The following is a 114,356-nucleotide window of genomic DNA, read 5'->3' as shown; positions in this document are numbered from 1 at the left end:
GGTCAGCGCCCGCGTCGCGTACCGCCAGGTCGCCATCTCCACGGGCCCGTCGTACCGCAGCAGCTCCTCGACGCCGGTCTCCAGGAGGCCGGTCTCCCCGGCGGCGAGCGAGGCCTGGAGCCGGGCGCGCTGATCGGGATGGCGCAGCAGCTGGTACACGCCGTTGCCGATGAGGTTGACGGTCGTCTCGAAGCCGGCGAACAGCAGGATGAAGGCCATGGCGGCGGCCTCGTTCTCGGTGAGGTGCTCCCCGTGGTCGGAGGCCTTGATGAGCCCCGAGATCAGGTCGTCCGCCCCTTCTTGCCGCAGGCCTTCCCGCTTCCGGTGGATCAGCTCGGCGAGGTAGCCGCGCATCTTCTTCACCGACCGGGCGACCCCGCCGCGCGGGCCCCCGCCGTGCCGGATCATCATCCCGGCCCAGTCCCGGAAGTCGTCCTGGTCCTCCGGCGGCACGCCGAGCAGGTCGCAGATCGCGTAGATGGGGAGCGGGAAGGCGAACTCGTGGATGAGGTCGGCGCTCCCCTTCTCGGCGAAGGCGTCGATGAGCCGGTCCGTGAGCTCCTGCACCCGCGGGGCGAACTCGGCGACCCGGCGCGGGGTGAAGGCCTTCGAGACGAGCCGCCGCAGCCGGGTGTGGTCCGGCGGGTCGATGTTGAGCAGATGCGTCATCAGCTCGGCCTTGCGCTCGCCGGGGATGCCGGTCTTCCCCTTCGCGTGCGGGGACTCGTCGTGGTGCGCGGGGTTCTTGGAGAGCCGCTGGTCGGCGAGGGCCTGCCGGGCGTCCGCGTACCGGGTCACGAGCCAGGCCTCGACCCCGCTGGGCAGCGTCGTCCGGTGGACGGGGGCGTGCTCCCGCAGCCAGGCGTAGGCGGGGTACGGATCGCTCGCGAACTCCCAGGTGAAGAGCTCGGGCGCGGGGGTGGGACCGGGGGACGTACTCACGGCACGACCGTACAGGGCCGCCCCGGAAGGAACGTTTCGTGGAGATCCTGTGAGCAGGTCGTACAGGTCGTGCCCTACATTCCTGTCAGTGGATCACCAGCTGCTCAGGAGCACCTTCGCGGTCGTCGAGAGACGGGCCGAGCACGCCGTCACGTTCTTCTACTCGCACCTCTTCTGGCACAACCCCGGGGTGCGCGAGCTCTTCCCCGAGGACATGCTCCCCCAGCGGGACCGACTCCTCGCCGCGCTCACGCACGTGGTGACCCACCTGGAGGACCCCGGGCTCGCGGCCTACCTCGGGCAGCTGGGCCGCGACCACCGCAAGTTCCTCGCCTCCCCCGCGCTGTACGCGGCCGTCGGGCAGAGCCTGCTCGCCGCGTTCGCGCACGCGGCCGGCGCCGCCTGGACGATCGAGGCGGAGAAGGCCTGGACCGAGGCGTACGGGCACGTCGCCGAGCTGATGCTGGCGGGTGCCGACGCGGCGGCCGGGGCCGGGGAGCCCGCCTGGTGGGACGCGGACGTCGTGCGGCACGAGCGGTACGGCGACGACCTGGCCGTCCTCACCCTGCGCCCCCGGCAGCCCCTCCTCCATCTGCCCGGCCAGTACGTCGGCGTCAGCTCGCTGCGGGTCCCGCGCGTCTGGCGCACCTACTCCCTGGCCGACGCGCCCCGCCCCGACGGCACGGTGGAGCTGCACGTGAGCCGGATCGCGGGCGGCGCGATGAGCACGGCGCTGGTCGAGCAGACGGGGCCGGGCGAGGTGCTGCGGCTCAGCGCCCCCGGCGGCGGGCTGGTCGCGCGGACGCCGCCGGGCGGACTGCGCACCTATATATGCGCGGGTACGGGCTGGGCCCCGGTGCGGGCGCTCCTCGCGGAGGCCGCCGTGGCCGAGCCGGACCTGGAGGGCCGGCTGTTCGTGGTGGCCCGCTCCAAGGAGTACCTGTACGCGCGCGAGGACGCCGAGCGCCTGAAGGAGCGCCTCCCCGGCCTGAACGTCACCTACATCACGGCCGCGCCCCGGCAGCGCAAGGACCAGGCGACCGAGCGGCTGCTCCGGGCACTGCGGGCGTGCGTCCGCTGGTCCGCGCACGACGTGTACCTCGCCGGGCCGCCGGGGTTCGTGGCGGAGGTCGCCGAGGTCCTGGAGGAGCTGGGCACGGACCCGGAGCGGATCCACCACGACACCCTGCCGTCGGTGGGCCGCTTCACCACCCGCCCGAACACGGCGGCCGAACGCCTCCTGGGCCCCCCGACCCCCCTCTGGCACGACCCGGAGGCACGGGCGCCGCGCGGCGCCTCCCGGTCCTTCTAGTCCTTCAGGCCCTCCGCCGCGCGGATCGTGTCGCGGTACGCCCGGGCCGCCGCCCGCAGGGCCGCCTCCGGGTCCACGCCGGCGGCGTCGGCGCGGGCGGCGAGGGCGAGCAGTTCGTAGCCGACGCCCTCCCCCGCCGGGAGTTCGACGTCGAGGCCCGCCGTGCGGACCCGGCCCGCGAGCTTCGCGGCGAGCGCGAGCCCCGGCTGCCCGAGCGGCACCCCGTCGGTGACGGACTCCCGCTGCTTCTCGACGGCCTTGGTGCGCAGCCAGTGCGCGTGGACGTCCTCGGGGGTCTCGGCGGTGGCGTCCCCGAAGACGTGCGGGTGCCGGTGGATCAGCTTCTCGACGAGCGTCCCGGCGACGTCGTCCACGGAGAACGGCTCCTCCGCGTCCTCCTCGGCGATCCGGGCGTGGAAGACGACCTGGAGCAGCACGTCCCCGAGCTCCTCGCGCAGCTCCCGCCGGTCGCCCTCCTCGATCGCCTCGACGAGCTCGTACGCCTCCTCGATGGCGTACTTGGCGAGGCCCCGGTGGGTCTGGCGCGAGGTCCAGGGGCACTCGCGGCGGATGCGGTCCATGATCTGCACGAGGTCGAGGAGGCGGGCGCCGGGCAGGTCGTACGAGCCGGGCAGCAGCTCCAGGTCGGGCATGGACACGCGGCCGGAGCCGGCGAGCCGGGCGAGGCCGTCGGTCAGCGCCCGGTCGCCCTCGCCGGAGGGCAGCAGCAGGACCGTACGGCCTCCGGCGCAGGCCTCGACGAGCTCCTCGGCGGTGGGCCGGGCGTGCTCGACGGCGACGCCGGCCTCCCGCAGGTACGGCAGCTGGGGGTGGTCCTCGTCGGGGCAGAGCACCCGGTCGGCGCCGTGCAGCGCCTGCCAGGCGGGCCAGGACAGCAGTCCGGGCGCCACGCGGTGGCTGGCGGTGAGCAGGACGATGCGGCCGGGGCTCTCGGAATTCACCCCTCCAACCTACCTACGCGCCGGACGCGGCGGCAGCGGGGTCCTGGCTGATCTGGCGGAGCCAGGGGGCCGTGGTGTCGGAGAGCCGGACCTGGGCGTCGTCCCAGCGGCCGTAGCGCGGGTTCACGTCGATGCCGAGGTCCTTGGAGGCGGCGGAGAAGACGTCCGTCAGCTTCTTCTGGCTCTCGGGGCTCTGGGTGACGCCCAGCTTCTGGGCGATCTTGTTCATGAGGACGTTGCGGCGGACGAACGCGTCGATCTGGTCGGGCGCCACGCCCTGCTCCTGGAGGAGGACCGCCGCGAGCCCGTCCTCGCCGCCGGCCTGGCGGACGAAGGCGGTCCGGGCCTGCTGGAGTTCGGCCCGGGTGGCGGTGACGCCGTTGTCGCGGGCGACCCGGTCGACGACCCGGTCGAAGATCATGACGTTGAGTTTGCGGCGGCTGAGGTCACCGGTGGCCGCGACGAGCTGCGCAGACTGCGGCGAGGCCGCCTGCGCGTCCCGTACGTCCTCGACCTGCGCCTGCAGGCTGGCGACCTCGATCCGCTGGCCGCCGACGACGGCCGCCGCTCCTGGATGGGCGTCACTGCCGCAGGCGGTGAGCAGCGGGGCCGCGGCGAGGAGGGCGGCGGAGACGGTGAGCGCAGTGCGGCGGTGCAAAGGAGCCTCCCGGGCTGGTCGTGCGTCAGTTGAACGACCTTGCGGTGATCGATGGTAGGGAGTCGCCGGGGCCGGAGCCACTACTTCGGAGCGACTGTTTCCCACAACGACTCACCCGTCACCCGGGTGTCGGCCGCTCGCGAAGCGCCGCCCGTCTCCTTCAGCAGATAGTGCGGCCGCCGCTTCACCTCGTAGTAGATGCGTCCGACGTACTCGCCGATCAGCCCGGCCATCACCATCTGCACGCCGGCGAGGGCGGTGACGGCGACGAGGAGGGTGACGTAGCCGGGGGTGGTGACGCCGTTGACGAGGGCGTCGCCGACGATCCAGGCCGCGTAGCCGAGGGCGACGACGGTGAGGAGGAGCCCGAGGTGGACGGCGGCCCGCAGGGGCTTGTTGTTGAAGGAGAGCAGGCCGTCGAGGCCGTAGTTGAGGAGCTTGCCGAAGGTCCACGTGGAGCGGCCCTGCTCGCGGACGGCGTTCTCGTAGGAGAAGGTCGTGGTGCGGAAGCCGACCCAGGAGAAGAGCCCCTTGGAGAAGCGGTTGTACTCGCCGAGTCCGAGGACGGCGTCGACGGTGCGCCGCGACAGGAGTCGGAAGTCCCCGACGCCGTCGACGAGCTCGACGTCGACGAGCCGGTTGATCGCCCGGTAGTAGAGGCGGGCGGTGAGGGTGCGGGTGACCCGGTCGCCCTCGCGGGTGCGGCGGGCGACGACCTGGTCGTACCCCTCGGCGTGCAGGGCGACCATGCGGTGCACGAGCTCCGGCGGGTGCTGGAGGTCGGCGTCCATGATCACGACGGCGTCTCCGGCGGCGTGCCGGAGTCCGGCGAGCATCGCGGCCTCCTTGCCGAAGTTGCGGCTGAAGGAGAGGAATCGGACCCGGTCCGGGTCGCGCCCGGCGAGTTCCCGGAGGAGGGGGAGGGTCCCGTCCCGGCTTCCGTCGTCCACGTAGACGATCTCGAACGCGCCGTCGAGACGGTCGAGTTCGTCGGTCACGCGGTCGTGGAAGCGGGCGAGGACGTCCTCCTCGTTGAAGCACGGGACGACGATCGAGAGCAGCACGCGGACCACGACAACGGAGCCCGGTGACCCGTCCGGTCCGCGCGGGTGACCTTCAGGCGACCATCCCATGAACTGGCCCGCCGGGCCCGTCCCTTCCCCCGGGAGCGCTGGCATATTCGAACGGTCATGCCGAACGCCACGCGCCCCCAGCCGCCCTCCGTCCGCCCCGCCGGCCCGCCCCCGCCGCCGCCCTCCCGGGCGCCGGCCCCGGTGCCGGCTCCGGCGCTCGCCGCGCTGCTCTCCGTCCTCGCCGTCTGCGGCGGGGACGCCGTCGCCCGGGTGTTCCCCTTCGGGCCGCGCCACCGGGCCGTCAACGACCTCGCCAACCAGTTCGTGCCGTTTCACGCGCACCTGTGGGACCTGCTGCACGGCCGGGCGGACGGCGGGCTGCTCCTCGACTGGCAGAGCGGCTGGGGCACGAGCTTCCTGCCCGACTACGGCACCTACCTGTCGAGCCCCTTCGCGCCGCTGGTCGCGCTCTTCCCGCGCGGCGACATCGAGTACGCGGTGTACGGGATCACCGTCCTGAAGACGGCGGTCGCGGCGGCCGCGATGACGTTCCTGCTGCGGCGGACCGGCCCGGAGGGCCGGTGGTGGTGGGCGGCCGTGCTCGGCGCCTCGTACGCGCTGTGCGGCTGGTCGCTCGCGGAGGGCACGTACAACACGATGTGGCTGGACGGCCTGATCGCCTTCCCGCTGCTCTGCCTGGTGGGCGAGTGGGTCCGGGAGGGCCGGCGGCCGCTCCTGGGCCCCCTGGTGGTGGCGGTCTGCTGGCTCGCGAACTTCTACACGGCGTACATGGCGACCCTGGGCGCCGCGCTCGTGCTCCTGGTCCGCCTGGCGGTCACGGACTCGTTCCGGTGGCGGCCCCTGCTCCGGGCGGCACTGACGACCGTGCTCGGGACCGGCCTCGCGGCCCCCGTCCTCGTCCCCGTCCTCCTCGGCTCCCGGCACGCCCACCCGGGCGTGGTCCGGGACTTCGCCCCGGCGGCCGGCACGGACTTCCTCGCCCGGCTGCTGCCGGTGACGTACAGCTTCGCGACCCCGGCGGCCTTCGTCTGCACGGCGGTGCCGCTGCTGGCGGGGGCGCTCCTCTTCCGCCGGGACGCGCCGGGCCGGGAGCGGTGGCTGTGGGGCGGCCTGTGCGCGGCGGTGGCCCTGTCCATGCAATGGGGTCCGACGCACCTCGTCTGGCACGTCTTCGCCACCCCGAACGGCAGCCCGTACCGCCAGACCTTCGTCCTGTCCGGCGTCCTCGTGCTCGCCGCCTGGACGGGCCTCGCCCGCGGCCTGCCGGACCGGCGGTCCCTGCTCGGCGGGGCGGCGGTCGTCCTGGCCCTGACCGCCGGGGCCCTGCCGAGCCCGCTCCTCACCCCCTGGTCGCTGCTCCTCGCGGGCGTGGGCCTGGCGGCGGTGGCGGGCGCGCTGCTGCTGCCGGGGCGGGGGCGGTACGGGGTGCTCGCGGCGCTCCTGGTCACGGGCACCCTGGTCGGCCAGGCGGCGGCGACCACGGCCCACGCGGACCGGGAGCGACTCGCCCGGCTCGACGACTACCCGCCGTGGGGCGCGGAGCACGAGCGGCGGGCGGCGGCGCTCGCGGCGGCCGACGGCTGGCCCGCCTACCGCACGGACTCCGGGCTGCCCCGGGTGGCGGGCAACGATCCGCTGCTCCTGGGCGGCCAGGGCGCCGCGTACTACAGCAGCCACACCCCGGCGGTCCTGACGGAGACCCTGGCCGCGCTCGGCGGCGGCTGGACCTCGCGCGGCCGGAACCTGCTGAGCCTGGACAACCCGGTGACGGACGCGCTGTTCGGGGTGGGCGCGCGGTGGCGGGACGGCGAGGTGGTCCGTACGGACGCGCATCTGCCGCTGGTGACGGTGCGGCCCCCGGGCCCGCCCCCGGTCTACGGCCCGTCGCCGTTCCGCAACCAGGAACTCCTGCTCGGCGCCCGGGTGTACGAGCCTCCGCACGCGGGCGCGTGCCGGGTCGGTACGGAGGTCTTCCTCTGGTCCCCGGACGCGACGGGCACGGCCGCCCTGGGCGCCCGGAAGACCCACCTCCTGGGCGGCGGCCCGAAGCGCCGCGCGGCCCTGACGTCCCTGGGCGTCCAGCGCGTACCCGGCCTGAAACCGGACCTCCCGGCCCCCGGGGAACTCGGCTGCCTGGACCACGGCCGCCTCCGCGCGGCGGTGACGGCCCTGCGCGCCCGCGCGGCGACCTCGGTCCGCGTCACCTCCTCCGGCATCCAGGCCACCCTCCCGCCGGGCGCCACGGGCACGGCGGTCGTGGCGGCCCCGCACATCGCGGGCTGGCACTGCGACGGCGCCGACCCGACCTCGTACGGCGGCCTCCTGGCCGTCCCGGCCGGGAGCGGCGAGCTCTCCTGCGCGTTCCGCCCACCGGGCCTGCGAGCGGGCCTGGCGGCGGGGGCACTGGCAGCGCTGGGGCTCGCGGGCGTGGCCGTGGCCGGCCGCCGGCCGCGTCAGGACCGGGCGATCACCTCGCCGACGGCCGCGCCCGTCGGCGGGACGACGAGCGCCGTCTCCCGGAGCGCCGACGGCAGGTGACGGCGCTGCTCCTCGCGGAAGAGGAGCGCGGGGCAGCCCACGGGCAGGACGACGGCCCCCAGCGCCTCGGCGAGCCGGACGACGACGTCGAGCGCGGCGCCGCGCGAGATGTGCGTCACCGTCAGGTACGCCGGGTCGTCGGCCCCGCCGCCGCGCACGTCGACCTCCGCCGTGCCCCCGTCCTCCGCGCGCAGCAGGACTTCACCGAGGTCCGGGTCCCCCGCCACCACGTACGGCTCGACCACCCGACGGAACAGCTCGACGTCCAGCGCCGCGAACTCCCCGCCCACGAACCGGAAGAGGAACGTCTCCGCGCTCACGGGCGCAGCTCCCAGCGGACCTCGCCGTCCTGCACCTCGTCCGTCGGTGCGAGGCCGGCCGCGCGGGCGACGGCGGCGGAGGCCGTGTGGTCGGGGTGGACGTGGGCGACGACGGTGCGGACGCCCCGCTCCAGGAGCAGTCCGACGAGCCCCTCGGCGGCCTCGCGGGCGATTCCCCGGCCCTGCCAGGCCGTTCCGATCACCCAGGCGACCTCGGCGGTCCGCCCGCCGTCGGTGACCGTCGCCTGCACGGTGCCGGTGAGCCGGTCCTCCGCGCGGAGCCGTACCGCCCAGTTGCACCAGACGACCGCCGGGTCGGGCGATCCGGCGACCAGCCGCTCGTACCGGGCGCGCAGTTCGGGCGCGGTGAGCGGGGCGCCGCCGATGAAGGCGTGGAGGGCGGGGTCGGCGAGGACCCCGGCCATCTCGTCGGCGTGCGCGACGGCGAGCGGCACGAGGTCGAGGCGCCCGGTCCGTACGGCGACGCCCGCGAGGGCCGCCACGTCTGTCCGCCGTTCGGTGTTCACGCGTCGAAACCCCAGATCCCTCGGTCGTCTTCCCCCCTCATTCTGGCCCCTCCCCCGCCTTCCGCGACACCGGCCCACCTGCGCTTCAACGGCCCTTCGTTGAGCGGTCGTTGAGGGGAACTTGGGCTTCGGTTGGGGCTCGTTGCGAGTCTCGTGCCGCACCGGAAACCCCGGTGCGCGAGAAACGGAGACCACCTCATGAACCTCAAGCGATCGCTCGTCGCCCTCGGCATGGCGGCAGGAGTCGCCCTCGGTGCGGCGGCCGTCGCGCCGGCCGCGAGCGCCGCCCCAGCGGGCTGTGCCAGTGGCGGGCTGTGCGTGTACTGGAACACCGGCTGGACGGGCAGTGTCCAGACCGTCTACCAGGACAACTACGACCTCACCGGCTACGCGAACTTCAACAACGCCCTGCACGGCTCGGCCTGGAACAACGGCAACTCCTGCAACGTGGTGCTGTGGAAGGCCACGGGCTACCAGGGCACCGGCTGGAGGCTGGACCGCGGCACCGGCTTCTACGACATCGGTGACAACCTGAGCACCATCGGCTCCAACAAGTGGTGCACGTACTAGATCGATGAGCTCCAGGAGACGCACCGCAGCCGTGGCGCTGCTTCTGGGTCTCGGTGCCGCCGGATGCTCGACGTCCGGCGGCACCGCCGCACCCGGCCCCGCGCCACTCCCCGCCCCGCGCCCCTTCCAGGGCGTCACCCACTACCCCGAGCCGCAGCGCGTGGCCCTGCACACGGCGGAGGAGGAGCTCGTCGCCGCCTGCATGAAGCGGCGCGGCTTCACGTACCGCCCCCAGCCGCTGGCCACCGGGGACCACCTCGCCGACCTCAACCCGTACGGACTGCTGACCGCCGCGCAGGCGGCGAACGACGGCTACGGCATCACGAGCACCGCGCTCTCGCTGCGGCCGCCGGCGGACGCCAACGCCGCCTCGGGCACGGACAAGCGCTGGAAGGAGGCCCTGCTCGGCACCGCCGCCCATCGCGTGGACCTGGAGATGCCGTTGGGGCGGAAGTTCTTCTACCACTCGGACTCCTGCGCCGGAGACGCCAAGTCCCGGCTGTTCGGGCCGGATTACTACCGGCTGTTCAACACCTTCCAGGTCCTCGACGACGCGGTGGTCGAGAAGGTCAGGACCGACCGCCGGTACCTCGCCGCGCAGGACTCCTGGCGGACCTGCATGAAGGAGGCGGGCGCGGAGGCGAAGGCGATCGGCGACCCGCAGGGCACGGTCGACCGGCAGCTCCGGCAGGCCGGCCGGGACCGGGCGAAGCTGCACGCCGTCGCCGGGGTCGAACTGAAGCTGTCCGGGGCGGACGCGGCCTGCCAGGCCGAGGCCGGCCTCGGCGCCGCCGTCTCGGCGGCACAGGCCGACGCCGAGAGGAAGCTGGGCGCGGGCTACGCGGACGAGCTCGCCGCGCTCCGGCACATGCGGGAGAAGGCCCTCGCGAAGGCGGCCCCCTAGGAGGTGGCCAGGAGGTGAGGAAAGCCAGGGGCGCCGGAGCCCGAGGCGGGCGAGGGGGCGCTGCGCCCTCGGAGCCGTGGCCGATCGGTGATCCCCCTATGCTGGGCGCCTTTGCGGGAGCGGCCGGGCAAGGGGTGGGGGTCACATGTCGGCGGATTCGGGCAGGGACACGGGCACGGACGGGGAGACCGTCGCGGACGGGGAGACCGCCCCGGCCGGGGAGACCGCCCCGGACGGAGGGACCCTCCCGGCCGGGGAGACCGTCGCGGGCGAGGTGCCCGGCCGTCGCCGCGGGCGGCGGGGCTGGGCGACCGCCCTGGCGGGCGTATCGGTCGTCCTGGGAGGCGGCGGCGCCGTCCTCGGCGGCATCCTCTCCGACGTGGGCCTCCTGCCCGGCGACTCCATGGAACTCGCCTGGCAGGCCCCGCCCGACCGGGGCGCCGCCGCGTACGGCAATGGCGACTGGCTCGTCGGCGACACCGTCGTCCGCAGCCGGTTCGACGCCGTCACGGCCTTCGACGTCGGCTCGGGGAAGCGCCGCTGGGAGTACGTGGTGCCCGGCCGGGACGAGATGTGCGCCGTCAGCAAGGAGGCCGACGGCTCCGTCGCCCTGCTCGCCCACGGCGAGGCCCGGCGGGGGAGGGGATGCGACACCGTCACCGCCCTCGACCTGACCAGCGGCCGGGAACTGTGGCACACCCGCCGCGCCGGTGAGACCGGCGAACCGGCCGCCGAGCCCGATCTCGTCGCCACCGGCGGGGGCCTCGCGGTCCTCCGTGACGGCGACGACGCCTGGCGGGACGAGTCGGCCGGGGGCCACGTCCTGCGCGGCGACCGGGCCCTGCGCGCCTTCGACCTGCGCACCGGCGCTCCGCGCTGGAAGGCCGCGGTGGCCCGAGGCTGCGTCCCGCACCGGGTCGCCGCCGCCGCGCGGCAGGTCGTCGCCGTCCTCGTGTGCGACCGCACCGAGCTGAGGCTCGCCGCCTTCGACCCCGCCGACGGCAAGGAGCGGTGGACCGTCCCCCTGGACCGGCGTTCGGTCGACGTGGGGGCCGACGTGACGTTCACGTCCGCCCATCCGCTGGTCGTACGGGTCGTGGAGGACGGGACGAGCGGGCTGCGGGCCTACCTCGCGTTCGGTCCGGACGGCCGTCCCCGGGGGCGGGTCGAGTTCGAGGGCGACGCGGGGAAGATCGACGAGTACGAGCCGGCCCGCGTGGCCGTGGACGGGGACGGAGGACGGCTCCTCGCCGTCACCGGCACCCGGTGCCGGAAGTGGGACTGCGACCAGGTCGTCGCCTTCGACCTGTCGGACGGCCGCGAGCTGTGGCGCGCGGGCCTGGAGGGCCAGGACGAGGGGCTCGCCCTGAGGACCGTCGGCGACCGGGTGACGGTCCTGGTCGACCGCGGCCCCAAGCAGTCGGGGCGGGAAGGGCTGTACGTCCTCGACGCCGCCACCGGCGACGAGGAGGACCGGCGCAGCTACGCGGAGGACGTCGACCACGGGAAGCCCGTCACCGACCTGATCGTCCACGACGACCTGGTCGTCACCGTGCAGTCGGGCGACGGAGCCCGCCCCTTCACGGCCTACCGCCCCTGGTGACGCGCGACCCGGCCCTCGGCTCCCGTGACGTTCCGGGCAGCCCCTAGGGGGTGTCTTGTCGATCAGGCCGGGCTCGCGGCGTCTGGTGCCGCGCCTCGCCGCGTTGTCGTCGGTCGACAACGCTCCGCGTTGTCTCCCTCCTCCGCCTTGCAATGCACGGCACCAGACGCCGCTCCCTGATCCGGCCTGATCGACAAGACACCCCCTAGGAGGCGCCCGGAAGGTCCCCCAGGAAGCCCGGGTCGGTGCCGTCGAGCTGCACCGCCGTGTCGCGTCCGAGCCCGAGCAGCTGCCCCAGGGGGACGACCGCGCGGCTGGTCGCGGCCAGGTCCCGGTGCGCCTCGGCGGACCACAGGGGCGGGTAGAGGCTGAGGCCCTCGCCGCCGGTCAGGCCGGGCACCTCGTCGCGCCAGCCGGGCCAGCGCAGGCCCTCGTAGAACTCCTCGGTCCCCCCGGCGAGCATCCACGACAGCCAGGCCCCGTACCCGGCGCCGACGGCGTCCCAGCGCAGCGAGTCGGGCGCGAAGTAGACCATCTCGCCGGGGCTGCCCGGGAGTCCGGTCTCCTCCTCCGTGCCGCCCTGGACGGCGAAGGCCCCGCCGAGCACGTCGTGCGCGACGACGAGTCCGGCGGCGGGCCGCCAGTCGGGGTCGGGCTCGTCGGGGTAGCCGTTGACCCGGGCGAGGCCGGGCAGGCGCCGGTCGTTGTGGACGGCCGGGCTGCCGTACACCCGCAGCCAGCCGTCGTCGACGAGGGCGCCGCCGGTGCGGAAGAGGAACGCGCCCAGGTACGAGCGGACGGTGACCTGCGTCTGCAGCAGCGTCGCCGCCGCCCGCGCCGGGTCGGCGGCCGGCACCTCGACGGGCACCTTCGCCGTCCGCAGCTCCTCTTCGAGCAGGGGCCACGCCGGGTCCTCGACCTCGGTCAGTTCGCCCAGTCCACGCGGTTCTCGCACCCCGGCATCGTCGCACGCGCCGCTCCACCGCGGTTCTCCGTTGATCGGCGGCGCTCCCGGGGGTATCTTGCATTGCATGGTTCCTGGCGAAGCAAGATCAGAGGCGTCCGGAAAGGTCGCCAGTCAGCTGCGCAAGGGCGTACTGGAGTACTGCGTCCTGGCCCTGCTGCGCGACGGCCCGCGCTACGGCGTCGAGATCCTCGACGAGCTGGCCGCCGTCAGCGTCATGACCACCAGCCAGGGCACGATCTACCCCCTGCTGTCCCGGCTCCGCCGCGACGGGCTCGTCGACACCGAGCTGCGCGAGTCGGCCACCGGCCCCGCCCGCCGCTACTACACGCTCACCGCGCCCGGCAGGACCGCCCTCGCCGAGTTCGCCGAGAGCTGGCCGCGCTTCCGCGACGGCGTCGACCACTTCCTGACCGCATCCCACGGAGGCTCCGCATGACCGGCACCGAACACCCCCTCGTGACCGACTACCTGGCCACGATCGAGCGGGAGGCGTCCTTCCTGCCCGCGGGACGCCGCGAGGAACTCCTCGCCGACCTGCGCGAACACCTCGCGGTCGCCGTCGGGGAGGAGCAGGACCCGGAGGCCGTCCGCACGGCGCTCGAACGGCTCGGCAGCCCCTCCGCCATCGTCGCGGCCGCCCGCGAGGAGGAGCCGGAGGCCGCCGCCTCCCCGGAGACCGCCGCCACCCCGGCGGCGGGGCCCCGGCCCCGGACGCGGAACACCGTCACCGCCGTCCTGCTCGGCCTCACGGGGCTCGCCGGCCTCGCCGGCTCCCTGCCCGCCGTGGCCGCCCTGATCGTGGGCCTCGTCCTGCTGTGGACGTCCGATGCCTGGGACCGGGGCACCAAGGTCCTGGCGACCGCCCTCACCCTCGCGACCCCGGTCGTGGTCGCCCTGGGCGCCTTCCTCCTGGCCGCCCGCTTCGGCCCGACGGAGCTGATCGCCGTCCTCGTCGTGGGCATCGCCCTGCCGGCCGCGGCGGCGGTGCGCCTGCTCCGCACCCAGCCCAGGGCGGCCTGACCAGGGGCGGGACCCGGAGGGGCCACCCGCCCGCCGACCAAGATCGACACGGGTACAGAATGACCCGTATGACCCTGTCGAACACACCGAAACCGGCCCTGATCGACGACGCCTCCATGGTCGGCCGCACCCTGGCCTCCGCCTTCGGCGACGACCCGATGATGCAGTGGTTCTTCCCCGACGCCGCCACCCGCGAGCAGGGCCTCGACCGCTACTTCACGACCCTCTTCACCCGGCAGTACGGCCTGCACGGCGTCTGCGAGCGGACCGATTCGGCCGCCGCCTTCTGGGTGTCGCCCGAGGGCGCGGACAAGGCCGTCCCGGACGCGGAGACCGTCCAGGAGCTCGTGGAGATACTCGGCGACCGCGCCCCGGCCTTCCAGCAGGCCGTCATGGCGGCCGCCGAGCACGGGCCCACCGAACCCCACTGGTACCTCGCCGTCATCGGCGCCGACCCCGCCGCCCGGGGGCAGGGCCACGGCTCGGCCCTCCTCCGCTCGGGCCTCGCGAAGGCCGACGCGGCGGGCCTGCCGGTCTACCTGGAGTCCTCCAAGCCGGACAACCTGCCGGTCTACGAGCACTTCGGCTTCGTGGTGCGCGACGAGTTCGAACTCCCGGGCGGCGGCCCCGTCCTGTGGTCCATGAAGCGCGCCCCCCGGACCTGACCTGCGGATGGCCCTGCCACAGGCGCCGCCGGAGCAGCACGTCCGCGTCCGTCACCGCACCGTGGTCGAACCGCCCCCGGACCTCCCGCCGGTCCCGTACGAGCAGCGCACACGCGTCACGGTGCGGTACGGGCTCCGGCGGCCGGCTCGGATCGGACACGGGCTGAGCTGTGCGAGCCGGCGGCGGAGACCCGACGCGGCTCAAGAAGCGGTACCGGCGGTACATGACGCTGGAGGCGGAGGGCGAGGCCGATCGCGGCGAGCGAGAGGTGCTCGTGCTGCGCGAGGTGGTTGCCGACGACGGTGAAGTTCTTCGTGCGGATGACGTTCGCGTGGATGACGCCCGCGGTGGAGGTCAGTCCAGGCAGAACTCGTTGCCCTCGGGGTCCTGCAGGGTGATGCAGGACTCGTTCTCCCCGTCGGCGTACTGCGTGTACAGGTGGGTCGCGCCGAGCTTCACCAGGCGTGCGCACTCGGCCTCCAGGGTGGCCAGGCGCTCGTCGCCCACGAGGCCCTTGCCGGCGCGCACGTCGAGGTGCACCCGGTTCTTGACGACCTTGCCCTCGGGGACGCGCTGGAAGAGCACGCGCGGGCCCGCGCCCGTGGGGTCGGAGCAGGCGAAGTACACCGGCTGCTCCTCGAACGGCAGCGACCGGTGGTACTCCGACCAGGTGGCGAACCCCTCGGGGACCGGAGGGAGGACGTACCCCAGCACCTCGCACCAGAACTCGGCGAGGCGCGCGGGCTCCGCGCAGTCGAGGGTGACCTGGATTTCCTTGATCGCTGCCATCCGGGCACCCTAGCAAGGGGACCCGGCGGCGCTCATTCCCTTTTCAGCTCTCCAGGATCACCAGGCGCTGCGTCGCCCGCGTCATCGCCACGTACCGGTCGACCGCCCCCTCGATGCCCTCGCCGAAGGACTCCGGGTCGACGAGGATCACCAGGTCGAACTCCAGGCCCTTCGAGAGGGACGGGGTGAGCGAGCGGACCCGGGGGCGCTCCTCGAACTCCGGGGCGCCGATGACGCAGGCGACGCCCTCGGCGTTCTCCGCGAGCCAGGTGTCGAGGATCTCCTCCAGTTCGGCGACGGGGGCGTGGGTGACCGGGATGCCGTTGCTGCGGATGGACGTCGGCACGTTGGCGTCCGGGAGCGCGGCGCGGATGACCGGCTCGGCCTCCGTCATGACCTCCTCGGGCGTGCGGTAGTTGATGCTCAGGGACGTCGTCCCGATGCGGTCGAAGCCGACCCGTTCCAGGCGCTCCCGCCACGACTCGGTGAAGCCGTGCCGGGCCTGGGCGCGGTCGCCGACGATCGTGAAGCTCTTCGAGGGACAGCGCAGGAGCAGCATCTGCCACTCCGCGTCGGTCAGTTCCTGCGCCTCGTCCACCACGATGTGGGCGAACGGTCCGTCGAGCGGCTCCAGTTCGGCGGTCGGCAGGGCGTCCTCGTCGACCAGGCGGTTCTGGAGGTCCTCGCCCCGCAGCATCGTGACCGCGCCCTCGCCGTCGGCGTCGGCCGCGACGATGCTGTCGATGACGCCGGCCATCCGCTCGCGTTCGGCGGCGACCGTGGCCGCGCGCCGGACCTTCAGCCGGGCCGTCTTCGGGTCGCCGAGCCGCTGCCGGGCCGCGTCCAGGAGCGGCAGGTCCGAGACGGTCCACGCCTGGGCGTCCGCGCGCCGCAGCCGCTTCACCTCGTCGGGGGTGAGCCAGGGCGCGCACATCCGCAGGTACGCGGGGACCGTCCACAGGTCGCCGACGAGGTCGGCCGGCTCCAGCATCGGCCAGGCGCTGTGGAGGGCGCCGGTCAGTTCCCGGTCCTGGCGCAGCGACTTGCGGAACTGCTCCTCCGGGATCTCCTCGCCGTCGTACTTGTCGTACAGGAGGGAGGCCAGGTGCTCCCAGATCTGTTCGCGGGCCTCGTTGTGCGGGGTCCCCGGCTCGGCCGCGTCGAAGGCCTCCGCCCAGTCGGCGGCGGTCAGCGGGATGTCCGACCAGTGGGTGGAGACGGTCATGCCCTCGGTGGGCGGCTCCTCGTAGAAGGCGACGGCCTTCTCGATGGCCGCGACCATGTCCCGCGAGGACTTCAGGCGGGCCACCTCCGGGTCGGTCTCGGCCGTCGCCTTCGCGCCCTCGGCGACCAGGTCGCGCACGGTGCAGGTCCGTACGCCCTCCTCGCCGAGGCTGGGCAGGACGTCGGCGACGTAGTTCAGGTAGGGCTGGTGCGGGCCGACGAAGAGCACGCCGCCCCTCCGGTGCCCGAGGCGCGGGTCGGAGTAGAGGAGGTGGGCGGTGCGGTGCAGGGCGACGACCGTCTTTCCCGTGCCCGGGCCGCCGTCGACGACGAGGGCGCCGCGCGAGCCGGCGCGGATGATGGCGTCCTGGTCGGACTGGATGGTGGCGAGCACGTCCCTCATGCGGGGCGAGCGGTTGCCGCCCAGGCTGGCGATGAAGGCGGACTGGTCGTCGAGCGCGGCGTGTCCTTCGAGGCCCTCGGCGGTGAAGACCTCGTCCCAGTAGTCCGTGATCCGGCCGCCGGTCCAGCGGTAGCGGCGGCGGCTGGCCAGGCCCATGGGGGTGGCGTGGGTGGCCGCGAAGAACGGCTCCGCCGCGGGGGAACGCCAGTCGACGAGCAGCCGGCGGCCGGTGCTGTCGGTGAGGCCGAGGCGTCCGACGTAGAGGGGCTCGGGGTCGTCCGCGCCGACCACGCGGCCCAGGCAGAGGTCCAGGCCGAAGCGGCGCAGCGCGCGCAGGCGGCCGGAGAGCCGGTGGATCTCGGCGTCCCGGTCCATCGCCTCCCGGCCGATCCCGCCGGGTGCCTTCCGCTCGGCGTCGAGGCGCTCCGACAGTTCGGCGATCGTCTCGTCGAGGCACCGCGCGATGGCCGCGAAGTGCTGCTCGTCCGCGGCGATGAGCGCCGGGGCGGCCTTCGGGGAGAGGGTGCCGGAGAGGTCGAACACACCGGCAGTAAGGGACGTCATGTGGTGAATACCCCGTTTTCGCAGCATCTGGCTTTCTTCGAGGAGTGATTCTGCGCCAGGGAGGGGGCCTTGCCGCAAGGCCCCCTGTGCGCTATACGTTGAGACAGCGGAAAGGGCCGGAACCCATCGGGTTCCGGCCCTTCGCGTTCCTGCGGGCGCGCGACTACTTCTTCGGGGCGACCTCGTCCAGGCAGAGGACGAACTTGTCCGAGCCCAGCTGCTGCGCGAGCGCGGAGAGCTCGTCGCCGCACTTGTTCACGTCGAAGGTGTTGTCGACGACCTTGACGACCTTGTAGAGGTCGGGCTTGCCGGAGGAGCAGTCGGCGGTGTCGGCCTTGGGGTCGTTCTCGGGGCCGCTGACCGTGACGCACTCGCCGGCCTCGGCGTGCACCGGGGCGTCGCCCGTGAGGTGCGGGAGGCCGAGCTTGACGGCGACGCCGACGATGAGGACGACGACGAAGCCGCCGATCTTCTTGAGCAGCGCGGAGCCCTTCTTGGCGGGGGCGGCGGGCTGCTCGGGGGCGAACGGAGCGGGCGGCGTCGTCATGTGGGATTCCTTGGGGACGCGGACATGATCAGACGCGAACGTTACATGCAACAAAACAGGCAAAAAGGATCATGAAGATCCACTGGGCGATCAGTTGTCGAGTCGTGATCCTGGCGCCTCGTCAGAGTCACGGCCCCAGGCGCCGCTGGTGGTCCAGCGCCCTGCGCAACTCCACCGGAAGCGGGTGATACGGGCCGTGGACGCGCTCCGCGTCGAACAGCAGCCGCTGGAGCTCCTCCCGGCCGGCCGCGTGCTCGCCCGCCGCCAGGAGCAGCAGCCCGATCCGCTGCCGGATGTCGAAGGCCCGCGCCGGATCCCGCTCGTAGTACGGCAGGACCGCGCGGAACTCCCCCAGCGCGGCGGCCGTCTCCCCCAGCTGTTCCAGGCAGAGGGCCGTGTCGTAGCGGAACTGCAGGAACTGCGGGTCCGCCGGGCCCGCCTCCGCGCCCCGGTCCTCCGCGAGCCGGCGCAACTCCGGCAGCGCGCGCCGGTACTGGCCGTCGTCCATGAGCGTCGACGCGTACTGCTTGCGCAGGATCCGGACGACCGGCGACCGTTCGCCGTGCTCGGCCGTCGCGGCGGGCAGGATCGCGCCGAGCATGTCCACGGCCTGGGTCAGCGAACCCTCCGCGAGCAGCCGCTTCACCTCCTCGACGGCCGCGGCCACGTCGGGCCGCGCGGGCTGCGGCCCGCTGCCGTACACCCGGGGGTCGGTACGGGGATCGGCCCGCGGGCGCGGGGGCGCCACCGGGACCGGCGGGACCGGCACGAGCGGCACCGGCACGACCCTCGCCGTCGCGCGGTCCGGCCAGGGCGCGTGCGGGCGCAGGAACGGCCGGGTCGGGTCCATCGGCCCCGTCGGGGCGCCGCGCGCCGGGAGCAGCGGCAGCAGGTGCTCGTACGCCTCGTGCGCGCCGGACGGCCGGGCCTGCGGGTCCTTGGCGAGCAGCCGCAGGACCAGCGCTTCGAGTGCCTCGGGGACCTCGGGCCGCAGCTGCCGGAGCGGCGCGGGCGGCTCGTACAGGTGCCGGTGCAGCACGCCGAGGGCGGTGGAGCCGGCGAACGGCACGTTCCCGCTGAGGAGTTCGTGGAGCAGGATCCCCAGCGCGTACAGGTCGGTGGACGGGCCGACGGCGCCGCCCATGGCCTGCTCCGGCGCCATGTACGCCGGGCTGCCGATGGGCGAACCGGTCTGCGTGAGCCGGGTGGTGTCGGTGTCCAGGACGGAGGCGACGCCCAGGTCGAGGACGGTCACGGTGCCGTCCGGGCGGATCATCACGTTCCGCGGCTTGAGGTCGCGGTGCACGATCGGCACCGCGTGCACGGCGGCGAGCACCGCGCACAGCTGGGCGGCGACGCTGACCGCCCACTCCCAGGGGTACGGGGTGTGCTCGGCGAGGTGGTCGGCGAGGTCCGCGCCCTCCACGTACTGCATGACGAGGTAGAGGTCGTCGCCGTCGCTGCCCGCGTCGTGCACGGTCACCAGGCCGGGGTGGTCGACCTGCGCGGTCACCCGGCACTCGCGCACGAAGCGGCGCCGCAGCTCCTCCGCGGCGGTGGCGGGGCCCGTCATGGTGGCCGGCCGGAGCAGCTTCACCGCGACCCGGCGGTCGAGGCGTCCGTCGTACGCCGTCCAGACCTGGCCCATCCCGCCCTGGCCGATGACGGTGGCGAGCTCGTAACGCCCGCCGATCACCCGGCCGTTCACGCGCGACCGTCGTCTTCCCTCTGGTGCCGCAGCAGGTCGCTCAGCTCGTCGAGCTCGGCACGGACCTGGTCGATGCGCGGGCCGTGCCCGGCGGGCGGCTGGGGCGCCCGGACGGCCGGGGGCACGGCGGCCGGGCCGACGTACGGGTTCGGGTTCCCGATCGGGCTCGGGACCGTGACCGCGGCGCTCGGGTCGTACCCCGGCGGGCGGAGCCCGGGAGCCGCGGCGGCGGGCCGGTCCAGCCGGCGGATCTCGGTCACCAGGTAGTACGTGAGGGGGCCCGCCACCAGGAGCATCATGATGCCGACGGCGACGAGGGCCTCCGCGGTGGTGGCCTCCTTGTCGGCGGTGGCGGCCGCGTACGTGAAGAGGCCCGCCGACACCAGGAACGTCACGCCGAACAGCACCCAGTCCAGCGTCCTGCGGGTGACGACCGCGAGCCGCAGCATCGGCGCCCAGGACAGGAAGCCGCAACTGAGCAGCGCGAGGGCGGAGAAGAGGACGAGCAGCGCGATCCGGCCACCGGAGGCGGGGCTCTTCGACGGCTGCGGAACCTGCGGGGCCTGCGGGGGGCCGTACATCCTGCTGCTCCTGCTCGGACGGATCGGGTGCGGAGACGAGCGTATACACCCATGCGGACAACGGCTCCGGGATACCCGGAACCGTTGTCGAAGCGAGCCGGAACGGGGCGGCGTCGGGGAGCGGACGATCCGGCCTCGGGGACCGGACGGGGCCGGGTCTCGGGGACCGGGCGGGGCGGCCCCGGAGACCGGACGGGCCGGCCTCAGGGGGCGGACGGGTCGGCTTCAGGGGGCGACGGTGCCGTCCGCCAGACCGTCGTACAGGCCCTGGACCAGCTGGTCGCCGAGGCGCGCGGCCAGCCGCAGGGACTCCTCGAACTCGGCGAGCGCCCGGAACCGCTCCCCGAACCGGCGCTGTTCGGCCAGGGGCAGGCGCGGCAGCTGGAGGCGGCGCACGTCGAGCCGGGTCGCGGTGGAGGCGTAGCTGCTGGCCTGCCGGGTGTTGGCGGTGGCCCGGAGGAAACCGGCCAGGAACCACGGGTCGAGCGCCGCCGGATCGGGGCGGAGCAGCTGGAGGTTGCGGCCGAGCGCGGCGCCCTCGGCGAGGGAGTCGACGACCCGGACGGCCGCGCCGCCGCCGAGGACCGGGACGACGACGTCCCCGGCGGCGAGGAGCACCGGCTCCTCGGGCGGGCCGTCGGGCAGCGTCCCGGAGGGCGGCTGGGCGGCGAGCACGTCGTGGTCGGTGAGGACGGCGACCGGGGCGGAGGCGGGGGCCGTGCCGGCGCCGCCCGCGCGCAGGGACAGGGCGCCGGCGCGGGCGAGTTCGCCGACGGTGGTCATGGGCCGGCCGAGCCCGGCGGTGCCGGCGGCCGGGTCGGTCACGGGCGGCGGGGTCAGTTCGCGGGTGCGGTGCAGCGTCTCGGTCAGCCGCTCGCGGACCCCGGCCAGCTGGACGGCGCCCTCGGCCGCGGCCGCCGGCGGGAGGTGTCGGGCGGGGGCGAGGTCGACGTCGTCGTCGAGGAGCTCGATGACCGGCACGGAACGGCTCGCGCCCGGGGTCCCGACGAGGGTGCCGTCCCGGTCGAAGGGCGTCCAGGCGTCCATGACGGCGGAGTGCACGGCCGGCCAGTCGAGCCGGTCGCGGCCCTCCCGGCCCGGCCCGGTCTGCTCGGCGGCGGCGTCGACGAGGAGGAGTTCGGCGGCGGGCCGCTCGCCCTGGACGGGCCTGCGCAGCACCCAGAGGTGGAGCGGGATGCCGTACGGCGGGGCGGCGCCGGCCGGGAGGGCGACGACCGCGCGCAGGGCGCCCCGGCGGAGCAGGTCGGCCCGGATGCGGCGGCCGGAGCGGCGGGAGGCGGCGGCGGGCGGCATGAGGAGGACGGCGGTGCCGCCGGGGCGCAGGCGCGCCAGGGCGTGCTGGACCCAGGCGAGTTCGGACTCCGTGCGGGCCGGGAAGCCGTACTCCCAGCGCGGGTCGTAGGCCAGTTCGTCGTGGCCCCAGTTCCGCTCGTTGAAGGGCGGGTGGCACAGGACGGCGTCCGCCGCCAGCGTCGGGAAGGCGTCGGCGCGCAGGCTGTCGCCGGACCGGACGCGGATGTCGGCGTCGGTGGCGAGCGCCAGGCGCAGGGCGGTCAGCGCGGCGAGGTCGTGGTCGGCGTCCTGGCCGCAGACGGCGCCGGGGCTCTCGACCGCGCTCAGCAGGCCGCCGGTCCCGCAGGCGGGGTCGAGGACGGTGAGCGGGACGCCGTCGCGCCCGGCCTTCGGGGTCGCCGCGAGCGCCGCCATGAGGGCGGCGGGGCCGGGCGGGGTGAGCGTGTACTGCCGGGGGTTGGCGTCGAGGTGACGGCCGAGCAGGAACTCGAAGGCCCCGCGGACGCCGGTCTCGGCCGCGAGCTCGGCGGCCCCGCGCAGGAGCGGGAGGGAGGCGGCGAGCGCGGAGGCGGTGGGGGTGAGGACGGCCCGCCCCGGGCCGAGCCGCTCGGTGAGCGTCTCCTCCAGGGCGACGGGCAGCACCTCGGCGAGCCGCCCATCGGGGAGCTCGGCCAGCGTGGGCCAGGCCGCGGACCGGTCCCGTACGAGGAGGAGGGCGCAGCCCGCGTGGACGAGGGCGGTGACGGCCCCGGCCGGGTGGCCCGCGATCTGCTGCCAGACGCGCTCCTTGAGCGGGACCTCGGCCAGCTTGCCCTGGGCCCGGAGCCATCGCTCGACGTCCGCGAGGGCGAAGGACGGGCTGGTCTCCGTCCCTCCGACGGGCTTGGGGAAGTCGGGATGGCGGCGGCGCCAGTTGCTGACGGCGGCCCGGCCGACACCGGCGAGCCGGGCGATCCCGGCGGCGGTCACCTCCGCGCCGCTCGTCTCTGTGGCATCGGGTTCCGTGCCACCCGTGTGCTCCGCACCCGCCTCTGCTGCGTTCTCCGGCACGTGACCCAACTCCCCTGGCTCGCCCTTCTGGCTGTGACACCAATCCTAGCGACGAACGCACGCCACACCACTTCACAGTGTGAGTCGACTCGTTTTTCGTGAACCGTGTTGACTCGGTTCACAGCCTCTGCTGTGATTGACCCATCGAACGAGACATCTTCTCCGTCCGGGAGGACACACCCATGTCGTACGACACCCAGGTCCCGCCCGCCGCCCCGCGGGTCATGCGCAACGGCCTCGGCACCGCGGCCCTGATCCTCGGCATCATCGGCACGGTCTCCGGCTTCATCCCGCTCTTCTTCTGGCTGGCCGGCATCCTCGGCCTGATCGCGCTGATCCTGGGTCTCGTCGGCAAGGGCCGCGTGAAGCGCGGCGAGGCGAACAACAAGGGAGTGGCGCTGACCGGTGTCCTCCTCGGCCTCGCGGCGCTGATCCTCTCGGTGGTCGGCCTGGTCATCACGGTCACGGCCGTCAAGGACGCGGTCGACGAGATCGACAAGTCCATCAAGGACACCGCCCCGAAGGACCCGACGAGCAAGGCCCCGGCGGGCGACGCCGGCAAGGCCGACAAGAAGAGCCAGGGCCTGGAGGACGGCGACAGCGCGGTCTACGACGACGACCTCACGGTCACGGTCTCGGACCCCAAGCCGTACTCCCCCGGCGAGTTCGCGGCGGGCCACACCAAGGGCAACAAGGCCTACCAGGTCACCGTCGTCATCGAGAACAAGGGCAAGGAGAAGTTCGACACCACCCTCGTCAGCCTGAGCGCCACCGCCGGCAAGAACGGCGTCACGGCCGAGGAGATCTTCGACGACAAGGTCGGCACGGGCTTCGAAGGCACCGTCATGCCCGGCAAGAAGGCCACCATCACCGCCGCCTTCGACGCCCCCAAGGACGCCAAGAACCTGACCGTCGAGGTCAACCCCGGCTTCACCTACGACGCCTCGCAGTGGGAGCTGAAGATCGGCTGATCCGGGTCGAGCGCCCGCCTCAGGCACCGGGGCCCTTCGGGGCCCCGCCCCCCGTACCCCCGCACCACCCCTCTCGGAGACACACCACCATGCATGCCGCTCCCCGACGCACCGCCGTCACGGTCCTCCTGTGCGCCGCCTTCGCCCTCGGTGCCACCGCCTGCGGCCCGTCCTCGGACGACGCGAAGCCGGCCGGGCCCTTCGGGGACCTGAGCGGTTCACAGATCGTCGACAAGGCCTTCGCCGCGACGAAGGGCGCGAAGGCGCTGACCGTGGACATCGACCAGCGGGCGGCCGCCGAGCCGATCAAGGCCTACCTGTCCCTCGACTCCCAGGGGCGCTGCGCCGGCACGCTGACCACGGGCGCGACCGACACGGTCGAACTGATCAAGCCGGACGACAAGAACGTGTACATGCGCTTCGACGAGGGCTCCCTGCGCGAGCAGGTCAAGGACGAGGACCCCGAGACGCAGAAGGCCGTGATCAAGCAGCTCAAGGGCCGCTGGGTGAAGGGCTCCGTCTCCGACCCCGACAACAAGGACATGCTGGAGCTCTGCGACCCGAAGCAGCTCCTCGGCGGGTTCGAGCAGGGCGCGAGCGGGATCGAGAAGGGCGCGGAGACCACCGTCGGCGGCCAGAAGGCGCTGGCCCTGACCGAGCCGGGCAAGGGCGGCGAGAGCAGCACGGTCTACGTGGCCACGGAGGGCACGCCGTACGTCCTGCGGATCGTCACGAAGGGCGGCGAGGACCCGGGGACGATCACCTTCTCGAAGTACGGCAAGCCGGCCGAGGCGAAGGCCCCGGCGGCGAAGGACGTCGTCGAGACCGAGTGACCGGCACGCGCTGACCGGTACGCGCGAGAGGGCCGTCACCCGGGGGGGAACGGCCCTCTCGCGCGTACGTCCGGCGTCTCAGGCCCGGTGCCGGACCCCTCAGATCCGGTGCCGGACCCACACGTTGGGCTCCACGTACACCGCGTAGCCGCGCGTCGCCTCGCAGTGGACCGGGACCAGCGCGCCCGGGACCTCGACCGGGCCGTCCGTGTCGAAGGGGAGGCCGGTCCACTTCCGCCACTCCTCGACGGAGCCGGAGACCGTCATCGAGGCCGGGGCCACGGACTCGATGACACCGCCCGCGCGCACGTGGACGCGGAGCCACGGGTCGTGCGGCAGTCCGTCGGCCTCACGCGTGCGGAAGGCGTACTCGTGGATGGAGGCCTCGACCTCCAGGTGCTTGCCGTTGGGGCGGACCGGGGCGACCAGCTCGGCGAAGCCGAGCCGGCCTGCGTTATCCCGCAGGCCGGCGAGCATCCGGTGCGAGATCCCCTTGCCGAGGTGGTCGAGGCCGACGGTGATCTCGATCGCGCTCACGGTGTCGGCCTCCCGGCCGTGCCGCAGGTCGGAGAAGGCCCGGTTGAGGACCTCGTCCCAGCCCCGGGCGGGCAGCTCGCGGCGGCCCTCCGCGTCGAGCCGGAAGGGCACGCTGAGGCCGCGGGCGACGACCGCGCCCCCGGCGTCGGTGGCGACGAGCACGTACTCCGGGAACTCCCGGACGATCCGGCCCATGGCGGCCCAGCCGACCGGGTCGTACATCATGAACTCGGGCCACAGGTCCTTCATGGACCACATCGCCCCTTCGAGCCCGGGACGTTCGGCGAGGGTGGTGACGGTCAGGTCCATGCGGCCAGGCTAAGGACCGCCCTTCCCGCCGCCCAAACGTTTTTCCGTGGCAGCCGCGGCGGTCCGGCGGCTACGGGAGCCTCTGCTGCGGGCAGGTGTCGAGGACCCGCTTCATCGCGTCCCGCTCCCCCGCCGTCACCCACACTCCGTACTTCTTCTTCACCGCGATCTGCCGGGCCACGTACGCGCAGCGGTACGCCCGGTTCGGCGGCAGCCAGGTGGCGGCGTCGCCGTCGGACTTGCGGCGGTTGGTCGAGGCGTCCACGGCGAGGAGGTTGAGCGGGTCGTTGGCGAAGCGGCGCCGGGTCTCGGCGTCCCACGTCCGCGCCCCCTTCTGCCAGGCGTCGGAGAGCGCGACGACGTGGTCGATGTCGACCTTGGAGCGGCCCCGGACGTAGCGGACGGTGGTGCCGGTGTACGGGTCGTCGGCGAGGGTGCCGGAGGCGACCTTGCAGTGGCCGTCCGTGAAGCGGACGCCGGTCAGGTCCCGCTTGAGCACGTCGTCACGGGTGCCGCAGCCGTTGCCGTCGACGTCGGCCCAGGCCCGGCCGAACTTCTCCCGCTCGTAACCGGTCATCGGGGCGCGGCCCTTGACCGCGAGGGTGTCCACGGCGGCGAGCGCCGTCCCCGGCGCGGCGGACCCGCCGCCGGAGTCCCCCGGGGTGCCGGTCCCGGGCGAGCAGGCGGTGGCGAGGAGCACGGAGACGACGAGGGTCGGGGCGGCGAGGGTCCTTCGGTACGTCAGCACCCTGGAATCCTAGGCCGGAGGGCCCCGCCCGTTTCCTACCGATGGTCCCGGGCGGGAGAGGGCGAGGGCCCAGACCGCCGGACCGAAGCCCCGGCCGACGAGGGCGAGGGCCCGGCCCGCCGGACCGAAGCACCGGCCTGGCGAGGGCGAGGGCCCGGCCCGGCAAGGACAAGGGCCCGGCCCGGCGGACCGAAGTCCCGGCCCGGCGGGGCGTCCCCGGCCGCCCTCACACCTTCCCGATGCCGAGGGTGTTCTCGGAGGGCAGCAGGCCGGAGCCGATGACGGCGAGCCAGGGGCCGCCGAGGAGGTCGGCGAGCCGGTCGGTGTCCTCGGGGCCGAGGGCGTCCCACGGGCCGGCGGCCAGTTCGTCCGTACGCCGCTCCACCTCCGCGCGCAGGGCCCGGCCCTCCTCCGTGGCGGCGCCGTCCGCGTCCAGGAGCCCCCGGGCCGTCAGGCGCTCGCGGGCGGCCCGCCACGCGTCCGCGCTCCAGCCCCGGCTCTCGAAGACCGGTTCCGGCGCGGCTCCGACGGCCGCGAAGGAGACGAGGGACTCGGCCGGGTCGAGGCCGGCGGCGACCAGGGCGGCGATGTGGCCGTCGCCCCGGTGCTCGCGCAGGATCGTCGCCGCCTGCCACAGGACGAGGTGCGGGGCGTCGGGCCAGGGCAGTTCGGCGTGGGCGGCGGCGAGCGGGCGGCCTTCGTGGCCGGCCGCCCCGGCGGCGCGGCGGGCGAGGGCCGCGGCCTCGGCGAGTTCGGGGCTCGCGACGGCGTCCTCGCCGAGGACGGACCGGTAGATCCGGTCGACGGCGCGGAGCCGGGCGGCGAGCACGTCGGCGGGGGCGGCGACCTCCCAGGCGGCGGGGACGTGCCGGGCGACCTTCTCGGGGCTGAAGCCGTAGAAGGCGGAGGCGACGCGGACCGGTCCGACGGGGCCGAGGGCGGCGGCGCGCCAGGCGAAGTAGGAGGGCCAGCGGTCGGCCGTCTCGTAGCCGAGGGCGTCCGCCTCCTCGAAGGCCTCGGGGGCGTAGTAGAGCACGGCGTGCAGGGGTTCGAGCAGGTGCCACATCTGACGTACGCGAGCGGTCTCCATCGGGGTGCTCCTTCACCTCGCCACCAACTTGACAGTGACTAGATTGCGCCCGCCCACCAAACTTGTCAATGCCTAGATTGCGGCTAGGCTGCTGCCATGACGAGCGACCGCGACACGAAGAGCACGCCCCGGAGCACCTACCACCACGGCGACCTGCGGCAGGCCGTCCTCGCCGCCGCCCTCGACGTGATCGCCGCCGAGGGACCCGGCGCGCTCAGCCTGCGCGACCTCGCCCGCCGCGCGGGCGTCTCGCACGCCGCCCCCGCCCACCACTTCAAGGACCGCACCGGCCTGCTCACGGCCATCGCCGCCGAGGGGTACGAACTCCTCGCCGAAGCGCTGCGAAGCTCACCCGGACTGCGCGAACGCGGCGTGCGCTACGTCCGGTTCGCCGTCGCCCACCCCGCGCACTTCCAGGTCATGTTCCGGCCCGAGCTGCTGCGCGCCGACGACCCGGACCTCCTCGCCGCCAGGGAACGCGCCTCCGCCGAACTCCGCACGGGCGTCGCGGACCTGGCGGACGTCCCCGACTCCCGGCAGGCCGGCATCGCCGCCTGGTCGCTCGCCCACGGCTTCGCGACGCTGCTCCTCACCCACAACGTGACGGCGGCGCTCGGGGACCAGGACCCCGAGGAGTACTTCCGCTCGATGGCCGGACTGCTCTTCGCCGCCCAACTCCCCATCCCGGACGGGGAATAGCCCGCGTCAGCCCGTAATTGACGAATACATGCGAACCTCGAACACCCTCCGCCGCGCCGCCCTCGCCCTCCTCACCACCGGCACCCTCGCCCTGGCCCCCACCGCCCTCGCCGACACCGGCCACCACGGCTCCCACGGCCAGGCCTGGCGCGGCGCCTGGGCCGCGTCCCCCCAGTCGGCGGCCGCGCCGCTCGGCCCCAACTGGTCGCAGCAGGGCTTCGACAACCAGACGGTCCGCCAGGTCGTCCGCGTCACCGCCTCCGGCACCCGGACCCGCATCGAGCTGACGAACCGTTACGGCACCGGCCCGCTGCGGATCACCGGCGCGACCGTCGCCCGTACGGCAGCCGGAAAGACCGCCGGAAGCGCGGTCGAACCCGGCTCCGTGCGCACGCTCCGCTTCGGCCACCGGCCGTCCGTGACGATCCCGGCCGGCGAGACCCTCCTCAGCGACGCCGTGAACCTCCCCGTCGAGGCCTTCGAGCAGCTGACCGTCACCCTCTACCTCGCGGGCCCGACCGGTCCGGCGACCTTCCACTCCTTCTCCTCGGCCACCAGCTACCGCGCCGAGGGCGACCACCGCGCCGACCTCTCCGGCGCCGCCTTCAAGGAGACCAGCAGCTCCTGGTACTTCCTCTCCGGCGTCGAGGTCACCGGCGGCCGCGACACCGCCCGCCGCGACGGCATCGTCGCCTTCGGCGACTCCATCACCGACGGCGTCGGCTCGACGACGGACGCCGACAACCGCTACCCGGACGAGCTCGCCGAGCGCCTCGCCGCCACCGGCCGGTCCCGCGCCGTCCTCAACCACGGCATCGGCGGCAACGAGGTCGTCAACGACACCAGCTGGGCGGGCGAGAAGGCCGTCGCGCGCTTCGAGAAGGACGTGCTCACCGAGAAGGGCGTGAGCACGGTGATCCTCCTGGAGGGCATCAACGACATCGGCGGCAGCGGCCCGGCCTTCCCGGGCGGACCGACCCCAGAGGTCTCCGTGGACCGGCTCATCGAGGGCCACCGCACCCTCATCCGCCAGGCCCACGCCAAGGGCCTCAAGGTCGTCGGCGCCACCCTCACCCCGATCAAGGGCTCCTTCTACGACACCCCGGTCAACGAGGCCAAGCGGGAGGCCTTCAACACCTGGGTCCGCACCTCGGGCGCGTACGACGCCGTCGTCGACTTCGACCGCGCCGTCGCCGACCCGGCCGACCCGGACCGCATCCTGCCCGCGTACGACTCGGGCGACCACCTCCACCCGGGCGACGCGGGCTACGCGGCGATGGCGGAGGCCCTGGACCTCGACGAGCTGTAGACGAGCCGCAGACGAGCTCCGGCGGCCGCACGGCAACGTGACGGCCGAACGGCGGCGTGACAACCGGTACGGCGGCATGACAACCGGTACGGCGCCGTGACAGCCGAACGGCGGCGCCCCCGCTCCAGGGGGGCGCCGCCGTACGCCCTCAGCCCCCGAGGATCGTCGTCAGGAACTCGCCCGTCCACGCGAGGAGTTCCCGGCCCACCACCGGCTTCCCGCCGATCTTGCCGGTCGTCGGGCGCGGCACCAGGATCTGGTGGACGGCCGGCTTGACGACCGACTTCGGGTGGAGGCGCTTGAGCCGCAGCTCCTGCGACTCGCGCAACTCCACCGGCGCGAAGCGGATGTTGGAGCCCTGGAGGACGATCTCGCCGACGCCGCAGGCACGCGCCAGCATCCGCAGGCCCGCCACGAGGAGCAGGTTCTCCACCGGCTCGGGCAGCTTGCCGTACCGGTCGGCGAGCTCCTCGCGCACGGCCCTGATGTCCTCCTCCGAGTTCGCCGAGGCGATCGCGCGGTAGGCCTGGAGCCGCAGCCGCTCCCCCGGCGCGTAGTCGTGCGGCACGTGGGCGTCGACCGGGAGCTCGATCTTCACCTCCAGCGGGGCCTCCTCCTCGGCGCCGCCCTCCATCTGCGCCCGGTAGTCGGCGACCGCCTCGCCGACCATTCGTACGTACAGGTCGAAGCCGACGCCCGCGATGTGACCGGACTGCTCGCCGCCGAGCAGGTTGCCCGCGCCGCGGATCTCCAGGTCCTTCATGGCGACGTACATGCCGGCGCCCATCTCGGTGTGCTGGGCGATCGTCGCGAGCCGCTCGTGCGCGGTCTCCGTGAGCGGCTTCTCCGGCGGGTACAGGAAGTACGCGTACCCGCGCTCCCGCCCTCGTCCCACACGGCCGCGCAGCTGGTGGAGCTGGCTGAGGCCGAAGTTGTCGCCGCGCTCGACGATCAGGGTGTTGGCGTTGGAGATGTCGATGCCGGACTCGACGATCGTCGTCGAGACGAGCACGTCGAACTTCTTCTCCCAGAAGTCGACGACGACCTGCTCCAGGGCCTGCTCCGACATCTGGCCGTGCGCCGTCGCGATCCGCGCCTCCGGGACGATCTCGCGCAGCCGGGCGGCCGCCCGGTCGATCGAGTCCACCCGGTTGTGGATGTAGAAGACCTGGCCCTCGCGCAGGAGTTCGCGCCGGATCGCGGCGCCGATCTGCTTCTCCTCGTACGGCCCGACGAAGGTGAGGACGGGGTGCCGCTCCTCGGGGGGCGTCGTGATCGTCGACATCTCGCGGATGCCCGTCACCGCCATCTCCAGGGTGCGCGGGATCGGCGTGGCGGACATCGTCAGGACGTCGACGTTGGCCCGGAGCTTCTTCAGCTGCTCCTTGTGCTCGACGCCGAAGCGCTGCTCCTCGTCGACGATGACCAGGCCCAGGTCCTTGAACTTCGTCTCGGAGGAGAAGAGGCGGTGGGTGCCGATGACGACGTCGACCGAGCCCTCCCGCAGCCCCTCCATCGTCGCCTTCGACTCGCTCTCCGACTGGAACCGCGACAGCGCCCGCACCTTCACCGGGAACTGCGAGTACCGCTCGCTGAACGTGCCGAAGTGCTGCTGCACGAGCAGCGTCGTCGGCACGAGCACCGCGACCTGCTTGCCGTCCTGGACGGCCTTGAAGGCCGCCCGCACCGCGATCTCCGTCTTGCCGTAACCGACGTCGCCGCAGATCAGACGGTCCATGGGAACGGTCTTCTCCATGTCCTCCTTCACCTCGGCGATGGTGGACAGCTGGTCGGGCGTCTCCGCGTACGGGAAGGCGTCCTCCAACTCCCGCTGCCAGGGCGTGTCCGGGCCGAAGGCGTGCCCGGGCGCCGCCATGCGGGCGCTGTACAGCTTGATCAGGTCGGCCGCGATCTCCTTGACGGCCTTCTTCGCGCGCTGCTTCGTCTTCGTCCAGTCCGCGCCGCCGAGCCGGTGCAGCGTCGGCGCCTCGCCGCCCACGTACTTGGTGACCTGCTCCAGCTGGTCGGTCGGGATGTACAGCCGGTCGCCGGGCTGGCCGCGCTTCGCCGGCGCGTACTCGACGAGGAGGTACTCGCGGGTCGCGCCCTGCACGGTCCGCTGCACCATCTCGATGTAGCGGCCGACGCCGTGCTGCTCGTGCACGATGTAGTCGCCGACCTCCAGGGTCAGCGGATCGATCGTCTTGCGGCGCTTGGCGGGCATCCGCTGCCCGTCCTTGCCGGCCGCCTTCTGCCCCGACAGGTCGGTCTCCGTCAGCACCGCCAGCCTGAGCGCCGGGTCGACGAAGCCGTGGTCGATGGAGCCGCACGCCACGTGCACCACGGACGGCGAGATCTCGGACAGGTCCGCGTCGAGGCGGGCGGCGATGCCCTCGCCGCCGAGGACCTCGACCGTACGGGACGCGGGACCGTGCGCCTCCGTCACGTACACCGTCCGCCAGCCGTCGGCCAGCCAGCCCTTGGTGTCGGCGAGCGCGCGGGCGGTGTCGCCGCGGTACGACTCGGGGGCGTGCATCCCGAGGGTGAGCGTGTCGGCGCTCTCGTCGACGTCCGCCGCGAACGGCGACACCGACCACCAGGCCATGCCCAGCTCGGCCGCCCGGTCCCGGACGTCCGCGATCCCCCACAGGGAGGCCGCGCCGACGTCGATCGGGGCCTCGCCGCCGCCGGCGGTGGCGGCCCAGGACGCCTGGAGGAACTCCTGGCTGGTGGCGACGAGGTCGGCGGCCCGGGTCCGCACCCGCTCCGGGTCGCAGACGACGGCCATGGCCCCCTTGGGCAGGACGTCGAGCAGGAGCTCCATGTCGTCGACGAGGACGGGCGCGAGGGACTCCATGCCCTCGACGGCGATCCCCTCGGCGATCTTGCCGAGCAGCTCGCCCAGTTCGGGGTGCTCCTCGGCGAGCGCGGCGGCCCGCTCCCGCACCTCGTCGGTCAGCAGCAGCTCACGGCAGGGCGGCGCCCACAGCCCGTGCTCGGCGACTTCGAGCGAACGCTGGTCGGCGACCTTGAAGTACCGGATCTCCTCGACGTCGTCGCCCCAGAACTCGATCCGGAGCGGGTGCTCCTCGGTCGGCGGGAAGACGTCCAGGATGCCGCCGCGGACCGCGAACTCGCCGCGCTTCTCGACGAGCTCGACGCGGGAGTACGCGGCGGCGGCGAGCCCCTCGACGACCTCGTTCAGGTCGGCGGTCTGGCCGGAGCGCAGCGCCACCGGCTCCAGATCCCCCAGCCCCTTGACCTGCGGCTGGAGCACGGACCGGATGGGCGCGACGACGACGGAGACGGGCCCGGCGGCGGGGTCGTCGTCGCGGGGGTGCGCGAGGCGGCGCAGCACGGCGAGCCGGCGCCCGACGGTGTCGGAGCGGGGGGAGAGCCGCTCGTGCGGCAGGGTCTCCCAGGAGGGGTACTCGACGACCGTGTCCGGATCGAGCAGCGACCGCAGCGCGGCGGCGAGGTCTTCGGCCTCCCGGCCGGTCGCCGTCACCGCGAGCACCGGCCGCCCCGAGTCCCGGGCGAGCGCCGCCACGGCGAACGGTCGCGCGGCCGCCGGACCGACCAGGTCCACGTGCGGGCGGTTCCCGTCGGCGGCGGCCTTCACCGCCTCGGCGAGGGCGGCGTCCTTGACGACGACATCGAGCAGACCGTGCAGGCTCATGAAGCTTCCATCCCGGGTTCGGACGACGGGGGCGGGCAACGCGAACAGCCCGACACGTCACACGGGCCGGGTGGTCCCGGGCCCCTGGGGACCCGGTCGCCCCCAGCCTACGACGCCCCTCGGACACCCGCGCCCGCTACACACCCCGCGCCCGTGCTGGGCGGCGCCCCCTGCCCGTACGGGCCGCGCCCTGCGGGGCAGTGCCCTCGCCCACCCCCGTGTGGGCAATCGTCCCGCTGGGGCGGGACGGGTGGGCACACGGGACGGCGCCCTTAGCGGCGCCTCCGCGTCCCGCGCCTGAACCCGCACCACGGGATCGGTGCACCAAGGGGTGCGGGTCAGGGCGCGACAGCCTCTGGCGCCGGCAGGGCGCGGGTCCGTTGTGCCCACCCGTTCCGCCCCAGCGGAACGACTGCCCACAACGGGGGCGCGGGGGTGGGCACTGCCCGGCGGGTGCAGCCCGCAACGGGGGCGGGGGCACCGCCCCGGCGGGGCGGTGCCCACAGCGGCGGGGCGCCCCCGGTGGGCCCGCCCGCGGCGGGGGCCTCGGCCCAGGGGGCTACTCGCTCGCGATCGCCCCCAGCACATTCATCCGCCCCGCCCGAAACGCCGGGACCAGCGCCGCGAAGAGCCCCACGAACGCCGAGCCGACGAAGACCGTCACGATCGTCGGCCAGGGGATCTCCAGGACCCCGAGGCCCTCCAGGGCCAGGAGCTTCTGGGCCGCCGTGCCCCAGCCCATGCCCAGGCCCAGGCCGAGGAGCGCGCCGAAGAGGGCGATGACGACCGACTCCAGGCGGATCATGCGGCGCAGCTGCCGGCGGGAGAGGCCGATGGCCCGCATGAGGCCGATCTCGCGGGTCCGTTCGACCACCGAGAGCGCCAGGGTGTTCACGACGCCGAGGACGGCGACGACGATCGCCAGGGCGAGGAGCCCGTACACGATGTCGAGCAGCTGTCCGACCTGGTTCTGCAGCTCCTCCTTGTAGTCGGCCTGGTTGCTCACCTTGTACTGCGGGTACGGCGCGAGCGCGTCCTTGAGGGCCTCGTACGCGGCGGTCTCCCGGCCGTCCTTCGCGCTGGCGAGGACGAGCAGGCTGTTCGGCACCCGCTCGGCGGGCAGGTGGCGGACGACGGTGGAGACGTCGGTGTACATCGCGCCCTTGTCGACCTGCCCGGTGTCGGCCGTGATCGCCGCGACCTTCAGCTTCACCGTGTCGCCGCCCGTGAGGGCGACGGTGAGGACGTCGCCGACCTTGACGCCGTGTTCGGCGGCGTAGTCGCTGCCGACGGACATGGCGTCCTTGCCGTACGCGTCGGCGAGGGTGCCGGCGGTGGTCTCGCGCCGCAGGTCCTTCAGGTACGTGGGGTCGGTGGCGGCCAGGCCGGCCTTCGTGGTCTTCCCCCGCGGGTCGGTGATCCTCGCGTCGACCCACTTGTACTCGGTGACGTGGTCCAGGCCGGGCGTCCTCTCCAGGGCCGCCTGCGCCTGCGGCACGATCGGCTGTCCCGTGCCGGACCGCACGATGAAGTCGGCGCCGACGGAGCGGTCCAGCTCCTCGGTGGCCGAGGCGACCATCGAGGAGCCGACCACCGAGAGCCCGGCGACGAGCGCGAGCCCGATCATCAGGGCGGCGGCGGTGGCGCCGGTGCGGCGCGGGTTGCGCAGCGCGTTGCGCTCGGCCATGCGGCCGACGGGGCCGAAGATCCGCAGGACGACGACGCCGAGGGCGCGGACGACCCCGCCGGCGAGGAGCGGGCCGACGACGACGAAGCCGAGGAGGGTGAGGACGACTCCGAGGCCGAGCCAGAGGGAGCCGGGGCCGGCCTCGGCGGCGCGGGCCGCCGCGACCAGGGCGGCCGCTCCGGCGCCGGTGAGGACGGTCCCGATCGCGCCCCGTACCCGCCCGGCCTTGCCGTCGGCGGGGGTGCCCGCGTCGCGGAGGGCCGCCATCGGGGAGACCTTCCCGGCGCGGCGGGCCGGGACGTAGGCGGCGAGGACGGTGACGACGATGCCGAGGGCGAGGCCGACGGCCGGCGTCGTCCACGCCACGGTGAGGTCGCGGGTGGAGAGCTCCATGCCCATCGAGGACATGATCTTCATGAGTCCGACGGCGAGGCCGACGCCCGCGGCGACACCGGCGACCGAGCCGACGAGGCCGAGGAGGAGCGCCTCGACGAGGACGGAACGGTTCACCTGCCGGCGGTCGGCGCCGATGGCCCGCATGAGACCGATCTCGCGGGTCCGCTGGGCGACCAGCATGGAGAAGGTGTTGACGATGAGGAAGATGCCGACGAGGAAGGCGATCCCGGCGAAGCCGAGCATGGCGTACTTCATGACGTCGAGGAAGCCGGCGATGTCCTCGCGGCCCGCGTCGGCGACCTCGGCGGCGGTGTGCAGCTTGTAGTCCTTCGCGTCGGCACCGAGGGCGGCGGCCACGTCCTTCTTGAGGACGTCGTCGCCGACACCGGGCTCGGCGTCGACCATGACCTGGGTGAACAGGCCTTCCTTGCCGAGGAGTTCGCGCTGCGCGGTGGCGGTGTCGAAGTAGACGACGGTGGCGCCGGGGTTGGTGACCTTGAACTCGACGATGCCGGAGATCCTCGCGGTGTGGTCGCCGGTGACGGCGATCGTGCGCAGGGTGTCGCCGATCCTCAGGTGGTGCTTCTCGGCGGTGCCGGCGTCGACGACGACGTCGGTGGGCCCGCGCGGCTCGTGGCCGGAGGCCAGTTCCACCGAACGCAGCTCGTACGGGCTCCAGTTGACGGCGATGGTCGGCGCGCCGCCGGTCGGGCCGACGTTCTCGTTCCGCGCGTCGACGACGGTCACGCTCAGGGAGGTGACCGAGCCCTGCGCGTCCTTGACGCCCTCGACCTTCCGCACCCGCTCGACGAGGGAGGCGGGGAGGGCCTCCGGGCGGCCGGACTGCGGCGTCTCGTCGTTCCCCGCCGCGCCCTTGGGGCTGACGGTGACGTCGGAGGCGGTCGACGCGAAGAGCTTGTCGAACGTCGTGTTCATGGTGTCGGTGAAGACGAGCGTCCCACTGACGAAGGCGACGGAGAGCAGGACGGCGACGGCGGAGAGCGCCATGCGGCCCTTGTGCGCGAAGAAGTTGCGCAGCGAGGTCTTGAGGACGGTCATGACGTCCGCCCACGCGCGTCGAAGTCCTTCATGCGGTCGAGGACGGCGTCGGCGGTGGGCCGCTCCATCTCGTCCACGATCCGCCCGTCGGCGAGGTAGAGCACCCGGTCCGCGTAGGAGGCGGCGACGGGGTCGTGGGTGACCATGACGATCGTCTGCCCCAGCTCGTCCACGGACGCGCGGAGGAAGCCGAGGACCTCGGCACCGGCCCGCGAGTCGAGGTTTCCGGTCGGCTCGTCACCGAAGATGATCTCGGGCCGGGCGGCGAGCGCGCGGGCCACGGCGACGCGCTGCTGCTGGCCGCCGGAGAGCTCGGTGGGACGGTGCTTGAGCCGCTCACCGAGCCCGACGGTGTCGACGACCCGCCGCAGCCACTCGGCGTCCGGCTTCCGCCCGGCGATGTCCATCGGCAGCGTGATGTTCTCCAGGGCGTTCAGGGTGGGCAGCAGGTTGAACGCCTGGAAGACGAAGCCGATCCGGTCCCGGCGCAGCCGGGTGAGCTTCTTGTCCTTGAGGCCGGTGATCTCGGTCTCGTCGAGGAAGATCTGCCCGCTGGTGACGGTGTCGAGCCCGGCGAGGCAGTGCATCAGGGTCGACTTGCCGGAGCCCGAGGGCCCCATGATCGCGGTGAACCTGCCGCGGGCGATGTCCACGTCGACGGAGTCGAGGGCGACGACCCGGGTCTCCCCCGAGCCGTACGCCTTGACGACCTGCCGCGCCCGCGCCGCGACGGCCGTCCCCTCGCCAGTACCCCCGTGCCTGGGGATGGTCACAGCCGAAGTCACGGATTTCTCCTTGGAGCGATGGGTGGGTTTGTAAGTTCAAGTTAAGAAGCGGGCACGGCACTTCACCTCCTCCGCCGGTACCAACGACCCCTGGGCCGCATGGGGGAGGCGCCCCTAGGGGTTCTCATCCGTTCGATGGGGGCCGGCTGGCCGAGGGGGAACATGGCCAGACACAGGAGAGGGGGCATGAGTTCGATTTGTCACTTGTTCCGGTGCGCTCATGCGATGTCTGCATATTTGTACGACTCGGGGTGGCAGAGTCGACACCATGAAGCCCACCGCACCCCTGCGGGCGATCGCGCCTGCGTTCGTGGTCCCCGGACCGTCGGGTGTGGCGATCCGCACGCGACTCAAGGGCCTGAGGCCGGAGGACGAGAAGGTCCTTCGGGAGGTGGGGGCGCTTCTGGGTGCGCTCGCATCCAAGGACCTCAAGGTCCGCTGCGCCGAGGGTATGGCACATTCAAAGGACACGTGGGCAGCCCGGAAGCGGGAACTGACACCTCTGTCGTCGTCACGCTGGGCCGGAGCCCTCACGAAGGCCACGCACCATCAGTGGGCCCTGGCCCGACGCTGCCAGGCGGCACATCTCCGGGGCCTTGAGGCCGGGATCCGGATGATCCGGCACCGCCTGTCGCTGCCGATCGGCACGAAGGGGGCGAAGAAGGCACCCGGCGGGTACCACACCCGGCAGGAATGGCACGCGAAGTCGCGGCGACTGCGTGTGCTGGAGGACCGGTTGGCCGCTGCCCAGGCGGACGCGGCTGCCGGTCGCGTCCGCGTGGTACGCGGCGGGAAACGGCTCGCCCGCTCACGGCACAACCTTGAGGCCGCCCGGCTGACCGAGGCGGAGTGGCGGGCACGGTGGGAGGCCGAGCGCTGGTTCTGCCAGGCGGACGGGGAGGCCGGGAAGCGATACGGCAACGACACCATCCGCGTCAGCCCTGATGGCGAAGTGAGCATCAAGCTCCCCACCCCGCTCAAGCACCTGGCGAACGCCCCGCGCGGCCGGTACGCGCTTCCCGTCCGCGTGCGGTTCGCGCACCGGGGCGGGAAGTGGGCCGACCGAGTCGAGGCGAACGGGGCGGTCGCGTACCGCATCCACTACGACGTGGCTCGTGGCCGCTGGTACCTCACCGCGTCCTGGCAGACTCCGGTGGCTCCCACCGTCCTCCTGGCCACAGCACTGGCCGACGGGGTGATCGGCGTGGACATGAACGCCGATCACCTCGCCGCCTGGCGTCTTGATCCCCACGGGAACCCCGTAGGCCACCCCCGCCGCTTTCCCTACGACCTGACCGGGTCGGCGGGCTACCGCGACGCGCAGGTCCGCCACGCCCTCACCCGACTCCTGCACTGGGCACAAACCTGCCGCGTCCGCGCGATCGCCGTCGAAGACCTCGACTTCGCGGCCGAGAAGACCAGGGAGAAACACGGCCGCAAGCGCCGCTTCCGGCAGCTCGTCTCCGGCATGCCCACCAGCAGACTCCGAGCCCGGCTCACTTCCATGGCCGTCGCCACCGGTATCGCGGTCATCGCCGTCGACCCCGCCTACACCAGCCGCTGGGGCGCCCAGCACTGGCAGGAACCCCTCACCAGCCCCACCCGTAAGACCACCCGCCACGATGCTGCCGCCGTGGCCATCGGAAGACGCGCCCAAGGACACCCGATCCGGCGACGGACGGCACCGCCCCCACACGACCGATGGGGTCTCCCCTGCTCGAACGAAGTTGAGAGCTTGGGGAAGATCGTGCAGGGCATCGGACCGTCCAGGCCGGACCAGGCACCCTCAGGCGTGAGGAACCCCGCCACCGCATCCCCGGACCACGGACCCGATCCGCGCCGCCCGGACGCGGAACGAACGCGGGCGACCAGAGCGTCCAACACCGTTCGGGACGTTCGACTGAGCACGAGCCCTGGCAACAGGACCCACTCCCGCTCAGTTTTGAGAAACGGTTCCTCCACCCAGGGGCCGAGTGAGACCCTGTCCGCGCCCATTTAGGTGTACGAAGAAAGGAAAGGTGCGCGGTGACAGAGCCGTCGACCGCCCGGGCCGGATCCGACCCCGCCCCGGTGACCGCCCCCGCCGCGCCGAACCCCCGCCGCGGACCCGTTGTCGCCGCCCTCATGCTCGCCATGGGGCTCGCCGCCCTCGACGGCACGATCGTGTCCACCGCCGTCCCCCAGATCGTCGGCGACCTCGGCGGACTCTCCGTCTTCTCCTGGCTCTTCTCCGGCTACCTGCTCGCCGTCACGGTCACCCTGCCCGTGTACGGCAAGCTCAGCGACACCTTCGGCCGCAAGCCCGTCCTCATCGCCGGGACCGTCCTCTTCCTCGCCGGCTCCCTGCTCTGCGCCGCCGCCTGGAACATGGCCTCCCTGATCGCCTTCCGCGTCGTCCAGGGCCTCGGCGGCGGCGCCCTCCAGGGCACCGTCCAGACCATCGCCGCCGACCTTTACCCCCTGAAGGAACGCCCCAAAATCCAGGCGAAGCTGTCCTCCGTGTGGGCCGCCTCCTCCGTCGCCGGACCGGCCCTCGGCGGCCTGTTCGCCAGCTACGCCGACTGGCGCTGGATCTTCCTCGTCAACCTGCCCGTCGGCCTGATCGCCCTCTGGCTCATCGGCCGCCACCTGCGGGAACCCGCCCGCACCGCGCCCCGCGCGCGCGTCCGGATCGACTGGGCCGGAGCACTCGCCATCTTCGCCACCGGCTCCGTGCTCGTCACCGCGCTCGTCCAGGGCGGCGTCGCCTGGCCCTGGCTCTCCGCCCCGTCCCTCGGTCTCCTCGGCGGCGCCGCCGTCCTCGCCGCCCTGACCGTCGCCGTCGAGCGGCGCGCGGCCGAACCGATCATCCCCGGCTGGGTCTGGCGCCGCCGCACGATAGCCGCCGTCAACCTCTCCCTCGGCGCCCTCGGCCTGCTCATGGTCGCCCCGACGGTCTTCCTGCCCACGTACGCGCAGTCCGTCCTCGGCCTCGGCCCGATCGCCGCCGGCTTCGTCCTGTCCTCGTGGACCCTGAGCTGGCCCACCACGGCCGCGCTCTCCAACCGGGTCTACACCCGCATCGGCTTCCGCCTCACCGCGATCCTGGGCATCTCGCTCGCCCTGCTGCTGCTGCTCGCGTTCCCGTTCCTGCCGTTCCCCGGCGAACCCTGGCAGCCCGCGCTCCTGATGCTGCTCCTCGGCGGCTCCCTGGGCCTCTTCCAACTGCCCCTGATCGTCGGCGTGCAGTCGACCGTCCCGTACGAGGAACGCGGCACGACCACCGCCTCCGTCCTCTTCTGCCGCCAGGTCGGCCAGAGCGTCGGCGCCGCGCTCTTCGGCGCCGTCGCGAACGGCGTCCTCGCCGCCCGCCTCGGCGCCGGCACGGACCTCGACACGCTGGCCCGCTCTCTGGCCGCCACCGACGAGACCCGCCGCGCGGTCGACGCGGCGGTGGACCGGGTCTACCTGGGCGCGGCGGCAGCGGCGGCCCTCGCCCTCCTGGCCCTCCTCACGCTGGCCCCCCGCCGCTTCCCGGTCCTGAAGGAGGAGGACCAGGGGGCGCCCCGCCGGGACCCGGCCGACTGAGTACGCGCCCGCCCGGAGATGAGCACGCGCCCCCGTGCCCGGGCGGCGCCCCGGACCCGACGATGGGGTCACCCCGCCCGAAGGAGCAGGCCTTGGACCCCGACACGTACGCGACGCTCTACTCCTCGCGGGGCCCGCGCGGGATCGTCAGGCAGAACGGGTGTCCCGCCGGGTCCAGGAGGACCCGCCACAGGTCCGGTCGGGGCTGGACGTCCGGGACGGTCGCGCCCCACTCCACGAGACGGGCCGTGGCCTCGTCCAGGTCGTCGACGTCGAAGTCGAGGTGCAGCTGCTGCGGGACCTCCTGGCCCGGCCAGGACGGGGGGCGGTAGCCGTCGACGCGCTGGAAGCCGAGGAAGAAGCCGTCCGCGCCGCGCAGCCCCGCGAACTCGCCGTCGGACCGGTCGGCGAGCGGGATGCCGGTGGCCCGGTGGTAGAAGGCGGCCAGGGCCATCGGGTCGGCGCAGTCGAGCGTGATCGCCGTCAGTCTCATGATCATGGGGCGGGAGCCTAGTCGGCCCTCTCGGAGCCCCAAGAACCCTTGGCGCCCGAGCACCCCGGAGCCCCGGGCCCGTCCCCGGCACCTCGGCGTCCTCGGAGCCCCTGGCGTCCTCGGAGCCCCCGGCACCCTCGGCCCCCCGAAGCCCTACGCGTCCTCGGAGCCCCTGGCGCCCTCGGAGCCCCCGGCACCCTCGGCCCCCCGAAGCCCTACGCGTCCTCGGAGCCCCTGGCGCCCTCGGAGCCCCCGGCACCCTCGGCCCCCCGAAGCCCTACGCGTCCTCGGAGCCCCTGGCGCCCTCGGAGTCCCCGGCACCCTCGGAGTCCCTGGCGCCCTCAGAGTCCCCGGCGCCCTGCGCGCCTTCGGTCTCCTTCGACTCGGGCTTCTCCTCGGCCCGTTCCGGTGCGGTCGGGCGGCCCGTCAGCGCCGCCAGCGAGTTGCGGATGTGCTCCATGTGGGAGTGGATCTCGTCCCGGGCCTCCTCGTGCTCCCGCAGCACCCGCTCCGTCTCGCGCTCGATCCGCTCCGCCTTCATCCTGGCCTCGGCGAGCAGCTCCGCCGCACGCGCCTCGGCGTCCTCCTGGCCGTGCCGGGCCTGCTCCTCCGTCTCGGCCAGGGCCCGCTGCGTCTCCGCGAGCCCCGCCTGCGCCGCCGCGATCTGCTCCTCGTGGCGGGCGTCCAGGGCCGCCGCCTCCGCCTCGGCCGCACGCTCCGCCTCGGCCCGTACGGTCCGCTGCTCCTCCCGCTGCGCCGCGAGCAGCGCCTCCGCCCGGCGCTCGGTCTCCTCGAAGGCCTCCCGCGCGGCCTCCCGGGCGCCCTCGGCGTCCCGGCGGGCGATCGCCACCATCTCCTCGGCCCGCGCGCGGGCCTCCTCCAGGGTCGCCCGGGCCTCCGCGTCCGCCGTCGACCTGACCTCCTCCGCGTACGCCCCGGCGGCCTCCGTCACCTCCCGGGCCGCCTGCTCGGCGGACTCCGCGAGGGCCTGCGCCTCCGCCTCGGCATCCCGTACGAGCCGCTCGTCCTCCCGCTCGGCCAGCTCCAGGATCTTCTGCGCGGTCTCGCCGAGGGACTCGTACCGCTGCGGGGCGAGCTGCTTGACGGCCAGGCGGAGCCCGGCGGCCTCCGTCTCCATCTCCTTCGCGAGGACCGTCAGCCGCGCCGCCCGCTCCCAGGCGGCGTCGCGGTCCCGTTCGAGTGCGGCGACGTGGCGGTCGACCTGCTCGGGGCGGTACCCGCGCCCCCGCCCGACGGCGAAACTCATCCCTGACGCCCCTTCTCCCTGGTCCCGACCCGTAAAGCCCGACCCATAAAGAATGCGGCATCAGAACGGACAAAAGGCGCCCAACGTGGCCACACGTCGAGCGCCCTTCGTCACATTCCGACTCCCCTGCGCTACAGCAGACCGTCCCACATCTGCTCGAGCAGCACCGACCACCAGTTCTCCGGCGACGACAGCGCCGCCGGGTCCAGCATCGCCAGCTGCGCCTGGAAATCGACCGTCCAGCGACCCGCCTGCTCCGGGTTCAACCCGAACCGCAGCCGCCACATCCGGCCCAGCAGCGCCATCGACCGCGTGAACTCCGGCAGCCCCGTGTTCACGAACTGCGGCGGCACCGGCTGCCCGCCCGGACCGGCCTCCACCGGCACCGCCACGATGTGCGCGGTCCCGTACTGGACGCAGATCGCCCGGCCGAAGTCCGAACCGAGCACCAGGTACGAGCTCGCGTCCGGCGCCGCCTGCACCTGCCGCTGCGCCGCCAGCTCCGCCAGCGTCGGCACCACCGGCACCGCCGGCTGCGCCCAGAAGAACGGACCGAAGTCCGCCGGAAGGCCCGCCCACACCAGCGTGCGCGCCACGATCTCCGGCACGCCCTGCCGGGACACCGCCCGCTGGTCGAAGCGGAGGATCCCCGGACCGAACGCGCCCGCCAGCTCCTGCGCGATCCCCTCCGGGGGGATCGGCGGCGCCGGCTGCACCTGCGGCAGCGGCGCCCGTACCGGAGCCGGACGTGCCGGACCGTCCGCGACCTGGTGCAACTCGCCCTGATGGGTCAGGAGTTGACGCATCCCCTGCTGTCGGCCCGCGTGATCACGGCCGTACGGGGCGATGCTCGTGATCCGCGCCTGCGGCCACGTCTCCCGGATCATCCGCGCGCAGTAACCACCCGGCAGCTCACAGGACTCCAGCTCCGTGTGGAGCTCCAGCACCTGCTGCGGCGGCACGTTCAGCGCGCGCAGCTCGTGCAGGATCTGCCACTCCGGATGCGGGGTGCCCGGCGCCGAACGCCGGATGATCTGCGCCTCCGAACCGTCCGGCGCCCGATACCGCAGCACCGCCTGATAGCCCGGACCGACCGTCGGCTGACCCGCCGGATGCGGATAGCCGTACGCCGGCGGAGGCACGGGAGCCCCCGGGACGGGCGCCCCCGGCACGGGACCGGGCGCGGGCGGCGGCGTGGGCCCGCCGACCGGCGGCGCCGGAGCGGGCGGAGGCGGCGGAGTCCCCAGACCGCCCGGACCGGGGTGCGCCAGCATCGTCGCGGCGTGCGCGATGCCGCCCGCGGGCGTACCACCGGGCACACCCGGCGGCGGCGGGGGCGGCGGAGGCGCGCCCGGACCGCCCTGGTTCGGATGCGCCAGCATCGTCGCCGCGTGGTGCACCGGCTGCGGCGGCGTCACGGGACCCGGAGCGGCCGGCGGAGGCGGCGGACCGGGCGGGCCCGGCTGCGCGGGAGCACCGGGCGGACCGGGCGGGCCCGGCGGCTGGAGCCCCTCGGGACCGAGCTGCGACACCAGCTGCGTGGGAATGTACGCGTTGCCGCCCGACGAGGCCCCCGGCACGCCCGGAGCCCCCGGCGGCGGAGGCGGCGTCGGACCGCGCCCGGCCTTCGGCGGCGGGGTGGCCTTGCTCGTCGCGGCGTCCGCGATGTCCCCGGCACCCGGCGCCGAGGGCGCGGGCGGCGGAAGCGGCGCACCCGGCCCGGCCTGCGCCGGAGCCGGCGAAGGCACCGGCGCGGGCGCGGGCGGCGACGGCGGGGCGGCCGGAACCGCGCCCGGGGCCGGCGCCGCCGGGTCCAGACGGGGGGCGATCGCGGTCGGCGGCAGCGCGCTGCCGCCCTTCATCAGGGCGGTCGGCGCGTCCGCGCCCACCGACGGCGGCGGGGCGTCCTCGTCGTCCGTCCCCGACAGCGGCGGCGCGAACACGGTCGCGGGCAGCGGCACCGCCCCGTCCGCACCACCGGAACTCGCGTTCGCGTCCACCCACGGGCTGGACGGCGCGGGAGGGGGCGTGGGGGCGGGCGGAGCCGGGGGCACGACCGGCGGCGCGGGCGGGGCGGGCGGCGGCGCCGCGGGGCTCGACGCGGCCGGACCCGACGCCGGGACACCGTCCATCGCCGTCGGCTCGTACGCGTCGCCGTCCGGAACGGGAGCCGGCGCGGGCTCGACGGCCGGCGCGGGCTCGACGGCCGCCGGCACGGGCTCCGCGGCCGGAACCGGAGCCGTCGCGGCCCCCGAAGCCTCCTCGGACGCCGCCCCGGCCGCCGACGACGACACCGACCCGGTCGCCGATGCCGATGCCGATCCCGACGCCGCCCCCGTCACCGGCGCCGACGAGTCCGTCAGGACGGAGGACGCGGAAGAAGCAGAAGAAGCGGAAGAAACAGAGGAAGCGGAAGAAGCCACCGAAGCCGAAGACTCCGCCACCCCCACCCCGTCCGACGTGTCGTCCACCGGCTCCGACGCGCTCACGCCCTCCTGCGAGGCGTGCGACTCCTCCCTCGGCAACCCGATCTTGTCCGCCGCGTCCTGCAACCACTCCGGCGGACTCAACAGGAACGACGTCTGGTTCAGATCGATCCGCGCCGCCGGCACCGCCGCCTGCGCCGGAACCTCGTCCGTCGCCCCGTACTCCTCCTCGTACCGCCGGATCACCTCACCCACCGGCAGCCCCGGCCACAGCGTCGCCTCACCGGTGCGCGCGATCACGAGCCGCTGACGCCCGCCGTCCGACGTCGGACCGCCCTCACGGTCCTCCGCCCACACCACGAAGCCCAGCTCGAACTCCCGCACCCGCACCTCACGGTGCTGGTACCCCGGCAGATCGCCGTTGATCCACTCCTCGGCGCGCTCCTGCGCCTGCGCGAACGTCACCACAGCCAGCTCACTCCCCCACCGGGACCACGGGCACGGCACGCGCGAAGCCACCGTCCACCATCAGGTTCGCCACCGTCTCCAGCTCCGGCGGATTGCCCGCCAGACGCCCGAGGAACGCGTCGAAGTCCGCGCCGCAGGGCAGCAGCAGCCGCTCCACCCGCTCGTTCACCGTCCAACCGGCCGCCACCTCGCCGGAATCCCGCGCGTCGTCGTACGCGCAGAACCACACCGAACCGACCGCCGCACCCCGCACCTTCAACGCGATCAGACCGCCCTGGACGAAAGCGACGCCCAGATAGTCCTTCGTCAGATGGTCACGGAGACACTTGTTGACGTACACGAGGTCATTGACCCCCGCCTCCTCCCGCACCGTGAAGAACGGCTGATCCACCAGGACGCCCAGCTCCGCGTCGAGCGCCGCCCCCACCGGAGCACACCCGCCCGCCGCCTTCAGGAACGAGCGGTACGCCCCCGGCAGCCGATAGCCGAGATCCTCCTCCACGCCCTGCAACTGCAGCTCCGACACCGACACCCGGCCCTTCGGCAGCCCGAAGTGCACCGGACGGGTCTCCTGCAGCGGACGCGTCCCCCGCTTCGACTGGTCCACCGCGGCCGTCGCCACCCCGCCGTGATGCCGCAGCAGCGCCTTCACCTCGACCGGCACCAGCTCCATCCGCCGCGAACCCACCACGTGATGCCACGTCCAGCCGTGCGGGGTCGCCACCGACGGAATCGTGTCCCACAACTCATGCCCCGTCGCCGCCAGCGCCGCGTTCGCCGACACGTAGTCCGTCAGCCGCAGCTCGTCGACACCGAAACCCTCCGGCGGATCGGCGATCTCCGCCGCCGCACGCGCGTACGGCGAGAAGTCCGGGTAACCACGCTCGTCCACCCGTACCCCTCTGGGGTGACGGGACGCGCGGACCGGATCCGGGAAATGCACGACCTGCCCGGCGTAGGCCGCGTTCGGTGGCGCGGTGTCCTGCCCGAGCCGACCTGTCGTCATGGCGGTTGCCCCCTGCATGGCGTCGCTGACTGCTTGCTACCGACAGCCGACGGCTGCGGCCGACTGATGCCGCACAGCCTATGCGCTGCCACAAGAGCCCGAACCGGACCCGATCCCTCCGCGACCGAGAGTGACCAACTGTCACGACGCCATGACAACCGCACCATGATTCCGACACACCGAAGCCGCGTTTCACCGCCCCAGCTTCCCCATATGGCTCCCTATTTGGCAGGCTGTCCACGCAACTCGGGGGATTGCAGGAGGGGAAGACCGACACCATGTACGCAGCAACAACGCCCACACAGGGTGACCCACGCCTCAACTGGAGCAGCAGCGCCGAGACCACCCGCGCACCCTCCCTGCGCCACCGCCGCGACGGAATCCTCCCCACCGTGGGAGCCGCCCTCTCCGTCCGCGGCGAAACCCTCACGTGCACCGCGGGCCGCGGCGACCGGCCCCCCGCCCTGCACCCCCTCGTCCAGGACTTCCTCGACACCCTCACCAGCAGCCAGCGGGAACGCTTCACCGGCCGCTGCCCCGAAGCCATCCTGCTCTCCCGGCACCTCACCGCCACCGAGAACAACCGCTCCAAGCGCGCCCAGCGCAAACCCCTCACCCACGGCGAAGCCCGCCGCTCCCTCAAACAGGCCAAAATCACCGCCCGCCGCATCCGCGAGGACGGCGACCCCCTCCACGGCAGCTACGCCGCACCCTGCCGCTCCTGTACGGCCATGCTCGCCCACTTCGGCGTCCGCGCCGTCGACCCCACCACACCCGTCGAGAACGGCTGACCGCACCCCATGCCCGACCACCTCAGCACCACCCGCTTCCCGGTCAACGTCGACGCCGCCCTCCGCGAGGCCGGCTGGCAACCCGGCCGCTGGGACATCAAACTCGCCGAAGAATGGGCCGACACCCTGCGCGCCCACGTCTCCCCCGCCGGCCACCGGCACAGCGTCTTCCCCGCCGCCGTCGAAGCCTGGGCCGAATTCGGCGGCCTGCGGATCACCGCACCCGGCCACGGCCGACAGATAGCACCCGCCGCCGTCCGCTTCGACCCCCTCGCCGGACTCCACCTCTCCCGCACCCTCGCCGACCTCGGCCGCGCCCTGGACACCGAGATCGCCCCCCTCGGCGAAGAAGGCGACCACCAGGCCGTCCTCGCCATGGACGCCGAAGGCCGCGTCTACAGCCTCGACCACGCCGGCGACTGGTACCTCGGCAAGGACATCGACACGGCCCTGTCGACCCTCATCACAGGGGCCCAGCCGACCCGCCTCACCGCCGGCTAACCCACCGACAGGGTCGGCAACACCGCCGACACCCTGAAACCCCCCGCATCCGTCGGCCCCGACACGAACACACCCCCGAGCCGCACCACCCGCTCACGCATCCCCACGAGCCCGTTCCCACCGCTCGGCAGCCCCACGTCCGCCGCCGACCCGTCCGACGGCCCGTTCTCCACCTGCATCGCGACCTCGGCCTCCCGGTGCGCCAACCGCACCACGACCTCCGCACCCGACGCGTGCTTGTGGACGTTCGTCAACGCCTCCTGCACCACCCGGTACGCCGTCCGCTCCACCTCCGGGGCATACGGACGCGCCTCCCCCGTCACCACCAGCTCCACCGCCGCCCCCGCCAGCCGCGACTGCTCGCACAACGCCTCCAAGGCGTCCAGACACGGCCCGTCCTCGGCAGCCGCCTCAGCAGCGGCGGCAGCGGCCCGCCCGACCGCAGCGAGAGGCACAGCGGCGGGAGCCACGGGAACCGCCCCCTCCCGCAGCACCCCCAACATCTCCCGCAACTCCGTCAACGCCTGCCGCCCCATGTCCCCCACCAGCGCCGCGTTCCTCACCGCCTTCTGCGGATCCTTCAACGCCACCGCCTGCAACGCCGCCGCGTGCACCACCATCAACGACACCCGGTGCGCCACCACGTCGTGCATCTCCCGCGCGATCCGCGTCCGCTCCTCCTGCCGCGCCCACTGCGCCCGCTGCTCCGCCCGGTCCGCCAGCAGCGACAGCTCCTGCTCCAGACTGTCCGCCCGCTCCCGCAGGCTCTCCATCAGACGGCGCCGCGCCCCTATGTAGAGGCCGAAGAGCACCGGAGGCGCGTTGAGCCCGAGCGTCATGAAGAGCGACACGCTCGGCACGTACCAGCCACTCGGATCGATGTCCTGGGCGACGTCCTGCCGCATCCGCACCACGGTCACGACGAACACCGCGAGCGTCGACATCCCCGCCAGCACGGCCGTGATCCGCCGGGGCACCTCGGAAGCGGCGAGCGAGTACAGCCCGACGATCCCCATCAGGAAGCCCATCTCGGCGGGCGCGACGGCGATCGACACGAGCACCACGGCGATCGGCCAGCGACGCCGCACGAGCAGCACGGACCCCACGAGCAGCCCGAACACCACCCCCACGGGCACCGGCAACGACGCCTTGCCTGCGAACCCGACGCCCTCGACGGCACACTCCAACGCGGACACGAGCGCGAGCGCCCCGTCCAGCACGGCGCTCCGCCGTCTCCCCCACCACCACCAAGTCCCGACGCCCGCGGCGTCCCGGTCTGCCCCCGTTGTGGTCATACCCACCACCCTACGGGCGGCCCCTACCGTCAACGCGATGAACACCAGTCCCTCGAACAGTTGAATCGCCCGAACCTTCGACCCGGACGTCCGCATTCCGGACGATGGTGTTCGTATGACAGCCGAGATGAACCGGTACGCGGACTTCGACGGCCTACGGAAACAGGCCGTCGCCCTACGCCGCGAGGGCCTCAGCCTCCGCCAGATCCGCGACCACCTGAAGATCTACAACAACGACCTCCTCCACCGCCTGGTGAAGGGCGAGCCACCGCCGGAGTGGACGAAACGCCCGAACGCCAAGGACGACCTCCGCGACCGCGCCCGCGAGCTGCGCCTCCAGGGGATGACCTACGACCAGATCCAGGTCGAGCTGGGCTGCTCGAAGAGCTCGATCTCGCTGTGGGTACGAGACCTCCCGAAGCCGAGCGCACGGAAGAAAGCGCCGGAGATCGCCAAGCGGGATCGGACACCGAGGCAGCGCCTCAGCAATGAGGACCGCCAGCGCGCGACGGCGGCGGCCGCTGCAGAGATCGGATACCTCTCGGATCGCGAGCTCTTCCTGCTGGGGGTGGCCCTTTATTGGGCCGAGGGGGCCAAGCCCAGGCCCCACGAGCGGATCACGTTCGTGAACAGCGACCCGGACATGATCCGTCTCTTCCTCCGATGGCTGCGCCTCGTAGGCGTACCCGAGAACCGCCTCCGCTTCTTCGTCCAGGTTCACGAGACGGCTGATGTTGCCGCCGTCGAGGCCTACTGGGCTGATGTCGCAGGCGCGACGCCAGAGCAGTTCGGCAAGACCTCCGTGAAGAAGCACAACCCGAAGACCAACCGGAAGAACGTCGGAGCCGACTATCACGGCTGCCTGTCGGTACGCGTCCTACAAGGCGCAGACTTGTACCGTCGCATCGAGGGGTCTTGGTACGGCATAGTAGGGGCGGCATCCGCGCCGACTCGAAAGAATCGGACATAGCGGTAATCCCGGGTCGTCTAAGGGCAAGACGTCAGATTTTGGTTCTGATCATGGGGGTTCGAGTCCTCCCCCGGGAGCAGCATGCTCAATTCGGGTCCTGACCATCACGGTCAGGACCCGCACTCATGTCCGCCTCCTTGCCCCCCGGTATCCTTCGTGGGTCCACCACCCAAAGCCGAAGGGCATTCCCGTGAGCGCCAACCGCCCGGCAGCCGTCGTCGTCCTCGCAGCGGGTGAGGGCACCCGCATGAAGTCGAAGACCCCCAAGGTCCTGCACGAGATCGCCGGGCGTTCGCTCGTCGGGCACGTCGTGTCCGCCGCCCGGGAGCTGGAGCCCGAGCACCTCGTCGTGGTCGTCGGGCACGCCCGTGAGCTCGTGAAGGAGCACCTCGACGCGTACTACCCCGGTACCCGGACCGCCGTCCAGGAGCAGCAGAACGGCACCGGGCACGCGGTGCGGATGGCGCTGGAGGAGCTCGTCGAGGTGCCCGAGGGGACCGTCGTCGTGGTGTGTGGCGACACTCCGCTGCTGTCCGGGGGGACGCTGAAGGCGCTCGCGGACACGCATGCCGCCGACCGCAACGCCGTGACCGTGCTGACCGCCGAGGTGCCGGACTCCACGGGGTACGGGCGGATCGTGCGGGACGCCGACGGGGCCGTGACGGAGATCGTCGAGCACAAGGACGCCTCGGCGGAGCAGCTCGCGATCCGTGAGATCAACTCGGGTGTGTTCGCGTTCGACGGGAAGCTGCTGGCGGAGGCGATCAGGCAGCTGCGGACGGACAACAGCCAGGGTGAGGAGTACCTCACCGACGTGCTGTCGATTCTGCGCGGGGCGGGTCACCGGGTCGGCGCCTCCGTAGCCGGGGACCACCGCGAGATCCTGGGGATCAACAACCGCGTGCAGCTCGCCGAGGCCCGTGCGCTGCTGAACCAGCGGCTGCTGGAGCGGGCGATGATGGCCGGCGTGACGGTGGTGGATCCGGCTTCCGTGTTCGTGGACGTGACGGTGACGTTCGAGGCGGACGCGGTGATCCTGCCGGGTACGCAGTTGCACGGTGCGACGCACGTCGCCGAGGACGCGGTGGTGGGGCCGAACACGCGGCTGACGGACGTCACCGTGGGCAAGGGTGCCCGGGTGGACAACACGGTGGCCTTCTCGGCCTCCGTGGGTGAGGGTGCTTCCGTGGGTCCGTACGCGTATCTCCGTCCGGGGACGAACCTGGGGAAGAAGTCGAAGGCCGGTACGTACGTCGAGATGAAGAACGCGACGATCGGTGAGGGTACGAAGGTGCCGCACCTGTCGTATGTGGGTGACGCGACGATCGGCGAGTACTCGAACATCGGTGCGGCGAGTGTCTTCGTGAACTACGACGGTGAGGCGAAGCACCACACCACGATCGGGTCTCACTGCCGTACGGGTTCGGACAACATGTTTGTGGCTCCCATCACCATCGGGGACGGGGCCTACACCGCCGCGGGGTCCGTGATCACGAAGGACGTGCCGGCCGGTTCGCTCGCCGTGGCCCGGGGCCAGCAGCGGAATATCGAGGGTTGGGTGGCCCGGAAGCGGCCCGGCAGTGCTGCCGCGCAGGCCGCTCAGGCCGCCGCTGAGGAGTCCGCCGGCGAAAGCTGACCGGAAACAGGTACGTCGAACTCGGCGTACCGTGATACGTGCACACAAATTCGGCTGGCACGCACATGCGCTCGGAAGGCGCGGGATCGCGGCCAGGGAACACGTCTGAGGAGACAGTGCTGTGACCGGGATCAAGACGACCGGCGAGAAGAAGTTGATGCTCTTCTCCGGCCGCGCCCACCCCGAGCTGGCCGAGGAGGTCGCGCACCAGCTGGGCGTCGGTCTCGTTCCGACCAAGGCGTTCGACTTCGCCAACGGTGAGATCTACGTCCGCTTCCAGGAGTCGGCGCGTGGCGCGGACTGCTTCCTGATCCAGAGCCACACGGCTCCGATCAACAAGTGGATCATGGAGCAGCTGATCATGATCGATGCTCTGAAGCGGGCTTCCGCCCGGAGCATCACCGTGATCATCCCGTCGTACGGCTATGCCCGTCAGGACAAGAAGCACCGTGGTCGTGAGCCGATCTCGGCGCGCCTGGTGGCGGATCTGCTGAAGACGGCGGGTGCGGACCGGATCCTGACGGTGGACCTGCACACGGACCAGATCCAGGGCTTCTTCGACGGTCCGGTGGATCACCTGTCGGCGCTGCCGGTGCTGGCGGACTACGTGGGTGCGAAGGTCGACCGTTCGAAGCTGACGATCGTCTCTCCGGACGCGGGTCGTGTGCGGGTCGCCGACCGCTGGTGCGACCGTCTGGACGCGCCGCTGGCGATCGTGCACAAGCGTCGTGACAAGGACGTCGCCAACCAGGTGACGGTGCACGAGGTCGTCGGTGACGTGAAGGGCCGTGTGTGTGTCCTGGTGGACGATATGGTCGACACGGGCGGCACGATCTGTGCGGCGGCGGACGCGCTGTTCGCGCACGGTGCGGAGGACGTCATCGTGACGGCGACGCACGGCATCCTGTCGGGTCCGGCGGCGGACCGGCTGAAGAACTCCAAGGTGAGCGAGTTCGTGTTCACGGACACGCTGCCGGTGCCGGGTGCGCTGGAGCTGGACAAGATCACGGTGCTGTCGATCGCTCCGACGATCGCGCGTGCGGTGCGCGAGGTGTTCGAGGACGGTTCGGTGACGAGCCTCTTCGAGGAGCACTGAGCTTCACAGGTGTGAGGGTGGGCCGTTTTCCCCGTTCGGGGGAGGCGGCCCTTCCGCGTTCGGTCGGCTTGATCCATTTGGGCGGGCCGGGGGCGGCGGGTAGACTGCCGTAGTTGCTCGGCGAGGGAGGCCGTACCCGTGAGTGGGTCTCGGCGGTCCGTTATCGACGCGCTCTTCGTAGCAGGCCATCGCCAGTCGTGGCCGGGTGACCACTTTTTTCGTCACCTTCTACGAGGAGTGCACCATGTCCGAGGTCAAGCTCGCCGCTTCCGTCCGCACCGAGTTCGGCAAGGGCGCCGCCCGTGCCATCCGTCGTGACGCCAAGGTTCCCGCCGTCGTCTACGGCCACGGTTCGGACCCGATCCACGTCACCCTCCCGGCCCACGACCTCGGTCTCGCGCTGCGTACGCCGAACGTCCTGCTCTCGCTGGACATCGACGGCACCAACGAGCTGGCGATCCCGAAGGCCGTCCAGCGTGACGCCATCAAGGGCTTCCTGATCCACGTCGACCTGCTCCTGGTGAAGCGCGGCGAGAAGGTCACCGTCGAGGTTCCGGTCCAGGCCGAGGGTGAGCTCGCCGCCGGTGGCAACCTGCTGGAGCACGTCCTGTCGACCCTGTCGGTCGAGGCCGAGGCCACCCACCTTCCCGAGGCCTTCACGGTCTCCGTCGAGGGCCTGGAGGCCGGTGCCTCCGTCCTCGCGAAGGACGTCGCCCTTCCGAACGGCGTGACCCTGGTCACCGACGCCGACGCCGTGGTCCTCCAGGTCCTGGCCGCGCAGGCCGAGGAGCCGGCCGCCGAGGCCGAGGGTGAGGCCGAGGGCGCCGAGGCCTGAGCCGTAGGCTCTGTCTGACGTGACGGGGTGATGGGCCGTTCGGGCCCGTCACCCCGTTTCTCTTGTACGGATACGAGGAGACCTGACGCACATGACGGACGATGCCAACGCCCCCTGGCTGATCGTCGGCCTCGGCAACCCGGGGCCGGAGTACGCGGCCAATCGCCACAACATCGGTTTCATGGTCGTGGACCTGCTGGCGGAGCGGATCCGCGGTTCGTTCAAGCGGGCGCAGAAGGCGCAGGCGCAGGTGGTGGAGGGCCGGATGGGGCCTCCGGGGCCCGGGAGCCGGCGGGTGATCCTCGTGAAGCCGATGTCGTACATGAATCTGTCGGGCGGTCCGGTGACGGCGCTGCGCGACTTCTACAAGGTGCCGACGGCGCACGTCGTGGCGGTCCATGACGAGTTGGACATCGATTACGGGGTGCTGCGGCTGAAGCTGGGCGGCGGTGACAACGGGCACAACGGTCTGAAGTCGATGACGAAGGCGATGGGCGCGGAGTATCACCGGGTGCGGTGCGGGATCGGGCGTCCGCCGGGTCGGATGCAGGTGGCGGACTTCGTGCTGAAGGACTTCTCGTCGGCGGAGCGCAAGGACCTGGAGTGGTTCGTGGACCGGGCGGCGGATTCGGTGGAGTGCCTGGTGGCGGAGGGTCTGGAGCGGGCTCAGTCGGCGTACAACTCGTAGGGCCTGGCGTCTGGAACGTACGACTGTACGATCGCGGGTCATGACGCACGTCCGTACCGCCGCCATGGCCCTGGTCGCTCTGCTCCTCGTCGTCGCGGGTGCCTGGGCCTCGTGGAACTCCGCTCAGCACGTCCTGCTCGCGAAGGGTCGTGAGCACGGGACGTTGACGGTGACCGACTGCACGGACGAGACGTGCAGCGGGCGTTATGTGCCGGAGGATCCGTCGTCGTCGCGCCGGACGTTGTCGATCGCGCGTTCGGTGGCGGCGGAGAAGGGCGTGACGATCCCGGTGGTGGTGAAGCCGGGTACGGACGAGGGCGTGCGGACGGGTTGGGGCGGGGGGTTGCACGCCTGGCTGCCGTTGGGCGGGGCGTTGTTGCTGGCGGCGCCGTTGGTGGGCGGTGGGATGCGGCTGCCGCGGACGGCGTGGTCGTTGGCGGGGGTCGGTGGTGCGGTGTTGGTGGCGGCGTTCTTCGCGCTGTGACCGGTTCGGTCCCGTTCGTTCCCGGTTGTGGGGTCAATCGTTATGGGCCGTTGGCTGAAGGGCGGTTCGGGGCGGCGGATAGGCTGCGTCCGCCACCTCCCACGGCATCCTCATCCCACAGATGGACGACTGCACATGCGACGTTCCTTCCTTCCCGCAGCCGCTCTCGTCGCGGCCATGGCGGGCTCCGTGATCCTGGCTCCGACCGCGTTCGCCTCCCAGGGCCCGAAGGACACCGGGGGTGACAACGGTACGGCCAAGATCCACGATGCCAGGACCGGCGAAGAGCTCATGAAGAACGAGCCCCACGTCTGCACCTTCTACCTCGACGGCTTCAAGTTCGACGGTGCGCAGAAGGTCGACTGGAGCATCGAGGGCCAGGCTCCGACGAAGGACCTGAAGGGCACCACCGGTTCGCTGGTCCTGGACGGTACCGGTCACGAGCGCACCGCCGACCTGTCTCTCCCGGACGGCCACTACAAGCTGACCTGGAAGTTCGACAACGAGAAGGGCAACAGCGGCAAGCACAAGGTCTTCTGGGTCGACTGCGAGGGCGAGACCACCACCGGTGGCACGACCGGTGAGCAGACCACGGGCGGCTCGGCCACCGGTGAGCAGACGACCGGCGGCTCCACCACGGGCGAGCAGACGACCGGCGGCTCGACCACCGGTGAGCAGACCACGGGCGGCTCCACCACCGGTGGGACCACCGCGACCGGTGGTGCGTCGACCGGTGAGGCCACGGGCGGCTCCGCCGCCGGCGGTTCGGACACCAAGGGCGAGGGCAACCTCGCCGAGACCGGTTCCAGCGCCCCGGTCGGCATCATCGGCGCCGCCGCGCTGGCCCTCGCGGCCGCCGGTGCGGTGCTGGTGACCCGCCGTCGCAGGGCCCAGCAGGACTAGTTCCGTGACGGAGCCCCCGCCGGATTCCCGGCGGGGGCTCTGTCGTGCGTGCGGGAAGACCGTCAGCCGGTGTTGCGGAGGCCCGCCGCGACGCCGTTGACGGTGAGGAGCAGGGCCCGTGCGAGCAGCGGGTCCGGTTCCTCGCCGCTTTCGGCGGCCGCGCGCTGGCGGGCGAGGAGGGCGACCTGGAGGTAGGAGATCGGGTCCAGGTAGGCGTCGCGGATGGCGAAGGTCTGCTGGAGGACCGGGTTGGAGTCGAGGAGCTTCTCGCCTCCGGTGACCTTGAGGACCTCGGCGACGGTCAGCGCGTGCTCGGCCTCGATGGTGTCGAAGACGTGCTTGAGGTGGTCGGGGACGAGGGTGTCGACGTAGTGGCGGGCGATCCGCAGGTCGGTCTTGGCGAGGGTCATCTCCACGTTGGAGAGGAAGTTGCGGAAGAAGCCCCAGCGTTCGTGCATCTCGCCGAGGACGGCGTCGAGGCCGGCCTCGCGCAGGGCCTTGAGGCCGGAGCCGACGCCGAACCAGCCGGGGACGATCTGGCGTGACTGGGTCCAGCCGAAGACCCACGGGATGGCCCGCAGCCCGTCGAGCGAGACGCCGGAGCCGGGGCGGCGGGAGGGCCGGGAGCCCAGGTGCAGGTCGGCGAGCTGGTCCACCGGTGTCGACGCGAGGAAGTACGTCGGCAGGTCGGGATCCTCGACGAGGCGGCGGTAGGCGGCGTGGGCGGCGTCGGAGACGACGTCCATGGCCGCGTCCCAGCGGGCGAGGGCGTCGTCGGACTGGCGGGGCGCGGTGTGCAGGGCGGAGGCCTGGAGGGTGGCGGCGACCGTCAGTTCCAGGTTCTCCCTGGCCAGGGAGGGGATGAGGTACTTGTCGGAGATGACCTCGCCCTGTTCGGTCACCTTGATCTCGCCCTCCAGGGTGCCCCAGGGCTGGGCGAGGATGGCGTCGTGGGAGGGGCCGCCGCCGCGGCCGACGGTGCCGCCGCGGCCGTGGAAGAGGCGGAGGCGGACGCCGTAGCGGTGGGCGACGTCGCGGAGGCGGCGCTGGGCGCGGTGGATCTCCCACTGGCTGGTGGTGATGCCGCCGAACTTGGAGGAGTCGGAGTAGCCGAGCATGACCTCCTGGACGTCGCCGCGCAGCGAGACGAGGCGGCGGTAGGAGGGGTCGGCGAGCATGTCGTCGAGGATGACGTCGGCGGCCTTGAGCTCGTCGGTGGTCTCCAGGAGCGGCACGATGCCGATCTTGGCCCAGCCGGCGTGGAGGTCGATGAGGCCGGCCTCGCGGGCGAGGACGGTGGCGGCGAAGACGTCGTCGGCGCCCTGGCACATCGAGATGATGTAGGACTCGATGACCTCGGGGCCGAAGCGTTCGAAGGCTTCCTTGATGGTGTGGAAGACGCCGAGGGTCTTCTCGCCGGCGGCGTCGAGCGGGGCCGGGGTGGGGGCGAGGGGGCGGCGGGAGCGGAGCTCCTTGGCGAGGAGCTTCTGCCGGTAGTCGCGGGGCATGTCCGCGTACCGCCAGGACTCCTCGCCGAGGCGGTCGAAGAGCTGGCCGAGGGCGTGGTGGTGGGCTTCGGCGTGCTCGCGGACGTCCATGGTGGCGAGCTGGAGGCCGAAGGCGGAGAGGGTGCGGATGACCCGGTCCATGCGGCCGTCGGCGAAGAGGGCGCCGCGGTGTTCGCGCAGGGAGGTCTGGATGAGGGTGAGGTCGCGGATGAGGTCGGCGGTGCCGAGGTAGTCGCGGCCTTCCTGGTGGGGGGTGCCGTGGGCGAGGCGCTCGCGGGTGTTGACGAGCTTCTGCCGGATGCAGGTGGCCTTGAGCCGGTAGGGCTCCTCGGCGTTGAGGCGCTTGTAGCGGGGGCTGATCTCCGGGAGGAGGTCCAGGTCGCGCTGGAGGGAGTCCAGGAGTTCCTGGGTGGCTCCGGTGTAGCGGATGGAGTTGGAGAGGAGTCCGCGGAGGAAGTCGATGAGTTCGAGGGCGTCGGTGATGCCGTGCTCGTGCTGGAGGATCAGGATGTCCCAGGTCACCTGGGGGGTGACGTTGGGGTTGCCGTCGCGGTCGCCGCCGATCCAGGTGCCGAAGGTGAGGGGGCGGGTGCCGGAGGGCAGCTCGACGCCGACGCGTTCCAGCTCGGCGGCGAGGTCCTCCAGGACGTCGCCGACGGCGTTCGCGTGCAGCTCGTCGAGGTAGTAGATGGCGTTGCGGGCCTCGTCGGCGGGCTCGGGGCGGACGACCCGGAGTTCGTCGGTCTGCCAGATGAGGTCGATGTTCTCGGCGAGGCGGAGGTCGGTGCGGCGCCGGTCGGTCTGGGCGACGGGGGTCTCCAGGAGGGCCGCGATCCGGCGGAGCTTGTTGAGGACGGAGCGGCGGGCGGCCTCGGTGGGGTGCGCGGTGAAGACGGGGCGGACGTTGAGGTTCTTGACCGTCTCGCGGACGTGCTCGGGGTCGCCGTCCTTGAGCATGTCGACGGTGCGGGCGAGGAGGCCGCCCTCGGCGGCGCGCTTCTCGCGCAGTTCGCGGCCGCGGTGGACCTGCTCGGTGACGTTCGCGAGGTGGAAGTAGGTGGAGAAGGCGCGCACGAGCTTGGCGGCCGTCTCGAGTTCGGTGCCCCGGAGCAGCTCGGCGGCGGCTTCGCCGTCCTCGCGGGTGAGGCGGCGGACCTTCTCGACGAGGTCGAGGAGTTCGTGGCCCTCTTGGCGTACGAGGGTCTCGCCGAGGAGGTCGCCCAGTCGGCGGATGTCGGCGCGCAGCTCGGTGCTGGCGGTGGGGGTCTGGTCGGCACTGCTCACAGGTGCGGCTCCTTGCAGTGTTTGAGCACGTCTGGAGGGGTTTCCGGAGGCTTGCGGACCGCGCTGTCCGACGTCCCCAGGATAGGTGTCCACATGGTGGGCGGCGGGCAGGGGCCGGTTGTGCCCTCTTGCCGCGCGCCACGGCGCTGCCATACTTACGACGCCGTAGGTTACGGAGGCGTAGCCACGGGTCCGTCCTTCGACGCGTTTCCCCTTCCCCTCATCCCCCAGGGACATCCATGACCATGAGCCCCCAGATGACGTCGGCGCCCGAGGCGCCGGACGCCGAGGCGCTGCCCTCCGCCACGCTGGGCGGGGACAGCAAGCGTTCGATCGAGCAGATCACCCTGCTGCTGTTCATCACGGTGCCGTTCCTGGCGCTGCTGGCCGCGGTGCCGCTGGCCTGGGGGTGGGGGGTGAGCTGGCTGGATCTGGGGCTGATGGTGGCGATGTACTACATCGGTTGTCACGGGATCACGATCGGTTTCCACCGGTACTTCACGCACGGTTCCTTCAAGGCGAAGCGGCCGTTGCGGATCGCGCTCGCGATCATGGGGTCGCTGGCCGTGGAGGGGCCGCTGGTGCGCTGGGTGGCGGATCACCGCAAGCACCACAAGTTCTCGGACGCGGAGGGCGATCCGCATTCGCCGTGGCGGTTCGGCGAGACGGTTCCGGCGCTGATGAAGGGCCTGTGGTGGGCGCACATCGGCTGGATGTTCGACGAGGAGCAGACGCCGCAGCACAAGTACGCGCCCGATCTGATCAAGGATCCGGCGATCCGGGCGATCTCGCGCCAGTTCGTGCTGTGGACGGTGGTGTCGCTGGCGATCCCGCCGCTGGTGGGCGGTCTGGTGACGATGTCGTGGTGGGGTGCGTTCACGGCGTTCTTCTGGGGTTCGCTGGTGCGGGTGGCGCTGTTGCACCACGTGACGTGGTCGATCAACTCGATCTGTCACGCGGTGGGCAAGCGGCCGTTCAAGTCGCGTGACCGTTCGGGCAACGTGTGGTGGCTGGCGGTGCTGTCCTGTGGCGAGTCCTGGCACAACCTGCACCACGCGGACCCGACGTCGGCGCGGCACGGGGTGCTGCGGGGGCAGCTGGACTCCAGTGCGCGGCTGATCCGCTGGTTCGAGCAGCTGGGCTGGGCGACGGATGTGCGTTGGCCGGCGAAGTCCCGCATCGAAGCCCGCCGCCAGAGCGCGTCCTCGAACGCGGCATGATGGAAGACGTGGCGATCGAGGGCAGGACCGGCAATACGGGCGGCAGCGGCGGAGAGCAGAAGCCCCGGCGTGGGCGCCGGGTGCGGATGACGGGTGCGGAGCGCCGGGAGCAGCTGCTCGACATCGGTCGCACGCTCTTCGCGGAGAAGGGCTTCGAGGGCACGTCGGTGGAGGAGATCGCGGCGAAGGCCGGGGTCTCCAAGCCGGTGGTGTACGAGCACTTCGGGGGGAAGGAGGGGCTGTACGCGGTCGTGGTCGACCGGGAGATGCGGCAGCTCCTGGACGGGGTGACGGGGGCGCTGACGGCGGGGCATCCGCGGGAGCTCCTGGAGCAGGCGGCGTTCGCGCTGCTGGACTACATCGAGAACTACACGGACGGTTTCCGGATCCTCGTGCGGGATTCTCCGGTGGCGCAGTCGACGGGCACGTTCGCGTCGTTGATCAGTGACATCGCCACGCAGGTGGAGGACATCCTGGGTCTGGAGTTCAAGGCGCGGGGTTTTGATCCGAAGCTGGCGCCGCTGTACGCGCAGGCGCTGGTGGGCAGTGTGGCGCTGACGGGGCAGTGGTGGCTGGACGTCCGCAAGCCGAAGAAGGCGGAGGTCGCGGCGCATCTGGTGAATCTGGCGTGGCACGGGCTGGACGGTCTGGAGCAGAAGCCGCGGCTGATAGGGCACCGCAAGAGCTGAGCGGGCGGGGGTCCGGTGGGGTCCCGGGCGGGGCCGGTGGAGGGGTCCGGGCGGGGCCGGGGCGGGAAACGACCGGACGGTCGGATTCGGTGGGGTAAACATCTGGTAATCCGCCACGCCGTGAGTAGACTCGCGTTCAACATCCGGGGGGGTGTTCCGACCGTCCTACGAGGTCGTCTCCGCGTGCCTGTCGTCATGCGCTGACGCCGTTCGACGCCTCTGCGAGCCTCCCCGTTTGGTTCTGTCGAACCTCTGATCCCTGGGGGGGATCTTTTTGTTCTTCATGCGTTCCAAGCGTGCCCGTCGTCTCGCCGGCTGCACGGCTCTCGCCGTCTCCGCGGGCATGCTCCTGGCGAGCCCGGCGTCCGCCGACTCGCCGACGCCGCGCCCGACGGCCGAGAAGCCCGCGCAGACCTTCACCGCCCCGTCGCAGCGGGCCGTCCCGCAGACGGAAGGCGCCCGTGCCGGGGTCGCCGGCGTCACGGCGGAGCGTCCGCCGTCGCGCTCGGACCTGGACGGCGACGGCAAGAGCGACATCATCATGCGCATCGGCGGCGAGCTGCACACGGCGACGACGAACTCCACGGGCGCCGAGTTCTACCGCAACGACGGGGACACCTCCTTCATCAAGGACGTCATCCCGATCGGCGACCAGGACCTGAACGGCAGCGGCCCCGAGGTCCTGACGCTCTCGAAGTTCGGCCTGCTGTCCCTGTACGGCGACTCCACCCCGTCCTACGGCGACTTCCGCTGGTCCGGACCGGGCTGGCAGGTCTACAACAAGGTCTTCTCGCCCGGCGACATCAGCGGCGACGGCCGTGCCGACGTGCTGGCCCGTACGCCCGCCGGTGAGCTGTGGGTGTACGTCTCGACCGGCACCCCGAACGCGCCGTTCCACGCGCCCAAGCTGGTCGGCAAGGGCTGGCACGTCTACGACCAGCTGATCGGCCTGGGCGACAGCGACGGCGACGGCCGGGGCGACTTCCTCGCCCGTACGCCCTCCGGCGTGCTCTTCTACTACGGGAGCACCGGCAGCCCGTACTCGGTGAAGGCCCGCAAGGAGGTCGGCCGGGGCTGGCAGCAGTACAACCAGATCATCGGCGTCGACGACGACAACGCCAACGGGATCCCCGACGTCCTCGCGCGCGGTGTCGACGGCACGCTGTACGAGTACTTCGGCACCGGCGGCGGCTACTACACCGCCCGCCATCAGGCCAGCTCCGCGGGCGGCTGGGCCGGGGTGGACCAGTTCTCCGGTACGGGCAACATCCCGGCGCACGGCAAGGAGGGCATGGTCGCCCGTACCAAGGGCGGCACGCTCTTCTGGTACAACTCGCTGAACAACGGCCGGCTCGCCGCCCGCGCCCAGATCAGCGACGACAACGGCTGGTACGGCGCGACGCTGTTCGAGGTCAACTCGCTCGGCCGGGACGGGGTCTCCGACACGCTGGAGATCTACAACGGCCACCTCTACGGCAACGAGGTGGACTTCGGCGGCGGCTGGGGCGCGATCGACCAGATCGCCGGCCCGGGCGACCTGAACGGCGACGGCACCGGCGACTTCGTGGCCCGTGACCGCGACGGCGTCCTGTGGCTGTACCGCAGCAACTACGACGGCACCGCTCTGCACGCCCGCGTCAGGGTCGGCAGCGGCTGGAACGCGTACGACCGGATCGTCGGCTCGGGCGACCTCACCAGCGACGGTCTGAACGACCTGGTGGCCCGCGCCAAGGACGGCACGCTCTACCTGTACCAGGGCACCGGCCAGGCCGGTTACCCGTTCAAGTCCCGCGTCAAGATCGGCGGCGGCTGGAACGCGTACGCGAAGATCGTGGCGCCCGGTGACATCACCGGTGACGGCAGGGCCGACCTGCTCGCGGTGAACTCGGGCGGCGAGCTGTTCCGCTACACCGGCAACGGCGAGGCGGGCTGGGTCTTCAAGCCGCGCGCCTCCATCGGCACCGGCTACCAGATCTACAACGGTCTGTACTAGTCGCAGCGCATCCCCAGGACGCCCCGCGCCGGTTCCCCGGTGCGGGGCGTCCCGCGTCCGTGGGGGGCATGTCATGTCCGGGAGGTATGCTCCCCACACGCCGGGGTGTCCGCCCTTCGTACGCGCTTTCCTCCGTAGCGAGGCGCCGCGGACCCGTTCCCGGTCCCACGACATTCTGGTCCCTGGGGGGGATCTCTTGCGTTCTGTGCACTTCTCCCGCGCACGCCTCGGCGCGTGCACCGCGCTCGTGCTCTCCGCGGGCATGCTGCTCGCGGCCCCTGCCTCGGCCGGTCAGGCCGGGCCGCGCCCGGTCGCCGAGAAGCCGGCGGCCGGTTCCACCGTGCCGTCCCTGGACCGGCCCCTGAGCGGCGCGGCCCGTCAGGGCGCCGACGCGACCTCCGGGGTCGGCGCCTCGCCGCAGCTGTCGGACTTCGACGGCGACGGCGCGAGCGACCTGATCTTCCGCGACGCCGACGGGAAGGTCTACACGACCGCGGGCCAGGGACAGCCGTTCGGTTCCTTCCCGGAGCCTCCGAAGGACATCGTCCCGATCGGCAACCAGGACGGGAACGCCAGCGGCCCCGAGGTCCTGACGCTGTCCGCGCAGGGTGCCCTCCGGCTGTACGCGGACGCCACGCCGACCGGCGGGAGCTACGTCTGGCAGGGCAACGGCTGGAACACCTACAACAAGGTCGTCGCGCCCGGCGACGTGAACGACGACGGCCGGGCGGACCTGGTCGCCCGCGACCTCGACGGCAACCTGTGGCTGTACTACGCCACCGGCGTCCGCACCGCACCGTTCTCGGAGCGCGTGAAGATCGGCACCGGCTACAACATCTACGACCAGCTCTTCGGCATCGGCGACAACAACGGCGACGGCTGGGCGGACCTGCTCGGCCGCGACACCGCCGGCACCCTGTGGTTCTACGCCGGTACGGGCGACAAGGCGAAGCCGTTCGCCACCCGCCGGTCGATCGGCACCGGCTGGGGCGTCTACAACCAGATCCTGCCCGTCGGCGACGACAACGGCGACGGCAACGGCGAGCTGATCGCCCGCGACTCCAAGGGCACGCTCTGGTACTACACGGGCAAGGGCGACGGCACCCTCGCGGCGCGTGAGGTGATCGACAACACGGGCGACTGGGCCGGGGTCCCGCAGTTCGGCGGGGCGGGCAACATCCCGGTCACCGGCGCCAAGGAGGGCGTCTTCGCCCGGGACGCCTCCGGCACGATGTACTGGTACAGGAGCTCGAACACCGGTGGGCTGAGCGCCCGCAGCCAGTACGGCACGGCCGGTGGCTGGAGCGGTGCCAACTTCACGCACCTGTCCACGATGGACCAGGACGCCTCGTCGGACGTCGCGGAGATCTACCAGGGCCACCTCTACATCGACGGCGAGGACATCGGCGGCGGCTGGGGCGTCTACAACGCGATCGTCGGTCCCGGCGACCTGTCCGGCGACGGCAAGGGCGACCTGCTGGCCCGCGACGGTTCCGGCGTCCTCTACCTGTACAAGGGCAACGGCGCCGGCACCGCCCTCGCCGCCCGCGTCAAGGTCGGCACCGGCTGGGGCGTCTACAACAAGATCGTCGGCGCGGGCGACTACACCGGCGACGGCCGTACGGACATCGTGGCCCGCACCTCGGGCGGCGACCTGTACCTGTACGCCGGCACCGGCAACCCCCTCACGCCGTTCAAGGCCCGCCAGAACATCGGCACGGGCTGGAACACGTACTCCAAGATCGTCGCCCCCGGCGACCTCGACGCCGACGGCAAGGGCGACCTGCTCGGGATCACCTCGGGCGGCGACCTCTACCGCTACCTGAACACCTCGCCGGGCAAGTTCACCTCCCGGGTCAACATCGGCCACGGCTACGGCGTCTACAACAGCATGTCCTGACGGGCCCGCACACGGGGGCGCCCCGCACCGGACCTCCGGTGCGGGGCGCCCGCGCGTTCATCCCCTTCAGGGCTTCTTGCGGGCGACGGCGAAGATCCGGCGGAACGGGAAGACCGTGCCGTGCGGGCCGGGCGGGTAGGCCTCGCGCAGGAGCAGGCGGTACTGGGCGAGGAAGGCGTCGACCGCCTCCCGGTCGTCGCCCAGGGCGGTGAGGACGGGCCGCAGCGCGGTGCCCTTGACCCAGTCCAGGACGGGGTCCTCCCCCTGGAGCAGCTGGCAGTACGTGGTCTCCCAGACGTCCGTCTCGCAGCCGAGGTCGGTGAGGCGGGTGAGGTAGTCGGCGGTGTCGAGGACGTGGACGTAGCGGCGGCCCTGGTCGCCGAGGCGGGCCCGCCACTCGGGGGCCTCGCAGAGTTCGCCGAGCAGGGCGTGGCTGGGCGAGGTGAAGTTGCCGGGGACCTGGAAGGCGAGGGTGCCGCCGGGGCGGAGGCCGTCGATCCAGGCGGCGAAGGACTCGGGGTGGTTGGGCACCCACTGGAGGGCGGCGTTGGAGACGATCAGGTCGTAGGGCTCGTCGGGGGTCCAGTGGGCGGCGTCGGCGGGCCGGAAGTCGAGCCAGCCGCCGCCCCGGGTGGTGCCCGCCCAGTCCTTCTCGGCGCGTTCCAGCATCTCGGGCGAGAGGTCGAACCCGGTGATGTGGGCGTCGGTCCACCGGTCGGCGAGGAGGACCGTCACGTTGCCGGGTCCGCAGCCGAGGTCGGCGATGCGGGCGGGTCGCTGCTGAGCGGGCAGCTGCGGTATTCGGGCGAGGAGATCGAGGAACGGGCGGGTGCGGTGGCCGGAGTGTCGGAGGTACTGCTGTGGATCCCAGGTCGGTGCGGCGGTGTCCACGGAATGCATGTTCGAAGCCCCCTTGCTGGCACGAGTTGCCGAAGCGGAACGAAGTTCCGGCGGGGTCCCTTCCCCATAGTCCAGGAAAATATATCTTGACTCCAAGATACTCGAAATCGAGAAACTTGAACACAAGAGACTTTATGTCAACAGACCCTTTACACTGATCGTCATGGAGGACGAGGTCGACCGTCTGGTCGCAGCATGGCGCCGCGAGCGCCCCGACCTCGACGTGGAACCGCTCGAGGTGCTCAGCCGTGTCTCGCGGCTCGCCCGCCACCTCGACCGCGCCCGGCGGCTCGCCTTCTCCGAGCACCAGCTGGAGCCCTGGGAGTTCGACGTCCTCACCTCCCTGCGCCGCGCCGGAGCCCCGTACCAGCTCTCCCCCGGCCAGCTCCTCACCCAGACCCTGGTCACCTCCGGCACCATGACCAACCGCATCGACCGGCTCACCAAGAAGGGCCTGGTCGAGCGGCTCCCCGACCCCAGCGACCGGCGCGGGGTCCTGGTCCGGCTCACCCCCGAGGGCCGCGACCGCGCCGACGAGGCGCTCGCCGGACTCCTCGCCCAGGAGCGCGCCATCCTGGCCCAGCTCTCCCGCGCCCAGCGCGGCGAACTGGCCGCGCTGCTACGCCGGCTGACCGCCCCGTTCGACAACATCCCCGGATAGCACGGGCTCCGCGGGGCCCACGCCCGCCCGGCGGGCCAGCGCCACCGCCGCCAGCGTCGAGTGCACGCCCAGCTTCCCCAGCACGTTCTGCATGTGCGTCCGGACGGTGTGCGGGGAGAGGAAGAGGCGCTCGGCGACCGCCTTGCGGCCCAGGCCCGCGACCATGCAGCGCAGCACCTCCCGCTCGCGCGGGGTCAGCGACTCCACGAGCCGCTCGCTGTCCGTCCGGTGCCTGCGCGCCTCCGTCAGTTCCCGCAGGACGCCCGTGAGCAGCGCGGGCGGCAGATGCGTCTCGTCCCGCAGCACGCCCCGGACCACCGCGAGCAGCCGCTGCAGCGAGCAGTCCTTCGCGACCCAGCCGGAGGCCCCGGCCTGGAGCGCGAGCGCGGCCCGGCGCGGGTCGTCCTTCTCCGCGAGGACGATCGTGCGGAGCGCGGGCTGTGCCCGTCGCACGCCCATGACCAGCGAGATCCCGTCCACGGCACCCTCGGCGTCGGCGGGCACCGGGCGGGCCGCGGCCGCTCCGGCGGGTCCCGCGCCCAGCTCGGCGTCGACGAGCAGCACGTCGAACCGGCGGCCCTCCGCCGCACCGCGCTCCAGACAACGCAGGGCCGCCGGGCCGCTGCCGGCGGCGGCGACGTCGACGTCGGGCTCCGCCGCGAGGGCGGCGGCCAGCGATTCGGCGAAGATGCGGTGGTCGTCCACCACCAGGACGCGGATGCGTGCCACGGACACTCCCATAGTGTCGAGGAACGGACCGACGCGGGTACGGCGCCGGAGGCGGGTCCGTCGAGGACACGGCCGCCGCCGTGCATCGACTGCTACCCCAGCTCCTGGCGCCGTACCCGACGGGTCTCGCCCCCTGAACGGCACCGGCCCCCACCGGCGCTGCCCCTCAGAGTAGGGGCGGGGCGCAGCGGTGGGGGCCGATTCGCGGAACTGTCCGAAGTCGTGTGATCGCGAGCGGTGGTTCAGAGGCGGCGCGCGCCCGCTGAGGGGACGGCCGGGAAGATGCCCGGGGCCGCGTACCCGGCCTCGGCGAAGGCCTTCGCGACGGCGGCGGACACCTCCTCCGACCGTGCGGTCTCCACGAGGACGACGGCGGAGCCGCCGAAGCCGCCGCCGGTCATCCGGGCGCCGAGCGCCCCGGCCGCGTTCGCCGCCTCGACGACGAGGTCCAGTTCCGGGCAGGAGACCCGCAGGTCGTCCCGGAGGGAGGCGTGGCCCTCGGTGAGGACGGTGCCGACCGCGCGGGTGGCGCCGGCGCCGAGCAGCGCGATGGTCCGCTCCACGCGCGCGTTGTCGGAGACGACGTGCCGCACGTACCGCCGGATCGTCTCGTCGCTCAGGCGGTCGAGCGCTTCGGGCAGATGCGCGGCGCTCACCTCGCGCAGGGTGCGCACGCCGAGCGCCCGCGCACCCGCTTCGCACCCGGCGCGCCGCTCGGCGTACGCGCCGTCTCCGAGCGCGTGCTTCACGCGGGTGTCGACGACGAGCAGCCGGAGGCCCTCGCCCGCCAGGTCGAAGGGGACCTGGCGGTACGAGAGGTCCCGGGTGTCCAGATGGAGGGCGTGTCCCTCCTCGGCGCAGGCGGAGGCCATCTGGTCCATGACCCCGCAGGGCACGCCGACGAAGGCGTTCTCGGCGCGCTGGGCGATCCGGGCGAGCTCGGGGCGGGAGAGCCCGAGCCCGAACAGGTCGTTCAGGGCGAGCGCGGTGACGACCTCCAGGGCCGCCGAGGAGGACAGTCCGGCGCCGGTCGGCACGGTCGAGGTGAGGTGGACGTCGGCCCCGGCGACCGGGTGCCCGGCCTCCCGCAGCGCCCAGACGACACCGGCCGGGTAGGCCGCCCAGCCGCCGCCGGAGAGCGGCTCCAGGGCGTCGGCGTCCAGCTGGACGATCCCGCCGTCGACGTCGGCGGAGTGCAGGCGCAGGACGCCGTCGTCGCGGCGGGAGACGGCGGCGACGGTGGTGTGCGGCAGCGCGAGCGGCAGCACGAAGCCGTCGTTGAAGTCGGTGTACTCCCCGATGAGGTTGACCCGGCCGGGGGCGGCCCAGAGGCCGTCGGGCGCGGCGCCGTAGAGCGCCTCGAAGTCGGCGGCGGGGTTCACGCGCCCTCCTCCTCGCGGAGGCGGGCGAAGGCCCAGGCGTCGGCGACGACGTCCGCGAGGTCCGGGCGGGACGGGGTCCAGCCGAGCCGCTCGCGGGCGGCCTCGGCGGAGGCGACGAGGACGGCGGGGTCGCCGGGGCGGCGCGGGGCGGTGGTCTCCGGGATCGGGTGGCCGGTGACCTTGCGGACGGTCTCGATCACCTCGCGGACGGAGAAGCCGTTGCCGTTGCCGAGGTTGCAGATCAGGTGCTCGCCGGCCGGGACGGTGTCCGCGGTCATGGCGTCCAGGGCGAGGAGGTGGGCCTCGGCGAGGTCGGCGACGTGGATGTAGTCGCGGACGCAGGTGCCGTCCGGGGTCGGGTAGTCCTCGCCGTGGACGTTGATCGCCTCGCGCCGGCCGAGGGCGACCTGGAGGACGAGCGGGATCAGGTGGGACTCGGGCTCGTGGCGTTCGCCGAGCGGGCCGTGCGCCCCGGCGACGTTGAAGTACCGCAGGGAGACGGCGGCCAGGCCGTGGGCGGCGCACTCCCCGCCGATCATGTGGTCGACGGCCAGCTTGCTCGCCCCGTACGGGCTGGTGGGCGCGGTGGGCGCGGTCTCGGTGATCGGCACGGCCGCCGGCTCGCCGTAGGTGGCGGCGGTGGACGAGAAGACCAGTGCGCGGACGCCGGCCGACCGCATGGCGGCGAGCAGGGCCATGGTGCCGCCGACGTTGTTCTCCCAGTACTTCTCGGGCTTGGCGACGGACTCGCCGACCTGGGAGGAGGCGGCGAAGTGCAGGACGCCGTCGTAGGAGCCGTCGAGCCACCGCGCGGCGTCCTGGACGCGGCCCTGGATGAACTCGGCGCCCTCGGGGACGGCTTCGGCGAAGCCGGTGGAGAGGTCGTCGAGGACGGTGACCCGGTGGCCCCGTGCCAGGAGGTGGGCGGCGACCACGCTGCCCACGTAGCCCGCCCCGCCCGTCACCAGATACTTCGGCGTCATGCGCTTGCCACCTCTCGGAGTCGTCGGGCCGCGTCCTCCGGCCTCACGTCGTTCATGAACGCGCCCATGCCGGACTCGGTGCCCGCGAGGAACTTCAGCTTGCCAGGGGCCCGTCGGACGGTGAAAAGCTCCAGGTGCAGTCCGAGGTCCTCGCGCCGCTCGTCCGTGAAGGGCGCCTGGTGCCAGGCGGCGATGTAGGGCGTCGGCGGCTCGTCCGGGCCGAAGATCCGGTCGAAGCGCCTCAAGAGTTCCAGGTAGACCTGTGCGAACTCTGTGCGGGCGGCCTCGTCGAGGGCGAGCAGGTCGGGCACCCGGTTCCTGGGGTGGAGGTGGACCTCGTACGGCCAGTGGGCGGCGTACGGCACGAAGGCGATCCAGTGCCCGGTCTCCAGGACCACCCGCTCGCCGTCGGCCCGTTCGCGGGCGACGAGGTCGTCGAAGAGGTTCCGTCCGGTCGCCGCGCGGTGCTCGTCGACGCGGCGGCGCATGGCGGCCGTCCGGGGCGTGACGTACGGGAAGGCGTAGATCTGGCCGTGCGCGTGGGGCAGGGTGACGCCGATCTCCCGGCCGCGGTTCTCGAAGCAGTAGACCTGCTCGACGCCGGGCAGGGCGGAGAGTTCGGCGGTGCGGTCGGTCCAGGCGTCGAGGACGAGCCGGGCGCGCTCCTCGGTGAGGTCGGCGAAGGAGTCCGTGTGGTCGTCGGTGAAGCAGACGACCTCGCAGCGGCCGACGCCGCCGGAGAGGGAGGGGAAGCGGTTCTCGAAGACCACCACCTCGTAGCTCTCCTCGGGGATCTCGCTCTCGTGGCCGTCCCTGGCGGGGCAGAGCGGGCAGGCGTCGGCCGGCGGGTGGTAGGTGCGGGCCTGCCGGTGCGAGGCGACGGCGACGTGGTCGCCGGTCAGCTCGTCGTGGCGGATCTCGGAGCGGGAGACGACCGGGGTGAGCGGGCGGGGGTCGACGGCGGTGCGGGCGGTGTCGTCGCGCGTGTCGTAGTAGATCAGCTCGCGGCCGTCGGCGAGCGTGGTGACGGTCTTCTTCACGGGGGTGCCCTCCGACGGGACCAAACATAACCACGCAAAAATAATCACATTCAAACATCCCCGTCAATGGCGAAGCGGACCCCGCGCACCGGGGCCCGCCGATGTCACCCCGAAAGGGGTACGGGAGAAACCCTCAGAGGGAACCGCGCGGCGCCGGCACCGCCCGGTCGAGCAGCCCCGTCCGCGCCGCGAGCGCCGCCGCCTCCAGCCGCGAACCGACCCCCAGCTTCATCAGGACCCGCTGCACGTGCGTCCGCGCCGTGCTCGGCGCGATCCCCATCCCCGCCGCGATCAGCCGGGTGTCCTCGCCCTCCGCGACCCGCACCAGGACCTCCACCTCCCGCTGCGTCAGGAGCCGGAGCAGCCGCTGCGCCTCGTCGTCCGGCTGCGCCGAGGGGTGCAGCAGCTCCGCGAAGGCCCCCTGGAGCAGCTGCGGCGCCACCGCCGCCTCCCCCGCCCGCGCCTTCACCAGGGCCCGCTCGACGCCCTCGATGCGCTCGTCGTGGCGGACGTATCCCGAGGCCCCGGCCGCGAACGCCGCCGCGATCCCGCGCGGCGACGGCACCGGACCGAGCACGACGACGGCCACCTGCGGCCGCTCCCGCTTGATCCGTACGACCGGGTCGAAGGTCCCCGGCGCGTCCGGCGTCGCCGTGCCCAGGAGGCAGACCTCCGGCGCCCGGCCCACCACGAGCTCCGCCGCCCCCGCCACCGGCGCGGCCGCCGCGAGCACCCGGTGCCCGCGCAGCTTCAGCGCCGAGGCGAGCGCCTCCGCGAGCAGGCGGTGGTCGTCCACCACCACCAGGCGTACGCCCATTCCGGTCATCCCCCCTCCTCCTGGCCGGCCGGACGCCCCGGCGGCCCGACCCGGCAAGCTACACGCTCCCCCGCCCCGGCCGCCGACATGCGCGAGGGCCCCTCCGGATCACCGGAGGGGCCCTCGGCCGTCTGGCGGGCCGTCAGTGCCCGACGGAGAAGGAGACGATCAGGTACTCCTTGATGCCGCCGGCCGAGGCCGACTCCCGGGGCTTGCTGACCATCGTCTCCGAGATGAAGAACCGGCCGTCCCGGTAGAGGAGTTCGGCGCCGTTCAGGCTGAAGCTGTTCTCGACGTCGTGGATCGACTTGTCCCCCGGGTTCTCCAGGAGCAGCGTCTCCTTCATCGTGCCGCCGTCGATCGACACGATCCGCCCGCCCTTGTCGTACGGCGGGGCCTTGTAGGCGATGAGGTTGCCGCCGTCCATGCGGAGCGGGACCAGGGTGTACTTGTCACCCGCGTCGGCCTTCTCCGGCACCGTGCGCCCGGTGGCCAGGTCGAAGGCGATGACCTCGTTGGTCTCGTCGCCGTACTCGCCGGTGCTGCCCTCGTGCTCCTCGGTCGGCACGTACAGCCGGCCGTTGCCGACGAGCGCCTGGCTGCAGGACTCGACCTCGGTCGAGCGGCAGCGGGCCGCGTACTGGTCCGCGTCCGCCGTGATCTTCGCCTTCAGCTTCCCGGTCTTCTCGTCGATGGAGAAGAAGTCCGAGATGCCGCTGCCGTCGCCGGCGGTGTCGCCGACGTCGGCCGCGACGACCAGCGGCTTGGTGGAGACGACCGAGGCGTACTTCGCGCCGGGCGGCATCTGGTACTGCGAGATCGGGGCGCCCGTCATCGGGTTGAGGTTCTGGATCAGCACCTTCGGGCTGTCGTACTGCCCGCACTTGCGGACCGCGACGAGGCCCTCGCCGCCGCCGTACCCCATGTCGTAGCAGTTCTGGTCGTTGGCCTGCGGCTTCCAGCGCGGGTTGCCGTTGGCGAGGTCGAAGGCGGCGCCGCCGTCGGTGCCGCCGGCCGCGACGGTCTTCCCGCTGAGCGTGACCTCGTTGAACCGCACCTTCTGGTCGCCGGCGGAGCCGCCGGTGACCGAGGTCGACCACAGCAGCTTGCCGGTGTTCAGGTCGACCACGCCGACCTCGGTGCACGGCTGGTAGTAGCGCGGCCCCACCCGCTTGGTGGCCTCGAAGAGGATCGGCGCCTTGTTGTCCGCGGTGATGTGGCGCGAGGCGCCGCAGACCTGGCCGGTCAGCGGCAGCGTCCACAGGACGGTGCCCCTGTCCAGGTCGTAGGCGACGAGCGAGTTCACGCCCGGCTTCACGAACGCCTTGTCGGTGATCCAGGAGCCGGAGACGTCGGTGATGTCCGCGACCTTCGGCTCCGCCACCTGGAAGGCCATCTTCGCCCGGGTGTTCGCCGGGGCCTTCTCCTTGCCGCCGCCACCGAGGCCCTTGCCACCGGTGTCGCCGCCCGCGGAGGAGCCCTGCGAGGTGCCGCCCGTGCCCTTGGCCTCGTTCCCCCCGTCACCGCCGCCGGAGTTGGCGTACCAGATGCCGACGCCGATGATCAGGACCACGGCGACGGCCGCCGCGATGACGATCTGGAGCTGCGCCGACAGCTTCCTGCCGCCCGCGGCCGGGGCCGGGGCGGGCTGCTGGTAGCCGCCGTACTGCGGCTGCTGCGGCTGGGTCGGGTAGCCGTACGGGGGCTGGCCCGGCTGCTGCTGCGGGTAGCCGCCGTACTGCTGGGGCTGCTGGGGCTGCTGCGGCGCGGTGGGGTAGCCGTACGCCGGGGGCTGCTGCTGCGGGTACCCGTAGCCCGGATCGGGCTGGGGTGCCTGCGGCGGCTGGGGCGGCTGCTGCGGGTAGCCGTACCCCGGCTGCTGCTGCGGCGGCGGGGGCGTCGGGGCGCCGAAGCCGCCCTGCGGGTCCGGCGGCTGGTTCGGCGGCGGGGGTGGCTGCGTCATCGGTCCGTGTACCTCACTTGCTGAAGGCCATCATCGTCTTGACCTGCATCTCGTCCTTGTCGTTGGACGCCGACACACGTCCGCTCGCCACCACGAAGGTGCCGCTGCCGTAGGCGAAGCTCGCGTCGTAGAAGTTGCTCTCGATCCCGGCGGTCGAGGCCGGGTGCTGGAGCAGGATCTTCGGCGCGCCGCCGGTCGGGGCGAGGGTGGCGACGGCGCCGCCCTTGTCGTACGACGGGTCCACGTACAGCAGGACCTGGCCGCCCTCCATGCGCAGCGGCGTCATCGGCTGGTCGCCGGGGGCCTTGGAACGCCACTTGGCCTTGCCGGTGTTCAGGTCGAAGGCGACGACCTCGTTGCCCTGGCCGTAGCCGGTCTCCGTGGCCATGTAGAAGGTGTTCGCGTCGGCCGCGACGCCCGTGCAGCCCGAGAGGTTCTTGCCGAAGACGACGAAGCTGCCGCCGCACGAGGGCGCGAACTTGTCGTTGCCGCCCTGGATCTGGGAGCGGAGCTTGCCGTTGGCGTTCAGCGCGAAGATGGACCACTTCTTCTGGTCGCGCTGGGTGGCCGAGACGACCAGCGGGTCGACCGAGTAGACCTTGTCGACCTCCCAGTTCGCCTCCAGCTGGAAGGTGAACTTCGGCTTGCCGGTGTTGGGGTCGACCTCGCCGACCGCCTGGACCTTCTTGGACGTGCTGCCCGAGGGGCAGTCCATGGCGGCGATCAGCTTGCTGCCGCCCGCGTAGGCGAAGGGCTTGCAGCCGCTGTCGGGGCCCTTGAAGAGCTGGTGGCCGTCGGCGAGGGAGAAGCCGTACGCGCTGCTGGAACCGGCGGCGGTGACCGTGTTGCCGCTGATGGCCAGGGTGTTGTCGGAGAAGGCGAAGAAGCCCGTGGCCTTCGGGACGGCCTTCTTCCAGCCGGGCTTGCCCGTCTTGAGGTCGACCTTCTGGAGCTGGGTGCACTTGGCGCCGTCCTTGGCGCTCTCGGCGTAACCGAAGACCATGGTGCCGTCGGCGGCGGGCTGCGGCGGGACCGCGCACAGCTCGAACGGCATGTCGACGTGCCACTTGCGCTTGCCGTCGCCCAGGGCGTAGCCGTCGACGCCCTTGTACATCGCCTTGACGACGGTGTCGCCGACGATCCACGGGCCGAAGACGTCGGAGCCGTTGCGGGGCAGGTCGACGTCGTTCTTCAGCAGCCAGTTGACCTTCGCCTCGCCGGCCTGCCGGCCCGCGTTGAGGTCCTCCTCGCCGTTGTCGCCGTCGCCCGTGCCGTCGCCCTGGTCCACCGACTCGGTGGGCTTGGGGGCTCCGGTGGCGGTGGCCGTGGCGGTGGGCTGCGCGACCGGGTCCTTCTCGTCGTCCCCGCCGACGACGGCCCAGGTCGTGACGGCGGCGACCAGGACGGCCGCGGCGGCCACGCCCGCGACGACACCGGTCCGGCCCTTGAACGGGCCGCCGCCGGGGGTCTGGGGCGGGGTGGGTCCGCCCGGGTACGCGGGCTGCTGGGCCGGGTAGCCGCCGTAGGGGTTCTGCTGCTGGCCGTAGGGGCCCGGCTGGCCCTGCTGCGGGTAGCCGTACGGCTGCGGCGCCGGCTGGCCGTACGGGCCGGGCTGGCCCGGCTGGCCGTACGGGCCCGGCTGCGGGGCCTGGCCCGGCTGCTGCGGGTAGCCGTACCCGGGCTGCGTCGGCTGGCCGTACGGTCCCGGCGCGGCCGGCGGCGGGGACTGCGGCGCGGGCGGGGTCTGCGGCGCCTGCGGCGGCACCGGCGGGACGGGCGGCATCCCCTGGCCCGGTGCCTGGTTCGGCTCCTGCGGGGCTCCGAAGCCCCCCGGCGGCTGGTTGCTGGGCGGCTGGGTCATCAGCGGTTCCCCCTTGACGTGAACGGGTTTTCTTTCTACCACTCACGCGATGGCGCAAAAGCGACCGGTCCTCCCCTTGTACCCAAGGGAGGACCGGCCTGTGATGCCCTCGTTATGCGTCGCGGACGCGAAGTGCGACTACGCGTCCTCAGCCAGCTCCAGCCAGCGCATCTCCAATTCCTCCCGCTCCCCCGCGAGTTCCCGGAGCTCCGCGTCGAGCTTCGCCACCTTCTCGAAATCGGTGGCGTTGTCGGCGATCTGCGCGTGCAGCTTCGCCTCCTTGTCGGAGAGCTTGTCGAGCTGACGCTCGACCTTCTGCAGCTCCTTCTTGGCCGCGCGGGCGTCCGCGGCGGAGACGCCCGGCTTCTGCTGCGCGGGCGCGGCGGCGGGCGCCGGGACCGACGCCTCGATCATCTTCTGCCGCCGCTCCAGGTACTCGTCGATGCCGCGCGGCAGCATCCGCAGGGTCCGGTCGCCGAGCAGCGCGAACGTCCGGTCCGTGGTGCGCTCGATGAAGAACCGGTCGTGGGAGATGACGATCATGGAGCCCGGCCAGCCGTCGAGGAGGTCCTCCAGCTGCGTCAGGGTCTCGATGTCGAGGTCGTTGGTGGGCTCGTCGAGGAAGAGGACGTTCGGCTCGTCCATCAGGAGGCGCAGCAGCTGGAGGCGGCGGCGCTCACCACCGGAGAGGTCGCCGACGGGAGTCCACTGCTTCTCCTTGGAGAAGCCGAACTGCTCGCAGAGCTGTCCGGCCGTCATCTCGCGGCCCTTGCCGAGGTCGACCCGGTCGCGGACCTGCTGGACGGCCTCCAGGACGCGCAGCGTGGCGGGGAGTTCGGTGACGTCCTGCGAGAGGTAGGCGAGGCGGACGGTCTTGCCGACGACGATCCTGCCGGCGGCCGGCTGCTTCTCGCCCTGGCTGAAGGCCGCTTCGGCGAGCGCCCGCAGGAGTGAGGTCTTGCCCGCGCCGTTGACGCCGACGAGGCCGACGCGGTCGCCGGGCCCGAGCTGCCAGGTGAGGTGCTTGAGCAGCTCCTTGGGGCCGGCGGTGACGCTCACGTCCTCCAGGTCGAAGACCGTCTTGCCGAGGCGGGCGTTGGCGAACTTCATCAGTTCGCTGGTGTCGCGCGGCGGCGGCACGTCGGCGATCAGCTCGTTCGCGGCCTCGATGCGGTAGCGGGGCTTGGAGGTGCGGGCGGGGGCGCCGCGCCGCAGCCAGGCCAGCTCCTTGCGCATGAGGTTCTGCCGCTTGGCCTCCTCCGTGGCCGCGATCCGCTCGCGCTCGGCGCGGGCGAAGACGTAGTCGGAGTAGCCGCCCTCGTACTCGTGCACGGCGCCGCGCTGCACGTCCCACATGCGGGTGCAGACCTGGTCGAGGAACCAGCGGTCGTGGGTGACGCAGACGAGCGCCGAGCGGCGGTTCTGGAGGTGGCCGGCGAGCCAGGCGATGCCCTCGACGTCGAGGTGGTTGGTGGGCTCGTCGAGGACGATCAGGTCCTGGTCCTCGATGAGGAGCTTGGCGAGCGCGATGCGCCGCCGCTCGCCGCCGGACAGCGGGCCGATGACCGTGTCGAGGCCCTGCTCGAAGCCGGGCAGGTCGAGCCCGCCGAAGAGGCCGGTGAGCACGTCGCGGATCTTGGCGCTGCCCGCCCACTCGTGGTCCGCCATGACGCCGATGACCTCGTGCCGGATGGTGGCCTTCGGGTCGAGGGAGTCGTGCTGGGTGAGGACCCCGAGGCGGAGGCCGCCGCTGTGGGTGACGCGGCCGGTGTCGGCCTCCTCCAGCTTGGCGAGCATCCGGATGAGGGTGGTCTTGCCGTCGCCGTTGCGTCCGACGACCCCGATCCGGTCCCCTTCGGAGACGCCGAGCGAGACCCCGTCGAGCAGGGCACGGGTGCCGTACACCTTGCTGACGGCCTCGACATTGACCAGGTTGACGGCCACGTTCACTCCTGTACGGGGGATCGATCGACGTCCAAGGGTACGTCGCGCCACCGTCGGTACACTTCCGGTGCACCAGCGGTGTACCGTGGCCGTATGGCTGACTCCACCATCAAGGTGCCGGACACCACCCGCGACCACCTCGCCTCGCTGGCCCGCGAGCGGGGCACCACGATAGGAGCACTCGTCACCGAGCTGGCCGCAACCCAGCTCACCGCCGCACAGGCGCGGGAGAAGGTGGCCGAGAGCCGGCGGATCATGCGCGAGCGGATGCACTCCACCCTCACCGACGAAGAGTTCGACGCGACCCCGAACGCGCTGGACAAGGTCTACGAGATCGCCGCCGAGAACGCCCGCAAGGCTCTCGGAGGCACGGCGGCGTGATCGTCCTCGACACCTCCGCCGTACTCGCGCTCGCGCGCGGCCACCGCAAGCTCCAGCGTGTCGCCGACAACGCGGCCGCGTCCCCGTTCCGCCACCTCCAGGTGCCCGCCCTCTGCCTCCTCCAGGCCGAGACCGAGGACGAAGGCGCGGGCGACGCGGCCCTGGCACTGCCCGGCATCGACGTCGTCCCGCTCGACACGGTCGCGTCCGTGACCGTCGCGCGGATGGTTCGCGGCGGTTTCGGCGGGCCCGACGTCTGCCACGCGCTCTACACCGCGCTGCCCGCGCCTCATCGCCCCACCATGGACCTGATCCTCACGGACCGGGCGGACCTCTACCCCCCGGGGACCGTGACCGTGGACATCGACGACGAGCGCCTCGACGACTGACCGCCCGTCGTCAACCGGCCCGCCGGCTCCGCCCCGCCCGCTCCACCAGCAGCCAGCCCGCCAGGGCCAGGCCGACGGCCACCGGGGCCGTGACCGGTACGGCGATCAGCGTCGCCGCGTGGCCGTCGAGGAGGCCGCCGAAGCCCGTCAGGGACAGGCCCAGGACGCCGAAGAGGGCGAGGGTGATGCCGAGGGCGGCGAGGGGGCCGCCCGCACCGGTCGCCGGGGCGGCCGGGACCGGGGCCTCGAAGCGGCGGAAGACGGCGACGAGCAGGGCGGTGAGCACGGCCGCCGCCGCGAACCGGAGCGGGACCTGCGCCCACCAGGCGGCCGAGGCCGGGGCCGGGAGCCCCACGCCGAGGCCGAGCAGCGCCCCGTACACGCCGAGCATGGCCGTCAGGTGCCACAGGAACGCCGTCATCGCGATCCCGTTGGCGGCGACCACCGTCCGCCACACCCCGGCGCGGGCGACGAACCGCGCGCCCGGGCCCCTCAGCAGTTCGACCGCGCCGACCAGCCACAGCCCGTGGCAGAACAGGGCGAGGGTCGGCGGGGCCATGTTCGACACCTTCTCCCCGGGCATTCCCACCATCGACAGCGGGTACGGCCCGAGGGCGACCAGCGCGGTCGCGCCGGCGAGGCCCGCGGCGGCGAGCAGGGCCGGGCGGCGGATCATGCCGTCGGCGCGGAGGAAGCCGAGCTGGTGGACGGCGAGCCACACGAAGGCGAAGTTCAGGAACTCGACGAAGGGGACGTCCGCCGCGAACCGCAGCACGTCCACCGCGACCGCGCCGCCGGCGAGCGCGCCGAACGCGCCCCAGCCCCACCGCTCGTGCAGCCGCAGCAGCGGCGGCGTGAAGGCCACCATCGCGAGGTAGATCCCGATGAACCACAGCGGCTGCGCGACGAGCCGCAGCGCGACCCCGGTGAGCCCCCCGTCGGCGCCGGACAGCTGGAGCACCAGCGCGGCCGCGCCCCACACCCCCACGAACACCATCGTCGGCCGCAGCAGCCGCTGGAGCCGGGCCCGCAGGAAGGCCGCGTACCGGGGGCGGGAGCGGTGGGCGAGGGCGTGCGAGAAGCCGCCGACGAAGAAGAACACCGGCATCACCTGGAACGCCCAGGTCACCACCTGGAGCTCCGGCACGACGGCGAGGAGGTTCCCGACCTGCCCGTCGGCGGTGACGGCCGCCATCAACCAGTGGCCGAGGACGACGACCGTGAGCGAGGCGACCCGGAGCAGGTCGACGTACCGGTCCCGCGTCGCCGGCGTGGCGGCGGCGAGTTCACGCGCGCTGATTCCCATGCGGGTACGGTCCCGCGACCGCCCGGTCCGCCGTCAGGGCGCGGATACTCAAACCGAGGGCTGAGTACGGGCGACCGGGCGGCGCGCGGTGCGGAACGGGCCGCCGGGCTCCGGCCGCCGGCGGTGCGGACGCGGCGCCCCGGCCCGCGACGCGCTGCCAACCGGCTCCATGGGGTCGGCCACGCGGGCGACCTCCCGGCCACGGCTGCCGCACTCCCCGGCCGGCGAACCGCCAGCCTCTCCTCAGGTCACCCGCACCCCACGAGGAGGAACCCATGTCGAGACACCCACGTCTGGCTGCCGTCGCCGTCGCCACGGCGGCCCTCACCCTGCTGGCCGCCGGCCCGGCGTCGGCCGGCGACCCGACGGTGTCCGATCCCCGTGTCGTCGCCCACTTCTCCGGCGAGGGGGAGAACCCGGAGAACATCGCCCTCGAACCCGACGGCTCCGCCCTCCTGACCTTCGCCTTCGCCCACAAGGTGGTGCGGGTCGGCAGGGACGGCTCGGGACCGGTGGACGTCGCGACCCTCCCCACGGTGACCGACCCGCCGGGGGCCCTCCTCACGGGCATCGCCCGCGCCCACGACGGCACCCTGTACGTCAATTACGTCACCGGCACCGAGGAGGAGAACGGGATCTGGCGCATCCGCCCCGACGGCAGCGCGCCCCGGCGGATCGTGAAGGTGCCCGTCGACGGCTTCCCCAACGGCCTCGCCCTCGACGAGAGGTGCGGCACCCTGTACGCCGCCGACTCGTCGCGCGGCGTCGTGTGGAGCGCGCGGGTGCCGGACGGGGACGAGGTGGTGGAGGCGACGGTCTGGGCCTCCGGGGCCGCCCTCGAACCGACCGAGGACCTCCCCTACGGCGCCAACGGCCTCAAGCTCCACGACGGCGCCGTCTGGGTGTCCAACTCCGCCCACAGCACCCTGCTCCGCATCCCGTTCGGGAAGGACCGGACCGCGGGCCCGATCCAGACCAGGGCGACCGGGATCGTCGGCATCGACGACTTCGCCTTCACCGGGCACGGCGACACGGTCCTGGCCGCGCGGGTCACGGCCGACAAGCTCGAACTCGTCCGCCCCGACGGCACCCACAAGACCGTCCTCACCGAGGCGAACGGCCTCGACGGCCCCACCTCGGTGGCGGTCCGCGCCAAGTCGGTCTACGTCCCCAGCGCGGCCTACTTCAACACCACGGACCCGGACCCGAACCTCCTCCTGGCCCGGATCACCCGGAACAAGCTCTAGACGGCGGGCAGGACCGTCGCACCCGCCGCCGGCGACGTGGCCACCCGGGCCGTGCGGCAGGTGCCCGAGGCGGTGAGGGCGGCGGCGACCGCGGTCGCGGTCTCCGCGTCCTTCACCAGGAACGCCGTCGTCGGGCCCGAGCCGGAGACCAGGGCCGCGAGGGCGCCCGCGTCGGTGCCGACCGCCAGGGTCGCGGCGAGCGAGGGGCGCAGGGAGAGCGCCGGGGCCTGGAGGTCGTTGGCGAGGCCGGCGGCGAGAGCGGCGGTGTCGCCGGTCGCCAGGGCCTCCAGGAGGGCCGGCGAGGCCGCCGGCTCGGGGATGTCCACGCCCTCCGCGAGGCGGTCGAACTCGCCGAACACCACGGGGGTCGACAGCCCGCCGTCGGCGACGGCGAACACCCAGTGGAAGGTGCCGCCGACCGGCAGCTCCGTCAGCTTCTCGCCGCGCCCGGTGCCGAGCGCCGCCCCGCCGACCAGGCTGAAGGGGACGTCGGAGCCGAGCTCGGCGCAGATCTCCAGGAGCACGTCGCGGGGCGTGCCGAGGCCCCAGAGCGCGTCGCACGCGAGCAGCGCGCCCGCGCCGTCCGCGCTGCCGCCGGCCATGCCGCCGGCGACCGGGATGTCCTTCTTGATGTGCAGGTGCACGTCGGGGGCGATGCCGTGCCGGGCGGCGAGCAGCTCGGCGGCGCGCGCGGCCAGGTTGGTGCGGTCCAGCGGCACCTTGTCGGCGTCCGGGCCCTCGCAGGTGACGGTCAGTCCGTCGGCGGGGGCGGCGGTCACCTCGTCGTACAGGGAGACGGCGAGGAAGACGTTCGCCAGGTCGTGGAAGCCGTCGGGCCGGGCCGCGCCGACGGCGAGCTGCGCGTTGACCTTGGCGGGGACCCGTACGGTCACGCCGCTCATGCCTTCGCCTCCGGCTTGTTCTCCGCGATCCGCGCGAACTCCTCCACCGTCAGCGACTCGCCCCGCGCCTGCGGCGAGATCCCGGCCTTGACGAGGGCCTCCTCCGCGGCGGCGGGCGAGCCCGCCCAGGTCGCGAGGGCCGCGCGCAGGGTCTTGCGGCGCTGCGCGAAGGCCGCGTCGACGACCGCGAAGACCTCCTGGCGGCTCGCGGTGGTCGGCAGGGGTTCGGTGCGGCGGACGAGGGAGACGAGGCCGGAGTCGACGTTCGGCGCGGGCCAGAAGACGTTGCGGCCGATGGCCCCGGCGCGCTTGACCTCCGCGTACCAGTTGGCCTTGACGGAGGGGACTCCGTACACCTTGTTGCCGGGCTTGGCGGCGAGCCGGTCGGCGACCTCGGCCTGGACCATGACGAGGGTCCGCTCGATGGTCGGGAACCGCTCCAGCATGTGGAGCAGGACCGGCACGGCCACGTTGTACGGCAGGTTCGCGACGAGCGCGGTGGGCGGCGGGCCCGGGAGCTCCTCGACGTGCATGGCGTCGGAGTGGACGAGCGCGAAGCGGTCCTTCTTCTGCGGCATGCGGGCGGCGATCGTCGACGGGAGCGCGGCGGCGAGGACGTCGTCGATCTCGACGGCCGTCACGCGGTCGGCGGCCTCCAGGAGGGCCAGGGTGAGGGAGCCGAGCCCGGGGCCCACCTCCACGACCACGTCCTCGGGCCGCACCTCGGCCGTGCGGACGATCCGCCGGACGGTGTTGGCGTCGATGACGAAGTTCTGGCCCTTCTGCTTCGTGGGGCGCACGCCGAGGGCGGCGGCCAGCTCACGGATGTCGGCGGGGCCGAGGAGGGCGTCGGGGCTTTCGGGGCCGGTGGTGGTGCTCACCGGTACAGCGTACGGGGCCCCGGTACGGCCGACCTACGGCTCACCGGTACGGGCCCGCCCCGCACCCGCCCACGGCTCACCGGTACGGGCCCGCCCCGTACCCGCGCACGGCCCGCGGGTCCGGCCTCGCGCTCATCGGTACAGCCGGCGGCCGCAGTGGGGCCAGGGGCTCGCGCCCCGCTGCACGTACAGCTTCTTCGCGCGGAAGGTCTGCTCGGCGGCGGGCGCGTTCTGGGCGGTGCCGGTGCCGCCGAGGGCGTGCCAGGTGCCGGGGTCGAACTGGTAGAGCCCGCCGTACGTCCCCGAGGGGTCGACCGCGTTCGGGCGGCCGCCGGACTCGCAGGCGGCGAGCGCGCTCCAGTCGAGGCCGTCGGCGCCGGCGACGGAGGCGGGCAGCGGCCGGGTGCCGATCCGCACCTTGCGGCTGACGGGCTCGCGGACGATCTCCTCGCCGGTCCTGCGGGGCCGCTGCCGGACGCCGTTGACCGTGCGCAGGCTGTACGTGACGCGGCGGACGCCCGGGGCGCCCTGCCGTTCGACGACCTCGGTGCCGGCGAAGAGCCGCGGGTCGCGGACCCGCTCGACGGCGTACGGGATCGACTCCTCCCGCACCTGCCGGGAGCCGGTGATGCGCAGCACGTTCACGGTCTGGCCGTCGCGGGGGAAGGAGCCGGCCGGCACGGAGGTGGTGTCCTGGCCGGAGAGCGTGATCCCGGCCTCGGCGAGGGCCTCCCGGACGGTGGCGGCGTTCGTGCGGACGGTCCGCTCGCGCCCGTCGGCCAGGAAGGTGACGGCCCGCTCGGTGCGGACGTCGAGGGCGAGGCCCTGGCGGGAGATCACGGCGCCCCGGGAGGCCGAGAGGTGGGCGCCCTCGGCGCGGACGCCGAGCTGGCGCAGCGCCCCCTCGACGGTCCCTGCGGTCGTCCACACCTGGCGGCGGTGTCCGTCGACGGTGAGGGAGACCGGCCGCCCGTAGCGGACGACGACGTCGTCGCCGTCGGCCAGGGCCTGGTGGGGGCCGGGGGCGACGATGTCGTGCTCGCCGACGGCGACGCCCTCGTCGGCGAGGAGTTCGGCGACGTCGTCGGCGAAGGTGTGGAGGGTGCGCGGGACGCCGTCGACGGTGAGTTCGACGGCCTTGTCGTCGGCGACGAAGGCGCTGGTGCCGCCGGCCAGGAAGGCGACGACGAGGGCCTGCGGGACGAGCTTCCGCAGGCCCTCGCCGGCCCCGCCGGAGGTCTTGCGGCGGCGGGCGGCGCGTCGTGCCCCGGCCCGGGAGGCCTGCCCGGGGACGGTGCCGGGGGCGGCGGGGACGACGAGGGGCGCCGCCATGGTCGGCTGCTCGTGCAGGGGCAGGGCGGCGCCCGCCGCCCGCCGTCCGGCTCGGTGACTGCCCTGGGAAGTGCTCACGAGGCCGGGACCCTAGCCCCGGCGCCGGTCACGCTCCACGACGACCCGACTACTCCACGTAACTGTTATGCATCAGTAATCGAAGGCGCGGGCCGTGTTCGCGGCGATCGCCCCGGCCAGCTCGTTCTCCCCCGTGCCCCGGACCTCCGCCATGGCCCGGACGGTGACCGGGATCAGGTACGGGGCGTTCGGGCGGCCCCGGAAGGGCGCGGGGGTGAGGAAGGGGGCGTCGGTCTCGACGAGGACCAGCTCCAGCGGGGCGACCGCGAGGGCGTCCCGCAGGTACTGGGCGTTCTTGAAGGTGACGTTGCCGGCGAAGGACATGTAGTAGCCCTTGGCGGCGCAGATCTCGGCCATGGCGGCGTCGCCGGAGTAGCAGTGGAAGACGGTCCGCTCGGGGGCGCCCTCCTCGTCCAGGACGCGCAGCACGTCGGTGTGGGCCTCCCGGTCGTGGATGACGAGGGTCTTGCCGTGCCGCTTGGCGATCTCGATGTGGGCGCGGAAGGAACGCTCCTGCGCGGCGATGCCCTCGGGCCCCGTACGGAAGAAGTCGAGGCCGGTCTCGCCGACCCCCCGGACGTGCGGCAGGGCGGCGAGCCGGTCGATCTCGTTCAGGGCGTCGTCGAGGGCCGCGTCGCCGCCGCCCTGACGGGCGCCCTGGCGGGACCAGCCGTCGGGATCCCCGAGGACGATCCTGGGGGCCTCGTTGGGGTGCAGGGCGACGGCCGCGTGCACGTTCTCGTGGGCGGCGGCCGTCTCGGCGGCCCACTGCGAGCCCTTCACGTCGCAGCCGACCTGGACGACCGTGGTCACGCCGACGGCGGCGGCCTTGGTCAGGGCCTCCTCGACGGTCCCGGACTGCAGGTCCATGTGGGTGTGCGAGTCCGCGACCTCCACGAGGAGCGGTTCGGGCAGCGGCGGCGGGGCGTCCTTGGCACTCATGGCCTCGATCGTACGAGGACCACGAGTGCCTCCGCGTGGCCTACTGGTGACGCCGGAAGGGGTGGAAGAGGTCCGACAGGTGCCAGTGGTGCGGCACCGGCGGCTTCTCGGGAGCGTCCTCGGTCAGCTCCTGGCCGATGGGTCCGGCCGGCGAGACGGGCTTCGTCGCCCGCGCCCCGTGCTGGTGCTTCTCGGTCGCGGCGACCAGGTCGAGTACCGACGACACCTGCCCCGCGCGCATGATGCGGACGACGTGGCCGCCGCAGTTCATGCAGGTGGGGCTGGACAGCGGGGACGGTACCCGCTCTCCGTCGGCCTTGTAGACGACGAATTCCTGTCCGGCGGCGTCGACGTGGTGCTCGATGTCGTACGCCTGCTCCCAGCCGTATCCGCAGCGCATGCAGGCGAAGGCGTACGCCTCATGGGCGACGGATATGCCGGTGCCGGTGATCTCGCTCATGCCAGCTCCTCTCCACTGATCAGTGGACGCCTTTTCGGGCCGGAGCGCATCAGCGGGGGAGGAACCATGGAAGGCTTTTGGTCCTTCCCTTGCCAAGCGCCCTAGGAAGAGTCCCGGCGCCGGTTTCGGCTTTGCCTTTCAGGTTAGTCCTTTACCCTTTCCGGGGCCTGATGCGTCCGCATTCTTTGCCGCGACCACGGCATCGAACACCTCCCGCTTGGGAAGTCCCGCCTCGGCCGCGACGGCGGCGATCGCCTCCTTGCGGCGCTCCCCCGCCTCCTCGCGCACCCGCACCCTGCGCACCAGTTCCTCCGCGTCGAGCTCGGCGGGCCCGGTCTCCGGGGCGCCCTCGACGACGACGGTGATCTCGCCCCGTACGCCCTCGGCGGCCCAGGCGGCGAGCTCGGCCAGCGGGCCGCGCTTGACCTCCTCGTACGTCTTGGTCAGCTCGCGGCAGACGGCGGCCCGGCGCTCGGCGCCGAAGACCTCGGCCATCGCGGCGAGGGTGTCGTCGAGCCGGTGCGGGGCCTCGAAGTAGACGAGGGTCCGCCGCTCGTCCGCGACCTCGCGCAGCCGTCCGAGGCGCTCGCCGGCCTTCCTGGGCAGGAAGCCCTCGAAGCAGAAGCGGTCCACGGGGAGGCCGGAGAGGGCGAGCGCGGTGAGCACGGCGGACGGGCCGGGCACGGCCGTCACCTTGATGTCCTGCTCGACGGCGGCGGCGACGAGCCGGTAGCCGGGGTCCGAGACGGACGGCATGCCCGCGTCGGTCACCAGCAGCACCCGCGCGCCGCCGACCAGTGCCTCGACCAGCTCGGGCGTACGGGCGGACTCGTTGCCCTCGAAGTACGAGACGACCCGGCCCGTGGTGTGGATGCCGAGCGCCCGGGTGAGGCCGCGCAGCCTCCGGGTGTCCTCGGCGGCCACGATGTCCGCGCTCTCCAGTTCGGTGGCGAGCCGGGGCGGGGCGTCCGCGATGTCACCGATGGGGGTCCCTGCGAGTACCAGCGTTCCTGTCACACGGAACATCCTCCCAGCCCGGACAGGCGACTCGCACAGGCGCGTTCCCTACGATGGCGCGGTGACCAGTACCGCACCCGAGGCCCTGGAGGGCCAGCACCCCATGGCGGCGCCCGTGGCAGAGCCCTCTTCCTGGCAGCGGAGGCTGCGGCGGTTCGGCTACGTGCCGCCGGCCCCGGACACCGCGCCCATCGGGCTGCGCGAACGGCTCGTCCCCCCGTACACCCGGCCCTCCGCCCGGACGTGGTCGCTCCTCGGCATCGGCCCCGGCCCCGCCGAGCGCCTGTGGCGGCTCCTCGCCTGGGGCGGTCCGCTGCTGGTCACGGCGGTGGCGGGCCTGCTGCGGTTCTGGAACCTGGGCAAGCCGCACGCGGTGATATTCGACGAGACGTACTACGCCAAGGACTCCTGGGCCCTGATCAACCAGGGGTACGAGGGGGCCTGGCCGAAGGACATCGACAAGACGATCCTGAAGGACCCGGGGTCGGTCCTGATCCCGACCGATCCGGGGTACGTCGTCCACCCGCCGATGGGCAAATGGGTGATCGGCGTCGGCGAGAAGCTCTTCGGCTTCGAGCCCTTCGGCTGGCGCTTCATGGTGGCGCTGCTCGGCACGCTCTCCGTGCTGATGCTGTGCCGGATCGGCCGGCGCCTCTTCCGCTCGACGTTCCTCGGCTGTCTGGCGGGCCTGCTGCTCGCCGTCGACGGACTGCACTTCGTGATGAGCCGCACCGCGCTCCTCGACCAGGTGCTGATGTTCTTCGTGCTCGCCGCCTTCGGCTGCCTGCTCCTCGACCGGGACCGGACGCGGGCGCGGCTCGCGGCGGCGCTGCCGGAGGACGAGGAGGGGGTGCTGCGGCCCGACGCGGAGGTCGCGGAGACCCTGCGCCTGGGCTGGCGGCCGTGGCGGCTCGCGGCCGGCGTGTCCCTCGGCCTCGCGGCGGCGACCAAGTGGAACGGCCTGTACGTGATGGTCGGCTTCGGTCTCCTGACGGTGCTGTGGGACGTGGGCGCCCGGCGCACGGCGGGCGCGGTCCGCCCGTACGCCTCCGTGATCAGGAAGGACCTGCTGCCGGCGTTCGTGTCGGTGGTGCCGGTGGCGATCGCGACGTACCTGGCGACCTGGACGGGCTGGCTGGTCAGTGACAAGGGCTACTTCCGCCACTGGGCCGAGGACCACGACAAGGAGTTCGGCGGCGGCACCTGGGGCTGGCTCCCGGACTGGCTGCGCAGCCTCTGGCACTACGAGTCCGAGGTGTACACCTTCCACGTCGGCCTCACCTCGCCGCACACCTACCAGTCGAATCCCTGGTCCTGGATCGTCCTCGGCCGCCCCGTCTCGTACTTCTACGAGTCCCCCGCCCCCGGCACGAACGGCTGCCCGGCGACCGCGACCGAGAAGTGCGCCCAGGAGGTCCTGGCCCTCGGCACCCCGCTCCTGTGGTGGGCGGCCTGCTTCGCGATCCTGTACGTCCTGTGGCGCTGGGCCTTCCGCCGCGACTGGCGCGCGGGCGCGATCGCCTGCGGCATCGCGGCCGGCTGGCTGCCCTGGTTCCTTTACCAGGAACGCACCATCTTCCTTTTCTACGCGGTGGTCTTCGTTCCTTTCCTGTGCCTGGCGGTGACCATGATGCTGGGGGCGCTCATCGGCCCCCGCGGTTCATCGGAAAGACGCCGGACATTCGGCGCGGTGGCGGCGGGATGTCTCGTCCTGCTCATCGTCTGGAATTTCATCTACTTCTGGCCCCTCTACACCGGCACCCCCATTCCGATGGACCAGTGGCGGGCGCGGATCTGGCTCGACACCTGGGTGTAGCCCGACGTCCGGGTGCAGTACAACCTTTTGTCACCTCGCCGTGTCGAACGGGTGCACGGGGAAGCGCGAGGGCGCTTCCGGGGGGCGAGGAGGTTCACGTGACACGGGTGCGTACGGCCGTGGTGGCGGCGGCGTTGGTCGCCGCCCTGGCGCCGGTGACGTTCGGGGGGCCCGCGGCGTTCGCCGCGTCCCCGGCGGCGGTGGCCGCCGGGACGGCCGCCGAGGTCGGCACGGTCGTTCAGGAGGGCGGCCGGCTGACCGTTCCGGCGGGCGAGGAGGGGCCGGTGATGCTGCGGTTCACGGCCACGCTGCCGGCGGGGGTCAAGGGACCGGTGACCGCGACCTTCCACCTGGACACCTGGCTGAAGGAGGGCGAGGCGGGCAGTTCGCCGGTGAGCGCGGACGTGATCCGCTCCACCTGCTCGGTCAACGGCGTCTCGTACGGGGAGTGCGCGTGGCACATGCCCTACTTCCCGCCCGAGCTGAACGATCCGCCCACCAGCCCCTCCCTCGACCTTCCCGCGGTGCCGGCCGCCGAGACCCTCACCTACACCGTCACCCTGGACGCCGACCGGACCGCGGCCGTCCTGGGCCGCCTGGACGCCTCGGTCGGGCTGAAGGACGACACGGGCGCGATCGTGGCCGGCGGCACGCTCGGCCTCGACTTCGTCCCCGGGACGCCCCCCGCGAGCCGGCGCGGCGCCCTGCACGCGCGGGACAGGGACGGCGTGCTGTGGCGGTACGAGGGCACCGGTGACGTCTCCCGGCCGTTCGCGACGCGCAAGCGCGTCGGCGGCGGCTGGAACGCCTACACCGCCGTCGTCCCGCTCACGAGCCCCACGGCGGACGGCCGGGGCGACCTCGTCGCCCGGGACAGGGCGGGTGTCCTCTGGTACTACCGGGGCACCGGCAAGCCCGACGCCCCCTTCGCACCGCGGCAGCGGGTCGGCGGCGGCTGGAACACCTACACGGCCCTCGTCGGCGCCGGGGACGGCAGTCTGGTCGCCCGGGACAAGGACGGCGTGCTGTGGCGCTACAAGGGGGAGTACAACACGCTGTACGGACCGCGGCAGCGGGTGGGCGGCGGCTGGAACGCCTACACCGCCCTGACCATGTCGGGCGCCCGCGACGGGGCCCTGGCCCGTGACAAGGACGGCGCGCTGTGGAAGTACAACCACTGGGGCTCCTATCCCGCCCCGCCCTTCCAGCAGCGCCAGCGCGTCGGCGGCGGGTGGAACGCGTACACGGCGATCACGGGCGCCGCCGAACTCGGACGTGACGAGAACCCCGACCTCGTCGCACGGGACAGGGACGGCAGGCTCTGGCTCTACCAGGGCGTGCGCACCCCTCTGTCCGGCCTCGTCCCCGGCTCCTCCCGCTCCCTCGTCGGCGGCGGCTGGAACACCTACGACCTGATGTTCTGAGCGGTCCACGTCTGACAGATGTGGCGGAAGTGACTCGACACGCCCCGACGGCCGCTGATTCACTCGTGGGTCCACCTGGGGAGGGGAGGCGCAGTCATGCGCAGTGGGGCCAAGGTCGCGATCGTCGGGGGCGTGTTCGCCGTCGTGGCGGGCGGCGTCGGATACGGGGGCTACAACCTCTGGAACGGGATCACGGGCGGCGAGACCTCCGTGGGCGCCAAGGCCGGTGACGCACCGAAGACGGGGCCCCTCAGCGCCGACGAGGTCACGACGACCGCGAAGGACTTCCTGGCCGCCTGGGCCGCCGGGGAGCCGGAGCGGGCGGCCCAGCTGACGAACGACCCGGTCACGGCCGGGTCCGCGGTGGCCGCCTACCGGGAGGGCGCGGGCGTCTCCAAGGCGGTCATCACGCCGGGAACGCCCGTCGGGACGAGGGTGCCGTTCACCGTGAGGGCGACGGTCACCTACGAGGACGTGTCCAAGGACTGGTCGTACGCCTCCGAGCTGACCGTGGTGCGGGGGCTGACCACCGGCCGGCCGCTGGTGAAGTGGCAGCCGACCGTGCTGCACCCGAAGCTGACGGCGGCCGGGACCCTGCGGACGGGCGTCGCGAAGACCGCGCCCGTGAAGGCCGTCGACCGGAACGGCGTGGAACTGACGGCGGAGAAGTACCCGTCGCTCGGGCCGGTCCTGGACCAGCTGCGCCGGCGGTACGGGACGAAGGTCGACGGCACCACGGGCGTCGAGACGTGGATCGAATCGGGCGGCGGGACCGTCGCCGACACGCCGCTCCTCGTCCTGCGGAAGGGGAAGCCGGGGACGCTGAGGACGACGATCGACGCGGGGGTGCAGGCGGCGGCGGAGAAGGCGGTGAAGCGGTACGACAGGGCGTCGGTGGTCGCGGTCCAGCCGTCGACGGGGGCCGTGCGGGCGGTCGCCAACAGCCCGGCGAACGGCTTCAACGCGGCGTTCCAGGGCCAGAAGATGCCCGGCTCCACGATGAAGATCGTCACCGCCGCGCTGCTCCTGGAGAAGGGCCTGGTCAAGGCGGACCAGGTCGCCGAGTGCCCGCCGAACGCCATGTACTACGGCCGGACCATCGAGAACCTGAAGGGCTTCTCGCTGAACGACGCGACCTTCGGCGAGAGCTTCGCCCGCTCCTGCAACACCGCCTTCATCAAGAAGATCGACGATGTCGGCGACGATTCCGCGCTGGGCAAGGAGGCCAGGGAGGTCTTCGGCATCGGCCTCGAATGGAAGACCGGCATCGCCTCGTTCGACGGCTCGGTCCCCGAGGCGACGGGGGGCGAGGCGGCCGCGCAGTACATAGGCCAGGGCACGGTGCAGATGAACCCGCTGAACATGGCCTCGATCACCGCGACCGCGAAGGACGGACGGTTCCGGCAGCCGTACCTGGTCGCGGCGGACCTGGACGACCGGCCCTTCGCCGAGGCCGAGCGGAAGCTGCCGTCGTCGGTGGCCCGGCAGCTGCGCGACATGATGCGCACCACGGCGACGGCGGGCTACGGCACGGCGGTCGGCCCGATGGCTTCGGTGCGCGGCGACAAGGGCGCCAAGACCGGTTCGGCGGAGGTCGACGGCCAGGAGACGTCGGACAGCTGGTTCACGGCGTTCGCGGACGACCTCGCCGCGGCGGCCTTCGTGGAGAGCGCCGGCCACGGCGCGACGGCGGCCGGCCCGGTGGTCGCGCAGGTGTTGAACGCGGGCTGATGAGGTCCCCACAACCCGGTCGCACGACCCGTACGGCGACCGCTAGCGTGCGGGCCATGACGACGTCACACGCCGATGCCCACCCCCAGTTCGCCGCCGCCCTCCGGGAGCTGGGGCTCGACGTCGAGATCCGGCGCTTCCCGGACGAGACCCGCACCGCGCGGCAGGCCGCCGACGCCATCGGCTGCGAGGTCGCGGAGATCGTGAAGTCGCTGGTCTTCGCGGCCGACGGGGTGCCGGTCCTCGTCCTGATGGACGGCGCGTCACGGGTGGACGTCGAGCGGGTGCGGCAGGAGCTGGGCGCGGAGGAGGTGACCCGGGCGGACGCGAAGGCGGTCCGGGAGACGACGGGGTACGCGATCGGTGGCGTGCCGCCGTTCGGGCACCGCACCAGGACGCGGGTCCTCGCCGACCGGGGCGTCCTCGACCACCCGGTGGTGTGGGCGGCGGCGGGCACCCCGCACACGGTCTTCGCGATGGACCCGAAGGCGCTGGTCACGCACGCCGGCGGCACCCTGGTGGACGTCCGCGAGCCCTCCGCGTGACACCGCTCGTCACGCTCGCGGTCCTCGTCGCGGCCGTCACGCACGCCGGCTGGAACGCGATCGCGCACGGCATCAAGGACCAGCTGCTCTCCTTCGCGCTGATCTCCGGCGGCGGGGCGCTGATCGGCATGGCCGTGGCCTGCTTCGTGCCGCTGCCGGCGGCGGGGGCCTGGCCGTACCTGCTCGCCTCCGCGCTCCTCCACATCGGCTACTACGCCCTGCTGATGCGCTCGTTCAGCCTCGGCGACTTCGGCCAGATGTATCCGATCGCGCGCGGGACGGCCCCGCTGGTCGTGACCGTCCTCGCGGCGGTCTTCGTCCACGAGGTGCCGGACGGCTGGCAGTTGCTCGGGGTGGCGGTGGCCTGCGCGGGCCTGACGGGCCTCGCCCTGTGGGGCATCCGGGGCGGTGGGGGCCGCCCGCACTGGCCCGCGCTGCTCGCGGCGGGCACGACGGGCCTGTCGATCGCCCTCTACACGGTCGTGGACGGCGTCGGCGTCCGCGCCTCCGGCACCCCGCTCGGCTACATCGCGTGGCTGATGGTCCTGGAGGGCCTGGCGATCCCGGCGTACGCCCTGTGGACCCGCCGCGCGGCGCTCCTCCCCCAGCTCCGCCCGTACGCGGCCCGGGGCCTGCTCGGCGCGGCCCTCTCGGTGGGGGCGTACGCCCTCGTCCTGTGGGCCCAGACGAAGGCCCCGCTGGCCCCGATCGCCGCCCTGCGCGAGTCCTCCATCATCGTGGGCGCGGCCATCGGCGCCCTCTTCTTCAAGGAACGCTTCGGCGCCCCGAGGGTCGCGGCGGCGGGCCTGATGGTGGTGGGGATCGGCCTGATGCTGCACGCGGGGTGAGCCCCGGTCCGGACGCCGACGAGGACGTCAGGGTCTCCGCCCTGTCGGCCGGCCGGGGCGTTCCCCGCCCCGCCCTGCCCGGCCCTCCTGGCCCTCTTCCGCGCGGCGGCGCCTCAGGGGGTGTCCTGCCCGGTCGGGCCGGGTCCGCGGCGCCTGGCACCGCGTCCTGGTCCGGCCCGGCCGGCAAGACGCCCGCGGGGTCACCGCTCGCCCAGCACCTCCCCGAAGTGCGTGTTCACCGCCAGCAGGCCGCCGTCGACGCGGAGGGTCGTGCCCGTGATCCAGGAGGCGTCCGCGGAGGCCAGGAAGGCCACCGCCGCCGCCACGTCCTCCGGGGTGCCGACCCGGCCCAGGGGGTAGACGCGGGTGGCCAGGGCCGTGAGGTCGGCTTCCCGGCCCGACCAGGCCGTGGTCGCGATCGTGCCCGGGTTGATCTGGTTGACCCGCACCCCGCGCGGTGCCGCGTCGCCCGCCAGGGTGCGGGTGAGGGAGGCCAGGGCCGCCTTCGCCGCGCTGTACGCGTGGCCGCCGAAGTCCGCCTCCGCGTTGACCGAGCCGATCGTGACGATCGCCCCGCGCCCGCCGGCCGCCGCGAGGTGCGGCATGGCCGCCCGGGAGCAGCGGACGGCGCCCATCAGCGTGACGTCCAGCTGGCCGGTCCAGCCCTCGTCGGGCTCGTCCTCGAAGAAGTCCCGGTCGGGGGTGACGGGGGCGAGGGCGTTGTTGACGAGGACGTCGAGGCGGCCGAAGGCCTTCACCGCGTGCGCGACGGCCGCGTCGACCGAGGCCCGGTCCGCCACGTCGCAGCGCAGCGGCACCGCCCCCGGGATCTCCGACGCCGTCGCCCGCGCCGCCTCCTCGTCGACGTCGGTGACGAGGACCCGTGCTCCCTCCGCCGCGAGCCGCCGGGCGGTGGCGGCTCCGATGCCGCGCCCCGCGCCCGTGATCAGTACCGCGTACCCCTCGAAACGCTCCCTGAGATCCATGGGCCGATCCCAGCATCCCGGGAAACCCTCCCGCAACGGCCCCGTGATCACCTAACGTCGCAAGTCCCGGGTCACCTGAACGAGAAGACGGGGAAATGGGTCAGCTCATAGCCGTGGCGGTCATCACTGTTCTGGCTGTCATCAGCCCTGGCGCGGACTTCGCCATGACCGTCCGCAACAGCTATCTGTACGGGCGGACGGCGGGCGCCCTCGCGGCGGTCGGGATCGCCCTCGGCGTGCTCGTCCACGTCACGTACACGATGCTGGGCGTGGGCCTGCTCGTGTCCCGTACGCCGGCGCTGTTCACGGCGATGAAGCTGATCGGCGCCGCCTACCTGGTGTACATCGGGTACAAGACCTTCGTCGCCGCGTCCCAGGTGGACGTGGACCTGTCGGGCGAGGCGGGTGTGTCCAAGGCCGGGGCGCTGCGCACCGGGTTCCTGACCAACGCGCTCAACCCGAAGACGATGCTCTTCGTGCTGAGCACGTACACGCAGGTCGTCAGCGCCGACACCCCGGTCTTCCAGCAGGTCGGCTACGGCCTGTTCATGTCGTTCGCCCATCTGGTGTGGTTCGGGCTGGCCGCCGTCCTCTTCTCCAACTCCGCCCTGCGGACGCGGCTGTTGCGGCGGCAGGGCGTGCTCAACAAGGTCATCGGGACCGTGCTCGTCGGGCTCGGGATGGCGCTGGCGCTGACGCCCGCCATGGCCTGACGCCGGGTCGGGCCGCGGGCGGTCGCCTTCAGTCCGTGGAGACCCGCTCGACGCGCGGCTCGGCGATCGCCCGGTAGTCCTCGGTGGAGAGGGCGAGCGAGCGGTCGAGCCGGGCGGCGTTGAAGAAGAACTCAGGGTTCTCCAACAGGGCCGGGTCGACGAGGAGTTCGAGGCGCTCGTCGAGGGCGAAGGGGAGGATGGTGCCGCTCGGGGAGCCCGCGAGTTCCTCGGCGATCTCCGGGGAGGCGAAGGAGACGTAGGTGCCGCCGTACAGCGCCTTCACCGCCGCGAGGTCGACGCGCCGGTCGCCGGGGACGACGACCAGCGCGAACCGCTTCTCCTTCTTGCCGATCTTCACCATGGCGATGATGCACTTGGCGGCCCGCGCGGGGTCGTGGCCCCGCAGCGCGCTGACCGCCTCGGTGGCGCCCTCGGGGGCGTGCTCGATCACCCGGTAGGCGGCGCCGCGTTCGTCGAGCAGGGCGATCAGCTTCTCGTACGTGTCGTGCATGGAGTCCATCCGCCGTGCTCCCCTGGTGACTTGTGTACGTCTCGGCCCGTCGACCCTACTCGCCGGGGCGGCCCCGGAGCGCCGTCGGCCTCAGGCCTCCGTCGCCGAGCGGACCGCGCGCACCAGCGCCTGGGCGCGCGGGTCGGCCGTGACCGTCTTGCGCATGCCGTTGGTGACGTACCCGAAGGCGATCCCCGACTCCGGGTCGGCGAAGCCGAGGGAGCCGCCGCGGCCGGGGTGGCCGAAGGAGGACGGGCCGAGGAGCGGGGAGGCCGGGCCGTGCAGCATGTGGCCGAGGCCGAAGCGCGTGCCGACGAGGAGGACCTGGTCGGGGCCCGCGGACTCCTCCGTACGGGCCAGGGTGAGCGTCGCCGGGGCGAAGAGGCGCTCGGTGCCGTCGACGGGGCCGAGGGTGGCCGCGTAGAAGCGGGAGAGGGCGCGGGCGGTGGCGACGCCGGCCGAGCCGGGGAGTTCGGCGGCCCGGTAGACCGGGTCGTTCTCGTCGGGCTTGGGGTCGATGACCCCGAAGGCGCGCCGGGTGAGGGAGTCCGGGTCCTGGTAGGCCTCGGTGACGGAGCGCTTGGGGCGGAGCCTGAGCGCGCCGCTTCCCGGCGGGTCGATCTCCTCGACGGGGCCGAGCCGGCCGACGCGGTGGGTCTCGGCGTCGGGCAGGCCGATCCACAGGTCGAGGCCGAGGGGGCCGGTGATCTCGTCGGCGGCCCAGCGGCCGATGGTACGGCCGGTGACCCGGTGGACCAGGCCGGAGAGCAGCCAGCTGAAGGTGTGGGCGTGGTAGCCGTGGGCGGTGCCGGGCTCCCAGACGGGGGCCTGGGCGGCTATCGCCCCGGTCGCGGTCTCCAGGTCGACCGCCTCGGCGAGGGTGAGGGGCCGGTCGAGGACCGGGACGCCCGCCCGGTGCGCGAGGAGCTGCCGTACGGTCACCCGGTCCTTGCCGTGGGCCTTGAAGTCGGGCCAGTACGTGGCGACGGGGGCGTCCAGGTCGAGCAGTCCGCGCTGGTGCAGCAGGAGGGGGACGGCGGCGGCGACGCCCTTGGTGGCCGAGCGGACGACCTGGGCGGTGTCGGCGGTCCACGGGTCCGTGCCGTCGGCGTCGCGCGTGCCCGCCCAGAGGTCGACGACCTTCTCGCCGTCGTGGTGGACCGTGACGGCCGCGCCGCGCTCGCCCCGCTGTTCGAAGTTGCGCAGGAACGCGTCCCTGACGGGCTCCCAGCCCGCCGCCACCGTGCCCTGGACGTCCACCTGACCCACACTCTCTCTCGTACGACCGGCTCCCATGGTGCAACGTGAGGAGGGACGGCCGGATTCCGGGGTCAGGCGGACGCCGGGGGCGGTCAGACGAGGTGGATCGTGAAGCGCCTCACGCCCGGTCCGGCCGGCTCGGAGTGGACCCAGCCACGGGCCTTGTCGTACTTCCCGGTGCCGCCGGTGATCGCGTTGTCGAAGGGTCCCTGGTCGAGGTAGTTGAAGTACATCCCCTGCACGGCGAGCTCACCGTCCGGGAGGACGTAGGTGGCGACGCACTGCTCCGCTTCGTCGTCGCCGCCCCGGGTGGTGGTGCAGGTGACGTGGCTCTCGCCGATCTTGGTGTGCGCCTCGTCCGAGAAGTACGAGAGGTCCGAGCGGGCGACGACCCGATCGCCCTGCGAGACGCTGCCTTCGAGGACGGGGAAGCGGTGCAGCTCCTGCACCACGGCCCGGAGCGTGATGGTCCGGGCTTTGCCCCCGGCGTGGGCGGAACCGGTGTCCGTCGCGGCGGCGCCCGCGACAGGGGCACAGGCGAGGAGGGTGACGAGGGCGGTGGCCGTGCCGAGGCAGGCCGCTCTGATGGGGCGCATCATGCGACTCCTGGGGTTGGTGTTCGGGAATGACCGGATGGCGAACTCTCATCCAATTCCGTTCGATTCCCTTCATAACCTCGGCCCCACCACCGCACGGAGCGTCCCGGCACGACCCACCGGCACATCCAGCCGGTCGGACCAAAACCGTGGGGCTCTCGGCTCAGGCGACGGAGCTCGGCACGAAGCCGAACGGCAGCTCCAGGCGGTGCCGGGCCATCAGCTCCTCGTCGGCGAGGATCCCGGCGGTCGGCCCGTCGGCGGCGATGACGCCCTCGCTGAGGATCACCGAGCGCGGGCAGAGCTCCAGGGCGTACGGCAGGTCGTGGGTGACCATCAGGACGGTGACGTCGAGCGTCCGGAGGATGTCGGCGAGCTCGCGGCGCGAGGCCGGGTCCAGGTTGGAGGACGGCTCGTCGAGGACGAGGATCTCGGGCTCCATGGCGAGGACGGTCGCGACGGCGACCCGGCGGCGCTGCCCGAAGGAGAGGTGGTGCGGGGGCCGGTCGGCGAACTCCGCCATCCCGACCCTCTCCAGGACGCGCAGGACGACGGCTTCCAGCTCGGCGCCCCGGACGCCGGCCGCCGCCGGGCCGAAGGCCACGTCCTCGCGGACGGTCGGCATGAACAGCTGGTCGTCGGGGTCCTGGAAGACGATGCCGACCCTGCGGCGGATCTCCGCCATGTGCTTCTTGCCGACGGGCAGTCCGGCGACGGTGACGGTGCCCGCGCCGCCGGTGAGGATGCCGTTGAGGTGGAGGACGAGGGTGGTCTTGCCGGCGCCGTTGGGGCCGAGGAGCGCGACCCGTTCGCCGCGTCCCACGGTCAGGTCCACGCCGAAGAGGGCCTGGTGGCCGTCGGGGTAGGCGTACGCGAGGCCGGAGACCTCGAGAGAAGGTGTCACAGGGTCCATCCCAGGAGGCAGATCAGGAGTGCCGAGAGCGGCAGGGCGGCGGCCCGCGCCCACTGGGCGCGGGTGGCGGTCGCCTCGTCGATGACCGGCATGGTGCCGGTGTAGCCGCGGCTGACCATGGCGAGGTGGACGCGTTCGCCGCGCTCGTACGAGCGGATGAAGAGCGCGCCGGCGGACTTGGCGAGGACGCCCCAGTGGCGGACGCCCTTCGCCTCGAAGCCGCGCGAGCGGCGGGCGACGGACATGCGGCGCATCTCGTCGGTGATGACGTCGCCGTACCGGATCATGAACGAGGCGATCTGGACGAGCAGCGGCGGCAGCTTGAGGCGCTGGAGGCCGAGGACCAGGGCCCGCAGTTCGGTGGTGGAGGCGAGGAGGACGGAGGCGGCGACGCCGAGGGTGCCCTTGGCGAGGACGTTCCAGGCGCCCCACAGTCCGGGGACGCTCAGCGACACCCCGAGGACCTCCGTCCGCTCGCCGGGGACCACGAAGGGCATGAGCAGCGCGAAGGCGACGAACGGGATCTCGATGAGCAGCCGCTTGAGCAGGAAGCCGGCCGGGATCCGGGCGACGGCCGCGACGGCCGCGAGGAGCGCGGCGTAGAGGCCGAAGGCCCAGACGGCCTCGCGGGGCGTCGAGACGACGATCACGACGAAGCCGAGGACGGCGGCGAGCTTGGTGTGCGGGGGCAGCCCGTGCACGGGCGAGTGCCCGTGCCGGTAGAGCTTGTGCGCGTGCCCCGCTCCCATGTCAGGCCTCCGCGGCGGCGGTCTTGCGGCGGCGGACGACCCAGAAGGCGCCGGTGCCGACGGCGAGGGTGGCGCCGACGCCGATCGCGCCGGCGAGGCCGCCGGAGAGGCGGGGCGCCTCGATGCCCTTGACGCCGTAGTCGGCGAGCGGGGAGTCCGCGGCGGCGTGCTCCTCGACGTTCTTGTCGATGCCCTGGTCGGCGGCGACCTTCTCCAGGCCGTCGGGGCTGGCGGAGGCGTAGAAGGAGACGAAGCCGGCGAGGACGAGGGCGGTGACGACGCCGCCGATCCACAGCTTCTTCGGGGAGCCCGCCGGGGCGGGCGCCGGGGCGGCGGCGGGGGCGGCGTCGACGAGCTCGCCGTCGACGCGGAGCTTGAGCGGCGCGGTCAGGCCGCGGGCGCCGTACACCAGGTCGGGGCGGACGGCGACGACGGCGGCGACGGTCAGCATGGTGATGACGGCCTCGCCGATGCCGATGAGGACGTGCACGCCGACCATGGCCGTGAGGACCTTGGAGACGGGGACGTCGGTGGTGCCGCCGATCGCGTAGATGAGGGTGAAGGCGGTGGCCGCGGCCGGTACGGAGACGAGCGCGGCGGCGAACGAGGCCACGGTCACCGAGCGGCGGGTGCGCGGCAGGACGAGGACCAGGCCGCGGAAGAGGGCGTAGGCGACGACGACGGTGACGACGCCCATGACCGTGATGTTCACGCCGAGGGCGGTGAGGCCGCCGTCGGCGAAGAGGATGCCCTGCATGAGCAGGACGACGGCGATGCACAGGACGCCCGTCCAGGGCCCGACGAGGATCGCCGCGAGCGCGCCGCCGAGGAGGTGGCCGCTGGTGCCGGCCGCGACGGGGAAGTTCAGCATCTGCACGGCGAAGATGAAGGCGGCGACGAGCCCGGCGAGGGGCGCGGTCCGCTCGTCCAGTTCGCGGCGGGCTCCGCGGAGGCCGGCGGCGACGGCGCCGGCGGCGACGACACCGGCGGCGGCCGATACGGGGGCGTTGATGAATCCGTCAGGTACATGCACGTTCGAAATGATAGAGCGCTCTTGCGAAGGGCTTGCAAGAGCGCATCGGTCACAGAACTCCGGCGCGTGAGCCCGCCCACACTCCCCGTCCTCCGCGCATGCGCCGTGCGCCTGTCGGGAAGGAGTGGGACATTGGTAGACAAGAGGACAAAAGGTGAGGAGTCACCATGGCCGCCGTAGACGAACACGTGATCGACGACCATGCCAAGGGACGGATCATCAGCGACGCCCCCCTCTCCCGCCCCGTCCCCGTGGCCCTGCGCTACGACCCCGACCACTCCCCGGGGACCGTCCGCTTCGTCTTCCCGGACGCCGTCGAGTGGTCCTTCCCGCGCGCCGTCCTGGAGACGGGGATGCGCACCCCGACCCGCCGCGGCGACATCGGCGTCTGGCCCTGCGGCCGGGTGCAGACGGTCGTGGAACTCCACCAGGACGACGGGGTCACGGTCGTGCAGTTCGACACCAACGCCCTGACGCGCTTCCTCAAGCACACGTACGCCGCCGGCACGTCGTCGATGACGACGCACTGACGGCGTACGGAGCGGGCGGGCGTCAGACCTTCACGAGGTCCGGCTTCGCGGCGCCGGGCGCGCCCGCGGACTCGGCGAGGCCCTCGCCCTCCACGTCCACGTTCGGCAGGATCCGGTCCAGCCACTTCGGCAGCCACCAGGCCTTGCGGCCGAGGAGCGCCAGGACGGCCGGGACGATCGCCATGCGGACCACGAAGGCGTCGAAGAGGACGGCGGCGGCCAGGCCGAAGCCGATCATCTTGACCATCTGGTCGTCCATGCCGATGAAGCCGGAGAAGACCGCGATCATGATCACCGCGGCGGCGGTGACCACCCGGGCGCTGTGCCGGAAGCCGGTCACGATCGCCTCGCCGGGCCGCTGGCCGTGCACGTACGCCTCGCGCATCCGGGTGACGAGGAAGACCTCGTAGTCCATCGCGAGACCGAAGACGACGCCCACCATGAAGATCGGCATCATCGACATGATCGGGCCGGTCTGCTCGACGCCGAAGAGCCCGCCGAGCCAGCCCCACTGGAAGACCGCGACGACCGCGCCGAGGGCCGCGACCACCGAGAGCAGGAAGCCGAGGGCCGCCTTCAGGGGGACGAGGACCGAGCGGAAGACGAGGGTCAGGAGCACGAAGGCCAGGCCGACGACGAGCGCCAGGTACGGCACGAGCGCGTCGTTCATCTTCTGCGAGAAGTCGATGTTCATCGCGGTGGCGCCGGTGACGAGGACGTCGTCGCCGGTGGCGTCGCGGATGTCGTGGACCAGGTTCTCGGTGGCGGTCGAGGACGGCCGGTCCTTCGGGACCACGGTGATCATCGCGGCGTCGCCGGCCTTGTTCGGCGTCGCCGGGGTGACCGCCGCCCAGCCGTCGAGGCCCTTGATCGTGGAGACCGTACGGTCGGCGGTCGCCTTGTCGCCGTCCACGACGACGAGCAGCGGGCCGTTGAAGCCGGGGCCGAAGCCGTCGGACAGCGCGTCGTACGCCCGGCGCTCGGTGGTGGAGGTGGGCTTCACGCCGTCGTCCGGCAGGCCCATCTGGAGGGAGGCGGCGGGCACGGCGATCGCGCCGAGGCCGAGGACGCCGACGATCAGCACCATCAGCGGGCGGCGGATGACGAAGCGGGCCCAGCGGGTGCCGCCGTTGGGCTTGCCTCCCTTGCCGTCGTGGCCGCCCTTCGCGCCCTCGACGCCCTTCGCGCCCTCGACGCCTTCCGCGCCCTCGACGCCCTTCGCGGCCTTGCGCTGCTTGCGGCCGAGGACCTTGTCGCCGGCGAAGCCGAGCAGCGCGGGGATGAGGGTGAGCGCGATGAGGACCGCGATCACGACCGTGCCGGCGGCGGCGAAGCCCATCTTCGTCAGCATCGGGATGTTGACGACGGCCAGGCCCACCAGGGCGATGACGACGGTGAGTCCGGCGAAGACGACGGCGGAGCCGGCCGTGCCGACCGCGCGTCCGGCGGCGTCCTCCTTCGTACGGCCCTCGGCGAGCTCCGCGCGGTAGCGGGAGACGATGAAGAGGGCGTAGTCGATGCCGACGGCGAGGCCGATCATCGACGCGAGCGTGGAGGTGGTGGTGCCGAGGTCCAGGACGTTCGCGAGCGCGGTGATCGACGAGACGCCGATGCCGACGCCGATGATCGCGGTGAGCAGCGGGAGCCCGGCCGCGACCAGCGAGCCGAAGGTGACGACGAGCACGATGCCCGCGAGGACGATGCCGATGGCCTCGCTCGCGCCCTGCTCGGGCATGGTCTGGAGGGCGTCGCCGCCGATCTCGACGGTCAGCCCCTTGCCCTGGGCGCCGTGCCCGGCGTCCTTGAGGGCCTCGCGGGTCTCGTCGGTCAGCTCCATCCCGTTGACCTTGTAGGAGACCGAGACGTAGGCGGTGGAGCCGTTCTGGGAGACGGCGTGCGCGGTGTACGGGTCGGTGACCTGGACGATCTGGTCGGAGCCCGACTTGAGTGCGGCGACGGTCTCCTCGACGACGGCCTTGTGGGCCGGGTCGGTCATCTTCTCGCCCTCGGGGGCCTTGAAGACGACGCGGGCGGTGGCCCCGTCGGCCCCGGCGCCCGGGAAGCGCTCTTCGAGCAGGTCGAAGGCGCGCTGGGCCTCGGTGCCGGGTATCGAGAAGGAGCTGGAGGTGGGTGTGGACGCGGTGGCGGCACCGACGCCGGCGAGCGCGAGGAGCGCCACCCAGAGGAGGGCGACGAGCCGTCGGCGCCGGAAGGCGGTGCGGCCCAGCTTGTAGAGGAACGTGGCCACGGGGGCGTACTCCCGGTGTGGATGGGACAGGGCATGGGGAGCCGGCCCGACGGCGTGAGCGGTTCGTCGTCAGGTGGAGCGGGGGTGGAGCGGGATCAGGCGCCGAGTGAGGGGAGCACCACGGCGTCGAAGTAGGCGCTGAGGAAGGCGCGGTCGACCGGCTGGTCCTCGATCAGCGGCCGGGCGATGAACGCACCGATCAGCATGTGGGGGACGAGTCTGAGCGCCGGGTTGTCGGCGTCCACCTCGCCCCTGCGGACCGCTCGGCGCAGCACCTCGTCGAGGCCGTTCATCTCGGGTTCGATGAGCAGCTCGCGCAGCGCCCGGTGCAGTTCGGGGTTGGTGTGGACGGCATGGGCCAGACCCCGCATCAGCGCGGCGTCCTTGTCCATCTGGCAGTCGTCGGTGTGGGCGAGCATCTCCTGGATGTCGCCACGGAGCGAGCCGGTGTCGATCTCGGTGATGTCGACCGGCTTGTTCGCGCGCAGCGCCCGGGCGACCAGCTCGGGCTTGCTCCCCCACTGGCGGTAGAGGGTGGCCTTGCTGGAGTGCGTGCGGGCGGCGACGGCGTCCATGGTGAGGGCGTCGTAGCCGACCTCGCGGAGGAGTTCGAGCACGGCCGCGTACAGCTCGGACTCACGTTCTGGGGTGAGCCTGCTGCGGGCCATGCGAACCTCCGGGCCGAACGAAACGGTTTCGTACAGTACGAAGATACCCCGCCCCCCAGCGAAACGAAACCGTTTCGTACGTGTCCTGGGCCACACCCGGCGGAACTGGCGTACGAGTTGCCTCACCCCCTCAGCGCGGAAAGCATGGGGAGGTGAGTGACGACGTCGCGTATCTCCGTTTTCCGCACCTCCACGACGACCTGCTGTGCTTCGCCGCCGAGGACGACCTGTGGATCGCCCCGCTCGTCCCCGAGGGCCGCCGCCCCGGCCGGGCCTGGCGCCTCACCGTCGACCGGACGCGGGTCGGCCACCCGCGCTTCTCGCCGGACGGACGGCACATCGCGTACACGAACTGGCGCAGCCTCGACCCCGAGATCCACCTCGTCCCCATAGACGGCGGCACCGCCCGGCGCCTCACCTACTGGGGCTCCACCGACACCCGGGTCTGCGGCTGGACGCCCCCCGACAAGGACGGCCGCTCCGACATCCTCGCCGTCTCCTCGCACGGGCAGCCCTTCTCGTACTACTCCTGGGCCTACACCGTCCCCACCGACGGCTCCCCCGGCCTCCGCCAGCCCTGGGGCCCCGTCTCGGACATCGTCCTCACCGACGACCCCGCCGTCTGCGGCACCGGAACCGAGCGCCGCACCCTCCTCCTCACCGGCAAGCCGCCGCACGAACCGGCCTCCTGGAAGCGGTACCTGGGCGGCGCCACCGGCCGCCTCTGGCTCCACGGGGAACGGCTGCTGCCCGACATCGGCGGCCACCTCGACGCCCCCATGGTCGTCGAGGGCCGGATCGCCTTCCTCTCCGACCACGAGGGCATCGGCAACCTCTACTCCTGCCTGCCCGACGGCACCGACCTGCGCCGCCACACCGACCACGACGACTTCTACGCCCGGCACGCCTCCAGCGACGGACACCGGGTCGTCTACCAGTGCGCGGGCGAACTGTGGATCGTCGACGCCCTCACCGCCGACTCCCGCCCCCGCAAGCTGGAGGTGCGGCTCGGCGGCCAGCGCGTCGGCCGCCGCTCCTACCAGGTGCCGGCCGCCCACCACGTCGACGCGGTCTCCGTCGACGAGACCGGCCGGGCCTCCGCCGTCTCCGTGCGCGGCAGCCTCTACTGGCTCACCCACCGCGACGGCCCCGCCCGCACCATCGTCGACACCCCCGGCGTCCGCGTCCGGCTCCCCGAGATGCTCGGCAGCGGCGGCCAGGTCGCGTACGTCACCGACGCCGAGGGCGAGGACGCCGTCGAGGTCGCCTACCTCCCGCGCGCCAGCGGCGACCGGCCGCCCCGCAGGCTCGCCTCGGGCGACCTCGGCCGGGTCGAGGAGATGGTCTCCGACCCGGACGGCGAGCGGCTCGCGATCGCCACCCACGACGGCCGTCTCCTCCTCCTGACCGTGTCCGAGGAAGCGGCTGCCGCCGAGGGGACGGAGGACTCCGCGGGGACGGAGGACTCCGACGGCGAGGTCACCGAACTCATCAGGTCCGTCAACGGTCCCGTCCGCGACCTCGCCTTCTCCCCCGACGGCGACTGGCTGACCTGGTCCCACCCGGGCATCGGCCGCTCCCTGCGCTCCATCAAGATGGCCCGGATCTCCGGCCCCGGCCCCCGCACCGTCGTCGACGTCACCAACGGGCGCTTCGAGGACGAGAACCCGGTCTTCACCCGCGACGGCCGCTACCTCGCCTTCCTCTCCTGGCGCGGCTTCGACCCGGTGTACGACGTGCACACCGGCGACCTGTCCTTCCCGCTCGGCTGCCGCCCCTACCTCGTCCCGCTCTCCTCCGCCACGCCCTCCCCCTTCGCCCTCCTCCCCGACGGGCGCCCGGCGGCCGGCGGCCTCGACCCCGCCGACGACGACACCGAGTCCGCCGACGGCACGGTCACCGTGGAGATCGAGGGCCTCCCCGAGCGGGTCACGCCCTTCCCGGTCGCCGCCTCCAAGTACTCGGCGCTGCACCCGGTCAGCGGCGGCGGACTGGTCTGGCTGCGCTGGCCCATCTCGGGCGCGCTCGGCGAGACCTTCGCCAACCCCGCCGACACCTCCGGCAAGCCCACCCTGGAGCACTTCTCCATCACCAAGGCCCGCAGGAGCGAACTCGCCAAGGACCTCGACTGGTTCGCGGTCAGCGGCGACGGCACCCGGCTCGTCGTCGCCGACGAGGGCGAACTGCGGGCCGTGCCCGCCACCGAGCCCGGGGACGGCGACTCCACCGTCTACCTGGACCTGCGGCGCATCCTGCACGAGATCGACCCCGGCGCCGAATGGCGGCAGGCCTTCGACGAGGCCGGCCGGATCGTCCGCGCCTACTTCTGGGAGCCCGACATGGGCGGCGTCGACTGGACGGCCGTCCTCGACCAGTACCGGCCCCTCGTCGAACGGGTCGCCTCCCCCGACGAGTTCGCCGACCTGCTCCGCGAGGTGATGGGCGAACTCGGCACCTCGCACGCGTACGTCACCCCCGCCCGCCGCAACGAGGGACCACCGCACTACCAGCGGCCCATGGGCCTCCTCGGCGCCAACCTCGTCCCCCGGGAAGCCGGTTGGACGGTCAAACGCATCCTGCCCGGCGAGTCCTCCGACTCCAAGGCCCGCTCCCCGCTCGCCGGCACCGGCATCCGCGAGGGCGCCGTCCTCACCCACGTCGACGGCCGGCCCGTCGACCCGGTCACCGGCCCCTACCCCCTGCTCTCCGGCACCGGCGGCACCACCGTCGAGCTCACCTTCACCCCCGCCGAGGGCGAGGGCCGCGCCCGCCGCGTCGCCGTCGTCCCGCTCATCGACGAGCGGCCCCTGCGCTACCAGGACTGGGTCGCCAAACGCCGCGCGGTCGTCCACGAGGTCAGCGGCGGCCGCTGCGGCTACCTCCACATCCCCGACATGGGCGGCTCCGGCTGGGCCCAGTTCAACCGCGACCTGCGCATGGAGGTCTCCCGGCCCGCCCTCATCGTCGACGTCCGCGGGAACGCCGGCGGCAACATCAGCGAACTCGTCATCGAGAAACTGACCCGCCGGATCCTCGGCTGGGACCTCACGAGGAACGCCCAGCCCGTGTCGTACGCCTCCAACGCCCCGCGCGGCCCCGTCGTCGCCCTCGCCGACGAGGCCACCTCCTCCGACGGTGACATGATCACCGCGGCCTTCAAGCTCCTCGGCCTCGGCCCCGTCGTCGGACAGCGCACCTGGGGCGGCGTCGTCGGAATGACCGGCCGCCACCGGCTCGGCGACGGCACCCAGATCACGGTGCCGATGAACGCGGCCTGGTTCCCCGAGTACGGCTGGTCCCTGGAGAACCACGGCGTCGAACCCGACCTCGCGATCCTGCGCACCCCCCTCGACTGGGCCGAGGGCCGGCACGCCCAGCTCGACGACGCGGTCCACGTCGCCCTCGCCCTCCTGGACGAGACCCCGGCGGCGAGCCCCCCGGGCTACGAGTCCCTCCCGGACCGCTCCCGCCCGAAACTGCCGCCGCGGCCGTCCTAGACGGACCGCTCCCGCCCGAAACCGCCACCGCGGCCGTCCTGGACGGTCGCCAGGTCCAGTTCGTACGCGGTGCCGACCCGCCCGTCCAGCGTCACGCTCCCCACGGCCCCGAAGCCGACCCGCCCGAGCACGGCCCTCGACCCCGCGTTGTCGAGGGTCGTGACGGCGGTCAGCCGGCTCAGCCCGTACTCCTCCCGGGCCAGCCGGCACAGCTCCCGCACCCCGGCCGTCGCCACCCCGCGCCCGGTCGCCCGCTCGGCCACCCGGTAGCCCAGCTCGGCACCCCCGTCGGCGACGTCGATCAGGTTGAACCGCCCGAGGATCTCCCCCTCCTCCCCCACCAGCACATGGAAGTGGATCGTCCCGGTCTCCTGCTCGTCGAGCAGCGCCCGGTGCCGCTCCGCGAAGTCGGAGAAGTACGCGTCCCCCCGGTCGGGCACGGACGCGGCGAAGTACGCCCGGTTCTCCCGCTCGAAGGCGAGGAGCGCGGGCGCGTGGTCGGGTCGGAGACGCTCAAGTACGGCCATGGCCGCCACCGTACGAAGATCCGTCACCCGGTGCGTACGACTTTTCGGCCCGTCGGAAGTCTGACCCGGTGTGGCGCACGGTGCGCCGGCGCACCGGGAGGAAACCGAACGTGTCCCACGCCCGCCCGAACCACCGGCGCCTCGTCGCCCGTGACACGGCGGGCGTCCTGTGGCTGTACCTCGGCAAGGGCGACGGCACCTTCGCCGCCCGCACGAAGATCGGCGGCGGCTGGAACGCGTACCAGCACCTCGTCGGCGTCGGCGACGCCGACCGCGACGGCCGCCCCGACCTGGTCGGCTTCGGCCCTCAGGGGGAGGACTACCTCTACCGAGGGACCGGCGACTGGAAGACCCCGTTCCTCGGCCGGGAGTTCGCGGGCCTGACCATCGGCATCGGCGGCGGCCCGTACAACAGCATCGCCTGACGCGCGAAGGCGCACCCGGTCTCCCGGGTGCGCCTCCTCAAGGACGGGCCGGCGTCAGGCGCCGCGCTCCTGCTCCATGTCCAGGTCCATGCGGTCCTGGGCCTCCTGCTGGGCCCGGCGCCGCTCCTCCTCGGAGCGGTCGCGGCCCTGGGAGGCGCGCTGGGACGCTTCGTCCTTCGCCCCCTGCAGCTTCTGCTTCGCCTGCTGGGCCTTGCCCTGCATCTCGTCCTTGATGCCCATGCGGTTTCACTCCTAAAGGATGTGAGGGGTGCCGGGGGCGGGGTGCCCCTCCGGCCTCGACCAGCCTCGCACGAGCGAACATTCCACGCATTTCGATCGGTTACGGAGGGCTACCGCGCGGAGGAGCCCTCCGCCCGCGCCTGCTCGTCGGCCGCCCCGCCCGCGCCCACGAGGCCCTTGGAGACCGTGCCCAGGCGCGGCTCGAAGCGCCGCATCTCCCGCTGCCCCACCGTGGCGATCAGGCCCGGCAGGTAGCCGCGGACCGACTGCATCCCGCGCAGCCACCACTGGGCGTACACATGGGCCGAGCGCCGCTCGATGCCCGCCACGATCCGGTCGACGGCCGGCCCCAGGGGGTACGTGCGGTTCGAGGGCCACGGCAGCCGCTGCCGCAGCTCCTTCATCACGTCGTCCTGGTCCGCGCCCCGCACCATGTCCGTGTCGGTCCAGGACAGATACCCGACGCCGACCTTCACCCCCTTGTACGCGACCTCGGCGCGCAGGCTGTGCGCGAAGGCCTCGACGCCCGACTTCGAGGCGCAGTACGCCGTCATCATCGGGGCGGGCGTGATCGCGGCGAGCGAGGCGATCTGGAGGAAGTACCCGCGCGACTCCATGAGGACGGGCAGGAAGGCCCGGCCGGTGACGGCGCCGCCGATGAGGTTGACCTCGATGACCCGCCGCCAGGCGACCGGGTCGGAGTCGACGAACGGACCGCCCGCCGCGACACCGGCGTTGGCGACGACGATGTCGACCTTCCCGAACCGCTCCTTCACCTCGGCCGCGACCCGGGCCATCGCCTCGTGGTCGGTGACGTCGGCGTGCCACCAGTCGGCCTCGGTGTGCAGCCGCCCGGCGACCTCCTTGAGCTGCTCCGGCTCCAGACCGACGAGCGCGATCTTCGCGCCGCGCGCGGAGAGCTTGCGGGCGAGGAGCTCCCCGACCCCCCGGGCCCCGCCGGTGACGACCGCGACCTGTCCTTCCAGGCTCACCCTGCTCATGCCCCTGCCTCCTCGTTCTCCTTCACGCCCAGGTACGTGAGGGTCAGTTCGCGGATCTGCGCGGTGACGGCCTCCGGGGCCTCCACCGGAGTCATGTGGCCCATGCCGGCCAGCTCGACGAGCCCCGTGCAGTGCGGCAGCGCCTCCGCCATCGCACGGGAGTGGACGGCCGGCGTGAGGCGGTCGGCGGTGCCGACGAGCACGGCCACCGGCACCCGGAGCTCCCGCAGCCCCGCCTCCAGGTCGAGCCCGGCCAGGACCTGCGACCAGCCGTACCGGGCGCCGCGCGGGCAGGCGTGCACGATCCGCGCGCAGGCCTCGACCCGCTCCGGGGCCGAACCCGGTCCCATCGTCGCGTACTTCAGGATCTTCTTCGACACGGCGTTGACCGGGCCGAGCGGCGCCTTCGCGCCGAGGACGGCCGCCGTCAGCCGGCTGCGCAGCCCGCCGGGCCGGAGCGGTACGACGGTGGCCTCGGCGGTCAGCCGCGAGGGCCCCGTGGAGCAGAGCAGGACGGCGGCGGCGTGCTGCCGGAAGCCGGGCCGCCCGGCGGCCGCCATGACCGTCATGCCGCCCATGGAGTGGCCGGCCAGGACGGCCCGCTCGCCGGGCCCGAGGGTGGCCGCGAGCACCGCCTCCAGGTCGTCGGCGAGCGCCGTCGTCGAGTAGCCCGAGCCGCCGGTCGCGGCGGGCGCCGGGGACCGGCCGTGGCCGCGCTGGTCGTAGGCGATGACCCGGTGGTCGGCGGCGAGGGACCGTATCTGCTCGGCCCAGAAGGCGATCGAGCAGGTCCAGCCGTGGGACAGGACCACGGCGGGCGCGCCCTCGGGGCCGTACACCTCGACGTGGATCGGGGAGCCGTCGGCGGAGACGGCGGTGAGCGCGCGGGACTCGGGCAGCGGGGTCAGGTGCCGGCTCACTGGGCGGCCTCCTTCTTCTTCTCGGCGGTGCGACGGGGGGCGGGCGCGGTCCGGGGGGCGCGGATCACCTCGTACTCGGAGAGGTCGACCTGCCGGGTCTCGCGCCGGAACTCGGCCGTGGTGCCCGGCCACAGGGTGGTGTTGCGGCCGTTGGCGTCGAGGTACCAGCTGTCGCAGCCGCCTGCCTTCCACACGGTCCGTTCCATCCGGGACTGGACCTTGCGGTTCCAGGCGTTGACGGCGGAGGGGCGGACGGCGAGGGCGGCGCGGCCGCCGAGAACGTTCAACTGGCGGAGGTAGTCGGCCATGTAGTTCAGCTGGGACTCGATCATGAGGATCATGGAGGAGTTCCCGAGTCCGGTGTTCGGCCCGATGATCATCATCAGGTTGGGGAAGCCGCCCGCGGTGGCCCCGCGCAGCACCTGGACGCCGTCCTTCCAGGACTCGGCGAGGGTGTGCCCCTCGGCGCCGACGACGCGCTCGGCGATCGGGATCTCGGTGACGTGGAAGCCCGTGCCGAAGACGATCGCGTCGACCTCGGCCTCGCTGCCGTCGGCGGCGACCACGGTCGAGCCGCGGACCTCGCGCAGCCCGGAGGCGACGACGTCGACGTTGGGCTGCGCGAGCGCCGGGTAGTACGTGTTGGACAGCAGGATCCGCTTGCAGCCGATGCGGTACGAGGGCGTCAGCCTGGCCCGCAGCTCCGGGTCCTTGACGGAGCGCGCGATGTTGGCCTTGGCGAGCTTCTCGACCAGGCCCAGCTCGCCGGGGTGCTTGGTGAAGGCGCCGACCTGGAGCTCGCGGATGCCCCAGAGGATGCCCCGGCGCAGGGTCGCCGTGACCGGGAGCGCCCGGTGCAGCCGGCGCTCGATGCCGCTGATCGCGCGGTCCATGCGGGGCATGACCCACGGGGGCGTGCGCTGGAAGAGGGTGAGCCGGCCGACCTCGCGCTGGATCTCGGGCACGATCTGGATGGCGGAGGCGCCGGTGCCGACCATGGCGACGCGCTTGCCGCGTAGGTCGTAGTCGTGGTCCCAGCGGGCCGAGTGGAAGACCTTGCCGGGGAAGTCGGCGAGGCCCGGGATGTCGGGGATCTTCGGGTCGGAGAGCGGCCCGGCGGCGGAGACGAGGACCTCGGCGCTGAAGGTGCCGCCGCTGGTCTCGATCTCCCAGCGCAGCGCCTCCGCGTCCCACCGCGCCTTCAGCATCTCGTGGTTCAGCCGGAGGTGCGGCCGGATCCCGAAGGTGTCGGTGACGTGCTCCAGGTAGGCGCGGATGTGGCGCTGCCCGGAGAAGGTGCGCGGCCAGTCCGGGTTGGGCGCGAAGGAGAAGGAGTAGAGGTGGGAGGGGACGTCGCAGGCGCAGCCGGGGTAGCTGTTGTCGCGCCAGGCGCCGCCCACGGAGTCGGCCCGCTCCAGGACGACGAAGTCGGTGATCCCCTCGCGGCGCAGCCGGACGGCGGCCCCGATGCCGCCGAACCCCGACCCGATCACCGCCACCCGTACGTGCTCGTGCTTCGCCATGCCGCCTCCCGTGCGCCCGGCCAAGATTCCGCCAGCAATCACTGGCACAGTCGGGACTGTAGAGCAGCTCCATACCGAGCGGTAGGGGTACGGCGAGGGAAAGTTACCGGCGGTACAACATAGGCTTGCGGCTGTGGCAGAAGGATCACGTCCCGAGACGGGCGCACAGGACGACCCGCGCGAGGCGGCGAACGGCGGCGCGGGCGACGGCGCGCCCGCGCCCCGCGAGTACCGCATGGACGAACTCGCCGCCGCCGCCGGCATCACCGTGCGGACCCTGCGCTTCTACCGCGAGCGCGGACTGATCCCGCCGCCCCGCCGCGAGGGCCGGATCGCCTGGTACGACGACAACCACCTGGCCCGGCTGCGCACCATCGCCGCCCTCCTGGAGCGCGGCCACACCCTCAACGGCATCGCCGACCTCACCACCGCCTTCGAGAGCGGCCGGAACGTCCGCGAGGTCCTCGCCCTCCCCGCCCCCTCCGAGGAGGAGCCGGTCCGCCTCACCCCCGAGGAGCTCGCCGACCACTTCGCCGGCGAGGTCACCGCCGAGAACCTCGCCGCCGCGCTCGACCTCGGCTACCTCGTCACCGACGGCGAGGAGATCATCCACATCAGCCGCCGGCTGCTCGACGTCTCCGCCGCCCTGGTCCGGGAGGGCGTCCCGCTCGCCGAGGTCCTCAAGGCCGGCGCCCGCGTCCGCGAGCACGCCGACGCCCTCGCCGCGCTCTTCACCGAACTCCTGCGCGCCCACACGGCCGAGGACGACCTCGGCAGGCTGCGCCCGCTCGCCAAGAGCGTGGTGGAGGCCGAGCTGTCCATGGCGCTCGACCGACGGCTGAACCCCGGCGGACCGGGCTCATGACCGCCTGACAGGTCCCTCAGGAGTTCTTCGTCACCGGCGTCCTACGGCCGCCGCACACGTCGAGGCAAGGCGGGCCCGGGTGACGTGCCCGCGCGCCGACGGCGTCGACGCCCCGGCCCCCGACGCGAACGGCCGGGTCGAACCGGGCGACGCCGGCGGACGGCCCCACCGGCCCCTGGGGCTCCCTCGGGAAGCGGCCAACCCGGCCGGGGTCCCACTCCGCTTCCGGACGGCCGTTTCCGGCTGTCCCCCACGGGTGTCCCCCACGGGCCGGAATCGGAAAGTCCGGCGGACCGGAATGCGATCGCCGCGCTCTTCGCTCCCGTCACGGCTCCGGCGCCCGGACGACCGGAGGGATCCGGAAAGTCACGACGGCGCGCACGACGGTCCTGAAACACCTCCCCGTCCCGCCGGAAACGCATCGCCGAAAAAGAGCCGTTCCCGCGTCCGCCCGTTGAACGCATTCTCCCCGTCGGGCAATTCTTTCTCCGCACCCGAACGAACCGGCCCACCCGGCACGGCACCGGGCGGGAACGACCAGGAGTTCAGGAGAGATCGATGCGCCTTCGCACGAAGCTCGCCTCGGTGGCTGTCGGTGCCGTCGTGGCCACCGGCGGCCCTGTCCTGCCGGCCACGGCGGCGGTGGCGGCGCCGGAGGGCGCGGCCGCCTGCTCCAGCCCAGCCTGGTCGAACAGGGACGGCCACGCCGGCAGGACGAACACGGACTACGTGAACATCCGCACCGGCCCGACGACCGAGTGCGCCTCGCTCGGCCAGGCACAGGCGAGCCACAGCCTCACCCTGCACTGCTGGGTGGCCGGCCAGGACGGCACGTGGTCGCACGTCCAGGACGACACCACCGGCGTCGGGGGCTGGATCAAGGACAACCTGCTGAACGGTTACGGGTCCAGCCTCCCCTGCTGATGCGACCGCCCTCCGTCGTCCTCGGCGACGAGAACGCGCGGAGAACGCGCGCGCACCCGATCCCCACCCGGATCCGCAGATGCACGGCACGGCGCCGCGCGGAAGGGAACTACAACTCGTAGACGGCGGTCACGGGCGCGTGGTCGCTCCACCGCTCCTCGTGGGTGGCGGCCCGCTCGACGTACGCCTTGACGGCCTTGGCGGCGAGGCCGGGGGTGGCGATCTGGTAGTCGATGCGCCAGCCGGTGTCGTTGTCGAAGGCGCGCCCGCGGTAGGACCACCAGGAGTAGGGCCCCTCCTGCTCGGGGTGCAGAGCGCGCACGACGTCGACGTATCCCCCGTCGCCCTCCTCGAGGACCCGTCCGAGCCACTCCCTCTCCTCGGGCAGGAACCCGGCGTTCTTCTTGTTGGCCTTCCAGTTCTTGAGGTCGGCCTCGCGGTGGGCGATGTTCCAGTCGCCGCAGACGACGACCTCGCGCCCGTCGGCGGCGGCGCGGGTCCTGAGCTCCTTCAGGTAGGGCAGGAACTCGCCCATGAACCGGTACTTCTCGTCCTGGCGCTCGGTGCCGACCTCACCCGAGGGGAGATACAGACTGGCGACGGTCACACCGGGCAGGTCGGCCTCGACGTACCGGCCGCTGGAGTCGAACTCGGCGGACCCGAAGCCGATGCGCACGGCGTCGGGCTCGCGGCGCGTGTAGAGGGAGACCCCGGCGCGCCCCTTGGCGGCGGCGGGTGCGTGGACGGTGAACCACCCCTCGGGGCTTCCCACGCCCTCGGGCAGCTGCGCCTCCTCGGCGCGCACCTCCTGGAGGCAGACGGCGTCGGCGGAGGTGGCGGCCAGCCACTCGACGAAGCCCTTCTTCGCGGCGGCGCGGAGGCCATTGACGTTCACGGAGGTCACGGTGAGCATCCCGGGAGAATACCGACACCCCGATGCCGCACACGCGTACGATCTCTTGTGTGAACATCCAACCCACGCCCTACGACCACCCCGACGCCGTCAAGCTCGACGGCGCGGTGCAGGCCGAGTACGCCGTCCGCTACGACGACGAGGGCGACGCCACCCCGCTGGACGCCGGCATGTTCGTCCCGCCCCGCGGCCTCTACCTCCTCGCGTACGACCCCGAGGGCCGGCCGGTCGCCACGGGCGGCTGGCGCACCCAGGACGCGAACGACGAGGGCTACTCGGACGGCGACGCCGAGCTCAAGCGCATGTACGTGATACCCGAGGCCCGCGGCCTGGGCCTGGCCCGCCGCATCCTCGCGGCCCTCGAAGCCGACGCACGCGCCGCCGGCCGCGTCCGCATGGTCCTGGAGACGGGCATCGCCCAGCCGGAGGCGATCGCCCTCTACACCTCGTCCGGCTACGAGCCCTGCGCCAAGTTCGGCCACTACCGCGACCACCCCACCAGCCGCTGCTTCGCGAAGCCGCTGGTCTGAGACCGCAGCCGGCCCGAGACCGCCGCTGACCCGCGCTCGACGGGCGCGGGCCGCGCGCCGTACCCGGGAAAAGCGGAGATCATTTCCCACCCTGCCGGCGGAACCGGGCATCATCCCCCGCTGAGCCGGCACCCCGGTCCAAGGACACCCTCGCCGTACGGCCGCCTCTCGGACGGCATGGCGAACGGACCTGTCAGAGCTGTGACTTGAAGCCCACGTGCGAGCCCGTGAAACCCAAGCGCCCGTAGGAGCGGTGGGCGTCGGTGCGGGCCGAGTCCGAGGCGAGCTGCACCAGTTGGCAGCCCTGGCGGCGGGACTCGTCGACGGCCCACTCGATGAGCTGGGCGCCGAGGCCGCGGCCGCGCTCGGAGCTGTGGATCCGTACGCCCTCGATGATCGAGCGGGTCGAGCCCTTGCGGGACAGCCCCGGAACGATCGTGAGCTGGAGGGTACCGACGACCTCGCCGTCGCGATCGGCGACGACCAGCAGCCGGTTCGGATCGCTTTGCAGTCGCTCACAGGCTGACCAATAGGGAGTCAGATCGTCCGGTATCTCACGGGTAGCGCCCAGTGCGTCGTCCGCGGGCATGGCGACGGTGGCCGCGATGTCGTCCCGCACGGCGGGACGGATACCGATAGTGGTCATACGCCGCATGCCAACCAGACGCCCCATGCAGCGACCGACCACTCGACCGGACGCGAATCAGACCCATTCAGACCCGGTTCACCTGGGGAAATGCCGGGCACTGAAGCAGGTCGAAGGCCTTTTGGTTCCCGTGATTTATCTCACAACGTGAGACATTGCGCCCCCACCCACCCCTCCCGGAGGATCACCCGGGGATGCGCCGGGGGGGCTCGATCTCGACCGAACACCGAACCGCCACCCGGCCGTACGATCAACTGAGGATGGGGGAATCCTTCATGTCTACGGCCCTTGATGTTCACACTCGGGAACTTGCCGAGCAGGGGTACACGCTGCTCGAGGGGATCACCACGGACGAGGAGGCGGCCGCTGCGGTCGGCGCCTTCGGCGAGCTGGTCCCGCAGTACGACGGCTCGCTGCGCTACCAGGTGAAGGCCGCCCCGGGATTCGAGGAGCGCCGCTACTCCAAGAGCGTCAACACGATCCTGGTGCACACCGAGGCACCGGGCTGGAACCCGCCGCCCACCTACCTGGCCCTGCACTGCCGGGTCCAGGCCACCTGCGGCAGCGGCCACACCGAACTCGCCGACATGCGGCAGTTCGTCGCCTCGCTGCCCGAGCGCGACCGGGCCGCGCTCTACGAGCGCACCATCGACTGGATCGGCCACAACACCGGAGGCGTCGGCACCGAAGGCGTGCGCCGCCCGGTCGTCGAGGTCACCGACGGCGGCCAGGAGGTCCTGCGCTTCAGCTACAACCTGCTGACCACCGGCCAGTACGACCCGCCGGTCGACGCTTCCGTCGACCCCGACCAGCTGCCGCTCGGCAGCTTCGGCATCCACCTCGCGGAGCAGGCCGAGGCCTTCTTCCGGGAGAACCGCGTCTCGGTACTCATCCCCGAGAACCACGTTCTGGTCTGGGACAACCAGCGGATGGTGCACGCGCGTTCCGCCTACACGGACAAGCGGCGCCACCTCACCCGCTACTGGATCGCCGCCCAGCGCTGACCCGTACCGAAGCCGGCTTCCGGGCGCTGACCCGTACCGAAGCCGGCTGCCGGGCGCAGACCCGTACCGCCGCCGGCCGACCGCGCGCCGTCGCGCCCGCAGTGAGCCGTCCAGGCACTGCGGGCCCGCGCCGACACGGCAGCGGCTGTCACCAGTCCACCGACACTGAC

100 protein-coding genes, 1 tRNA gene and 1 pseudogene (1 of these 102 only partly in view) are annotated in these 114,356 nt (G+C 72.9%); 45 read left to right on the top strand and 57 right to left on the bottom strand.

The genetic code is table 11. The features are described 5' to 3' along the window. Positions 1–942, bottom strand: the 5' portion of a protein-coding gene (locus tag ACIGW4_RS22215; protein ID WP_359587879.1) for a cytochrome P450. 354 nt of this gene lie to the left of the window's left edge; the window shows 942 of its 1,296 coding nt (coding positions 1–942); its start codon is at positions 940–942; the stop codon falls past the left edge of the window. A gap of 88 nt (positions 943–1,030) precedes the next feature. Here ACIGW4_RS22215 and ACIGW4_RS22210 point away from each other — a divergent pair, with 88 nt between their 5' ends. Next, a complete protein-coding gene (locus ACIGW4_RS22210; RefSeq protein ID WP_399582450.1) occupies positions 1,031–2,254 on the top strand; it encodes a globin domain-containing protein in 1,224 nt (407 codons plus the stop codon). On the opposite strand, the gene ACIGW4_RS22205 is transcribed toward ACIGW4_RS22210, so the two are convergent. The 3 genes from ACIGW4_RS22205 to ACIGW4_RS22195 form a co-directional block, all read right to left on the bottom strand. Further along, complete coding sequence (locus ACIGW4_RS22205) at positions 2,251–3,216, bottom strand: nucleoside triphosphate pyrophosphohydrolase (protein WP_399582448.1); 966 nt, start codon at positions 3,214–3,216, stop codon at positions 2,251–2,253. The genes ACIGW4_RS22210 and ACIGW4_RS22205 overlap by 4 nt on opposite strands. 13 nt (positions 3,217–3,229) lie before the next feature. Next, positions 3,230–3,874, bottom strand: coding sequence for a SurA N-terminal domain-containing protein (locus tag ACIGW4_RS22200; protein WP_123459190.1), 645 nt, complete (start codon positions 3,872–3,874; stop codon positions 3,230–3,232). An 80-nt stretch (positions 3,875–3,954) separates the two neighbouring features. After that, positions 3,955–4,938 carry a glycosyltransferase family 2 protein gene (locus ACIGW4_RS22195; RefSeq protein WP_260174859.1) on the bottom strand — a complete coding sequence of 328 codons (984 nt, stop codon included), beginning with the start codon at positions 4,936–4,938 and terminating at the stop codon, positions 3,955–3,957. Positions 4,939–5,064: 126 nt separating this feature from the next. Between ACIGW4_RS22195 and ACIGW4_RS22190 the strand changes: the two genes are divergently transcribed. Next, complete coding sequence (locus ACIGW4_RS22190) at positions 5,065–7,506, top strand: YfhO family protein (protein WP_398712289.1); 2,442 nt, start codon at positions 5,065–5,067, stop codon at positions 7,504–7,506. On the opposite strand, the gene ACIGW4_RS22185 is transcribed toward ACIGW4_RS22190, so the two are convergent. Beyond that, positions 7,422–7,826 carry a hypothetical protein gene (locus tag ACIGW4_RS22185; protein WP_399582446.1) on the bottom strand — a complete coding sequence of 135 codons (405 nt, stop codon included), beginning with the start codon at positions 7,824–7,826 and terminating at the stop codon, positions 7,422–7,424. The genes ACIGW4_RS22190 and ACIGW4_RS22185 overlap by 85 nt on opposite strands. Further along, positions 7,823–8,353 (bottom strand): GNAT family N-acetyltransferase, encoded by a 531-nt coding sequence (locus tag ACIGW4_RS22180; protein ID WP_398712293.1) that lies wholly within the window; start codon positions 8,351–8,353, stop codon positions 7,823–7,825. Before ACIGW4_RS22180 ends, ACIGW4_RS22185 begins: the two co-directional genes overlap by 4 nt. Before the next feature lie 198 nt (positions 8,354–8,551). On the opposite strand from ACIGW4_RS22180, the gene ACIGW4_RS22175 reads away from it, so the two are divergent. The 3 genes from ACIGW4_RS22175 (at position 8,552) to ACIGW4_RS22165 (ending at position 11,430) form a co-directional block, all read left to right on the top strand. Further along, positions 8,552–8,923, top strand: coding sequence for a peptidase inhibitor family I36 protein (locus tag ACIGW4_RS22175; RefSeq protein ID WP_123459185.1), 372 nt, complete (start codon positions 8,552–8,554; stop codon positions 8,921–8,923). Between the two features lie 31 nt (positions 8,924–8,954). Next, entirely contained in the window at positions 8,955–9,827 is an 873-nt protein-coding gene (locus tag ACIGW4_RS22170) for a hypothetical protein (protein WP_399582444.1), read from the top strand. A 145-nt stretch (positions 9,828–9,972) separates the two neighbouring features. After that, entirely contained in the window at positions 9,973–11,430 is a 1,458-nt protein-coding gene (locus ACIGW4_RS22165) for a PQQ-binding-like beta-propeller repeat protein (RefSeq protein WP_399582443.1), read from the top strand. Between the two features lie 205 nt (positions 11,431–11,635). On the opposite strand, the gene ACIGW4_RS22160 is transcribed toward ACIGW4_RS22165, so the two are convergent. Continuing rightward, entirely contained in the window at positions 11,636–12,385 is a 750-nt protein-coding gene (locus tag ACIGW4_RS22160; RefSeq protein ID WP_359587870.1) for a DUF2625 family protein, read from the bottom strand. 76 nt (positions 12,386–12,461) lie between these two features. Here ACIGW4_RS22160 and ACIGW4_RS22155 point away from each other — a divergent pair, with 76 nt between their 5' ends. The 3 genes from ACIGW4_RS22155 to ACIGW4_RS22145 are packed head-to-tail and all read left to right on the top strand — an operon-like array spanning position 12,462 to position 14,082. Beyond that, positions 12,462–12,833, top strand: a complete 372-nt coding sequence (locus tag ACIGW4_RS22155; protein ID WP_123459182.1) for a PadR family transcriptional regulator — start codon at positions 12,462–12,464, stop codon at positions 12,831–12,833. Next, positions 12,830–13,417, top strand: a complete 588-nt coding sequence (locus ACIGW4_RS22150; RefSeq protein ID WP_123459181.1) for an HAAS signaling domain-containing protein — start codon at positions 12,830–12,832, stop codon at positions 13,415–13,417. The genes ACIGW4_RS22155 and ACIGW4_RS22150 overlap by 4 nt, the downstream gene beginning before the upstream one ends. 59 nt (positions 13,418–13,476) lie before the next feature. Further along, entirely contained in the window at positions 13,477–14,082 is a 606-nt protein-coding gene (locus ACIGW4_RS22145) for a GNAT family N-acetyltransferase (protein WP_399582440.1), read from the top strand. Positions 14,083–14,437: 355 nt separating this feature from the next. Here ACIGW4_RS22145 and ACIGW4_RS22140 read toward each other — a convergent pair whose 3' ends face one another. The 6 genes from ACIGW4_RS22140 to ACIGW4_RS22115 form a co-directional block, all read right to left on the bottom strand. Next, complete coding sequence (locus tag ACIGW4_RS22140; RefSeq protein WP_359587867.1) at positions 14,438–14,872, bottom strand: VOC family protein; 435 nt, start codon at positions 14,870–14,872, stop codon at positions 14,438–14,440. A gap of 43 nt (positions 14,873–14,915) precedes the next feature. Then, positions 14,916–17,063: an RNA polymerase recycling motor ATPase HelR gene (gene helR / locus ACIGW4_RS22135; protein ID WP_399582438.1), complete on the bottom strand. Its 2,148-nt coding sequence runs from the start codon at positions 17,061–17,063 to the stop codon at positions 14,916–14,918. A 163-nt stretch (positions 17,064–17,226) separates the two neighbouring features. Continuing rightward, entirely contained in the window at positions 17,227–17,610 is a 384-nt protein-coding gene (locus ACIGW4_RS22130) for a hypothetical protein (RefSeq protein WP_123459175.1), read from the bottom strand. A gap of 127 nt (positions 17,611–17,737) precedes the next feature. Further along, on the bottom strand, positions 17,738–19,318 hold the full coding sequence (locus ACIGW4_RS22125; RefSeq protein WP_399582436.1) for a protein kinase: 1,581 nt from the start codon (positions 19,316–19,318) through the stop codon (positions 17,738–17,740). Beyond that, complete coding sequence (locus tag ACIGW4_RS22120; RefSeq protein WP_123459173.1) at positions 19,315–19,899, bottom strand: hypothetical protein; 585 nt, start codon at positions 19,897–19,899, stop codon at positions 19,315–19,317. Before ACIGW4_RS22120 ends, ACIGW4_RS22125 begins: the two co-directional genes overlap by 4 nt. 225 nt (positions 19,900–20,124) lie before the next feature. Further along, positions 20,125–22,182: an N-6 DNA methylase gene (locus tag ACIGW4_RS22115; protein WP_359587909.1), complete on the bottom strand. Its 2,058-nt coding sequence runs from the start codon at positions 22,180–22,182 to the stop codon at positions 20,125–20,127. Between the two features lie 263 nt (positions 22,183–22,445). Here ACIGW4_RS22115 and ACIGW4_RS22110 point away from each other — a divergent pair, with 263 nt between their 5' ends. Beyond that, positions 22,446–23,234 carry a DUF4190 domain-containing protein gene (locus tag ACIGW4_RS22110; RefSeq protein ID WP_399582434.1) on the top strand — a complete coding sequence of 263 codons (789 nt, stop codon included), beginning with the start codon at positions 22,446–22,448 and terminating at the stop codon, positions 23,232–23,234. Between the two features lie 89 nt (positions 23,235–23,323). Continuing rightward, the gene (locus ACIGW4_RS22105) at positions 23,324–24,067 is read left to right on the top strand and encodes a hypothetical protein (RefSeq protein ID WP_123459170.1); all 744 of its coding nucleotides are present in this window, start codon (positions 23,324–23,326) and stop codon (positions 24,065–24,067) included. 99 nt (positions 24,068–24,166) lie between these two features. Here the strand turns inward: ACIGW4_RS22105 and ACIGW4_RS22100 are convergent, their stop codons facing one another. From ACIGW4_RS22100 to ACIGW4_RS22090, 3 genes are all read right to left on the bottom strand, one after another. After that, entirely contained in the window at positions 24,167–24,913 is a 747-nt protein-coding gene (locus ACIGW4_RS22100; protein ID WP_399582432.1) for an N-acetyltransferase, read from the bottom strand. Between the two features lie 70 nt (positions 24,914–24,983). After that, the gene (locus ACIGW4_RS22095) at positions 24,984–25,661 is read right to left on the bottom strand and encodes an HNH endonuclease family protein (protein WP_185094948.1); all 678 of its coding nucleotides are present in this window, start codon (positions 25,659–25,661) and stop codon (positions 24,984–24,986) included. A gap of 226 nt (positions 25,662–25,887) precedes the next feature. Then, complete coding sequence (locus ACIGW4_RS22090; RefSeq protein WP_123459168.1) at positions 25,888–26,751, bottom strand: hypothetical protein; 864 nt, start codon at positions 26,749–26,751, stop codon at positions 25,888–25,890. Positions 26,752–26,847: 96 nt separating this feature from the next. Here ACIGW4_RS22090 and ACIGW4_RS22085 point away from each other — a divergent pair, with 96 nt between their 5' ends. Further along, entirely contained in the window at positions 26,848–27,450 is a 603-nt protein-coding gene (locus ACIGW4_RS22085) for a TetR/AcrR family transcriptional regulator (RefSeq protein ID WP_399582429.1), read from the top strand. Positions 27,451–27,478: 28 nt separating this feature from the next. Beyond that, positions 27,479–28,759, top strand: coding sequence for an SGNH/GDSL hydrolase family protein (locus tag ACIGW4_RS22080; RefSeq protein WP_399582427.1), 1,281 nt, complete (start codon positions 27,479–27,481; stop codon positions 28,757–28,759). Between the two features lie 148 nt (positions 28,760–28,907). Here ACIGW4_RS22080 and mfd read toward each other — a convergent pair whose 3' ends face one another. From mfd to ACIGW4_RS22065, 3 genes are all read right to left on the bottom strand, one after another. Further along, a complete protein-coding gene (gene mfd, locus ACIGW4_RS22075; protein ID WP_123459165.1) occupies positions 28,908–32,438 on the bottom strand; it encodes a transcription-repair coupling factor in 3,531 nt (1,176 codons plus the stop codon). 559 nt (positions 32,439–32,997) lie between these two features. Next, positions 32,998–35,580, bottom strand: a complete 2,583-nt coding sequence (locus ACIGW4_RS22070; protein ID WP_399582425.1) for an ABC transporter permease — start codon at positions 35,578–35,580, stop codon at positions 32,998–33,000. After that, the gene (locus tag ACIGW4_RS22065) at positions 35,577–36,365 is read right to left on the bottom strand and encodes an ABC transporter ATP-binding protein (RefSeq protein ID WP_123459163.1); all 789 of its coding nucleotides are present in this window, start codon (positions 36,363–36,365) and stop codon (positions 35,577–35,579) included. Before ACIGW4_RS22065 ends, ACIGW4_RS22070 begins: the two co-directional genes overlap by 4 nt. A 268-nt stretch (positions 36,366–36,633) precedes the next feature. Between ACIGW4_RS22065 and ACIGW4_RS22060 the strand changes: the two are divergent. Next, positions 36,634–38,342 (top strand): annotated as a pseudogene (locus ACIGW4_RS22060) (IS200/IS605 family accessory protein TnpB-related protein). 48 nt (positions 38,343–38,390) lie between these two features. Further along, positions 38,391–39,932: an MFS transporter gene (locus ACIGW4_RS22055; protein WP_399582423.1), complete on the top strand. Its 1,542-nt coding sequence runs from the start codon at positions 38,391–38,393 to the stop codon at positions 39,930–39,932. 118 nt (positions 39,933–40,050) lie between these two features. Here ACIGW4_RS22055 and ACIGW4_RS22050 read toward each other — a convergent pair whose 3' ends face one another. The 4 genes from ACIGW4_RS22050 to ACIGW4_RS22035 form a co-directional block, all read right to left on the bottom strand. Then, positions 40,051–40,431: a VOC family protein gene (locus ACIGW4_RS22050; protein ID WP_359587857.1), complete on the bottom strand. Its 381-nt coding sequence runs from the start codon at positions 40,429–40,431 to the stop codon at positions 40,051–40,053. Positions 40,432–40,702: 271 nt separating this feature from the next. Beyond that, the gene (locus ACIGW4_RS22045) at positions 40,703–41,692 is read right to left on the bottom strand and encodes a cellulose-binding protein (RefSeq protein ID WP_398712325.1); all 990 of its coding nucleotides are present in this window, start codon (positions 41,690–41,692) and stop codon (positions 40,703–40,705) included. Positions 41,693–41,823: 131 nt separating this feature from the next. After that, the gene (locus tag ACIGW4_RS22040) at positions 41,824–44,586 is read right to left on the bottom strand and encodes an SUKH-4 family immunity protein (protein ID WP_399582420.1); all 2,763 of its coding nucleotides are present in this window, start codon (positions 44,584–44,586) and stop codon (positions 41,824–41,826) included. Between the two features lie 7 nt (positions 44,587–44,593). Beyond that, complete coding sequence (locus tag ACIGW4_RS22035) at positions 44,594–45,592, bottom strand: SMI1/KNR4 family protein (RefSeq protein WP_123459288.1); 999 nt, start codon at positions 45,590–45,592, stop codon at positions 44,594–44,596. Between the two features lie 278 nt (positions 45,593–45,870). Between ACIGW4_RS22035 and ACIGW4_RS22030 the strand changes: the two genes are divergently transcribed. Further along, entirely contained in the window at positions 45,871–46,383 is a 513-nt protein-coding gene (locus ACIGW4_RS22030; protein ID WP_123459161.1) for a YwqJ-related putative deaminase, read from the top strand. Positions 46,384–46,392: 9 nt separating this feature from the next. Then, positions 46,393–46,884, top strand: coding sequence for an SUKH-3 domain-containing protein (locus ACIGW4_RS22025; protein ID WP_123459160.1), 492 nt, complete (start codon positions 46,393–46,395; stop codon positions 46,882–46,884). Here the strand turns inward: ACIGW4_RS22025 and ACIGW4_RS22020 are convergent. Continuing rightward, the gene (locus ACIGW4_RS22020; RefSeq protein WP_399582418.1) at positions 46,881–48,179 is read right to left on the bottom strand and encodes a sensor histidine kinase; all 1,299 of its coding nucleotides are present in this window, start codon (positions 48,177–48,179) and stop codon (positions 46,881–46,883) included. The two genes, ACIGW4_RS22025 and ACIGW4_RS22020, sit on opposite strands and share 4 nt — an antisense overlap. A 115-nt stretch (positions 48,180–48,294) precedes the next feature. Between ACIGW4_RS22020 and ACIGW4_RS22015 the strand changes: the two genes are divergently transcribed. The 8 genes from ACIGW4_RS22015 (at position 48,295) to ACIGW4_RS21980 (ending at position 54,791) form a co-directional block, all read left to right on the top strand. After that, positions 48,295–49,149 (top strand): hypothetical protein, encoded by an 855-nt coding sequence (locus ACIGW4_RS22015; protein ID WP_399582416.1) that lies wholly within the window; start codon positions 48,295–48,297, stop codon positions 49,147–49,149. A 6-nt stretch (positions 49,150–49,155) separates the two neighbouring features. Next, positions 49,156–49,226 (top strand) — tRNA-Gln (locus ACIGW4_RS22010). A 113-nt stretch (positions 49,227–49,339) separates the two neighbouring features. Continuing rightward, complete coding sequence (gene glmU / locus ACIGW4_RS22005; protein WP_399582414.1) at positions 49,340–50,785, top strand: bifunctional UDP-N-acetylglucosamine diphosphorylase/glucosamine-1-phosphate N-acetyltransferase GlmU; 1,446 nt, start codon at positions 49,340–49,342, stop codon at positions 50,783–50,785. 121 nt (positions 50,786–50,906) lie between these two features. Then, positions 50,907–51,881: a ribose-phosphate diphosphokinase gene (locus ACIGW4_RS22000; protein WP_015034148.1), complete on the top strand. Its 975-nt coding sequence runs from the start codon at positions 50,907–50,909 to the stop codon at positions 51,879–51,881. Between the two features lie 244 nt (positions 51,882–52,125). Beyond that, entirely contained in the window at positions 52,126–52,716 is a 591-nt protein-coding gene (locus tag ACIGW4_RS21995; RefSeq protein ID WP_399582413.1) for a 50S ribosomal protein L25/general stress protein Ctc, read from the top strand. 91 nt (positions 52,717–52,807) lie between these two features. Next, the gene (gene pth / locus ACIGW4_RS21990; RefSeq protein WP_123459156.1) at positions 52,808–53,404 is read left to right on the top strand and encodes an aminoacyl-tRNA hydrolase; all 597 of its coding nucleotides are present in this window, start codon (positions 52,808–52,810) and stop codon (positions 53,402–53,404) included. A 40-nt stretch (positions 53,405–53,444) separates the two neighbouring features. Beyond that, positions 53,445–53,888, top strand: coding sequence for a hypothetical protein (locus ACIGW4_RS21985; RefSeq protein WP_359587848.1), 444 nt, complete (start codon positions 53,445–53,447; stop codon positions 53,886–53,888). A gap of 135 nt (positions 53,889–54,023) precedes the next feature. Then, on the top strand, positions 54,024–54,791 hold the full coding sequence (locus tag ACIGW4_RS21980; protein ID WP_399582411.1) for an LPXTG cell wall anchor domain-containing protein: 768 nt from the start codon (positions 54,024–54,026) through the stop codon (positions 54,789–54,791). A 62-nt stretch (positions 54,792–54,853) separates the two neighbouring features. Here ACIGW4_RS21980 and ppc read toward each other — a convergent pair whose 3' ends face one another. Beyond that, the gene (gene ppc, locus ACIGW4_RS21975; RefSeq protein WP_123459154.1) at positions 54,854–57,583 is read right to left on the bottom strand and encodes a phosphoenolpyruvate carboxylase; all 2,730 of its coding nucleotides are present in this window, start codon (positions 57,581–57,583) and stop codon (positions 54,854–54,856) included. A gap of 239 nt (positions 57,584–57,822) precedes the next feature. On the opposite strand from ppc, the gene ACIGW4_RS21970 reads away from it, so the two are divergent. The 4 genes from ACIGW4_RS21970 (at position 57,823) to ACIGW4_RS21955 (ending at position 63,385) form a co-directional block, all read left to right on the top strand. Continuing rightward, on the top strand, positions 57,823–58,803 hold the full coding sequence (locus ACIGW4_RS21970) for a fatty acid desaturase (protein WP_260174851.1): 981 nt from the start codon (positions 57,823–57,825) through the stop codon (positions 58,801–58,803). Then, positions 58,803–59,492: a TetR/AcrR family transcriptional regulator gene (locus ACIGW4_RS21965; protein ID WP_123459285.1), complete on the top strand. Its 690-nt coding sequence runs from the start codon at positions 58,803–58,805 to the stop codon at positions 59,490–59,492. Before ACIGW4_RS21970 ends, ACIGW4_RS21965 begins: the two co-directional genes overlap by 1 nt. 283 nt (positions 59,493–59,775) lie before the next feature. Beyond that, positions 59,776–61,485, top strand: a complete 1,710-nt coding sequence (locus ACIGW4_RS21960; protein WP_399582410.1) for an FG-GAP repeat domain-containing protein — start codon at positions 59,776–59,778, stop codon at positions 61,483–61,485. A 205-nt stretch (positions 61,486–61,690) separates the two neighbouring features. Then, on the top strand, positions 61,691–63,385 hold the full coding sequence (locus tag ACIGW4_RS21955; RefSeq protein WP_399582482.1) for an FG-GAP repeat domain-containing protein: 1,695 nt from the start codon (positions 61,691–61,693) through the stop codon (positions 63,383–63,385). A 66-nt stretch (positions 63,386–63,451) separates the two neighbouring features. Here the strand turns inward: ACIGW4_RS21955 and ACIGW4_RS21950 are convergent, their stop codons facing one another. Then, complete coding sequence (locus ACIGW4_RS21950; protein WP_123459151.1) at positions 63,452–64,285, bottom strand: trans-aconitate 2-methyltransferase; 834 nt, start codon at positions 64,283–64,285, stop codon at positions 63,452–63,454. A gap of 163 nt (positions 64,286–64,448) precedes the next feature. Here ACIGW4_RS21950 and ACIGW4_RS21945 point away from each other — a divergent pair, with 163 nt between their 5' ends. Continuing rightward, positions 64,449–64,946 (top strand): MarR family winged helix-turn-helix transcriptional regulator, encoded by a 498-nt coding sequence (locus tag ACIGW4_RS21945; protein WP_017241145.1) that lies wholly within the window; start codon positions 64,449–64,451, stop codon positions 64,944–64,946. On the opposite strand, the gene ACIGW4_RS21940 is transcribed toward ACIGW4_RS21945, so the two are convergent. The 8 genes from ACIGW4_RS21940 to ACIGW4_RS21905 all read right to left on the bottom strand — a co-directional run bounded on the left by ACIGW4_RS21940 (position 64,905) and on the right by ACIGW4_RS21905 (position 75,665). Continuing rightward, complete coding sequence (locus ACIGW4_RS21940) at positions 64,905–65,687, bottom strand: response regulator transcription factor (RefSeq protein ID WP_123459150.1); 783 nt, start codon at positions 65,685–65,687, stop codon at positions 64,905–64,907. The genes ACIGW4_RS21945 and ACIGW4_RS21940 overlap by 42 nt on opposite strands. 230 nt (positions 65,688–65,917) lie before the next feature. Continuing rightward, positions 65,918–67,057 (bottom strand): galactokinase, encoded by a 1,140-nt coding sequence (gene galK, locus ACIGW4_RS21935; RefSeq protein ID WP_399582407.1) that lies wholly within the window; start codon positions 67,055–67,057, stop codon positions 65,918–65,920. Further along, positions 67,054–68,040 (bottom strand): UDP-glucose 4-epimerase GalE, encoded by a 987-nt coding sequence (gene galE / locus ACIGW4_RS21930; protein ID WP_399582405.1) that lies wholly within the window; start codon positions 68,038–68,040, stop codon positions 67,054–67,056. Before galE ends, galK begins: the two co-directional genes overlap by 4 nt. Next, complete coding sequence (gene galT, locus ACIGW4_RS21925; protein ID WP_399582403.1) at positions 68,037–69,080, bottom strand: galactose-1-phosphate uridylyltransferase; 1,044 nt, start codon at positions 69,078–69,080, stop codon at positions 68,037–68,039. The genes galE and galT overlap by 4 nt, the downstream gene beginning before the upstream one ends. A gap of 133 nt (positions 69,081–69,213) precedes the next feature. Beyond that, positions 69,214–69,897 carry a LuxR C-terminal-related transcriptional regulator gene (locus ACIGW4_RS21920; protein WP_398712436.1) on the bottom strand — a complete coding sequence of 228 codons (684 nt, stop codon included), beginning with the start codon at positions 69,895–69,897 and terminating at the stop codon, positions 69,214–69,216. A gap of 142 nt (positions 69,898–70,039) precedes the next feature. Beyond that, positions 70,040–71,860: a PQQ-binding-like beta-propeller repeat protein gene (locus ACIGW4_RS21915; protein ID WP_398712345.1), complete on the bottom strand. Its 1,821-nt coding sequence runs from the start codon at positions 71,858–71,860 to the stop codon at positions 70,040–70,042. A gap of 13 nt (positions 71,861–71,873) precedes the next feature. Continuing rightward, positions 71,874–73,721, bottom strand: a complete 1,848-nt coding sequence (locus ACIGW4_RS21910) for a hypothetical protein (protein WP_399582402.1) — start codon at positions 73,719–73,721, stop codon at positions 71,874–71,876. Positions 73,722–73,859: 138 nt separating this feature from the next. Next, positions 73,860–75,665, bottom strand: coding sequence for an ABC-F family ATP-binding cassette domain-containing protein (locus tag ACIGW4_RS21905; RefSeq protein ID WP_123459144.1), 1,806 nt, complete (start codon positions 75,663–75,665; stop codon positions 73,860–73,862). A 93-nt stretch (positions 75,666–75,758) separates the two neighbouring features. Here ACIGW4_RS21905 and ACIGW4_RS21900 point away from each other — a divergent pair, with 93 nt between their 5' ends. Together ACIGW4_RS21900 and ACIGW4_RS21895 are read left to right on the top strand one after the other, a co-directional pair. Further along, a complete protein-coding gene (locus ACIGW4_RS21900) occupies positions 75,759–76,046 on the top strand; it encodes a hypothetical protein (RefSeq protein ID WP_398712349.1) in 288 nt (95 codons plus the stop codon). Continuing rightward, positions 76,043–76,435, top strand: a complete 393-nt coding sequence (locus ACIGW4_RS21895; protein WP_399582400.1) for a hypothetical protein — start codon at positions 76,043–76,045, stop codon at positions 76,433–76,435. Before ACIGW4_RS21900 ends, ACIGW4_RS21895 begins: the two co-directional genes overlap by 4 nt. Before the next feature lie 10 nt (positions 76,436–76,445). On the opposite strand, the gene ACIGW4_RS21890 is transcribed toward ACIGW4_RS21895, so the two are convergent. Then, positions 76,446–77,741 carry an acyltransferase gene (locus ACIGW4_RS21890; RefSeq protein WP_399582399.1) on the bottom strand — a complete coding sequence of 432 codons (1,296 nt, stop codon included), beginning with the start codon at positions 77,739–77,741 and terminating at the stop codon, positions 76,446–76,448. A gap of 275 nt (positions 77,742–78,016) precedes the next feature. Between ACIGW4_RS21890 and ACIGW4_RS21885 the strand changes: the two genes are divergently transcribed. Further along, the gene (locus ACIGW4_RS21885; RefSeq protein ID WP_398712355.1) at positions 78,017–78,988 is read left to right on the top strand and encodes an SMP-30/gluconolactonase/LRE family protein; all 972 of its coding nucleotides are present in this window, start codon (positions 78,017–78,019) and stop codon (positions 78,986–78,988) included. On the opposite strand, the gene ACIGW4_RS21880 is transcribed toward ACIGW4_RS21885, so the two are convergent. From ACIGW4_RS21880 to rsmI, 6 genes are all read right to left on the bottom strand, one after another. Beyond that, entirely contained in the window at positions 78,985–79,890 is a 906-nt protein-coding gene (locus tag ACIGW4_RS21880; RefSeq protein WP_398712357.1) for a 4-(cytidine 5'-diphospho)-2-C-methyl-D-erythritol kinase, read from the bottom strand. The genes ACIGW4_RS21885 and ACIGW4_RS21880 overlap by 4 nt on opposite strands. Further along, positions 79,887–80,771: a 16S rRNA (adenine(1518)-N(6)/adenine(1519)-N(6))-dimethyltransferase RsmA gene (gene rsmA, locus ACIGW4_RS21875; protein WP_123459138.1), complete on the bottom strand. Its 885-nt coding sequence runs from the start codon at positions 80,769–80,771 to the stop codon at positions 79,887–79,889. The genes ACIGW4_RS21880 and rsmA overlap by 4 nt, the downstream gene beginning before the upstream one ends. Before the next feature lie 132 nt (positions 80,772–80,903). Continuing rightward, positions 80,904–82,181: a ubiquitin-like domain-containing protein gene (locus tag ACIGW4_RS21870; RefSeq protein ID WP_399582397.1), complete on the bottom strand. Its 1,278-nt coding sequence runs from the start codon at positions 82,179–82,181 to the stop codon at positions 80,904–80,906. A gap of 72 nt (positions 82,182–82,253) precedes the next feature. Further along, entirely contained in the window at positions 82,254–83,123 is an 870-nt protein-coding gene (locus tag ACIGW4_RS21865; protein WP_399582395.1) for a TatD family hydrolase, read from the bottom strand. Between the two features lie 40 nt (positions 83,124–83,163). Beyond that, positions 83,164–83,583, bottom strand: coding sequence for a hypothetical protein (locus ACIGW4_RS21860; RefSeq protein ID WP_123459135.1), 420 nt, complete (start codon positions 83,581–83,583; stop codon positions 83,164–83,166). Between the two features lie 138 nt (positions 83,584–83,721). Beyond that, positions 83,722–84,609 carry a 16S rRNA (cytidine(1402)-2'-O)-methyltransferase gene (gene rsmI / locus ACIGW4_RS21855; protein ID WP_185094944.1) on the bottom strand — a complete coding sequence of 296 codons (888 nt, stop codon included), beginning with the start codon at positions 84,607–84,609 and terminating at the stop codon, positions 83,722–83,724. A 52-nt stretch (positions 84,610–84,661) separates the two neighbouring features. Here rsmI and ACIGW4_RS21850 point away from each other — a divergent pair, with 52 nt between their 5' ends. The 5 genes from ACIGW4_RS21850 (at position 84,662) to ACIGW4_RS21830 (ending at position 90,964) form a co-directional block, all read left to right on the top strand. Further along, a complete protein-coding gene (locus ACIGW4_RS21850) occupies positions 84,662–86,416 on the top strand; it encodes a dolichyl-phosphate-mannose--protein mannosyltransferase (RefSeq protein ID WP_399582392.1) in 1,755 nt (584 codons plus the stop codon). 98 nt (positions 86,417–86,514) lie between these two features. Next, positions 86,515–87,840: a tachylectin-related carbohydrate-binding protein gene (locus ACIGW4_RS21845; protein ID WP_399582391.1), complete on the top strand. Its 1,326-nt coding sequence runs from the start codon at positions 86,515–86,517 to the stop codon at positions 87,838–87,840. A gap of 96 nt (positions 87,841–87,936) precedes the next feature. Further along, on the top strand, positions 87,937–89,571 hold the full coding sequence (locus ACIGW4_RS21840; RefSeq protein WP_399582388.1) for a penicillin-binding transpeptidase domain-containing protein: 1,635 nt from the start codon (positions 87,937–87,939) through the stop codon (positions 89,569–89,571). A 56-nt stretch (positions 89,572–89,627) separates the two neighbouring features. Next, on the top strand, positions 89,628–90,116 hold the full coding sequence (locus ACIGW4_RS21835) for a YbaK/EbsC family protein (protein WP_123459130.1): 489 nt from the start codon (positions 89,628–89,630) through the stop codon (positions 90,114–90,116). After that, positions 90,113–90,964 (top strand): EamA family transporter, encoded by an 852-nt coding sequence (locus ACIGW4_RS21830; RefSeq protein ID WP_398712372.1) that lies wholly within the window; start codon positions 90,113–90,115, stop codon positions 90,962–90,964. The genes ACIGW4_RS21835 and ACIGW4_RS21830 overlap by 4 nt, the downstream gene beginning before the upstream one ends. Positions 90,965–91,164: 200 nt before the next feature. Here the strand turns inward: ACIGW4_RS21830 and ACIGW4_RS21825 are convergent, their stop codons facing one another. Beyond that, complete coding sequence (locus ACIGW4_RS21825) at positions 91,165–91,950, bottom strand: SDR family NAD(P)-dependent oxidoreductase (RefSeq protein ID WP_398712374.1); 786 nt, start codon at positions 91,948–91,950, stop codon at positions 91,165–91,167. A gap of 95 nt (positions 91,951–92,045) precedes the next feature. Here ACIGW4_RS21825 and ACIGW4_RS21820 point away from each other — a divergent pair, with 95 nt between their 5' ends. Further along, complete coding sequence (locus tag ACIGW4_RS21820; RefSeq protein ID WP_399582384.1) at positions 92,046–92,663, top strand: LysE family translocator; 618 nt, start codon at positions 92,046–92,048, stop codon at positions 92,661–92,663. Positions 92,664–92,691: 28 nt separating this feature from the next. On the opposite strand, the gene ACIGW4_RS21815 is transcribed toward ACIGW4_RS21820, so the two are convergent. The 6 genes from ACIGW4_RS21815 to ACIGW4_RS21790 all read right to left on the bottom strand — a co-directional run bounded on the left by ACIGW4_RS21815 (position 92,692) and on the right by ACIGW4_RS21790 (position 97,725). Then, on the bottom strand, positions 92,692–93,183 hold the full coding sequence (locus ACIGW4_RS21815; RefSeq protein ID WP_398712378.1) for a YbaK/EbsC family protein: 492 nt from the start codon (positions 93,181–93,183) through the stop codon (positions 92,692–92,694). Between the two features lie 81 nt (positions 93,184–93,264). After that, positions 93,265–94,434, bottom strand: a complete 1,170-nt coding sequence (locus ACIGW4_RS21810) for a serine hydrolase domain-containing protein (RefSeq protein WP_399582480.1) — start codon at positions 94,432–94,434, stop codon at positions 93,265–93,267. Positions 94,435–94,526: 92 nt separating this feature from the next. Beyond that, entirely contained in the window at positions 94,527–95,033 is a 507-nt protein-coding gene (locus tag ACIGW4_RS21805) for a hypothetical protein (RefSeq protein WP_399582381.1), read from the bottom strand. Positions 95,034–95,193: 160 nt separating this feature from the next. Next, on the bottom strand, positions 95,194–95,943 hold the full coding sequence (locus ACIGW4_RS21800) for an energy-coupling factor ABC transporter ATP-binding protein (RefSeq protein WP_399582378.1): 750 nt from the start codon (positions 95,941–95,943) through the stop codon (positions 95,194–95,196). Beyond that, positions 95,931–96,692, bottom strand: coding sequence for a cobalt ECF transporter T component CbiQ (gene cbiQ / locus ACIGW4_RS21795; RefSeq protein WP_123459122.1), 762 nt, complete (start codon positions 96,690–96,692; stop codon positions 95,931–95,933). The genes ACIGW4_RS21800 and cbiQ overlap by 13 nt, the downstream gene beginning before the upstream one ends. Position 96,693: 1 nt before the next feature. After that, on the bottom strand, positions 96,694–97,725 hold the full coding sequence (locus ACIGW4_RS21790; RefSeq protein ID WP_398712381.1) for an energy-coupling factor ABC transporter permease: 1,032 nt from the start codon (positions 97,723–97,725) through the stop codon (positions 96,694–96,696). A gap of 167 nt (positions 97,726–97,892) precedes the next feature. Between ACIGW4_RS21790 and ACIGW4_RS21785 the strand changes: the two genes are divergently transcribed. Next, the gene (locus ACIGW4_RS21785) at positions 97,893–98,255 is read left to right on the top strand and encodes an SsgA family sporulation/cell division regulator (RefSeq protein WP_123459120.1); all 363 of its coding nucleotides are present in this window, start codon (positions 97,893–97,895) and stop codon (positions 98,253–98,255) included. A gap of 22 nt (positions 98,256–98,277) precedes the next feature. On the opposite strand, the gene ACIGW4_RS21780 is transcribed toward ACIGW4_RS21785, so the two are convergent. Beyond that, positions 98,278–100,503 (bottom strand): MMPL family transporter, encoded by a 2,226-nt coding sequence (locus ACIGW4_RS21780; RefSeq protein ID WP_399582376.1) that lies wholly within the window; start codon positions 100,501–100,503, stop codon positions 98,278–98,280. Positions 100,504–100,598: 95 nt separating this feature from the next. Next, the gene (locus tag ACIGW4_RS21775) at positions 100,599–101,171 is read right to left on the bottom strand and encodes a TetR/AcrR family transcriptional regulator (RefSeq protein ID WP_123459118.1); all 573 of its coding nucleotides are present in this window, start codon (positions 101,169–101,171) and stop codon (positions 100,599–100,601) included. 152 nt (positions 101,172–101,323) lie between these two features. Here ACIGW4_RS21775 and ACIGW4_RS21770 point away from each other — a divergent pair, with 152 nt between their 5' ends. Beyond that, complete coding sequence (locus ACIGW4_RS21770) at positions 101,324–104,668, top strand: S41 family peptidase (protein ID WP_359587819.1); 3,345 nt, start codon at positions 101,324–101,326, stop codon at positions 104,666–104,668. Here ACIGW4_RS21770 and ACIGW4_RS21765 read toward each other — a convergent pair. Further along, entirely contained in the window at positions 104,665–105,195 is a 531-nt protein-coding gene (locus ACIGW4_RS21765) for a GNAT family N-acetyltransferase (protein ID WP_123459116.1), read from the bottom strand. The genes ACIGW4_RS21770 and ACIGW4_RS21765 overlap by 4 nt on opposite strands. 110 nt (positions 105,196–105,305) lie before the next feature. Between ACIGW4_RS21765 and ACIGW4_RS21760 the strand changes: the two genes are divergently transcribed. Continuing rightward, on the top strand, positions 105,306–105,620 hold the full coding sequence (locus ACIGW4_RS21760) for an FG-GAP repeat domain-containing protein (protein ID WP_399582373.1): 315 nt from the start codon (positions 105,306–105,308) through the stop codon (positions 105,618–105,620). A 54-nt stretch (positions 105,621–105,674) separates the two neighbouring features. On the opposite strand, the gene ACIGW4_RS21755 is transcribed toward ACIGW4_RS21760, so the two are convergent. The 4 genes from ACIGW4_RS21755 to ACIGW4_RS21740 all read right to left on the bottom strand — a co-directional run bounded on the left by ACIGW4_RS21755 (position 105,675) and on the right by ACIGW4_RS21740 (position 109,304). Beyond that, positions 105,675–105,860 carry a hypothetical protein gene (locus tag ACIGW4_RS21755; RefSeq protein WP_123459114.1) on the bottom strand — a complete coding sequence of 62 codons (186 nt, stop codon included), beginning with the start codon at positions 105,858–105,860 and terminating at the stop codon, positions 105,675–105,677. Between the two features lie 110 nt (positions 105,861–105,970). Beyond that, on the bottom strand, positions 105,971–106,861 hold the full coding sequence (locus ACIGW4_RS21750) for an SDR family oxidoreductase (RefSeq protein ID WP_123459113.1): 891 nt from the start codon (positions 106,859–106,861) through the stop codon (positions 105,971–105,973). Beyond that, complete coding sequence (locus tag ACIGW4_RS21745) at positions 106,858–107,781, bottom strand: alpha/beta fold hydrolase (protein ID WP_398712388.1); 924 nt, start codon at positions 107,779–107,781, stop codon at positions 106,858–106,860. The genes ACIGW4_RS21750 and ACIGW4_RS21745 overlap by 4 nt, the downstream gene beginning before the upstream one ends. Then, positions 107,778–109,304: an NAD(P)/FAD-dependent oxidoreductase gene (locus ACIGW4_RS21740; RefSeq protein ID WP_123459112.1), complete on the bottom strand. Its 1,527-nt coding sequence runs from the start codon at positions 109,302–109,304 to the stop codon at positions 107,778–107,780. Before ACIGW4_RS21740 ends, ACIGW4_RS21745 begins: the two co-directional genes overlap by 4 nt. Positions 109,305–109,539: 235 nt before the next feature. On the opposite strand from ACIGW4_RS21740, the gene ACIGW4_RS21735 reads away from it, so the two are divergent. Together ACIGW4_RS21735 and ACIGW4_RS21730 are read left to right on the top strand one after the other, a co-directional pair. Beyond that, positions 109,540–110,169: a MerR family transcriptional regulator gene (locus tag ACIGW4_RS21735; protein WP_398712440.1), complete on the top strand. Its 630-nt coding sequence runs from the start codon at positions 109,540–109,542 to the stop codon at positions 110,167–110,169. 558 nt (positions 110,170–110,727) lie between these two features. Further along, the gene (locus ACIGW4_RS21730; protein ID WP_123459111.1) at positions 110,728–111,093 is read left to right on the top strand and encodes an SH3 domain-containing protein; all 366 of its coding nucleotides are present in this window, start codon (positions 110,728–110,730) and stop codon (positions 111,091–111,093) included. 109 nt (positions 111,094–111,202) lie between these two features. On the opposite strand, the gene ACIGW4_RS21725 is transcribed toward ACIGW4_RS21730, so the two are convergent. After that, the gene (locus tag ACIGW4_RS21725) at positions 111,203–112,006 is read right to left on the bottom strand and encodes an exodeoxyribonuclease III (RefSeq protein WP_398712391.1); all 804 of its coding nucleotides are present in this window, start codon (positions 112,004–112,006) and stop codon (positions 111,203–111,205) included. 50 nt (positions 112,007–112,056) lie between these two features. Between ACIGW4_RS21725 and ACIGW4_RS21720 the strand changes: the two genes are divergently transcribed. Beyond that, the gene (locus tag ACIGW4_RS21720; RefSeq protein ID WP_399582369.1) at positions 112,057–112,536 is read left to right on the top strand and encodes a GNAT family N-acetyltransferase; all 480 of its coding nucleotides are present in this window, start codon (positions 112,057–112,059) and stop codon (positions 112,534–112,536) included. Between the two features lie 193 nt (positions 112,537–112,729). Here ACIGW4_RS21720 and ACIGW4_RS21715 read toward each other — a convergent pair whose 3' ends face one another. Continuing rightward, entirely contained in the window at positions 112,730–113,182 is a 453-nt protein-coding gene (locus ACIGW4_RS21715) for a GNAT family N-acetyltransferase (protein ID WP_399582366.1), read from the bottom strand. A gap of 275 nt (positions 113,183–113,457) precedes the next feature. Between ACIGW4_RS21715 and ACIGW4_RS21710 the strand changes: the two genes are divergently transcribed. Continuing rightward, positions 113,458–114,186, top strand: a complete 729-nt coding sequence (locus ACIGW4_RS21710) for a TauD/TfdA family dioxygenase (protein ID WP_185094943.1) — start codon at positions 113,458–113,460, stop codon at positions 114,184–114,186. The last annotated feature ends 170 nt before the right edge of the window (positions 114,187–114,356 follow it).

Source organism: Streptomyces sp. NPDC053513, from assembly GCF_044544765.1.
Taxonomy (GTDB): Bacteria; Actinomycetota; Actinomycetes; order Streptomycetales; family Streptomycetaceae; genus Streptomyces; species Streptomyces litmocidini.
This window is presented reverse-complemented; position numbering and strand designations above follow the sequence as displayed.

Coding starts and splice junctions, on each gene's coding strand:
- ACIGW4_RS22190 (WP_398712289.1), top strand. CDS start 5,065: ATGCCGAACGCCACGCGCCCCCAGCCGCCCTCCGTCCGCCCCGCCGGC.
- ACIGW4_RS22175 (WP_123459185.1), top strand. CDS start 8,552: ATGAACCTCAAGCGATCGCTCGTCGCCCTCGGCATGGCGGCAGGAGTC.
- ACIGW4_RS22165 (WP_399582443.1), top strand. CDS start 9,973: ATGTCGGCGGATTCGGGCAGGGACACGGGCACGGACGGGGAGACCGTC.
- ACIGW4_RS22155 (WP_123459182.1), top strand. CDS start 12,462: ATGGTTCCTGGCGAAGCAAGATCAGAGGCGTCCGGAAAGGTCGCCAGT.
- ACIGW4_RS22150 (WP_123459181.1), top strand. CDS start 12,830: ATGACCGGCACCGAACACCCCCTCGTGACCGACTACCTGGCCACGATC.
- ACIGW4_RS22145 (WP_399582440.1), top strand. CDS start 13,477: ATGACCCGTATGACCCTGTCGAACACACCGAAACCGGCCCTGATCGAC.
- ACIGW4_RS22140 (WP_359587867.1), bottom strand. CDS start 14,872: ATGGCAGCGATCAAGGAAATCCAGGTCACCCTCGACTGCGCGGAGCCC.
- helR (WP_399582438.1), bottom strand. CDS start 17,063: ATGACGTCCCTTACTGCCGGTGTGTTCGACCTCTCCGGCACCCTCTCC.
- ACIGW4_RS22130 (WP_123459175.1), bottom strand. CDS start 17,610: ATGACGACGCCGCCCGCTCCGTTCGCCCCCGAGCAGCCCGCCGCCCCC.
- ACIGW4_RS22120 (WP_123459173.1), bottom strand. CDS start 19,899: ATGTACGGCCCCCCGCAGGCCCCGCAGGTTCCGCAGCCGTCGAAGAGC.
- ACIGW4_RS22110 (WP_399582434.1), top strand. CDS start 22,446: ATGTCGTACGACACCCAGGTCCCGCCCGCCGCCCCGCGGGTCATGCGC.
- ACIGW4_RS22105 (WP_123459170.1), top strand. CDS start 23,324: ATGCATGCCGCTCCCCGACGCACCGCCGTCACGGTCCTCCTGTGCGCC.
- ACIGW4_RS22100 (WP_399582432.1), bottom strand. CDS start 24,913: ATGGACCTGACCGTCACCACCCTCGCCGAACGTCCCGGGCTCGAAGGG.
- ACIGW4_RS22090 (WP_123459168.1), bottom strand. CDS start 26,751: ATGGAGACCGCTCGCGTACGTCAGATGTGGCACCTGCTCGAACCCCTG.
- ACIGW4_RS22085 (WP_399582429.1), top strand. CDS start 26,848: ATGACGAGCGACCGCGACACGAAGAGCACGCCCCGGAGCACCTACCAC.
- ACIGW4_RS22080 (WP_399582427.1), top strand. CDS start 27,479: ATGCGAACCTCGAACACCCTCCGCCGCGCCGCCCTCGCCCTCCTCACC.
- mfd (WP_123459165.1), bottom strand. CDS start 32,438: ATGAGCCTGCACGGTCTGCTCGATGTCGTCGTCAAGGACGCCGCCCTC.
- ACIGW4_RS22070 (WP_399582425.1), bottom strand. CDS start 35,580: ATGACCGTCCTCAAGACCTCGCTGCGCAACTTCTTCGCGCACAAGGGC.
- ACIGW4_RS22050 (WP_359587857.1), bottom strand. CDS start 40,431: ATGATCATGAGACTGACGGCGATCACGCTCGACTGCGCCGACCCGATG.
- ACIGW4_RS22045 (WP_398712325.1), bottom strand. CDS start 41,692: ATGAGTTTCGCCGTCGGGCGGGGGCGCGGGTACCGCCCCGAGCAGGTC.
- ACIGW4_RS22035 (WP_123459288.1), bottom strand. CDS start 45,592: ATGACGACAGGTCGGCTCGGGCAGGACACCGCGCCACCGAACGCGGCC.
- ACIGW4_RS22030 (WP_123459161.1), top strand. CDS start 45,871: ATGTACGCAGCAACAACGCCCACACAGGGTGACCCACGCCTCAACTGG.
- ACIGW4_RS22025 (WP_123459160.1), top strand. CDS start 46,393: ATGCCCGACCACCTCAGCACCACCCGCTTCCCGGTCAACGTCGACGCC.
- ACIGW4_RS22020 (WP_399582418.1), bottom strand. CDS start 48,179: ATGACCACAACGGGGGCAGACCGGGACGCCGCGGGCGTCGGGACTTGG.
- ACIGW4_RS22015 (WP_399582416.1), top strand. CDS start 48,295: ATGACAGCCGAGATGAACCGGTACGCGGACTTCGACGGCCTACGGAAA.
- ACIGW4_RS21995 (WP_399582413.1), top strand. CDS start 52,126: ATGTCCGAGGTCAAGCTCGCCGCTTCCGTCCGCACCGAGTTCGGCAAG.
- pth (WP_123459156.1), top strand. CDS start 52,808: ATGACGGACGATGCCAACGCCCCCTGGCTGATCGTCGGCCTCGGCAAC.
- ACIGW4_RS21985 (WP_359587848.1), top strand. CDS start 53,445: ATGACGCACGTCCGTACCGCCGCCATGGCCCTGGTCGCTCTGCTCCTC.
- ACIGW4_RS21980 (WP_399582411.1), top strand. CDS start 54,024: ATGCGACGTTCCTTCCTTCCCGCAGCCGCTCTCGTCGCGGCCATGGCG.
- ACIGW4_RS21970 (WP_260174851.1), top strand. CDS start 57,823: ATGACCATGAGCCCCCAGATGACGTCGGCGCCCGAGGCGCCGGACGCC.
- ACIGW4_RS21965 (WP_123459285.1), top strand. CDS start 58,803: ATGGAAGACGTGGCGATCGAGGGCAGGACCGGCAATACGGGCGGCAGC.
- ACIGW4_RS21960 (WP_399582410.1), top strand. CDS start 59,776: ATGCGTTCCAAGCGTGCCCGTCGTCTCGCCGGCTGCACGGCTCTCGCC.
- ACIGW4_RS21950 (WP_123459151.1), bottom strand. CDS start 64,285: ATGCATTCCGTGGACACCGCCGCACCGACCTGGGATCCACAGCAGTAC.
- ACIGW4_RS21945 (WP_017241145.1), top strand. CDS start 64,449: ATGGAGGACGAGGTCGACCGTCTGGTCGCAGCATGGCGCCGCGAGCGC.
- ACIGW4_RS21940 (WP_123459150.1), bottom strand. CDS start 65,687: ATGGGAGTGTCCGTGGCACGCATCCGCGTCCTGGTGGTGGACGACCAC.
- galE (WP_399582405.1), bottom strand. CDS start 68,040: ATGACGCCGAAGTATCTGGTGACGGGCGGGGCGGGCTACGTGGGCAGC.
- ACIGW4_RS21920 (WP_398712436.1), bottom strand. CDS start 69,897: ATGGGCGTACGCCTGGTGGTGGTGGACGACCACCGCCTGCTCGCGGAG.
- ACIGW4_RS21915 (WP_398712345.1), bottom strand. CDS start 71,860: ATGACGCAGCCACCCCCGCCGCCGAACCAGCCGCCGGACCCGCAGGGC.
- ACIGW4_RS21910 (WP_399582402.1), bottom strand. CDS start 73,721: ATGACCCAGCCGCCCAGCAACCAGCCGCCGGGGGGCTTCGGAGCCCCG.
- ACIGW4_RS21900 (WP_398712349.1), top strand. CDS start 75,759: ATGGCTGACTCCACCATCAAGGTGCCGGACACCACCCGCGACCACCTC.
- ACIGW4_RS21890 (WP_399582399.1), bottom strand. CDS start 77,741: ATGGGAATCAGCGCGCGTGAACTCGCCGCCGCCACGCCGGCGACGCGG.
- ACIGW4_RS21885 (WP_398712355.1), top strand. CDS start 78,017: ATGTCGAGACACCCACGTCTGGCTGCCGTCGCCGTCGCCACGGCGGCC.
- ACIGW4_RS21880 (WP_398712357.1), bottom strand. CDS start 79,890: ATGAGCGGCGTGACCGTACGGGTCCCCGCCAAGGTCAACGCGCAGCTC.
- ACIGW4_RS21865 (WP_399582395.1), bottom strand. CDS start 83,123: ATGAGTGCCAAGGACGCCCCGCCGCCGCTGCCCGAACCGCTCCTCGTG.
- ACIGW4_RS21860 (WP_123459135.1), bottom strand. CDS start 83,583: ATGAGCGAGATCACCGGCACCGGCATATCCGTCGCCCATGAGGCGTAC.
- rsmI (WP_185094944.1), bottom strand. CDS start 84,609: ATGTTCCGTGTGACAGGAACGCTGGTACTCGCAGGGACCCCCATCGGT.
- ACIGW4_RS21840 (WP_399582388.1), top strand. CDS start 87,937: ATGCGCAGTGGGGCCAAGGTCGCGATCGTCGGGGGCGTGTTCGCCGTC.
- ACIGW4_RS21835 (WP_123459130.1), top strand. CDS start 89,628: ATGACGACGTCACACGCCGATGCCCACCCCCAGTTCGCCGCCGCCCTC.
- ACIGW4_RS21825 (WP_398712374.1), bottom strand. CDS start 91,950: ATGGATCTCAGGGAGCGTTTCGAGGGGTACGCGGTACTGATCACGGGC.
- ACIGW4_RS21820 (WP_399582384.1), top strand. CDS start 92,046: ATGGGTCAGCTCATAGCCGTGGCGGTCATCACTGTTCTGGCTGTCATC.
- ACIGW4_RS21815 (WP_398712378.1), bottom strand. CDS start 93,183: ATGGACTCCATGCACGACACGTACGAGAAGCTGATCGCCCTGCTCGAC.
- ACIGW4_RS21805 (WP_399582381.1), bottom strand. CDS start 95,033: ATGATGCGCCCCATCAGAGCGGCCTGCCTCGGCACGGCCACCGCCCTC.
- ACIGW4_RS21800 (WP_399582378.1), bottom strand. CDS start 95,943: ATGGACCCTGTGACACCTTCTCTCGAGGTCTCCGGCCTCGCGTACGCC.
- cbiQ (WP_123459122.1), bottom strand. CDS start 96,692: ATGGGAGCGGGGCACGCGCACAAGCTCTACCGGCACGGGCACTCGCCC.
- ACIGW4_RS21785 (WP_123459120.1), top strand. CDS start 97,893: ATGGCCGCCGTAGACGAACACGTGATCGACGACCATGCCAAGGGACGG.
- ACIGW4_RS21775 (WP_123459118.1), bottom strand. CDS start 101,171: ATGGCCCGCAGCAGGCTCACCCCAGAACGTGAGTCCGAGCTGTACGCG.
- ACIGW4_RS21765 (WP_123459116.1), bottom strand. CDS start 105,195: ATGGCCGTACTTGAGCGTCTCCGACCCGACCACGCGCCCGCGCTCCTC.
- ACIGW4_RS21755 (WP_123459114.1), bottom strand. CDS start 105,860: ATGGGCATCAAGGACGAGATGCAGGGCAAGGCCCAGCAGGCGAAGCAG.
- ACIGW4_RS21750 (WP_123459113.1), bottom strand. CDS start 106,861: ATGAGCAGGGTGAGCCTGGAAGGACAGGTCGCGGTCGTCACCGGCGGG.
- ACIGW4_RS21740 (WP_123459112.1), bottom strand. CDS start 109,304: ATGGCGAAGCACGAGCACGTACGGGTGGCGGTGATCGGGTCGGGGTTC.
- ACIGW4_RS21735 (WP_398712440.1), top strand. CDS start 109,540: ATGGACGAACTCGCCGCCGCCGCCGGCATCACCGTGCGGACCCTGCGC.
- ACIGW4_RS21730 (WP_123459111.1), top strand. CDS start 110,728: ATGCGCCTTCGCACGAAGCTCGCCTCGGTGGCTGTCGGTGCCGTCGTG.
- ACIGW4_RS21725 (WP_398712391.1), bottom strand. CDS start 112,006: ATGCTCACCGTGACCTCCGTGAACGTCAATGGCCTCCGCGCCGCCGCG.
- ACIGW4_RS21715 (WP_399582366.1), bottom strand. CDS start 113,182: ATGACCACTATCGGTATCCGTCCCGCCGTGCGGGACGACATCGCGGCC.
- ACIGW4_RS21710 (WP_185094943.1), top strand. CDS start 113,458: ATGTCTACGGCCCTTGATGTTCACACTCGGGAACTTGCCGAGCAGGGG.